This is a genomic window from Gordonia neofelifaecis NRRL B-59395 (assembly GCF_000192435.1).
Taxonomy (GTDB): domain Bacteria; phylum Actinomycetota; class Actinomycetes; order Mycobacteriales; family Mycobacteriaceae; genus Gordonia; species Gordonia neofelifaecis.
This window is the reverse complement of the sequence record NZ_AEUD01000006.1, coordinates 1-112,371: the sequence shown is the minus strand read 5'-3', so window position 1 is coordinate 112,371 and position 112,371 is coordinate 1. Positions and strand designations below refer to the sequence as shown.

The 112,371-nt window shown below is 68.0% G+C and carries 115 protein-coding genes, 4 tRNA genes and 1 pseudogene (1 of these 120 only partly in view); 90 read left to right on the top strand and 30 right to left on the bottom strand.

All coding sequences use genetic code 11. The features are described 5' to 3' along the window. Both SCNU_RS09015 and SCNU_RS09010 read left to right on the top strand, forming a co-directional pair. Positions 1 to 235 carry the 3' end of a carbonic anhydrase gene (locus SCNU_RS09015; protein ID WP_009679054.1) on the top strand. It extends 383 nt beyond the left edge of the window, so the window shows 235 of its 618 coding nt (coding positions 384–618); the start codon falls outside the window, past its left edge; it ends in the stop codon at positions 233 to 235. A 66-nt stretch (positions 236 to 301) separates the two neighbouring features. After that, complete coding sequence (locus tag SCNU_RS09010) at positions 302 to 1,051, top strand: hypothetical protein (protein WP_040518078.1); 750 nt, start codon at positions 302 to 304, stop codon at positions 1,049 to 1,051. A 7-nt stretch (positions 1,052 to 1,058) separates the two neighbouring features. Here SCNU_RS09010 and disA read toward each other — a convergent pair whose 3' ends face one another. Then, positions 1,059 to 2,189, bottom strand: coding sequence for a DNA integrity scanning diadenylate cyclase DisA (gene disA, locus SCNU_RS09005; RefSeq protein WP_083812577.1), 1,131 nt, complete (start codon positions 2,187 to 2,189; stop codon positions 1,059 to 1,061). On the opposite strand from disA, the gene SCNU_RS09000 reads away from it, so the two are divergent. Beyond that, positions 2,177 to 2,713, top strand: a complete 537-nt coding sequence (locus tag SCNU_RS09000) for a PaaI family thioesterase (protein ID WP_139025909.1) — start codon at positions 2,177 to 2,179, stop codon at positions 2,711 to 2,713. The two genes, disA and SCNU_RS09000, sit on opposite strands and share 13 nt — an antisense overlap. On the opposite strand, the gene radA is transcribed toward SCNU_RS09000, so the two are convergent. After that, positions 2,698 to 4,086, bottom strand: a complete 1,389-nt coding sequence (gene radA, locus SCNU_RS08995) for a DNA repair protein RadA (protein ID WP_040518076.1) — start codon at positions 4,084 to 4,086, stop codon at positions 2,698 to 2,700. The genes SCNU_RS09000 and radA overlap by 16 nt on opposite strands. 112 nt (positions 4,087 to 4,198) lie before the next feature. Beyond that, on the bottom strand, positions 4,199 to 4,873 hold the full coding sequence (locus tag SCNU_RS08990; protein ID WP_009679049.1) for a copper chaperone PCu(A)C domain-containing protein: 675 nt from the start codon (positions 4,871 to 4,873) through the stop codon (positions 4,199 to 4,201). Positions 4,874 to 5,153: 280 nt separating this feature from the next. Here SCNU_RS08990 and SCNU_RS08985 point away from each other — a divergent pair, with 280 nt between their 5' ends. The 6 genes from SCNU_RS08985 to SCNU_RS08960 all read left to right on the top strand — a co-directional run bounded on the left by SCNU_RS08985 (position 5,154) and on the right by SCNU_RS08960 (position 10,696). Beyond that, complete coding sequence (locus tag SCNU_RS08985) at positions 5,154 to 5,642, top strand: CarD family transcriptional regulator (RefSeq protein WP_009679048.1); 489 nt, start codon at positions 5,154 to 5,156, stop codon at positions 5,640 to 5,642. Further along, on the top strand, positions 5,639 to 6,307 hold the full coding sequence (gene ispD, locus SCNU_RS08980) for a 2-C-methyl-D-erythritol 4-phosphate cytidylyltransferase (RefSeq protein WP_040518074.1): 669 nt from the start codon (positions 5,639 to 5,641) through the stop codon (positions 6,305 to 6,307). Before SCNU_RS08985 ends, ispD begins: the two co-directional genes overlap by 4 nt. Positions 6,308 to 6,325: 18 nt before the next feature. Next, positions 6,326 to 6,790, top strand: a complete 465-nt coding sequence (gene ispF, locus SCNU_RS08975) for a 2-C-methyl-D-erythritol 2,4-cyclodiphosphate synthase (protein ID WP_040518072.1) — start codon at positions 6,326 to 6,328, stop codon at positions 6,788 to 6,790. Positions 6,791 to 6,801: 11 nt separating this feature from the next. Continuing rightward, positions 6,802 to 8,196, top strand: coding sequence for a cysteine--tRNA ligase (gene cysS / locus SCNU_RS08970; protein ID WP_009679045.1), 1,395 nt, complete (start codon positions 6,802 to 6,804; stop codon positions 8,194 to 8,196). Continuing rightward, positions 8,196 to 9,152, top strand: coding sequence for a 23S rRNA (guanosine(2251)-2'-O)-methyltransferase RlmB (gene rlmB / locus SCNU_RS08965; RefSeq protein ID WP_009679044.1), 957 nt, complete (start codon positions 8,196 to 8,198; stop codon positions 9,150 to 9,152). Before cysS ends, rlmB begins: the two co-directional genes overlap by 1 nt. 104 nt (positions 9,153 to 9,256) lie before the next feature. Next, positions 9,257 to 10,696: a phosphatase PAP2 family protein gene (locus SCNU_RS08960; protein ID WP_238526416.1), complete on the top strand. Its 1,440-nt coding sequence runs from the start codon at positions 9,257 to 9,259 to the stop codon at positions 10,694 to 10,696. Here SCNU_RS08960 and rarD read toward each other — a convergent pair. Both rarD and SCNU_RS08950 read right to left on the bottom strand, forming a co-directional pair. Beyond that, positions 10,656 to 11,555 carry an EamA family transporter RarD gene (gene rarD, locus SCNU_RS08955; protein WP_009679042.1) on the bottom strand — a complete coding sequence of 300 codons (900 nt, stop codon included), beginning with the start codon at positions 11,553 to 11,555 and terminating at the stop codon, positions 10,656 to 10,658. The genes SCNU_RS08960 and rarD overlap by 41 nt on opposite strands. Beyond that, positions 11,552 to 12,292 (bottom strand): LamB/YcsF family protein, encoded by a 741-nt coding sequence (locus SCNU_RS08950; RefSeq protein ID WP_009679041.1) that lies wholly within the window; start codon positions 12,290 to 12,292, stop codon positions 11,552 to 11,554. Before SCNU_RS08950 ends, rarD begins: the two co-directional genes overlap by 4 nt. A 62-nt stretch (positions 12,293 to 12,354) precedes the next feature. On the opposite strand from SCNU_RS08950, the gene SCNU_RS08945 reads away from it, so the two are divergent. Together SCNU_RS08945 and SCNU_RS08940 are read left to right on the top strand one after the other, a co-directional pair. Beyond that, the gene (locus tag SCNU_RS08945; protein ID WP_040518067.1) at positions 12,355 to 13,908 is read left to right on the top strand and encodes a carboxylesterase/lipase family protein; all 1,554 of its coding nucleotides are present in this window, start codon (positions 12,355 to 12,357) and stop codon (positions 13,906 to 13,908) included. Next, positions 13,905 to 14,375, top strand: coding sequence for a DUF2599 domain-containing protein (locus SCNU_RS08940; RefSeq protein WP_009679039.1), 471 nt, complete (start codon positions 13,905 to 13,907; stop codon positions 14,373 to 14,375). The genes SCNU_RS08945 and SCNU_RS08940 overlap by 4 nt, the downstream gene beginning before the upstream one ends. Before the next feature lie 73 nt (positions 14,376 to 14,448). Here SCNU_RS08940 and SCNU_RS08935 read toward each other — a convergent pair whose 3' ends face one another. Genes SCNU_RS08935 through SCNU_RS08925 form a run of 3 tightly spaced genes read right to left on the bottom strand, consistent with a single transcriptional unit; the run spans position 14,449 to position 17,056 of the window. Beyond that, complete coding sequence (locus SCNU_RS08935; protein WP_050792797.1) at positions 14,449 to 15,276, bottom strand: metal ABC transporter permease; 828 nt, start codon at positions 15,274 to 15,276, stop codon at positions 14,449 to 14,451. Positions 15,277 to 15,308: 32 nt separating this feature from the next. Beyond that, positions 15,309 to 16,157, bottom strand: a complete 849-nt coding sequence (locus SCNU_RS08930; protein WP_009679037.1) for a metal ABC transporter ATP-binding protein — start codon at positions 16,155 to 16,157, stop codon at positions 15,309 to 15,311. Next, positions 16,154 to 17,056 (bottom strand): metal ABC transporter solute-binding protein, Zn/Mn family, encoded by a 903-nt coding sequence (locus tag SCNU_RS08925; RefSeq protein ID WP_009679036.1) that lies wholly within the window; start codon positions 17,054 to 17,056, stop codon positions 16,154 to 16,156. Before SCNU_RS08925 ends, SCNU_RS08930 begins: the two co-directional genes overlap by 4 nt. A 162-nt stretch (positions 17,057 to 17,218) precedes the next feature. Here SCNU_RS08925 and mshA point away from each other — a divergent pair, with 162 nt between their 5' ends. The 6 genes from mshA to SCNU_RS08895 all read left to right on the top strand — a co-directional run bounded on the left by mshA (position 17,219) and on the right by SCNU_RS08895 (position 22,932). Continuing rightward, complete coding sequence (gene mshA / locus SCNU_RS08920) at positions 17,219 to 18,538, top strand: D-inositol-3-phosphate glycosyltransferase (protein ID WP_009679035.1); 1,320 nt, start codon at positions 17,219 to 17,221, stop codon at positions 18,536 to 18,538. Further along, complete coding sequence (locus SCNU_RS08915) at positions 18,535 to 19,122, top strand: type III secretion system chaperone family protein (RefSeq protein ID WP_009679034.1); 588 nt, start codon at positions 18,535 to 18,537, stop codon at positions 19,120 to 19,122. Before mshA ends, SCNU_RS08915 begins: the two co-directional genes overlap by 4 nt. 671 nt (positions 19,123 to 19,793) lie before the next feature. Next, positions 19,794 to 20,537 (top strand): phosphoglyceromutase, encoded by a 744-nt coding sequence (locus SCNU_RS08910; RefSeq protein WP_009679033.1) that lies wholly within the window; start codon positions 19,794 to 19,796, stop codon positions 20,535 to 20,537. A gap of 50 nt (positions 20,538 to 20,587) precedes the next feature. Then, positions 20,588 to 20,893, top strand: a complete 306-nt coding sequence (locus tag SCNU_RS08905; protein ID WP_040518065.1) for a GNAT family N-acetyltransferase — start codon at positions 20,588 to 20,590, stop codon at positions 20,891 to 20,893. A 192-nt stretch (positions 20,894 to 21,085) separates the two neighbouring features. Then, positions 21,086 to 22,246 (top strand): sensor histidine kinase, encoded by a 1,161-nt coding sequence (locus tag SCNU_RS08900; protein ID WP_009679031.1) that lies wholly within the window; start codon positions 21,086 to 21,088, stop codon positions 22,244 to 22,246. Continuing rightward, positions 22,243 to 22,932 (top strand): response regulator transcription factor, encoded by a 690-nt coding sequence (locus SCNU_RS08895; protein WP_009679030.1) that lies wholly within the window; start codon positions 22,243 to 22,245, stop codon positions 22,930 to 22,932. Before SCNU_RS08900 ends, SCNU_RS08895 begins: the two co-directional genes overlap by 4 nt. A gap of 177 nt (positions 22,933 to 23,109) precedes the next feature. Here the strand turns inward: SCNU_RS08895 and SCNU_RS08890 are convergent, their stop codons facing one another. Next, positions 23,110 to 23,982: a DUF3109 family protein gene (locus tag SCNU_RS08890; protein WP_009679029.1), complete on the bottom strand. Its 873-nt coding sequence runs from the start codon at positions 23,980 to 23,982 to the stop codon at positions 23,110 to 23,112. Positions 23,983 to 24,062: 80 nt separating this feature from the next. On the opposite strand from SCNU_RS08890, the gene SCNU_RS08885 reads away from it, so the two are divergent. The 9 genes from SCNU_RS08885 to SCNU_RS08850 all read left to right on the top strand — a co-directional run bounded on the left by SCNU_RS08885 (position 24,063) and on the right by SCNU_RS08850 (position 31,595). Further along, entirely contained in the window at positions 24,063 to 25,013 is a 951-nt protein-coding gene (locus tag SCNU_RS08885) for a Ppx/GppA phosphatase family protein (protein ID WP_040518062.1), read from the top strand. Between the two features lie 86 nt (positions 25,014 to 25,099). After that, positions 25,100 to 25,915 carry a hypothetical protein gene (locus SCNU_RS08880; protein WP_009679027.1) on the top strand — a complete coding sequence of 272 codons (816 nt, stop codon included), beginning with the start codon at positions 25,100 to 25,102 and terminating at the stop codon, positions 25,913 to 25,915. An 18-nt stretch (positions 25,916 to 25,933) separates the two neighbouring features. Further along, positions 25,934 to 26,806 (top strand): sugar phosphate isomerase/epimerase family protein, encoded by an 873-nt coding sequence (locus SCNU_RS08875; RefSeq protein WP_009679026.1) that lies wholly within the window; start codon positions 25,934 to 25,936, stop codon positions 26,804 to 26,806. Continuing rightward, the gene (locus SCNU_RS08870; RefSeq protein WP_009679025.1) at positions 26,796 to 27,647 is read left to right on the top strand and encodes a thioesterase family protein; all 852 of its coding nucleotides are present in this window, start codon (positions 26,796 to 26,798) and stop codon (positions 27,645 to 27,647) included. The genes SCNU_RS08875 and SCNU_RS08870 overlap by 11 nt, the downstream gene beginning before the upstream one ends. A gap of 52 nt (positions 27,648 to 27,699) precedes the next feature. Continuing rightward, on the top strand, positions 27,700 to 28,578 hold the full coding sequence (gene proC / locus SCNU_RS08865; RefSeq protein ID WP_009679024.1) for a pyrroline-5-carboxylate reductase: 879 nt from the start codon (positions 27,700 to 27,702) through the stop codon (positions 28,576 to 28,578). A gap of 183 nt (positions 28,579 to 28,761) precedes the next feature. Beyond that, positions 28,762 to 29,004 (top strand): helix-turn-helix domain-containing protein, encoded by a 243-nt coding sequence (locus SCNU_RS08860; RefSeq protein ID WP_009679023.1) that lies wholly within the window; start codon positions 28,762 to 28,764, stop codon positions 29,002 to 29,004. A 235-nt stretch (positions 29,005 to 29,239) separates the two neighbouring features. After that, on the top strand, positions 29,240 to 29,341 hold the full coding sequence (locus SCNU_RS20175; RefSeq protein ID WP_003402602.1) for a 30S ribosomal protein bS22: 102 nt from the start codon (positions 29,240 to 29,242) through the stop codon (positions 29,339 to 29,341). Positions 29,342 to 29,405: 64 nt separating this feature from the next. Next, on the top strand, positions 29,406 to 30,464 hold the full coding sequence (locus tag SCNU_RS08855; RefSeq protein ID WP_009679022.1) for an NAD-dependent epimerase/dehydratase family protein: 1,059 nt from the start codon (positions 29,406 to 29,408) through the stop codon (positions 30,462 to 30,464). Between the two features lie 54 nt (positions 30,465 to 30,518). Then, positions 30,519 to 31,595 (top strand): lysophospholipid acyltransferase family protein, encoded by a 1,077-nt coding sequence (locus SCNU_RS08850; RefSeq protein ID WP_040518113.1) that lies wholly within the window; start codon positions 30,519 to 30,521, stop codon positions 31,593 to 31,595. Between the two features lie 237 nt (positions 31,596 to 31,832). Here SCNU_RS08850 and SCNU_RS20815 read toward each other — a convergent pair whose 3' ends face one another. After that, positions 31,833 to 32,045 carry a hypothetical protein gene (locus SCNU_RS20815; protein WP_238526415.1) on the bottom strand — a complete coding sequence of 71 codons (213 nt, stop codon included), beginning with the start codon at positions 32,043 to 32,045 and terminating at the stop codon, positions 31,833 to 31,835. Between the two features lie 241 nt (positions 32,046 to 32,286). On the opposite strand from SCNU_RS20815, the gene SCNU_RS20810 reads away from it, so the two are divergent. Next, positions 32,287 to 32,676: a hypothetical protein gene (locus tag SCNU_RS20810; RefSeq protein ID WP_009679019.1), complete on the top strand. Its 390-nt coding sequence runs from the start codon at positions 32,287 to 32,289 to the stop codon at positions 32,674 to 32,676. A gap of 99 nt (positions 32,677 to 32,775) precedes the next feature. Here SCNU_RS20810 and SCNU_RS08840 read toward each other — a convergent pair whose 3' ends face one another. Beyond that, positions 32,776 to 33,939, bottom strand: a complete 1,164-nt coding sequence (locus tag SCNU_RS08840) for an HAD family hydrolase (RefSeq protein WP_009679018.1) — start codon at positions 33,937 to 33,939, stop codon at positions 32,776 to 32,778. Positions 33,940 to 34,073: 134 nt separating this feature from the next. Between SCNU_RS08840 and SCNU_RS08835 the strand changes: the two genes are divergently transcribed. The 15 genes from SCNU_RS08835 (at position 34,074) to ccsB (ending at position 48,343) form a co-directional block, all read left to right on the top strand. Further along, on the top strand, positions 34,074 to 34,313 hold the full coding sequence (locus tag SCNU_RS08835; protein ID WP_040518060.1) for a glutaredoxin family protein: 240 nt from the start codon (positions 34,074 to 34,076) through the stop codon (positions 34,311 to 34,313). Positions 34,314 to 34,488: 175 nt separating this feature from the next. Beyond that, positions 34,489 to 35,823 (top strand): glutamyl-tRNA reductase, encoded by a 1,335-nt coding sequence (locus tag SCNU_RS08830; protein ID WP_009679016.1) that lies wholly within the window; start codon positions 34,489 to 34,491, stop codon positions 35,821 to 35,823. Between the two features lie 62 nt (positions 35,824 to 35,885). After that, complete coding sequence (gene hemC / locus SCNU_RS08825; RefSeq protein WP_009679015.1) at positions 35,886 to 36,833, top strand: hydroxymethylbilane synthase; 948 nt, start codon at positions 35,886 to 35,888, stop codon at positions 36,831 to 36,833. 106 nt (positions 36,834 to 36,939) lie between these two features. Beyond that, the gene (locus SCNU_RS08820; protein WP_009679014.1) at positions 36,940 to 38,547 is read left to right on the top strand and encodes a bifunctional uroporphyrinogen-III C-methyltransferase/uroporphyrinogen-III synthase; all 1,608 of its coding nucleotides are present in this window, start codon (positions 36,940 to 36,942) and stop codon (positions 38,545 to 38,547) included. Between the two features lie 16 nt (positions 38,548 to 38,563). Next, complete coding sequence (gene hemB / locus SCNU_RS08815) at positions 38,564 to 39,550, top strand: porphobilinogen synthase (RefSeq protein ID WP_009679013.1); 987 nt, start codon at positions 38,564 to 38,566, stop codon at positions 39,548 to 39,550. A 13-nt stretch (positions 39,551 to 39,563) separates the two neighbouring features. Further along, positions 39,564 to 40,121, top strand: coding sequence for a hypothetical protein (locus tag SCNU_RS08810; RefSeq protein WP_050792795.1), 558 nt, complete (start codon positions 39,564 to 39,566; stop codon positions 40,119 to 40,121). After that, positions 40,118 to 40,612 (top strand): hypothetical protein, encoded by a 495-nt coding sequence (locus SCNU_RS08805; protein WP_050792794.1) that lies wholly within the window; start codon positions 40,118 to 40,120, stop codon positions 40,610 to 40,612. Before SCNU_RS08810 ends, SCNU_RS08805 begins: the two co-directional genes overlap by 4 nt. Then, positions 40,612 to 41,253 carry a hypothetical protein gene (locus SCNU_RS08800; protein ID WP_009679010.1) on the top strand — a complete coding sequence of 214 codons (642 nt, stop codon included), beginning with the start codon at positions 40,612 to 40,614 and terminating at the stop codon, positions 41,251 to 41,253. The genes SCNU_RS08805 and SCNU_RS08800 overlap by 1 nt, the downstream gene beginning before the upstream one ends. Before the next feature lie 39 nt (positions 41,254 to 41,292). After that, positions 41,293 to 42,162, top strand: a complete 870-nt coding sequence (locus SCNU_RS08795) for an SGNH/GDSL hydrolase family protein (protein ID WP_238526414.1) — start codon at positions 41,293 to 41,295, stop codon at positions 42,160 to 42,162. Positions 42,163 to 42,283: 121 nt separating this feature from the next. Next, complete coding sequence (gene hemL / locus SCNU_RS08790) at positions 42,284 to 43,627, top strand: glutamate-1-semialdehyde 2,1-aminomutase (protein ID WP_009679008.1); 1,344 nt, start codon at positions 42,284 to 42,286, stop codon at positions 43,625 to 43,627. Continuing rightward, entirely contained in the window at positions 43,627 to 44,253 is a 627-nt protein-coding gene (locus tag SCNU_RS08785) for a histidine phosphatase family protein (RefSeq protein WP_009679007.1), read from the top strand. The genes hemL and SCNU_RS08785 overlap by 1 nt, the downstream gene beginning before the upstream one ends. Next, a complete protein-coding gene (locus tag SCNU_RS08780; RefSeq protein ID WP_009679006.1) occupies positions 44,250 to 44,861 on the top strand; it encodes a TlpA family protein disulfide reductase in 612 nt (203 codons plus the stop codon). Before SCNU_RS08785 ends, SCNU_RS08780 begins: the two co-directional genes overlap by 4 nt. Further along, a complete protein-coding gene (locus tag SCNU_RS08775) occupies positions 44,858 to 45,667 on the top strand; it encodes a cytochrome c biogenesis CcdA family protein (protein ID WP_009679005.1) in 810 nt (269 codons plus the stop codon). Before SCNU_RS08780 ends, SCNU_RS08775 begins: the two co-directional genes overlap by 4 nt. Next, positions 45,664 to 47,292 carry a cytochrome c biogenesis protein ResB gene (gene resB / locus SCNU_RS08770; RefSeq protein ID WP_009679004.1) on the top strand — a complete coding sequence of 543 codons (1,629 nt, stop codon included), beginning with the start codon at positions 45,664 to 45,666 and terminating at the stop codon, positions 47,290 to 47,292. Before SCNU_RS08775 ends, resB begins: the two co-directional genes overlap by 4 nt. Positions 47,293 to 47,326: 34 nt before the next feature. Then, positions 47,327 to 48,343, top strand: coding sequence for a c-type cytochrome biogenesis protein CcsB (ccsB, locus tag SCNU_RS08765; RefSeq protein ID WP_009679003.1), 1,017 nt, complete (start codon positions 47,327 to 47,329; stop codon positions 48,341 to 48,343). Positions 48,344 to 48,451: 108 nt separating this feature from the next. On the opposite strand, the gene SCNU_RS20600 is transcribed toward ccsB, so the two are convergent. Next, a complete protein-coding gene (locus SCNU_RS20600) occupies positions 48,452 to 48,619 on the bottom strand; it encodes a hypothetical protein (RefSeq protein WP_009679002.1) in 168 nt (55 codons plus the stop codon). Positions 48,620 to 48,820: 201 nt separating this feature from the next. After that, positions 48,821 to 49,045, bottom strand: coding sequence for a BldC family transcriptional regulator (locus SCNU_RS08760; protein WP_009679001.1), 225 nt, complete (start codon positions 49,043 to 49,045; stop codon positions 48,821 to 48,823). Between the two features lie 217 nt (positions 49,046 to 49,262). Between SCNU_RS08760 and SCNU_RS08755 the strand changes: the two genes are divergently transcribed. From SCNU_RS08755 to SCNU_RS08735, 5 genes are all read left to right on the top strand, one after another. Beyond that, complete coding sequence (locus SCNU_RS08755; RefSeq protein WP_009679000.1) at positions 49,263 to 49,592, top strand: DUF4229 domain-containing protein; 330 nt, start codon at positions 49,263 to 49,265, stop codon at positions 49,590 to 49,592. A 100-nt stretch (positions 49,593 to 49,692) separates the two neighbouring features. Then, on the top strand, positions 49,693 to 50,376 hold the full coding sequence (locus tag SCNU_RS08750) for an ABC transporter ATP-binding protein (RefSeq protein ID WP_009678999.1): 684 nt from the start codon (positions 49,693 to 49,695) through the stop codon (positions 50,374 to 50,376). 1 nt (position 50,377) lies between these two features. Further along, the gene (locus SCNU_RS08745) at positions 50,378 to 52,900 is read left to right on the top strand and encodes an FtsX-like permease family protein (RefSeq protein ID WP_009678998.1); all 2,523 of its coding nucleotides are present in this window, start codon (positions 50,378 to 50,380) and stop codon (positions 52,898 to 52,900) included. 60 nt (positions 52,901 to 52,960) lie between these two features. Then, positions 52,961 to 53,227, top strand: a complete 267-nt coding sequence (locus SCNU_RS08740) for a hypothetical protein (RefSeq protein WP_009678997.1) — start codon at positions 52,961 to 52,963, stop codon at positions 53,225 to 53,227. Beyond that, positions 53,220 to 53,948, top strand: coding sequence for a Clp protease N-terminal domain-containing protein (locus SCNU_RS08735; protein WP_040518058.1), 729 nt, complete (start codon positions 53,220 to 53,222; stop codon positions 53,946 to 53,948). Before SCNU_RS08740 ends, SCNU_RS08735 begins: the two co-directional genes overlap by 8 nt. A 31-nt stretch (positions 53,949 to 53,979) precedes the next feature. Here the strand turns inward: SCNU_RS08735 and SCNU_RS08730 are convergent, their stop codons facing one another. Next, the gene (locus tag SCNU_RS08730; protein ID WP_040518057.1) at positions 53,980 to 54,849 is read right to left on the bottom strand and encodes a 1,4-dihydroxy-2-naphthoate polyprenyltransferase; all 870 of its coding nucleotides are present in this window, start codon (positions 54,847 to 54,849) and stop codon (positions 53,980 to 53,982) included. A gap of 158 nt (positions 54,850 to 55,007) precedes the next feature. Between SCNU_RS08730 and SCNU_RS08725 the strand changes: the two genes are divergently transcribed. Both SCNU_RS08725 and SCNU_RS08720 read left to right on the top strand, forming a co-directional pair. Next, positions 55,008 to 56,042 carry a PE-PPE domain-containing protein gene (locus SCNU_RS08725; protein WP_009678994.1) on the top strand — a complete coding sequence of 345 codons (1,035 nt, stop codon included), beginning with the start codon at positions 55,008 to 55,010 and terminating at the stop codon, positions 56,040 to 56,042. Between the two features lie 218 nt (positions 56,043 to 56,260). Further along, complete coding sequence (locus SCNU_RS08720) at positions 56,261 to 57,514, top strand: alpha/beta hydrolase family protein (RefSeq protein ID WP_238526413.1); 1,254 nt, start codon at positions 56,261 to 56,263, stop codon at positions 57,512 to 57,514. A 4-nt stretch (positions 57,515 to 57,518) separates the two neighbouring features. Here SCNU_RS08720 and menE read toward each other — a convergent pair whose 3' ends face one another. From menE to SCNU_RS08695, 5 genes are read right to left on the bottom strand one after another with little or no spacing between them, the layout of a single operon-like run. After that, on the bottom strand, positions 57,519 to 58,679 hold the full coding sequence (gene menE / locus SCNU_RS08715; protein WP_040518109.1) for an o-succinylbenzoate--CoA ligase: 1,161 nt from the start codon (positions 58,677 to 58,679) through the stop codon (positions 57,519 to 57,521). Next, positions 58,676 to 59,023 carry a DUF3349 domain-containing protein gene (locus SCNU_RS08710; protein ID WP_009678991.1) on the bottom strand — a complete coding sequence of 116 codons (348 nt, stop codon included), beginning with the start codon at positions 59,021 to 59,023 and terminating at the stop codon, positions 58,676 to 58,678. Before SCNU_RS08710 ends, menE begins: the two co-directional genes overlap by 4 nt. A 7-nt stretch (positions 59,024 to 59,030) precedes the next feature. Next, on the bottom strand, positions 59,031 to 59,342 hold the full coding sequence (locus SCNU_RS08705) for a DUF3349 domain-containing protein (protein WP_009678990.1): 312 nt from the start codon (positions 59,340 to 59,342) through the stop codon (positions 59,031 to 59,033). Between the two features lie 38 nt (positions 59,343 to 59,380). Next, complete coding sequence (locus SCNU_RS08700) at positions 59,381 to 59,653, bottom strand: hypothetical protein (protein WP_009678989.1); 273 nt, start codon at positions 59,651 to 59,653, stop codon at positions 59,381 to 59,383. Between the two features lie 27 nt (positions 59,654 to 59,680). Continuing rightward, positions 59,681 to 60,916, bottom strand: coding sequence for an inorganic phosphate transporter (locus tag SCNU_RS08695; protein WP_009678988.1), 1,236 nt, complete (start codon positions 60,914 to 60,916; stop codon positions 59,681 to 59,683). Positions 60,917 to 61,175: 259 nt separating this feature from the next. Between SCNU_RS08695 and SCNU_RS08690 the strand changes: the two genes are divergently transcribed. Beyond that, positions 61,176 to 62,237 (top strand): LLM class F420-dependent oxidoreductase, encoded by a 1,062-nt coding sequence (locus SCNU_RS08690; RefSeq protein WP_009678987.1) that lies wholly within the window; start codon positions 61,176 to 61,178, stop codon positions 62,235 to 62,237. Positions 62,238 to 62,640: 403 nt separating this feature from the next. Here SCNU_RS08690 and SCNU_RS08685 read toward each other — a convergent pair whose 3' ends face one another. Then, positions 62,641 to 63,132 carry an SRPBCC family protein gene (locus SCNU_RS08685; RefSeq protein WP_009678985.1) on the bottom strand — a complete coding sequence of 164 codons (492 nt, stop codon included), beginning with the start codon at positions 63,130 to 63,132 and terminating at the stop codon, positions 62,641 to 62,643. 13 nt (positions 63,133 to 63,145) lie between these two features. Next, positions 63,146 to 64,096 carry a 1,4-dihydroxy-2-naphthoyl-CoA synthase gene (locus tag SCNU_RS08680; RefSeq protein WP_009678984.1) on the bottom strand — a complete coding sequence of 317 codons (951 nt, stop codon included), beginning with the start codon at positions 64,094 to 64,096 and terminating at the stop codon, positions 63,146 to 63,148. A 284-nt stretch (positions 64,097 to 64,380) separates the two neighbouring features. Between SCNU_RS08680 and SCNU_RS08675 the strand changes: the two genes are divergently transcribed. From SCNU_RS08675 to SCNU_RS08660, 4 genes are read left to right on the top strand one after another with little or no spacing between them, the layout of a single operon-like run. Next, positions 64,381 to 65,454 (top strand): enoyl-CoA hydratase/isomerase family protein, encoded by a 1,074-nt coding sequence (locus SCNU_RS08675; protein WP_009678982.1) that lies wholly within the window; start codon positions 64,381 to 64,383, stop codon positions 65,452 to 65,454. Between the two features lie 57 nt (positions 65,455 to 65,511). Beyond that, positions 65,512 to 66,288: an enoyl-CoA hydratase gene (locus SCNU_RS08670; protein WP_009678981.1), complete on the top strand. Its 777-nt coding sequence runs from the start codon at positions 65,512 to 65,514 to the stop codon at positions 66,286 to 66,288. A 4-nt stretch (positions 66,289 to 66,292) separates the two neighbouring features. Continuing rightward, positions 66,293 to 66,964 carry a TetR/AcrR family transcriptional regulator gene (locus SCNU_RS08665; RefSeq protein ID WP_009678980.1) on the top strand — a complete coding sequence of 224 codons (672 nt, stop codon included), beginning with the start codon at positions 66,293 to 66,295 and terminating at the stop codon, positions 66,962 to 66,964. A 50-nt stretch (positions 66,965 to 67,014) separates the two neighbouring features. Next, positions 67,015 to 67,671: a PaaI family thioesterase gene (locus SCNU_RS08660; RefSeq protein WP_009678979.1), complete on the top strand. Its 657-nt coding sequence runs from the start codon at positions 67,015 to 67,017 to the stop codon at positions 67,669 to 67,671. A 35-nt stretch (positions 67,672 to 67,706) separates the two neighbouring features. Here the strand turns inward: SCNU_RS08660 and SCNU_RS08655 are convergent, their stop codons facing one another. Both SCNU_RS08655 and SCNU_RS08650 read right to left on the bottom strand, forming a co-directional pair. Further along, positions 67,707 to 68,957, bottom strand: a complete 1,251-nt coding sequence (locus tag SCNU_RS08655; RefSeq protein WP_009678978.1) for a saccharopine dehydrogenase family protein — start codon at positions 68,955 to 68,957, stop codon at positions 67,707 to 67,709. Positions 68,958 to 69,024: 67 nt separating this feature from the next. Continuing rightward, positions 69,025 to 69,639, bottom strand: a complete 615-nt coding sequence (locus SCNU_RS08650) for a class I SAM-dependent methyltransferase (protein ID WP_009678977.1) — start codon at positions 69,637 to 69,639, stop codon at positions 69,025 to 69,027. Between the two features lie 82 nt (positions 69,640 to 69,721). Here SCNU_RS08650 and menD point away from each other — a divergent pair, with 82 nt between their 5' ends. The 3 genes from menD to SCNU_RS08635 are packed head-to-tail and all read left to right on the top strand — an operon-like array spanning position 69,722 to position 72,568. Further along, positions 69,722 to 71,413: a 2-succinyl-5-enolpyruvyl-6-hydroxy-3-cyclohexene-1-carboxylic-acid synthase gene (gene menD, locus SCNU_RS08645; RefSeq protein WP_009678976.1), complete on the top strand. Its 1,692-nt coding sequence runs from the start codon at positions 69,722 to 69,724 to the stop codon at positions 71,411 to 71,413. After that, entirely contained in the window at positions 71,410 to 71,844 is a 435-nt protein-coding gene (locus SCNU_RS08640) for a DUF3592 domain-containing protein (protein ID WP_040518055.1), read from the top strand. Before menD ends, SCNU_RS08640 begins: the two co-directional genes overlap by 4 nt. Positions 71,845 to 71,854: 10 nt before the next feature. Next, the gene (locus SCNU_RS08635; RefSeq protein WP_009678974.1) at positions 71,855 to 72,568 is read left to right on the top strand and encodes a demethylmenaquinone methyltransferase; all 714 of its coding nucleotides are present in this window, start codon (positions 71,855 to 71,857) and stop codon (positions 72,566 to 72,568) included. Between the two features lie 19 nt (positions 72,569 to 72,587). Here the strand turns inward: SCNU_RS08635 and SCNU_RS08630 are convergent, their stop codons facing one another. Then, a complete protein-coding gene (locus SCNU_RS08630; RefSeq protein WP_009678973.1) occupies positions 72,588 to 73,847 on the bottom strand; it encodes a geranylgeranyl reductase family protein in 1,260 nt (419 codons plus the stop codon). Between the two features lie 99 nt (positions 73,848 to 73,946). Here SCNU_RS08630 and SCNU_RS08625 point away from each other — a divergent pair, with 99 nt between their 5' ends. Together SCNU_RS08625 and htpX are read left to right on the top strand one after the other, a co-directional pair. Further along, the gene (locus SCNU_RS08625; protein WP_009678972.1) at positions 73,947 to 74,966 is read left to right on the top strand and encodes a polyprenyl synthetase family protein; all 1,020 of its coding nucleotides are present in this window, start codon (positions 73,947 to 73,949) and stop codon (positions 74,964 to 74,966) included. Positions 74,967 to 75,080: 114 nt separating this feature from the next. Further along, entirely contained in the window at positions 75,081 to 75,950 is an 870-nt protein-coding gene (htpX, locus tag SCNU_RS08620; RefSeq protein WP_009678971.1) for a zinc metalloprotease HtpX, read from the top strand. A gap of 15 nt (positions 75,951 to 75,965) precedes the next feature. Here htpX and SCNU_RS08615 read toward each other — a convergent pair whose 3' ends face one another. The 3 genes from SCNU_RS08615 to SCNU_RS08605 all read right to left on the bottom strand — a co-directional run bounded on the left by SCNU_RS08615 (position 75,966) and on the right by SCNU_RS08605 (position 77,470). Then, entirely contained in the window at positions 75,966 to 76,436 is a 471-nt protein-coding gene (locus SCNU_RS08615) for a hypothetical protein (protein WP_009678970.1), read from the bottom strand. Positions 76,437 to 76,438: 2 nt separating this feature from the next. Then, positions 76,439 to 76,648: a helix-turn-helix transcriptional regulator gene (locus SCNU_RS08610; protein WP_009678969.1), complete on the bottom strand. Its 210-nt coding sequence runs from the start codon at positions 76,646 to 76,648 to the stop codon at positions 76,439 to 76,441. 330 nt (positions 76,649 to 76,978) lie between these two features. Beyond that, positions 76,979 to 77,470, bottom strand: a complete 492-nt coding sequence (locus SCNU_RS08605) for a YajQ family cyclic di-GMP-binding protein (RefSeq protein ID WP_009678968.1) — start codon at positions 77,468 to 77,470, stop codon at positions 76,979 to 76,981. A 125-nt stretch (positions 77,471 to 77,595) separates the two neighbouring features. Here SCNU_RS08605 and SCNU_RS08600 point away from each other — a divergent pair. The 13 genes from SCNU_RS08600 (at position 77,596) to SCNU_RS08540 (ending at position 84,050) form a co-directional block, all read left to right on the top strand. Next, positions 77,596 to 77,676: transfer RNA gene (locus SCNU_RS08600), tRNA-Tyr, on the top strand. Positions 77,677 to 77,799: 123 nt separating this feature from the next. Next, positions 77,800 to 77,872: transfer RNA gene (locus SCNU_RS08595), tRNA-Thr, on the top strand. A 35-nt stretch (positions 77,873 to 77,907) separates the two neighbouring features. After that, a tRNA-Met gene (locus SCNU_RS08590) sits at positions 77,908 to 77,981 on the top strand. An 82-nt stretch (positions 77,982 to 78,063) separates the two neighbouring features. After that, complete coding sequence (rpmG, locus tag SCNU_RS08585) at positions 78,064 to 78,231, top strand: 50S ribosomal protein L33 (RefSeq protein WP_006894375.1); 168 nt, start codon at positions 78,064 to 78,066, stop codon at positions 78,229 to 78,231. 204 nt (positions 78,232 to 78,435) lie between these two features. Then, the gene (locus SCNU_RS08580) at positions 78,436 to 79,521 is read left to right on the top strand and encodes a fused (3R)-hydroxyacyl-ACP dehydratase subunits HadA/HadB (protein WP_009678966.1); all 1,086 of its coding nucleotides are present in this window, start codon (positions 78,436 to 78,438) and stop codon (positions 79,519 to 79,521) included. Between the two features lie 146 nt (positions 79,522 to 79,667). Continuing rightward, positions 79,668 to 79,740 (top strand) — tRNA-Trp (locus SCNU_RS08575). 39 nt (positions 79,741 to 79,779) lie between these two features. Beyond that, positions 79,780 to 80,163: a preprotein translocase subunit SecE gene (secE, locus tag SCNU_RS08570; protein ID WP_009678965.1), complete on the top strand. Its 384-nt coding sequence runs from the start codon at positions 79,780 to 79,782 to the stop codon at positions 80,161 to 80,163. 55 nt (positions 80,164 to 80,218) lie between these two features. Further along, positions 80,219 to 80,968 carry a transcription termination/antitermination protein NusG gene (gene nusG, locus SCNU_RS08565; RefSeq protein ID WP_009678964.1) on the top strand — a complete coding sequence of 250 codons (750 nt, stop codon included), beginning with the start codon at positions 80,219 to 80,221 and terminating at the stop codon, positions 80,966 to 80,968. Positions 80,969 to 81,055: 87 nt separating this feature from the next. Further along, positions 81,056 to 81,490, top strand: coding sequence for a 50S ribosomal protein L11 (gene rplK / locus SCNU_RS08560; protein WP_009678963.1), 435 nt, complete (start codon positions 81,056 to 81,058; stop codon positions 81,488 to 81,490). A gap of 85 nt (positions 81,491 to 81,575) precedes the next feature. Further along, on the top strand, positions 81,576 to 82,286 hold the full coding sequence (rplA, locus tag SCNU_RS08555; RefSeq protein ID WP_009678962.1) for a 50S ribosomal protein L1: 711 nt from the start codon (positions 81,576 to 81,578) through the stop codon (positions 82,284 to 82,286). A gap of 162 nt (positions 82,287 to 82,448) precedes the next feature. Continuing rightward, positions 82,449 to 82,670, top strand: coding sequence for a hypothetical protein (locus tag SCNU_RS08550; protein WP_009678961.1), 222 nt, complete (start codon positions 82,449 to 82,451; stop codon positions 82,668 to 82,670). Positions 82,671 to 82,737: 67 nt separating this feature from the next. Beyond that, a complete protein-coding gene (locus tag SCNU_RS08545; protein ID WP_009678960.1) occupies positions 82,738 to 83,559 on the top strand; it encodes a DUF2786 domain-containing protein in 822 nt (273 codons plus the stop codon). Then, positions 83,556 to 84,050: a TIGR04338 family metallohydrolase gene (locus SCNU_RS08540; RefSeq protein ID WP_009678959.1), complete on the top strand. Its 495-nt coding sequence runs from the start codon at positions 83,556 to 83,558 to the stop codon at positions 84,048 to 84,050. The genes SCNU_RS08545 and SCNU_RS08540 overlap by 4 nt, the downstream gene beginning before the upstream one ends. A gap of 15 nt (positions 84,051 to 84,065) precedes the next feature. Here the strand turns inward: SCNU_RS08540 and SCNU_RS08535 are convergent, their stop codons facing one another. Continuing rightward, entirely contained in the window at positions 84,066 to 86,126 is a 2,061-nt protein-coding gene (locus SCNU_RS08535) for a CocE/NonD family hydrolase (protein WP_009678958.1), read from the bottom strand. Between the two features lie 113 nt (positions 86,127 to 86,239). After that, positions 86,240 to 87,415 carry a glycoside hydrolase family 76 protein gene (locus SCNU_RS08530; RefSeq protein ID WP_009678957.1) on the bottom strand — a complete coding sequence of 392 codons (1,176 nt, stop codon included), beginning with the start codon at positions 87,413 to 87,415 and terminating at the stop codon, positions 86,240 to 86,242. Positions 87,416 to 87,725: 310 nt separating this feature from the next. Between SCNU_RS08530 and rplJ the strand changes: the two genes are divergently transcribed. The 16 genes and pseudogenes from rplJ to SCNU_RS08450 all read left to right on the top strand — a co-directional run bounded on the left by rplJ (position 87,726) and on the right by SCNU_RS08450 (position 109,620). Continuing rightward, complete coding sequence (gene rplJ, locus SCNU_RS08525; protein WP_009678956.1) at positions 87,726 to 88,256, top strand: 50S ribosomal protein L10; 531 nt, start codon at positions 87,726 to 87,728, stop codon at positions 88,254 to 88,256. Positions 88,257 to 88,341: 85 nt separating this feature from the next. Beyond that, on the top strand, positions 88,342 to 88,731 hold the full coding sequence (gene rplL / locus SCNU_RS08520) for a 50S ribosomal protein L7/L12 (RefSeq protein ID WP_009678955.1): 390 nt from the start codon (positions 88,342 to 88,344) through the stop codon (positions 88,729 to 88,731). Positions 88,732 to 89,245: 514 nt separating this feature from the next. Then, complete coding sequence (locus tag SCNU_RS08515; RefSeq protein ID WP_009678954.1) at positions 89,246 to 90,466, top strand: ABC transporter ATP-binding protein; 1,221 nt, start codon at positions 89,246 to 89,248, stop codon at positions 90,464 to 90,466. Further along, positions 90,463 to 91,269, top strand: a complete 807-nt coding sequence (locus SCNU_RS08510) for an MlaE family ABC transporter permease (protein ID WP_009678953.1) — start codon at positions 90,463 to 90,465, stop codon at positions 91,267 to 91,269. The genes SCNU_RS08515 and SCNU_RS08510 overlap by 4 nt, the downstream gene beginning before the upstream one ends. A gap of 2 nt (positions 91,270 to 91,271) precedes the next feature. Further along, positions 91,272 to 92,144 (top strand): MlaE family ABC transporter permease, encoded by an 873-nt coding sequence (locus tag SCNU_RS08505; RefSeq protein WP_040518051.1) that lies wholly within the window; start codon positions 91,272 to 91,274, stop codon positions 92,142 to 92,144. A gap of 5 nt (positions 92,145 to 92,149) precedes the next feature. Then, positions 92,150 to 93,466, top strand: coding sequence for an MCE family protein (locus SCNU_RS08500; RefSeq protein ID WP_009678951.1), 1,317 nt, complete (start codon positions 92,150 to 92,152; stop codon positions 93,464 to 93,466). Continuing rightward, positions 93,463 to 94,570 (top strand): annotated as a pseudogene (locus SCNU_RS08495) (MCE family protein). Before SCNU_RS08500 ends, SCNU_RS08495 begins: the two are co-directional and overlap by 4 nt. Positions 94,571 to 94,572: 2 nt before the next feature. Then, positions 94,573 to 95,652, top strand: coding sequence for an MCE family protein (locus SCNU_RS08490; protein WP_040518108.1), 1,080 nt, complete (start codon positions 94,573 to 94,575; stop codon positions 95,650 to 95,652). Further along, a complete protein-coding gene (locus tag SCNU_RS08485) occupies positions 95,652 to 96,899 on the top strand; it encodes an MCE family protein (RefSeq protein WP_009678949.1) in 1,248 nt (415 codons plus the stop codon). The genes SCNU_RS08490 and SCNU_RS08485 overlap by 1 nt, the downstream gene beginning before the upstream one ends. Next, on the top strand, positions 96,896 to 98,230 hold the full coding sequence (locus tag SCNU_RS08480; protein WP_009678948.1) for an MCE family protein: 1,335 nt from the start codon (positions 96,896 to 96,898) through the stop codon (positions 98,228 to 98,230). Before SCNU_RS08485 ends, SCNU_RS08480 begins: the two co-directional genes overlap by 4 nt. After that, a complete protein-coding gene (locus SCNU_RS08475; protein ID WP_009678947.1) occupies positions 98,227 to 99,468 on the top strand; it encodes an MCE family protein in 1,242 nt (413 codons plus the stop codon). The genes SCNU_RS08480 and SCNU_RS08475 overlap by 4 nt, the downstream gene beginning before the upstream one ends. A gap of 369 nt (positions 99,469 to 99,837) precedes the next feature. Then, positions 99,838 to 100,455: a hypothetical protein gene (locus SCNU_RS08470; protein ID WP_009678946.1), complete on the top strand. Its 618-nt coding sequence runs from the start codon at positions 99,838 to 99,840 to the stop codon at positions 100,453 to 100,455. Further along, on the top strand, positions 100,455 to 101,207 hold the full coding sequence (locus tag SCNU_RS08465; protein ID WP_009678945.1) for a hypothetical protein: 753 nt from the start codon (positions 100,455 to 100,457) through the stop codon (positions 101,205 to 101,207). The genes SCNU_RS08470 and SCNU_RS08465 overlap by 1 nt, the downstream gene beginning before the upstream one ends. Before the next feature lie 316 nt (positions 101,208 to 101,523). Next, positions 101,524 to 105,024 carry a DNA-directed RNA polymerase subunit beta gene (rpoB, locus tag SCNU_RS08460; protein ID WP_040518105.1) on the top strand — a complete coding sequence of 1,167 codons (3,501 nt, stop codon included), beginning with the start codon at positions 101,524 to 101,526 and terminating at the stop codon, positions 105,022 to 105,024. 47 nt (positions 105,025 to 105,071) lie between these two features. Next, positions 105,072 to 109,028, top strand: a complete 3,957-nt coding sequence (locus SCNU_RS08455; protein ID WP_009678943.1) for a DNA-directed RNA polymerase subunit beta' — start codon at positions 105,072 to 105,074, stop codon at positions 109,026 to 109,028. Between the two features lie 145 nt (positions 109,029 to 109,173). Then, entirely contained in the window at positions 109,174 to 109,620 is a 447-nt protein-coding gene (locus tag SCNU_RS08450; RefSeq protein WP_009678942.1) for an SRPBCC domain-containing protein, read from the top strand. 22 nt (positions 109,621 to 109,642) lie between these two features. Here the strand turns inward: SCNU_RS08450 and SCNU_RS08445 are convergent, their stop codons facing one another. Continuing rightward, a complete protein-coding gene (locus SCNU_RS08445; RefSeq protein WP_009678941.1) occupies positions 109,643 to 110,599 on the bottom strand; it encodes an alpha/beta hydrolase in 957 nt (318 codons plus the stop codon). A gap of 174 nt (positions 110,600 to 110,773) precedes the next feature. Here SCNU_RS08445 and SCNU_RS08440 point away from each other — a divergent pair, with 174 nt between their 5' ends. Both SCNU_RS08440 and SCNU_RS08435 read left to right on the top strand, forming a co-directional pair. Further along, entirely contained in the window at positions 110,774 to 111,877 is a 1,104-nt protein-coding gene (locus tag SCNU_RS08440; protein ID WP_009678940.1) for a DNA polymerase IV, read from the top strand. 101 nt (positions 111,878 to 111,978) lie between these two features. Beyond that, positions 111,979 to 112,371 (top strand): DUF222 domain-containing protein (locus SCNU_RS08435; protein WP_139025900.1); only part of this gene is annotated, 393 nt, incomplete at its 3' end.

Sequence of the window (112,371 nt, the reverse complement as noted above, 5' to 3'; positions counted from 1 at the left end):
GACCATCGTCGAGAAGGTGACGCCGAGCATCCTCGCCGGCCGCGCGGAGGGCATCACGGACTACTACCAGTTCGTCGGGCGCCACGTGAAGGAGACGGTCCACCTGCTGATGGATCGCAGCCAGATCATCGCCGACCGCGTGGAGAAGGGCACCCTCGCCGTCGTCGGCCTCAGCTATCGGCTCGAGGACGGCCAGGTGGAGTTCGTGGAGGCCGTCGGCGACATCGGCCAGTAGACGAATCCACGACACGCCGGTGAGCGTCGCACCGCTTGACAGGGGAGCGACGATACCGTTGGGGACGTGATTGAACCGCAAGGACCACTGCCACCCGAGGTGTACTGGCGTCGGCGACTGATCGCCGGCATCGGCGCGGTGGTCGTGATCGTCGTGGTCATCATCCTGATCGTCTGGCTGAGCAGCGGGTCGGGCAGCGCGCCGGACTCGAAGAACGCGGCGGCTAAGTCGTCGGCGAGCACATCGGCTCCGGCGCCGTCGACGCAGAGCGCACCGCCCAGCAGCGAGGCTCCCAGCGGCGGCGGCGACCACGGCGACGGCGGCGATCCCAGTGCGACGCCCGCTCCGCCCGCCCCGGCCCAGCCGTCCGGCAACCCGGCCGCGGATTCCGGTGTGCCCGGCTGCTCCGACCAGAGCCTGTCGGTGGTCCTGTACACCGACAAGCCGACGTACACGGTCGGCGATCAGCCGGTGTTCACCATCGTCACCACGAACGGCGGACTGGCGGCGTGCTCACGTGACGTGGGCAAGGCCGCGCAGAACGTCATCGTCCGGACGCTCGACGGCAGTCGGACCCTCTGGTCGGCACAGGACTGCGCTCCCGACAAGGGCGTGAACATCCAGGTGCTGCAGCCCGGCCAGCAGGTCTCGGACACCGTCACCTGGTCCGGCACCACCAGCAGCCCCGGTTGCACCAAGAAGCGCGTCCAGGTGGCTGCGGGCGGCTACCAGGCCACCGCGAAGATGGGCGAGCGCGAGTCGGCTCCCATCACCTTCAACGTGGTCGCACCCGCGCAGGCTCCCGCTCAGCAGTAGCAGCCGGTCAGTCGAAGCGTTCGAGACTGCTCTCGGCGAGGCGCGAGAGTCCTTCGCGGATGTGCCGGGCCCAGATGCTTCCGATGCCCTCCACCGATTCGAGATCGGCGGCGCTGCTCGCCAGCAGTGACTGCAGTGTTCCGAAGTGCCGGACCAGCCGGTCGATGTGCCCGAACTGCAGGCGTGAGATCCGGGCCAGCAGTCGGTATCCGCGCGGGCTCATCGCCGTGTCCTGTGCCTCGAGCGACGTCGGGTAACCGAACGCCCCCGCGACCATCGTCAGGTCGAGCAGGTCGGCATCGGACAGTGATTCGACGGCTTCGAGGATCTGCCGCACCTGCTCGGTGCCCGCGGGTTCGGGGCTGGCGTGGTAGTCGCGCACCAGGAGTTCGCGCATCGTGTCGTTGTCGTTGATCAGCTCTTCCAACTGCAACGACACCTGCCTGCCGTTGACGCCGAGCTCCAGCACGTACTCGTCGATCTCCACCGACACTCGGCGGACCATCTCCATGCGCTGGGCGGCGCTCATCGCGTCGCGCAGCAGCACGTAGTCCTCGATCTCGGCGCGCGAGAGCTGGCTGCTCACCTCGTCGAGACGCGACTTGTAGCGTTCGAGAGTGGTCAGCGCGACGTTCGCGCGTGAAAGGATCGCGTCGGGGTTCTCCACCACGCGACGCTGACCGCCGACATAGACGCTCACGATCGACATCGAGGAGCTCACCGAGATCACCGGCACGCCGGTCTGAATCGCGGTGCGCTCGGCGGCGCGATGCCGGGTCCCGGACTCCTCGGTCGGGATCGTCGGGTCCGGCATCAACTGGACGTTCGCTCGGACGATGCGCTTGCCGTCACCCGAGAGCACCACCGCGCCGTCCATCTTCGACAGTTCCCGGAGACGGGTGGGTGCGAACTCGATGTCGAGGTGGAAGCCGCCATCGCAGATCCGCTCGGTGTCGTCGTCGTAGCCGAGAACGATCAACGCTCCCGTCCCGCCGCGCAGGATCCGCTCGAGCCCGTCGCGCAGACCGGTGCCCGGCGCCACTCGTCGCAGGGCGGAACGGATCTGCTCACTGCGGCTGGGCTCAGCGATATCGGTGTCGGTCACCTGCACTAGGGTAGCGGTACGTGAAGACCTCATTCGTGCTGCCCGCAGACATCGAACCTGTGATCCGCGACCCCAAGGCGACGCCGCCCGGTCACCGGATCGATCTGCACCACAGCATGTGCTTCGGCTGTGGATCCGAGGCGCCCGTCGGCCTCCGCATCGAAGTGATCGCCGGCGAGGGGCTGACGGTGACTGCCGCGATGAAGGTCGAGGACTGGATGCAGGGCGGTCCCGGAGTGATCCACGGCGGCGTGCTCTCGGCCGCTTTCGACGAGGTGATGGGGACGTCGCCGCTGCTCCTGCGCAAGCCGGTGGTCACCGGGCATCTGGAGATCGACTACGCGAAGCCGATTCCGCTCGGATCGACCGTGCACTTCACCGGTGAGATCCTCGGCGGCGTCCGCCGCAAGGTCTACACCAGGTGCGTCGCGCACCTCGGCGATCCAGCGAATCCTGTGGCGGCCGCCCATGCGCTCTTCATCGCGATCGATCTCGAGAAGCACTTCTCCGGATACCGCGAACGCGCGGTCCACTCTCAGCATCAGAACGGCGCCTGAGCGTAGTCGTGGCGTGAGACCGCCGCGGACTGCGCCTCCAGCAGATTCGCGACGCGACTGATGCGGATTCCGCGCGGCAGTTCCTCGTCCTCCGACCCGGCCGGGATGATCGCGTGACGGAAGCCGAGCCGCTTGGCCTCGGCGACCCGCCGGGCGACCGATGGCACTCGGCGCACCTCGCCCGCCAAGCCGACTTCGCCGATCGCCACGGTCGACGACGGCACCGCCACGTCCTTGTGCGACGAGTAGAGGGCGAGGAAGATCGCCAGGTCGGCGGCGGGTTCGGTCACCTTCATGCCGCCGACCGTGGAGGCGTAGACCTCCTTGCTGCTGGCCTTGATCCCGGCGTGCTTCTCGGCGACGGCGAGCATCATCGCCACGCGCGCGGAGTCGAGTCCGGATACCGCGCGTCGTGGTGACGTCATCTGGGTGTCGTTGAGCAGCGCCTGGATCTGGCCGACCATCGCGCGCCGACCGTCCATCGCCACGAGCGCCGCACTCCCCGGAACGTCCGATTCGTGGTGGTGGACGAAGATCCCGGACGGATCGGTGACCTGATGGATGCCGTCGGCTCGCTGCTCGAAGCAGCCCACCTCGTCTGACGGCCCGAAACGGTTCTTGATGCCGCGAACCATGCGGAGAGACGAGTGCCGATCGCCCTCGAACGCCAGCACCACGTCCACCAGATGCTCCAGTGAACGGGGGCCGGCGACGTTCCCGTCCTTCGTCACGTGGCCCACCAGGATGACCGCGATACCGCTGGTCTTCGCCAGGGAGACCAGTGCCGTGGTGACGGCGCGGATCTGTGTCACGCCGCCGGTGACTCCGTCGGTTCCGGTCGCGACCATGGTCTGCACCGAGTCGACGATCAGCAGCGTCGGTGCCACCGCCTCGACGTGGCCGAGAACCGTCGCGAGGTCGGTCTCGGAGGCGAGGTAGATGTTCTCGTGCACCGCGGCGGTGCGTTCGGCGCGAAGCCGGACCTGACCGGCCGACTCCTCGCCGGTCACATACAGGGCGGTCTTGCCCTGCGCCGCCCAGTGTTTGACGGTCTCGAGCAGCAGCGTCGACTTGCCGACGCCCGGTTCGCCCGCCAGCAGGATCACGGAGCCGGGAACCACCCCGCGCCCGAGGACGCGGTCGAACTCGGCGATGCCGGTCGGGCACGAGCTCGCGGAGTCGGATGCGACCTCGGTGATCCGGACCGCGGGGCTCGACGGTGCGACGGACGTGGTGCCGGTGCGCGCGGCAGCGGCGGCCGGGGCGGATTCGGCGATCGTTCCCCATTCGCCGCACTCCGGACAGCGACCGAACCATTTCGCCACCTGGTGCCCGCACGCGGAGCACCGGAACACTGATTTCGCCTTAGCCATGCCGACTCCTACCCATGCCGTCCCCTGATCACGTCGTCACAGTAGGCCACGGCTACGACAAGAACGGCGCCCCGGTCACAGACCGGGGCGCCGTCGGAAGTGTCCGCGAAGGTCAGTTGCTCGCTTCGCTCTGAGCCTGATCGCCGACGTTGGAGCGCACGTCGAGGTTTCCGGCGTCGACCGGCGTCTCGATGGTGGTGGACACGGTCTCGATCTGCTTGCCGCTCAGGTCGTACACCGAGAAGTTGAAGGTCAGCGGGACGGTCAGGCCCGGTGCGACGGTGTCGCCGGCATTGGTCAGCTCGACCGCGAACCGGTGGCTGGAGTCCTCGCCCTCGACGGTCGGGCCGGCGATCAGACCCTGGGTCGGGCGGATCGTCGCGGGGTCCTGGCCGTCGGTGGCGGTCGGCGGCGTCATCTTGACGTTGCCGGTCTTGGCCGAGACGCTCTCCAGCTTGATGACGCGGGTCGCGCTGTCGTTCGCGACGCTGAAGGCGATGACGAAGGGGCCGCCGTCGCCGAACACCTGGTCGGCCTTGGCGACCGGGTACACCACGCGCGCATTGCGGATCGCGATCGACCCGTTGGACATCTCCTGGCCGTTGTAGTCCGACGGGGTCAGCGTGATGGTGCCGCCCGCGCCGTTGACGGCGGGCTCCTGATTGGCGGTCTGCGAGATCTTGCCCGCACCGCAGGCGGTGGTTCCCAGCGCGATGGCGATGCCGAGTGCGCCGACGGCAGCGGCCGAAGCCAGACGGCGGGTGGACCGATTGAGCACTGACACCATTTCCTCCGGGGTGGTCGTCGCGTTGTCCGCCGGTGATGCGAACTCTCACTACGCAGCGTAGTGGGCGGGGCCCGGAAAAGTTCCGCCGGGTCGCCAGATTGCCCTGATGATCTTAACGCCGCCGGTTTCCGTCGAGGCGGGCAACGGCGCTTCCCGAAGGGCTCCGCCGGGGCGCGAATACCGCCTTTCACCTGCTTTCACCCGGGTTGACCTGCACCGTTGGCGAAGGCTCTCGGGCCCGGCGTGTTAGACTGGTTACATTCGAAAGGGGCAGTGGACATTGAATTTCAAAGTTGGCGACACCGTTGTTTATCCCCATCACGGTGCTGCTCGAGTCGAAGACATCGTCATCCGGACCATCAAGGGTGAAGAGATCGAGTACCTGGTCCTGAAGGTTGCTGACGGTGACATGACGGTTCAGATTCCGTCCAGCAAGCTCGAATACGTGGGTGTGCGTGACGTCGTCGGACAGGAGGGCCTGGATCAGGTCTTCCAGGTCCTGCGGGCGCCGCATACGGAGGAGCCGACGAACTGGGCTCGCCGCTTCAAAGCGAACCAGGAGAAGCTGATCTCGGGCGACATCATCAAGGTCGCCGAGATCGTGCGCGATCTCTGGCGCCGCGAGCAGGATCGCGGGCTCTCGGCCGGTGAGAAGCGGATGCTGACCCGTGCTCGGCGCGTGCTGGTGGACGAGCTCTCGCTCGCTCAACACACCAACGACGAGAAGGCCGACAGCATGCTCGACGAGATCCTGGCCGCAGCGTCCTGACCGCAGAACTCCACGTCGCCGCGCTGATTCCGGCGGCGGGAATGGGAACGCGCCTCGGCGAGGCGGTTCCGAAGGCGTTCGTCGAGATCGACGGCGTCACCCTGCTGGAACTGAGTGCGGACGCTGCTCGTCGGTCGGGGGTGATCGACCGGATCGTGGTCGTCGCTCCGGCTGAATTGAGCGAACGTGCGCAGGCCCTCGTGCCGGACGCGGTGGTCGTCGCAGGTGGTGCGGAGCGCAGTGACTCCGTGCGGGCCGGGCTGGCCGCCGCCGGAGACGCCGAGCTGATCCTCGTCCACGACGCAGCACGCGCGCTCACGCCGCCCGAGCTGTTCGCCACCGTGGTGGCGGCGCTCCGCGACGGGGCGCGCGCGGTCGTTCCCGGGGTGCCGGTGGCCGACACCCTCAAACGCGTCGATCCGGCGGGGATCGTGCTCGACACTCCCGATCGCGCTGAACTCCGCGCCGTCCAGACGCCCCAGGGTTTCCGGGCCGACGTGCTGCGGGAGGCGCACCGCTCGAGCGGCGACGCCACCGATGACGCCGGACTCGTCGAGGCGCTCGGCATCCCGGTCCGGGTGGTGCCCGGTGACGCAATGGCGTTCAAAGTCACCACACCGTTCGACCTGGCGCTCGCCAGAATGATCACCGCACAGGAGCGTTGAAGAGTGACTGCGATGGATATGCGAGTGGGCGTCGGCACCGATGTGCATCCGATCGAGGCGGGGCGGCCGTGCTGGATGCTCGGCCTCTTGTTCGACGACGCCGACGGCTGCTCGGGCCACTCCGACGGCGACGTCGGTGTCCACGCGCTGTGTGACGCACTGCTGTCGGCCGCGGGTCTCGGCGACGTCGGCGCGGTCTTCGGCGTCGGACGCCCGGAGTGGGCCGGGGTCACCGGCGCCGCGATGCTCGCCCACGTGCGCGGACTGCTCGACGCGGAGGGCTTCGTCCCGGTGAACGCCGCCGTGCAGATCGTCGGCAACCGGCCGAAGGTCGGACCGCGTCGCGCCGAAGCGCAGCAGGTGCTCTCAGATCTGCTCGGGGCACCGGTCTCGGTGTCGGGCACCACCAGCGACGGGCTGGGTCTCACCGGCCGCGGCGAGGGGATCGCGGCGGTGGCCACAGCGCTGCTGACGCTCAAGTAGAATCGCAGGCCGTGACTCTACGCCTCTACGACTCGGCCACCCGCGAGGTTCGCGACTTCGTTCCCCTGCGTCCCGGAACGGCTTCGGTGTACCTCTGCGGTGCGACGGTCCAGGGGGTTCCGCACATCGGCCACGTCCGCAGCGGCATCGCTTTCGACGTGCTCCGCCGCTGGCTCGACTACCGCGGGCTCGACGTGCTCTTCGTCCGCAATGTCACCGACATCGACGACAAGATCCTCACCAAGGCGGCCGAGGCGGGCCGACCCTGGTGGGAGTGGGCGGCCACCCACGAGCGCGAGTTCACGCGAGCCTACGACGCACTGGGCGTGCTCCCGCCCTCGGCCGAGCCGCGCGCGACGGGCTTCATCACCCAGATGGTCGAGTACATGCAGCGGCTGATCGAGCGCGGTCACGCGTACTCGTCGGACGGGAACGTCTACTTCGACGTCCGCAGCCTCCCGGAGTACGGCAGCCTGTCCGGGCACCGGCTCGAGGATGTGCATCAGGGTGAGAGCGCCGGAACCGGCAAGCGCGACCCGCGCGACTTCACCCTCTGGAAGGCGGCGAAGCCCGGCGAGCCCGCGTGGCCGACGCCGTGGGGCGACGGTCGTCCGGGCTGGCATCTGGAGTGCTCGGCGATGGCCACCTCGCTGCTCGGCGCGGAGTTCGACATCCATTGCGGCGGAATGGATCTGATCTTCCCGCACCATGAGAACGAGATCGCGCAGAGCCACGGTGCGGGCGACGGGTTCGCGCAGTACTGGCTGCACAACGGCTGGGTCACGATGAGCGGCGAGAAGATGAGTAAGTCGCTCGGCAACGTCGTCGCGATTCCGGCGATGCTCGAGCGCGTGCGTGCCGTCGAACTGCGCTACTACCTGGGCAGCGCCCACTACCGCTCGATGCTGGAGTACTCGGAGGGCGCCCTGGCCGAGGCCGCGGCCGGCTACCGCCGGATCGAATCGTTCGTGCACCGCGTGGCAGACCGGGTCGGCCGTGTCGACGTCGGCGAGGTGAACGACGACTTCGCTGCAGCGCTCGACGACGACCTCGGCGTCCCCGCGGCGCTCGCCGCCGTGCACAACGCGGTTCGCGAGGGGAACACGGCGCTCGAAGCCGGCGACGGCGCTCGGGCGTTGGCGATCGCCGCGCAGGTGCGCGCGATGACCGCGGTCCTCGGAACCGACCCACTGGACCCGCACTGGACCGCGGCCGGCGCCGACGACGAGGCGCATGATGCGCTCGACGTGCTGATCAAGGCAGAATTGGACCGGCGGGCACAGGCCCGCGCCGCGAAGGACTGGGCGACGGCGGACGAGGTCCGCGACCGGCTCGCCGAGGCAGGCGTGGAAGTCACCGACACCCCCGACGGCGCCCAGTGGGCGCTCAAATCGAAGGAACACTGATGGCCGGAAATTCACAGCGGCGCGGCGCGACCCGGAAGACCGGGAGCAAGAAGGGCCAGGTCGTCGGCTCCGGCGGACAGCGCCGTCGCGGGCTGGAAGGCCGCGGGGCCACCCCGAAGGCCGTCGACCGCACGTACCACCCGGCGCACAAGAAGGCCAAGGCCGCCGCGAAGGCGTCGAACACCCGTCGTACGCACCGCAAGTCGGAGGACGGCGGCCCCGAGTACGTCGTCGGACGCAACCCGGTCGTCGAGTGCCTGCGTGCGGAGGTTCCCGCGACCGCGTTGTACGTGATGACCACCATCGACGCGGACGAGCGCGTCAAGGAGGCGGTGCACACCGCAGGCGACCGCGGCATCTCGATCCTCGAGGTCGGCAAGCCCGAGCTCGACCGCATGTCGCCGAACGGGCTCCACCAGGGCCTCGCGCTGCAGGTGCCGGAGTACCAGTACGCGCACCCGGAGGATCTGATGGCCGATGCGCTCGCCGGATCGTCGGCGCCGCTGCTGGTCGCCCTCGACAACATCACCGACCCGCGCAACCTCGGCGCGGTCATCCGCAGCGTCGCCGCGTTCGGCGGACACGGCGTGGTGATCCCACAGCGGCGCAGTGCGGGCATGACGGCCGTGGCCTGGCGCACCAGTGCGGGTGCCGCGGCACGACTGCCCGTCGCGACGACCCCCAATCTCAATCGCACCCTGCTCGACTGGGCGAAGAAGGGTGCGCAGATCGTCGGCCTCGACGCGGGCGGCGACGTCTCCCTCGACGACTACGACGGCACCGGGCCGACCGTGATCGTCGTCGGCTCGGAGGGCAAGGGACTCTCACGGCTGGTTCGCGAGAACTGCGACTCGATCCTGTCGATTCCGATCGCGAGCGACGTCGAGAGCCTGAACGCGTCGGTGGCTGCGGGTGTGGTGCTGTCGGAGTTCGCGAGGCAGCGCCGCATCGGCTGATCGGTCACGATCGCCGCGGTCGGGTCGCGGTCGTAGCCCGGTTGAATGACGATTGCGTCACTCCGGTTCCTACCGTTCAGTATTTGTTTACTAACGTGTAAGGAATGTTTGCTGGGAGTCCTGTGCGGTCGATGTGGGCGCAGTTGCGTTCGGGTCGACGCATCGAGTTCTCGGGCCGGATGTGGGCGCTCATCGTCGGGTTCCTGATCGGCTTCGTGATCCTCATCGAGGTCGTCGCGCGTCTGAATCACCTGCGCGGTCCACTCGACATGCTCATCACCGACCTGGTCGGGCGTCCGCAGATCGGTGAGATCAAGATCGCCGGCATGCTCCTCGCCCTGGTGTGCATGCCGTCAAGACTGCGGCTGCCCGTCGCCGGTGCCGCGGTCGGACTCGAGCTCGTCTGGAACATCCAGCGGCTGATCGTCGGCAACGCGCCGACCGTCGGCAACGGCATCCTCTTCGCGCTGATCGGCACGGCCGCGTTCGCCGGCTGGCGGCTGCGCGGCTCCGAGCAGGCCGGCACCCTCAAAGCCGTCGGCCTCGGGTTGCTGCTGATCGTGATGGGCCGCGTCGGCGACGTGTGGCTGGTGCTGTCGAGCCGGGCCAACCCGAACGTCTTCGACGAGTACGTCGAGCTGGCGGACCGGGCCCTCGGCAGTCCGTCGTGGGCCATCGGCTCGGTGGTCAACGGCACGCCGTGGCTCACCGAGGTCCTCAGCAAGGTCTACGTGTACCTACCGGTCGCGGCCGCGGTGATCGCCTTCTTCCAGCTGCGCAACAGTGCGCGCGACGGCTTCCCACGGCACCACATCGTCCGGACCTTCCTGCTGATCGGTCTGATCGGACCGCTGATCTACTTCCTGTTCCCGGTGGTCGGGCCCACGTATGCGTTCGGGCACGAGCTCGCGGGCGCCGGTTGGCAGGACGTGTGGCCCCTGCAACTGCCGGTCATCGGCGATCCGACCGCGCTGTACTACAACCAGGGCGTCGCCCGTAACTGCATGCCGAGCCTGCACACCGCGTGGGCGATGTGCATCTTCCTGCACGGCTGGCGGGGACCGTTGGTGTCGAAGGCGTTCGGCGCGTTCTGGCTGGTGTGCACCACCGGTGCGACGCTCGGCTTCGGCTTCCACTACGCGATCGACGTGCTCGCGGGAGCGATCTTCACCCTCACTCTCGAGTCCGCGCTGACCCGCCCGGAGCTGGGCTGGTCGAGGCATCGGCTCGCGGTGATCGCGTTCGGTTCCGCGGCCTTCTCGGGACTCCTGCTGTCGACTCGGTACCTGGCGGTCCAGATGTCCGACAGCGGCGTCGTCGGCGGACTCGCGCTGATCGCCACGGTGCTCGCCGTCGCCGCGGCCTTCCTGACCATCGAGATGCATCCCGGCCGCGATCAGACCCCGGCCGACGGACTGCCCGCCGAGCCCGGAGCGATCGGACGCAAAGCGCGTGAGCTGGCCGCAGCGGCGCGGTCGTTGGCCGGTGAGGCGTCGGCGGCCGTCACCCGCGAGGTGAAGAAGGCCGGTTCGTCCAAGCTCTGAGCACGCTGTCGGTGGCGAGCAGGATCAACGCCACCCAGACGATGCCGAAGCCGATCCAGCGTTCGGGCGGCAGTTGCTCTCCGAGCACCAGCACCGCGCACAGCAACTGCATGATCGGTGTGATGAACTGAATCAGCCCGATCGTGACCAGGGGGATCCGTCGTGCCGCGGCGGCGAACAGCAGCAGCGGCACGGCGGTGGCTGCGCCCGAGAAGATCAGCAGCGCGGTGTGTCCGGCGCCGTCGCCGAAGGTGAGGCCCGCCGGGGTGAACGCCACGACCACCAGGATCACGACGGCGGCGGGCGAGAGGATCGCCGTCTCGAGGGAGAGGCTGTGGAGGGCGGGCAGCGTGTCGCCGACCTTCTTCTTCACCAGCCCGTACAGCGCGAACGTTCCGGCGAGGGCCAGAGCGGTCGTGGGAAACGTCCCCGCGGCGAGGGCGAGATAGGCCCCGGCGACGACGCCGACCGCGACCGCCGCCCACTGCAGCGGACGCAGTCGTTCCCGCAGCACCACCACGCCGAGCGCGACGGTGGCCAGCGGATTCAGGAAGTAGCCCAGTGCGGCGTCGCTGGTGTGGCCCGAGGTCACCGCGGCCACGTACACGATCCAGTTGCCTGCGATGAGCAGAGCCGCGGCGGTCACCCCCGCCAGCAGGCGCGATTGTCGGCGCAGCGGCTTGATCCACGACCAGTCGCGCATGAACGCCAGGGCGGCCACACACAGCACCAGCGTCCACAGGATCCGGTTCGCGAGGATCTCCCACGGCCCGGCGGGCAGCATCGCATCGAAGAGGAGGGGGAACAGACCCCAGATCGCGTAGGCGCCGAAGCCTGCGAGGACCCCGCGGGTGTTCACCGGGTGCGCACGCCGATGCCGGCGGCGGCCAGGGCGGTGCGGACACGGCGGGCGTGTTCGACGGCGCCGGGGGTGTCGCCGTGCAGGCAGACCGAGTCGACCGAGACCTCGACCGTGCTGCCGTCGACGGCCAGGATCCGCCCCGTCTGCACCAGGTCGACGACGCGGGCGGCCACCGCGTCCGGGTCGGTGACCAACGCGCCCGGCTCGGAGCGGGGGACCAGGGTGCCCGCAGCGGTGTAGCCGCGGTCGGCGAAGGCCTCCCGGATCACGCCCAGTCCGGCGTCGAGCGCGAGCCGCTCGGCTTCCGATCCGGGCAGGCACATCAGCGGGAGCCCCGCTGATGCGACGGCGTCGACCACCGCGCCCGCCTGGACGGTGTGGTGCACGATCGCGTTGTAGAGCGCGCCGTGCGGCTTCACGTATTCGACTGCACCGCCGACCGATTCGGCGAGCGCCCGCAGTGCGCCGATCTGGTAGGTCAGGTCGGCGAGGAGGTCCGCCGGCGCGACGTCCATGAACCGTCGGCCGAATCCGGCGAGGTCGGGGTAGGAGACCTGGGCGCCGATCCGGACGCCGGCGGCGACCGCCTCACGGCACGTCGACAGCAGCTCGCTCGGCGTTCCGGCGTGGAAGCCGCAGGCGACGTTCGCGCTCGTGACCAGTTCGAGCATGGCCGGGTCGTCGCCGACGCCTTCGCCGAGGTCGGCATTGAGGTCGATGACGCGTGAAGGCATTGGCACGGTTTCGATGGTAGTGATGCGGCTGCGCGTCAGGCACAGACACTAGGGTCGTTGCCATGGCAGTAATGGACACTGTGGTTCAGACCGCCGACGGCGCGGTCGACGGCAAGCGCGGTCGCGGTGGGCGGCGCGGCACCATCTCCTGGCGGGGCATCCCGTTCGCCGAGCCCCCGGTGGGGCAGTACCGGTGGCGCGCACCGCGTCCGGTCGCACCCTGGCCGGGTGTCCGCGAGTGCTACGACTACGGTCCGGCGCCGGTGCAGGAGAAGCTCTTCACCGCCCGCGGTGCCGGACGGTTCCAACCGCGCAGCGAGGACTGCCTGACCCTGAACGTGTTCGCCCCGTCGACCGTGTCGGTGACGCCGCGCCCGGTGATGGTCTTCAACTACGGCGGCGCGTACATTCTGGGCGGCACGTCGACGCCGATATACGACGGGTCGTACCTGGCGCGGGCGCGCGATGTGATCGTGGTGACGGTCAACTACCGGTTCGGTCCGTTCGGCTTCCTGGATTTCAGCGACTACTCGACGGACGACCGCCGGTTCGACACCAACCCCGGACTGCGGGACATGGTCGCCGGACTGGAATGGGTGAAGCGGAACATCGCGTCGTTCGGCGGCGACCCCGACCGGGTCACCGTCTTCGGCGAGAGCGCGGGCGGTTCGGCGGTGCTGACGCTGCTGTCGACACCGGCCGCGGAAGGCCTGTTCGCCGGGGCCATCTCGCAGAGCCCGGCACCCGACCTGGTGGTGAGCAAGGAGAACGCGCGACTGTTCGCCGACGAGTTCGTCCGGCTGCTGATGGATCCGACCCGACGCCGGGGCCCCGAGCGCGATGAGCCGCCGCTCGATCCGGCGGTCGTGGCGCGGGTGCTCGCCGGCGCCTCGGCCAAGGAACTGCTGCGCACCGGCAACAAGCTGATCGGCTTCACCCGCGGTGCCCGGCTGACCGATCCGATTCCGTTCGCCCCGGTGATCGACGGCGAGTACCTGCCGCAGCACCCGCTCGAGGCCGCCCGTGACGGCAACACGATGTCGGTGCCGACGATCATCGGCAACAACAAGGACGAAGGCGAGCTGTTCGCCAGGTTCTGGGACATCCTGCCCGACAGTGAGCAGGCGCTGGTCGGCCTCGGTGACACCGACGACCACGATCTGCTGCAGAGCCTGTATCCGGTGAAGCGGCGCGATGTGCTCATCGCCGCCGACGCGACGTTCTGGACGCCGACCATCCGTTTCGCCGGTCATCACAGCGCGCACGCTCCGACGTACGTCTACCGGTTCGACTACGCACCATTGCTGCTGCGGGCCAGCGGGATCGGCGCCACGCACGCGACCGAACTGCTCGCGGTGTTCGGCACCTACCGGGATCCGATCGGCGTCGGTCTGGCCGCCGCGGGCAGTTGGGGCTCCACCAAGCGGATCACCGCGACGATGCAGTCGAAGTGGAGCTGGTTCGCCCGTACCGGCCGGCCCGCTCCCGACTGGCCGCGTTATTCGCGCGACGACCGTCGAGTGATGGTGCTCGACGACCCGACCCGCATCGAGCTCGATCCGCACGGCGACCGCCGCGCGGCATGGGACCGCGTCCACCTGGGTGAGCCGGGATGAGACGGCTCGCGACGTTCGCCGTCGTCTGCGCGGCCGCCGGTGTGCTGGCCGGCTGCTCCGGCGGCGGCAGCGATTCGGCGGCGGCCTCGTCGTCCGCCCCGATGCCCGTGACGTCCACGACGCTCGGGAGTTCCGACCTCACGCCGACGCCGGTGCTCCCGCCGCCGTACATCGCCTCGGCGACCTGGGCCGAGACGGAGGTCGGGCCGAGTCTCCAGATCGCGCCGACGCCCAACGGCCGAAAGGTCTCGTCGCCGACCGCGGGCGACGAGGCGTGGCGCGAGGTGCTGAGGATCGAGCCGAACGCCGATACCCCGGGGATGAAGGCGCAGTTCGACTGCCACTGGACCTTCGCCCGCATCGTCCAGCCGGACAAGCCGACCTGGAACATCGAACCGAACCGCCCCGTCGTCACCCCGGACGAGATGATCGCGACCCGGTGCAACCCGGGCGCTCCGGAGGAGTAGGCGAGGGCAGTGGTCGCCGTTCCTCTGGTTGAGCGCGCGGAGCGAGTCGAAACCGACAGTCACCCAGGCTGATTCAGTCCCGCGCTCGCATCCCCACGATCCGGCAGATCACGTAGATCACGAACGAGATGGTCGTGACCATCACCGAGATCGGGAGCTCCGGGGCCAGGGAGAGGATCAGGCCGCCGATGGCCGAGATCTCGGCGAAGACGATCGAGAGAACCACCACGACCGTCGGGTTGGCGGAGAGCCGCACGGCCGCGGCGGCGGGAGTGATGAGCAGGCTCATCACCAGCAGGGCGCCGATGATCTGCACGCCCTGCGCGGCGGCGAGGCCGACGAGGATCGCGAAGACCACCGACAGGAGTCGGACCGGAACACCGGAGGCCGCTGCCACGCGTGGGTCCAGGCTCGCGAACAGCAGCGGACGGTAGATGATCGCGTAGACCACGATCACGACCACCGCCGTGATCGACACCGCGATGAGACCGTCCCGGCCGACGCTGACGACCTGCCCGGTCAGCAGCGCGAACCCGGTCCCGACGCGCCCGTACAGGCTCAGGAACAGCACGCCCAGACCCAGACCGAACGCCATCACGGCGCCGATCACCGAGTCCCGCTCGCGTGCTCGGCGTCCGAGCAGGCCGAACACGGCGGCGGCGATCACCGCGCCGATCACGCCGCCGATGTTCACTCCGACGCCGGCCAGCAGGGCGGCCGCGGCACCGGTGAACGACAGCTCCGACGCGCCGTGCACCGCGAAGCTCATCTGCCGGGCGACGATCATCGGTCCGAGGAGGCCGCCGATCAGCCCCAGCAGGGCGATTGCGAGCATCGACTGCTGGACGAATCCGCGGGACAGCAGATCGGCGGTCTGCGAGAAGTCCCAGAAGTTGCCCATGTCGGCGGCGAGCACAGTCGTCGTCGGTGCGGTCACAGATCCTCCCCGGCGACGACGAAGCCGGCATCGGTGCCGAGCGCGTCGCCCGGATACGGGTGTGTGACGCAGTGGTGGTCGTCCTCGCCGCCGATCACGACGAGCCGTCCGCCGATCCGCAGCACCTCCACGGGGCTGCCGTACAGCTCGGTCAGGGTCTGAGTGTTCATCACATCTTCGACGGGGCCGATCCGGAACGAGCCGCCGGCCAGATAGAGGACGCGGTCGACGAAGGGGAGTACCGGATTCAGCTCGTGCGTCACGAATAGGACGGCGGTGCGGTCACGGCGACGACGCGCGTCGAGCAGATCCACGACCACCTGCTGGCTGGCGAGGTCGAGACTGGCCAGCGGCTCGTCGCACAGCAGGACCGCGGGATCGCGGGTGAGGGCCTGGGCGATCCGCAGACGCTGCTGCTCGCCGCCGGAGAGCAGTCCGAGCGGACGGTCGGCGAACCGGGCGGCGCCGACTTGCTCGAGTGCGGCGTCGACCGCGGCGCGGCGGTGCGACATCCCGCGCAGTCCGATGCCCCAGCGTGAGCCGTCGACGCCGAACCCCACGAGGTCGCGGCCGCGCAGCATCATCGTGTCGGAGTCCTCGGCGTGCTGCTGCGGCACGTAGCCGACGGACCCGTCCGCGGTGATCGAACCCGAGGTCAGCGTGGTCTGTCCGAGGATCGCGCGGAGCAGGGAGGTCTTGCCCGAGCCGTTCGGTCCGAGGACGGCGACGAACTCGCCGGGCGCGATGTCGAGATTCAGACCGCTCCACAGCGTGCGGTTCCCGTACGACAGCCCCACGTCGGTGAACCGCAGCACCGGGTCGATGGCGAGGTCGGGGCCGGTCATGCGTCGAGCGCCTTGGCGAGGGCGTCGATCTGGCCGCGCTGCCAGACCACGTAATCGGTGACGCCGGCCGGCAGGGTCTCGGTGAAGTCGACGACCGCGACCTTCGCCTTCCGTGCGGTCTGGAGGATCGCCTCGGTGCTGGGGTCGACGGCCTGGGTGTTGTAGATCAGGGCCTTGGCGCGGTGCTGGTTCAGCAGATCGTCGAACTTGGCGCGGTCGGCGGCCGACGGCGACTGACCCTGCTCGACGGCGTCGACGAAGCCCTCCGGCGCGATGTCGACGAGCCCCGCGTCGGTGAGGATCGCGGCGGCCAGTGGCTCGGTGGAGGCGACCTGCGTGCCGTTGTGCTTCCGCTTGATGTCGGTGAGCGAGGCGCGGAGGCCGTCGATCTGCGTCACGAACGCCGCGGCGCGCCCACGGTAGTAGTCGGCGTTGACCGGGGCGATCGCGGCTAGCTGCTCGGCGATGGCGTTCGCGGTGTCGGAGACGGCGGCGAGGTCGTAGAAGACGTGCTCGTTACCGCGCGTCTTGTCGGCGCGCACGTCGGCGGCCACCACCTTGCGGCCCTGCGCGTCGGCGGCGGCGTCCTCCATGAACTGGTCGTAGTGGTCACCGTTCATCACGATGAGATTCGCGTCCTGGACGCGCGCGGTGTCGGCGCTCGACGGCTCGAACTCGTGCGGGTCGCCGTCGGGCGAGGTGTAGAGCGCGCTCACCTCGGCGTGCTCACCGCCGACGGCGCTCGCCACCGAGGCCCACACGTCGGTCGAGGCGACGACCACCGGTTTGTCGGTGGGCGCCGGGCCGCCATCGCTTCCGCTGCACGCGGTCGCCACGACCGCTACGAGGAGCGCGAGCGGTGCCAGGAATGCGCGTCGCGCCGACCCGGTCTTCATCATGCAGAGCCGCCTTCGAGAGATAATGAAAATCGTTACCGGCAGAGTGTATTACCGGACGGTCGGGATTGTCGAAGCAATGCCTGCCTGCGCATATGTCGACTGGGACCGATCTCGCACAGATCTGCGGCCCCCGCCGGTCCGCGGATTCATTACGCTGGAGGCATGACCGTCGGCCCTGTTCCGAGACGCATCGCCCTGATCTCGGTGCACACCTCCCCGTTGGCGCAGCCGGGCACCGGCGACGCGGGCGGCATGAACGTCTACGTCTGGCAGACGGCGACGCGTCTGGCGCGCCGCGGCGTCGAGGTGGAGATCTTCACGCGCGCCACGTCGTCGGCGGACGAACCGGTGGTCGCGGCGGCGCCCGGCGTCACGGTGCGCAATGTGGTCGCGGGGCCGTTCGACGGCCTCGACAAGCGTGATCTGCCCAGCCAGCTGTGCGCGTTCTCGGCCAACGTCCTGCGCGCCGAAGCGGCGCAGGACCCCGGCTATTACGACCTGATCCATTCGCACTACTGGCTCTCGGGTCAGGTCGGGTGGCTCGCCCGTGACCGCTGGGGTGTGCCGCTGGTGCACACCGCGCACACCCTCGCCGCGGTGAAGAACGCCTCGCTCGCGGTCGGCGACGCCGCCGAGCCGATGCTCCGGGTGGTCGGCGAGCAGCAGGTGGTCGATGAGGCGGATCGCCTCGTCGCGAACACTGCGACCGAGGTGACCGAGCTCGTCGACATGTACGGCGCCGATCCCTCGCGCATCGACGTCGTGGTGCCCGGCGCCGACCTCGATCGCTACTCGCCCGGCGACCGCGCGGCGTCGCGAGCCGAACTCGGACTCGGCGCCGACGACGTGCTCGTCACCTTCGTCGGACGGATCCAGCCGCTCAAGGCGCCCGACGTCCTGGTGTCGGCGATGGCACCGCTGATCGCCGCCGACTCGACCGGCCGGCTGCGCGTGCTGGTGGTCGGCGGACCGTCCGGCAGCGGCCTGGCACAGCCCTCGGCACTCATGGACCTGGCGAAGCGGCTCGGTGTCGCCGACCGCGTCGCCTCCCCCCCGCCGCAGCCGCCGGAGAGGCTGGTGCACGTCTACCGGTCGTCGGACCTGGTCGCGGTGCCGAGCTACTCGGAGAGCTTCGGCCTGGTCGCCATCGAGGCGCAGGCCTGCGGGATCCCGGTGATCGCGGCGCGCGTCGGCGGCCTGGGAGTGGCCGTCGACGACGGTCGTACCGGCGTGCTCGTCGACGGCCACGACACCGAGGTCTGGACCGCCCGGCTCGCCGAACTCGTAGCCGACCCGGCTCGACGGGCGGCGATGGGCCGCGAGGCCGCGCGGCACGCGCAGCAGTTCTCCTGGGAGCACACCACCGACGCGCTGCTCGACAGCTACGGGCGCGCGATCACCGCATTCGGCGGCAATGTGAAGCCGGACTCCGGCCGCTTCGGGCTGCGCCGCTGGAGGAATCGAGCGAGGGTGTTGGCATGAACGCGGATCAGACCGTCGCGGCGTTGGCCGCGGCGCTGGACGAGACCGGGATCGAGTACTCGCGGAAGTCGTCGGGCGGCGCCAAGTCGGAGCACTTCGTCCTCGAGCTGCCCGGCGAGCGGAAGCTCAAGACCACGGTGCTCCTGACCGCGGGGGCGCACGGCGTTCGCGTGGAGGCGTTCGTCTGCCGTCGTGCCGACGAGAACTTCGAGGCTGTCTACAAGTACCTGCTCAAGCGGAACCGCAGGCTGTACGGCGTTGCGTACACCCTCGACAACGTCGGCGACATCTATCTCGTCGGGCGGATCTCGGCGGACGCACTGACCCGCACCGAGGTGGATCGTGTGCTCGGCCAGGTCCTGGAGGCCGCGGACGGCGACTTCAACCAGATCCTGGAGATCGGCTTCCTGACGTCGATCAAACGGGAATGGGCCTGGCGCAAGGCGCGCGGCGAGTCGATGCGCAACCTCGCGGCGTTCGAGCACTTGATCGACGAGGACGACCTCCCGGAGATCGCGCCGCTCGACGACCCCGACGCGCAGCCGGTCTGGAGCGTCGACGAACCCGGCGCGAGTCCGTCGTAGCGCCCGACGCGAGGGTGCGAAGGTCCGCCCGGCCTCGCCAGCCTCGCCAGCCTGATCGACTAGCCCCGGCGCGCAAGCGCCGCGGCGTTATCGAGATCCGCACGCTGACGGACTAAAGCTGTCGTTCGGTGCCACCAGGAGACACCTAACGACAGTCTTGATCTCGTCACTCACTTCGTTCGCAGGTCTCGACACGCTCGCTCACTTCGTTCGCGGGCTACTGAGGCCACCCTGCAGGCGCACGCGCTCCCCAACAGCCGAAGCGGTAATAGGACAAGAATCTCGACGAGACCCACGCCGCCACAGGACAACACCGTCCTCCGCGTCCCCGCCATCACATCTGATGGACACATGGTCCACGAACAGTCCTCACGGGGACGCGCAGGTCACCAGCGCAGGTCGGTCGAGCAGCCCGCGAACGAAGTGAGCGAGCGTGTCGAGACCTGCGTCGTGGCAGCGTGCGGAGCCTCGGTACGCCGTGGCGTTGCGTGCCCGGGCTACTGAGACAAGCCTGGGTGAAGGCCGGGGAAGCCGAAAAGCGTGGAAAGTCGGGTCGGACCCTCGCGCCATCGGGTCGGGCGCCAGGCCCTGCACGCGCGATGCGCCGGCTGTGCTGGTAGACGTCCGACACCTATGTGGTGCCCGGGCGCGGATATGCGAAACTAACCGTCATGAGCAACGGCACCCTGATTCTGATGCGGCACGGCGAGAGCGAATGGAACGCGTCCAACCAGTTCACCGGCTGGGTCGACGTCGCGCTGACCGAGAAGGGTCGCGCCGAGGCGGTGCGCGCGGGTGAGTTGCTCGTGGAACACGATCTGCTCCCCGACGTGCTGTACACCTCGCTGCTGCGTCGCGCGATCATCACCGCGCAGATCGCGCTGGACACCGCGGACCGTCACTGGATTCCGGTGGTCCGCGACTGGCGGCTGAACGAGCGTCACTACGGTGCGCTGCAGGGCCTGAACAAGGCGGAGACCAAGGCCAAGTACGGCGACGAGCAGTTCATGCTCTGGCGCCGCAGCTACGACACCCCGCCGCCGGCGATCGAGGCCGACGGCGAGTACAGCCAGGTGGGCGATCCGCGCTACGCCGGCATCGAGGTGCCGCTCACCGAGTGCCTGCAGGATGTCGTCAAGCGTCTGATCCCGTACTACACCGAGGCGATCGAGGCCGATCTCCGCGCGGGTAAGACCGTGCTGGTGGCGGCGCACGGCAACTCGCTGCGTGCCCTCGTCAAGCACCTCGACGGGATCTCCGACGCGGACATCGCGGAGCTGAACATTCCGACCGGAAACCCCCTCCGCTACGACCTCGACGAGAACCTCCGACCGGTCACCGCGGGCGGCGTGTACCTGGATCCCGAGGCGGCGGCCGCGGGCGCGGCAGCCGTTGCGGCGCAGGGCAATAAGTAGCCGCACCGACACATGGCGGGGCATGTGTGGCCTGCGCTACATTGGTGTGTATGACTGACGGTACTCTTGAGGTGACTCACCTGTCGGTGCAGGAGCGCTACCGCGCGGATCTGACCGACGGTGAGGGGCAACCGGTCGAGGTCGGGTACATCGACTACACGCAGGACGGGGATCGGCTCGCGCTGACGCACACCGTCGTATTCGAGCGTTTCGGCGGTCGTGGATTCGCCGCGCAGCTCGTGAAACACGTCCTCGACGACGTCCGCGCCAACGGACAGCGTGTGGTCCCCGTCTGTTCGTACGTGCAGAAGTACGTGGAGAAGCATCCGGAGTACTCCGACATCGTCGTCTCCTGATTCGAGCGCTCGCGTTCACCTGTCCGCAACCCAGGCGAACCGGGTGTGAACGCACATCGAATACTGCCCGCCCGGGCTGCGAACACCTGTCGATCCGACGTAAGCTTCGGGATGTGTCCGGGTGCCGGACACATTCTGTTGGAATGTCGTTGAGGCGAAGCAGGGAGTCGTGCGGCGGAAGACCAGGTTGCGGTGAACACTCGGACGGACGAATCGGGGTCGGAGGACACGCCCCTCGAAGACCTGGTGATCGTCGACACGAACCGATCGCGGCCGGATCTGCTCGGTCTGATCGTCGCGCACACCACGACCGGCATCGTCGCGGTCGACGAGTTCCACAACGTCGTCCTCTATAACAAGCGGGCCACCGAACTGGGCATGGTTCGCGATGTCCTCGCCGACGGGGTCGCGGAGGCCGTCACCGAGGTGTTCGTGACCGGCATCGACCGGCACTTCGACTTCGTCCCGCCGCATTCCTCACTGGGCTTCCTCTCGACCGGGCGCACCATGCCGCGACAGGTGGAGAACGTCCGGTGCATCGCGCGCCTGGCGTCCCGCGACGGTGTGCGATACGCGCTGATCTTCGGCGACGACGACTCGACGAATCAGCGCGTGGAGGCCACCAGGCGCGACTTCGCCGCCAACGTCTCCCACGAATTGAAGACGCCGCTGGGCGCGATCAGCCTGATGGCCGAGGCGATGCTCGAATCGCGCGACGATCCGGAGGCGGTCGAGCACTTCGGCAGGCGCGTGCTCAAAGAGGCCACGCGGATGGGCTCGCTGGTCAACGAGTTGATCGGGCTGTCGCGGCTGCAGGAGGGCCGGATTCCCGAATTCCAGGCCGTCGACGTCGACTCGCTCGTGGACGACGCCGTCGCAGCCGCGGGGGTGTCCGCAGAAGTCGCGGAGATCGAGTTGGTCGCCGACCAGCCCAGCGGTCTGCAGATCCAGGGCGACCGGACCCTGTTGCTGACCGCGCTGTCGAATCTGCTGGTCAACGCGATCAATCACTCGCCCGCCGGTGAGATCGTCTCGGTGAGCCGGAAGTCGGTGACGATGGAAGACCAGGAGATGGTCGCCATCGCGATCACCGACCGCGGCATCGGCATCGCGCCCGCCGATCAGCAGCGGGTGTTCGAACGATTCTTCCGCGTCGACAAGGCGCGGTCACGAGCGACCGGCGGCACCGGACTCGGGCTGGCGATCGTGAAGCACGTGGCGGCCAGCCATGGCGGCCACATCGGATTGTGGAGTCGGCCGGGAACCGGATCGACCTTCAGCCTGTACATCCCCATCGACCCAGCCGCATCGGACGTCACCGGGTCGACGAACGCAGAGGAACAGACGAGTTGACCCACGTACTGATTGTCGAAGACGAGGAATCGCTGGCCGACCCGTTGGCCTTCCTGCTCCGCAAGGAGGGGTTCGAGGCGAGCATCGTCAACGACGGCTCGGAAGCGGTCTCGACCTTCGAGCGGGTGAACCCCGACATCGTCCTGCTCGATCTGATGCTGCCCGGAGTCTCCGGCACGGAGATCTGCAAGACCATCCGAGCCAAGTCCGCGGTGCCGGTCATCATGGTGACCGCGCGCGACAGTGAGATCGACAAGGTGGTCGGACTCGAACTGGGCGCCGACGACTACGTCACGAAGCCGTACTCCGCCCGTGAGCTCATCGCCCGGATCCGCGCGGTCCTGCGGCGCGGGGGAGTGGTCGCCGACGACGAGGACGCGGCGATCGGCGTCGTCGAGGTCGGGCCGGTCCGGATGGACGTCCAACGGCACACGGTCACCGTCGCGGGCACGGAGGTGACCTTGCCGCTCAAGGAGTTCGATCTCCTCGAGTACCTGCTGCGCAACTCCGGTCGCGTTCTCACCCGCAGCCAGTTGATCGATCGGGTGTGGGGTGCCGACTACGTCGGTGACACGAAGACCCTCGACGTCCACGTCAAGCGACTGCGGTCGAAGGTGGAGCCGGATCCGTCGCAGCCGCGGCACCTGATCACCGTCCGAGGGCTGGGTTACAAGTTCGAGCCGTGACGCGGAGCGTCAGGTCGAGCCGACTTCCGAGGCCGAAGGCCGAGGCGTCGGTCGAGACCGGGCGAGTCGCGCTGGGTCACGAGGGGTTTCGACTCGCTCCGCTCGCTCAACCAGCGGGTGGTCGCGCTGGATCACCAGGGTTTCGGACTCGCTCAACCAGCGAGTCGCCACGCCGGATCACCCGAGTCCACCGCGCTGGTACTTGATGTCCGTCTCGCGGCGGGAGGTCGCGGCGGCGGTCGCCGGATGGACGGCGACTAGGCCGAGCTCGTTGCGTCGACGACAGGCGGCGGCGAGGATCTCGTAGGCCGGCGCGCCGATCAGCGCGATCAGCTCCGGCCGATAGGACTCGAACACCTGCTTGGCGCCGGTGTGCGCCTCCGGCGATCCCGAGCAGTACCAGTCGAGGTCATGTCCGCCCGCGCCCCACCCGCGGCGGTCGAACTCGGTGAGCGTGGTGGTGAGGATCTCGGTGCCGTCGGGCCGAGTGACCCACTCCTGCTCGCGGCGCATCGGCAGTTGCCAGCACACCTCGGGTTTCACGGTCAGCGGTTCGAGGCCGTTGCGCAGCGCCATGGAGTGCAGCGCGCAGCCCGCGCCCCCGGCGAATCCGGGGCGGTTGAGGAAGATGCATGCGCCGTCGTGCAGTCGGGTCTTGAGCGAGGGTTCGTTCTCGAGGTCATCGGCCTCCTCCAGGTAGCCGTCGGGCCCGAGCGGGTCGGGGCCGGACCCCTCGTCGTAGAACTCCCAGTCCGCTCGCGTCAGCTGCGCCATCCCGGCGGCCAGCGTGGCGCGGTCCTCGTCGTCCGTGAGGTAGGCGCCGTGCGTGCAGCAGCCGTCCGACGACCTGCTCGCGATGATTCCGTGACACGCCGGAGTGCCGAAGACGCAGTTCCACCGTGACAGCAGCCACGTCAGGTCGGCGCGGATCAGATGCTCGTCGTCGTCGGGGTCCGCGAACTCGTACCACTCGCGCGCGAAGCCGAGCGGGACCTCGGGAACGGGGGCGTTCCGCTTCTTCTTGCCGGGCTTCTTCTTGGCGCCACTCACGGTTGTTCCTCCATCGATTCAACGCCCCACCGTAGTCCTTCGGGTCGCGCCGAGGCTCACGGCGCAGTAATTTTGATCGGGTGCGACTAGGAGTGCTCGACGTGGGCAGCAATACCGTTCATCTGCTGGTCGTCGACGCGCATCGGGGCGGACATCCGACCCCGATGAGCTCGACGAAGGCGGTCTTGCGGCTGGCGGAGGAGATCGACGCGTCGGGGCGGATGACCAAGAGCGGGGCTGAGGCGCTCACGTCGACCGTCGAGGACTTCACCCGGATCGCCAAGGCGTCCGGCTGCGAGCAGGTGATGGCGTTCGCGACATCGGCGGTTCGGGACGCCACCAACACCGACCAGGTGCTCGACCAGGTCAAGCGGGCCTCCGGCTTGACCGTCGAGGTCCTCGAGGGCGTCGACGAGGCGCGGCTCACTTCGCTCGCGGTGCGTCGCTGGTACGGCTGGAGCGCGGGTCGGATCCTCACCTTCGACATCGGCGGCGGCAGCCTGGAGATGACGAACGGCGTCGACGAGGAGCCGGATGTCGCGCTGTCGCTGCCGCTCGGCGCGGGCCGCCTGACGCGCGACTGGCTGCCCGGCGACCCGCCGAGCAAACGCCACGTCTCCGTGCTCCGGGACTGGCTGGATGCGGAGCTCAAGGTCGCAGCGAAGGAACTCCGGGCGGCGGGCAAGCCTGATCTGGCCGTGGGTTCGTCGAAGACCTTCCGCTCGCTCGCACGGCTCACCGGTGCCGCACCGTCGGGCGCCGGTCCCCGCGTCAGACGAACGCTGACGGTGAGCGGACTGCGCCAGTTGATCGCCTTCATCTCACGGATGACGGCTGCCGATCGCGCCGACCTCGAGGGCGTCAGCGCCGACCGTGCGGCGCAGATCGTCGGCGGCGCTCTGGTGGCGGAGGCGGCGATGCGGGCCACCGGTGTGGATACACTTGAAATCTGTCCGTGGGCTCTGCGTGAGGGCGTCATTCTCCGTCGCCTGGATGCGGAGCCGGCCGGAGCGATGACCAGCACCGGCTAGCCGATCGACGTCGGTGCGGGCCTCCCGGGGGACACTCGGGCACGACAACCAGGCAGATCGACGTTGAGACGAGGGGTGCCCCAGGTATGGCGAAGGAATCCGAACCACGCGCGAAGCCGATCACGGTCTCGGAGCTGATCGCGCGCTCCGAATCGAGCGGATCGGCGTTCCCGAAGTCTGATGAGGACGACCGTCCGACCCGGCGGGTGATCGGTGCGTCGGGCATGCCGTCGCACACGCCATCGGAGCGCGATGCCAATGCGGTCACCGGGATCATCCCGGTCGTCGACGACTCCTCGCTCGAACCGGTGCCCTCGGACGACCTGCTCGGCGTCGACCTGCCGCCGCTCGAGTACCGCACGTCGACCGGGTCGACGCAGCCGGATCCGGACCTGACCAGCACCACCCAGCTCAGTCCGGTGGCGAGCGACGAGACGGGGACCGACGACTACGACGCCTACACCGACTCCTACGCCGAATACGACGACGAGTACGAGGACGACGAGTCCGGACACCGCCGCGTCGCATCTGCTGCGGATCTGGAGGCCGCGGAGGCCGAAGAGGCCGAGGCGGAGGCAGAGGCCAAGGAACGCGCCGACGAACTGGCCGACGCGGAGTCCGAGCGGAAGCGGCAGGCACACAGCCCGTCCGCGCTGATGGGCTGGCTCAGTCTGGCCGGTGAAGTGGTGATCGGTCTGGCCGCCGGCGCGGGTCTGTTCTGGGGCTTCACCGAACTCTGGAAGCGGTACATCTACCTGGCGCTGATCCTCGCGGTCGTCGTGATCTTCGCGATCGTCACGTTCGCGCACGTGCTGCGCAAGCGGGATCTCCCGACCACGCTGCTCGCGCTCGGCGTCGGAATGCTGGTGACGATCGGGCCCCTGGTCCTCCTGGCGGCTTGAGCCGGTACCGTGTCGCAAATGCGTTTCCCGATCCCGATCGGGCTGTCCACGGCGTCGGTCTACCCGCAGAACACGGAAGCGGCGTTCGGTTATGCCGCAGACCTGGGCTACGACGGCGTGGAACTGATGGTGTGGGGCGAGGGCGTGAGCCAGAACATCGCGCACGTCGCGCATCTCTCGCAGCAGTATCAGGTCCCGGTGCTGTCGGTGCATGCGCCCTGCCTGCTGATCTCGCAGCGGGTCTGGGGTCGTGACCCCAAGGTCAAGCTTCGTCGATCGGTGCAGGCGGCCGAAGATCTCGGTGCGTCGACGGTCGTCGTGCACCCGCCGTTCCGGTGGCAGCGCGACTACGTCCGGGCCTTCGACGACCTCGTCGCCGAACTCGAGGCGTCGTCGGACGTGTCCGTGGCCGTGGAGAACATGTTCCCGATGCGCGCCGACCGCTTCTTCGGCGGGGGACCGAAGTCGGCGCGCCGGATGGCCGACCGCGGCGGCTCGCCCGGACCCAGCGCATCGGCGTTCGGCAAGTCGATCGATCCCACGGCCGACGGGTACGAGCACTACACGCTGGACCTGTCGCATGCCGCGACGGCGGGCGTCGACGCGATCGGCCTGCAGACACGGATGGGCGAAGGACTTGAGCATCTGCACCTCACCGACGGCACCGGTGCGGCGCACGACGAGCATCTGATCCCCGGCGACGGCTCGCAGCCGTGCATCGAGGTCTGCCGCAGGCTGGCCGACAGCGACTTCTCGGGCGCAGTGGTGCTCGAGGTCCACACGGGTTCCGCGCGCACGAAGAACGAGCGGGCCGCGATGCTCGCGCGTTCGCTCGACTTCGCGCGCACCCATCTCCATCGCGATCCGAAGGACGCACTGCATGTCGACTGACCTCATCTCGCTCTTCGCGCTCGAACCGATCGGCGATGCGGCCGACGGCGCGGCGTCGTACCGTGCCGCGATCGACCCGACGTTCACCATCGGCCCCAAGGTGCACGGCGGCAGCCTGCAGACGACGGTCGCCGCAGCGGCGGCACGGGCTTACGACGACCTCGGCGGACCGGATCCCGAAGCGGCCGTGCTCGCGGTGTCCAGCGACTTCCTGCTGGCCCCGGACCCCGCCGAGGTCGAACTGCACGTGTCGCTGATCAAGACCGGCCGGACGGTGTCGCTCGCCCGCGTCGACGTGCGGCAGGGTGATCGGACCATGGTGACCTCGACGGTGACGCTCGGTCGGCCGGATCATGGGGACGCGAAGTTCCGCGGTGAGTCGCCGGTGAGCGAGTTGTCGCCGGAACCGTCTCCCGGCGCCGCCGATCTGTACTCGTCGCCGATGGGTGAGGTGGTGCACCTCGGCGCGGCCCTGGAAGTGGTCCTCGACATGGATCACTTCCCGGCGGCCCGGGGCGAGACCGGCGAGCCGCTGGTCCGCGGATGGACGCGCGCGCGAGGCGCCGATCGTCATTCCGACGCGGTGCGCGCCGGCTTCCCGGTGCTGGTCTGCGACCTGTCGCCGCCGGTCGTGATGAACCTCGGGATGTTCGGCTGGGCGCCGACGGTCCAGCTCACGACGTACGTGACCCGTGTCCCGGCACCCGGCTGGCTGCGTTTCGCGGCGTACAGCCAGGAAGTGGGACAGGGCATGTTCGCCGAGGACCACATCGTGGTGGACTCGACCGGGGCCACGGTGGCGCGCTCGCGCCAGCTGGCCCTCATCCCCGCCGGGCGCTAGCGTTCGGCCCCGAAACCCTCCTAGACATTCTCGTGAAAGGTAGTGATCGCATATGACCGAGCGGGTCGCGATTATCGGTGGCGGCAAGATCGGCGAGGCTCTGCTGGCCGGATTGATCAGCGCGGGTAAGCCGGTCAAGGATCTGGTGGTCATCGAACGGTCGCCGGAACGGTCCGCCGAGCTCGTCGACGACTACGGGGTGCGCGTCTCCGACGACATCACCGACGCCGTCGAGGGCGCCCGCGTGGTGTTCATCGCGGTCAAGCCCGACGCCGTCGACACCGTGCTGCAGAAGCTGTCGGTGACCGACGACGACGGAGAGCTCGAGCGAGTCACGGTCAGCCTGGTGGCGGGCATCCCGACGTCCCGATACGAAGCGGCACTGCAGGCCGGCTCCCCGGTGATCCGGGTGATGCCGAATACGCCGATGCTGGTCAACGAGGCCATGTCCGCAGTCAGCCCGGGCCGCTACGCCGAGGACGATCAGGTGGCGCTGACCGTTCGCCTGCTGGAGTCGGTGGGCAAGGTGATGGTCGTGCCGGAGAAGCAGATGGACGCCGTCACGGCGATCTCGGGATCCGGTCCCGCCTATTTCTTCCTGATGGTCGAAGCCATGATCGACGCGGGCGTGGCACTCGGCTTGACGCGGCCGCAGGCGAGTGAACTGGCCGTTCAGACCGTCAAGGGCGCGGGTCTTCTGCTGAGCGAGTCGGGGCTGTCTCCGGTGGAGTTGCGAGCCGCGGTGACCTCGCCTGCGGGGACCACCGCGGCGGCCCTGCGGGAGTTCGAACGTGCGGGGCTGCGTCATGCGGTGAACGAGGCGGCGTTCGCCTGTGCCGAGGTGAGCGCCAAAACTGCACGTCGAGTGGAAGTTGAGGGTTCGGGCCAAGGCGTCCAGCGTGGCGTCGAAACCGCAAGCGAGCAACAGTAGCGCCATACCCTGCGGATATCCGTCATTTACCGCCGGAACGGCGCGTTGCGGGCCCGGAATTCCGCCACTCACGTCGCACTTTTCACATTGGTCACGCTAGGCTGCTAGCAGCACGTACGTGTCTGATGTCCGCCGGAGGGGAAGCCGGTGGCCGCGATGCGTGCACTGAAGGTTGGTATTTTCATGGCTGCTGCAGAAAAGCCTGGTGAACGTAACGATTTCGCTGATCGCGGAGTCGGCAACTCGTCCGCCACGCAGTTCCTCACCGTCGCCGAGGTCGCAACGCTGATGCGAGTCTCGAAGATGACCGTCTACCGACTCGTCCACAACGGCGAACTGCCCGCTGTGCGTGTCGGCCGGTCGTTCCGTGTCCACGCCAAGGCCGTGCACGAGTACCTGGAGACCTCGTACTTCGACGCAGGCTAGTCGCCCGAGATCGTCCGCGATCCCCCTCCGCCCCCGGGCCGAGGGGGTCTCGGCGTCTCTCGGAGTGGTCGCTCGAATGGGCGTCGAAGGGCTGAATTAGCCTCACGTTCATCGGATCGGTAAGATTATCGGTCAGGTCGCTGTCGCCTGGTTGTACCCCTGTCGGCGACGGCCCGGCATGAGTCCTCGGGCCAGGCCACATGAGTTCATCAGTACCGATCGCGAGGGAGACCCCATGGGTTCCGTTATCAAGAAGCGCCGCAAGCGCATGTCGAAGAAGAAGCACCGCAAGCTTCTCCGCCGCACGCGAGTCCAGCGTCGCAAGCTCGGCAAGTGATTGACCAGAACCCGCCCATCGTGGCGGGTTCTGTGTTTTCCGGAGTCCCGATAAACTCAAGGGCATGAGCGACGACAGGAGCGGCGACGAGCCGCCGCGTTCCGTCCTGGTCACCGGTGCGTCGACCTTTCTGGGCGGCTACCTGGTCGCGCGACTGGCGGCCAATCCCGACATCGAGCGCGTCGTCGCCGTCGATTCGCGGGTGCCGACCAAGAATCTGATGCGCCGGATGGGCCGCGCGGACTTCCTGCGGCTCGACATCCGCCGCCCCACCATCGCGAAGGCGATCGCCAACTTCGACGTGGACACGGTGGTGCACGCGGCGCCGTCGATCATGGACAACGTCGAGCACTCGGCCGCGATCAAGGAACTCAACGTGGTCGGCACCATGCAGGTGTGTGCGGCGTGCCAGCGGAGCCCCTCGGTGAAGCGGCTGGTGCTGCGGTCGAGTGCGATGGTCTACGGCGCCGGACCGAGCGATCCGGGTTTCTTCTCCGAGGGCACGCCCGCTCGCAAGGAACCGCGACGCGGCTACGGTCGCGACCTCATCGACATGGAGGGCTACGCACGCGGACTGTCGCGCCGTCGGCAGGACATCGGCGTCTCCATCCTGCGATTCCAGTCGATCCTCGGCCCGCGGATCCGGACCCGGATGAGCTCGTACCTGTCGCTGCCGGTGGTTCCGACGGCGTTCGGCCGGCAGGCGCGGCTGCAGTTCCTGCACGAGGAGGACGCGCTGGCCGCGCTCGAGCACTCGACGCTGCACCCTCGGCCGGGGACCTTCAACGTCGCAGGCGACGGTGTGGTCACCATGTCCCAGTCGGTGTACCGCGCCGGCCACCTGAAACTGCCGGTTCCGGGCAGTCTGATCTCGCCGCTCGTGGGCGTGCTGCAGAACGGACGGCTGCCGGGCATGCGGTCGGAGCACACGCCCTACCTGGCGTACGGCCGAGTGCTCGACACCACGAGGATGCGGACGGACCTGGGGTTCGAGCCGCGGTACTCGTCGCTGGCGACGCTCGACGATTTCATCGCTCGCGGCAAGACCGAACCGGTGATCTCCGCGGACACGTGGCGGGGCCTCGAGCACCAGGCGGTCGCGGCCGCCACTCGCCTGCAGTAGCGGTCTGGAATCGACGTACGATGAGAAGAATTTTCGAGAGCGGGGGTGTTGATGATGGCAGCGGCCGAGCGACCGGGTGATGCGCGCACGGCGAAGGTCATCGCGCTCTACACCGATCCGAACGGGCAGCGTCGTCCGGCAGGTGCGGGACATCCGAACACGGACGGCTTCGGTCGTCGTGCCGCGGAGGTGACGCCGATCCACGAAGGTATCGAGCTTGCCGACGAGCCGACGAGTCCGGTTGAGCCGGTGCGGAATTCGCCTCTCTTCAGCCTCGGAGGCATCCGCGGCGCGATCGCCGATTCGCTCATCGCGACGAGCGGTTTCATCCGTGAGCGGATGACGGGCGAGTACGCCGTCGACGAGTTCGGCTTCGACCCACATTTCACCGAATCGGTGTGGTTCCCGGCGGTCCGCCAGGTGTATGAGAAGTGGTTCCGCGTCGAGGTGACCGGGATCGAGAACCTGCCGTCGACCGGTGCGGGGCTGCTCGTCGCCAATCATGCGGGCTCGGTGCCGATCGACGCAGTGATCACCTCGCTCGCCGTCCGCGACAATCATCCCGACAGTCGATACCTGCGGGTGCTGGCGGCGGACATGGCTTTCGAGACGCCCGTCGTCGGCGACTTGGCTCGCCGGATCGGCGCGACGCTGGCCTGCAACGACGACGCCGACGCGCTGCTGCGCCGCGGTGACCTCACCGCGGTCTGGCCGGAGGGTTACAAGGGGATCGGCAAGCTCTACAAGGACCGCTACAAGCTGCAGCGATTCGGTCGGGGCGGCTTCGTCACGACGGCGCTGCGCAACGGGGCGCCGATCATCCCGGTCTCCATCGTGGGGTCGGAGGAGATCTACCCGATGATCGCGGATCTGAAACCGCTCGCACGGGCTCTCGGACTGCCGTACTTCCCGATCACCCCGCTGTTCCCGTGGCTCGGTCCGCTCGGTGTGATCCCGCTGCCGTCGAAGTGGCACATCCATTTCGGGACCCCGATCCCCACTGACGGCTACGACGAGTCGGCCGCCGACGACCCGATGGTCGTCTTCGACCTCACCGACCACGTGCGCGAGGAGATCCAGCAGACGCTGTTCCGGATGCTGAGCCGTCGGGGCAGCGTCTACTTCGGTTAGTTACTGGGGTCCGTCTCACGCGACCGCTGCTTTCGACGACAGATCCAGCGTCCCGGACGCGGAATCTGTCGCCAGGAGGTGGGGATGTCCGCCTTGTGGACGGTGTCGGAACCGATCTCGGAAGCGGCGCGTCCAAGAGGTATGTGGCCTGTTGATCGACACGGACTGATTTGGCGAACCCGCGCTCTCGAGGTGGGGATCCCGGAGCGGACGATCCGCGAAGCGCTGCGGGCTGGGCTACTGATTCCCGTCGGCCGCGGCGTCTACTTCCTGCCCGGCGAGACCGGCCCGATGCGGTCGGAGGTACTCCGTGAGCAGTACCGTCTGACCTGCGTCGCAGCCGCGGTCGGTTTCGAGAGGTCCGGCGACGAGCGCAATGTGCTCAGCCATGAGTCGGCCGCCGCCGTCCTGCGCATGCCGTTGCTGCAGCCCGATATCCGACGAGTCCACGTCACCAACGGCCGGGATTTCGGCGGCGGCGCCCGGGCGCATCGGGTGATTCACAGTGGCGCATTGCGCGACGACGAGATCGTCGAGGTGGATGGACTACGGGTGACCAGCCCGGCGCGCACGGCGGTCGACGTCGCGCTCGCGCTGCCCGACTTTCCGCGCGCGCTGGCGGCCTTCGACAGCGCACTCGCACTCGGCGTAAGACGATCTGCGGAGCGGACTCGGACGGCCGCGCCGCGGAGTGGCACGTGCACGACACTGCCTGGATCACGCCGACGGCGCGTCGGCCAATCCGGGGGAGTCGTGGGGTCGGGCGCAGATGATCGAGGCCGCTCTACCGATCCCTCGACTGCAGAGTCGATACGACCTGCCCGGAGGGAAGCACGCGATCTGCGACTACGACTGGGACGGACGGGTGGTGGGCGAGTTCGACGGGTTCGGCAAGTATCGCCGCGAACTGCTGGGGCCTGGACAGGATCCCGAGGACGCGGTGATCGCTGAGAAGCTGCGGGAAGACGGGCTCCGCGCGCTCGGCCTCGGCGTCATCCGATGGACATGGTGGCATCTGACGCATGGACACCTGGTCCCGCTGTTGATTCAGCGACTACCGCGTCACGGCATCGCCCTGTGATCTCGCTGTCCGGTGATCTCGAGGCCAGCCGCACCTTCCGACGACAGATCCCGCGGCCCGGACGCGGGATCTGTCGTCGAAGACAGCGGATCCGCGCGGCTACTTGCGGCGCAGGGCCTTCGAGGCCACGGCGGCGGCGCCGCCGGCCGCACCGACCACCATCGCGGTCTGCATGCCGTACTTGGCGGCCTTGCGTGCGGTGCGGAAGTCGTACTGCTCCCAGCCGCGGACGCGAGCGATCTCGCGCAGGTCGGCGTCCGGGTTGATCGCGACGGCGGTGCCGACGAGCGAGAGCATCGGGACGTCGTTGTGCGAGTCGGAGTACGCAGTGCAGCGTTTGAGGTTCAGGCCCTCGCGGACGGCGATGGTCCGGACCGCGTGCGCCTTGCCGGGGCCGTGCAGGATGTCGCCGACCAGTCGTCCGGTGAAGACGCCGTCGACGCTCTCCGCGACAGTGCCGAGCGCGCCGGTGAGACCGAGCCGCTTGGCGATGGTCTGCGCCAGCTCGACGGGCGTCGCGGTGACCAGCCAGACCTGCTGCCCGGCGTCCAGGTGGCGTTGGGCGAGGGCCGCCGTTCCCGGCCAGATCTTCTCGGCGATGTACTCGTCGTAGATCTCCTCGCCGAGGCGGACCAGTTCGGCGGTCTCGCGGCCGGCGATGAACGACAGCGCCTTGTCGCGGCCCTCCGCGACGTCCTCGGCGTTCTCCTTGCCGGTGATCCGAAACTTGGCCTGCTGCCAGGCGAAGTTCATGATGTCGCTGTAGGAGAAGTAGTTCCGTGACGCGAGGCCGCGAGCGAACAGCACGATCGATGCGCCGTGGACCAGGGTGTTGTCGACGTCGAAGAACGCGGCGCCGGTCAGGTCGGTGTTCTGTCCGTCGTCGGAGTCGGGTGTGCGGGCCCGGAGCGACTCGATCGCGGCCTTGGCCGCAGCCTCGCCTGCCAGTACCTGCCGGAGCTCGCCCGCGGTCTGACGGAAGCGGCCCGCCCGCTGGGTGATCCACTCGCCGACGCGTCGGGCGTCCTCGTCCTCGTGATCCTCGGCTGGATGCGCGTCGGTCTCCGGCCCGTCGATCAGTCCGCCGTCACGATCCTCCAGCGGCTCCTCGACGTGATCGACGTCGTACTGCTCGGCTTCGAGCTCGGCGGCCTCGTGGTGATCGGCGTCGAGCTCCGCGGCCTCATCGGGCGTCAGCTCGTCGTGATCGCCGGTGAACAAGGTGTCGTCCGAATCGGGGCGGTCCATCGAATCGCGGCTCACGAGCCACCTCCTTCACGAGCGGAAACGGTTGGCGTCCAGCCTATCGCGGGCACGCCCGCATCGCCGGTGGCCCGCACGGCCGCCGGGGTGGTGATCTTTCGTACACTCGGGGCGTGGAAGCAGTCGTCGAATTGATGTCGCGGGCCGGGTGCTCGGCGTGTGCTCGAGCAGAGAGCCGACTGGCCGAGATCCTGGCCGAGTACGGACTCACGACGCAGGTGGTCGACGTGGATCGACGTGCGGCGGAAGGCGACGCCTTCCCGCGGGCCGAGTTCGGCGACCGGTTGCCGGTGGTGCTCCTGAACGGTGCCGAGCACAGTTACTGGGAGGTCGACGAGCCGCGGCTGCGCGCCGATCTGGACGCACTGCGTTAACCGTCCGAGGCCGAACGAGCCCGTCTCGGGCGTGCATTCGCCTGTCCGATTGATCTAGCCTGGGAAATGTATGTCCACCCGGTCGTCCGGCCGGGGCTGGAAGAGGAGAGAGCGTCGGCAGGCGGTCTGGGCATCGGGTGGTGTCCGGCGAACTGCGGGCGGGAGGCTTGTCACTGTGAGTGTCTTGTTGTTCGGCGTGTCCCATCGGAGTGCTCCCGTATCGGTCCTCGAACGACTGTCCGTCTCCGACTCCGACCGGCCGAAGCTGGTCGACGCGCTGCTGTCGTCGCGTACCGTGTCCGAGGCGATGCTCGTCTCCACGTGCAACCGTGTCGAGATCTACGCCGTCGTCGACGCCTTCCACCCCGCACTGGAAGCGGTCGGTCAGGTGATCGGCGATCACAGCGGTCTGTCGGTCGCCGAACTCACCGATCACGCGTACGTGCGGTACTCGGAGGCGGCGGTCGAGCACCTGTTCACCGTCGCGGCGGGGCTCGATTCGATGGTCGTCGGGGAACAGCAGATCCTCGGCCAGATCCGGACCGCGTACTCCGACGCCGACAGCAACCAGTCCGCGGGGAGCACACTGCACGAGCTCGCGCAGAAGGCGCTCCGCGTCGGTAAACGGGTCCACTCGGAGACCGGCATCGACCGTGCGGGTGCGTCGGTGGTCTCGGTCGCCGTGCATCGCGCCGACACGATCCGGGGCGATCAGCCGCCGATGCGCCGGGCCGTCGTCCTCGGCGCCGGCGCAATGGGATCGCTGGCGACGAGCCAGCTCGCCGGCGACGGCGTCACCGACATCACGGTCGTCAACCGCACGGCGGCGCGCGCCGAGCAGGTCGCGGCGACCGTCGCGGAGAAGTATGGGATCACCGCCCGCGGCGCCACTTTCGACGACATCGCGTCGGTGATGGCGGATGCGGACATCGTCGTCACCTGCACCGGTTCGGTGGCCGCCGTGGTGCAGGTCGGCGATGTGCACTCCGCGCTGACCCGGCGCACCAACCCGGCGCCGCTGATGATCTGCGACCTGGGGCTCCCGCGCGACGTCGACCCGGCGGCGGGCCGACTGCCCGGGGTGCACATCGTCGACATCGAAGGACTGCGCGGCGACGACCAGACGAGAGCCGCCGAAGACGATGCGCTCGCTGCGCGGTCGATCGTGGCGGGTGAGCTCGCCGAATACCTGGCGGTGCAACGACAGGCCGAGGTGACCCCGACGGTCGCCGCGCTTCGGCAGCGCGCGGCCGACGTCGTCGAAGCGGAGATCCTGCGTCTGCAGGGTCGTCTGCCCGATCTGGACGGCGATCAGCGTGACGAGGTGGCGAAGGCCGTGCGCCGCGTCGCCGACAAACTGCTGCACGCCCCGACGGTTCGAGTGAAGCAGCTCGCCTCGTCCGGCCGCGGCGACCACTACGCGGAGGCTCTCCGCGAACTGTTCGAGCTCAAGCCCGGTGCCGCGGAGTCGGTATCGGCCTCCGAGTCGGGCATCGAAGACCTGCGCTGACCGAGTCCGCTCGGGTGGCGCTGGCGAAGTATTCACCTTCACGAGGACAGGACGAGACAACCGTGCATGACACCGCGGGCGGGACCATCCGTATCGGGACCCGCGGGTCGCTGTTGGCGACCACGCAGGCCCAGGACATCGCAGACCGACTGACCGCCGCCGGGCATCCGGCCGAGCTGGTGATCATCAGCACCGCGGGCGATACCTCGTCGGCGCCCGTGGCGCAGATCGGCGTCGGCGTCTTCACGACCGCGATCCGGCTGGCCCTGCGATCGGGCGAATGCGACGTCGCGATCCACTCCTACAAGGACCTGCCGACCGCTCCCGAGGACGACCTCGCGATGGCCGCCGTGCCCACCCGCGTGGACCCGCGAGACGCCCTGGTCAGCAGGGACGGCATGGTGCTCGGCGAGCTCCCGAGCGGCTCGGTCGTCGGCACCTCGTCGCCCCGTCGGGCCGCGCAGCTTAGAGCACTGGGTCTCGGTTTGGAAATTCGCCCCCTACGAGGCAACCTTGATTCTCGGTTGGGCAAAGTCGCGAGCGGTGAGCTGGATGCGATTGTGGTAGCCCGAGCCGGGCTGGTACGGATCGGCAGAGCCGATGTCGTCACCGAGGCACTTGATCCCTTGGTCATGCTGTCTGCGCCGGCACAGGGCGCCCTGGCTGTGGAATGTCGTTCCGACGATGCCGAACTGGTGAGAATTCTCGCCGAGTTGGACGATCCGTCCACCCGCGCAGCGGTCGACGCCGAGCGTGCGGTACTCGCGACCTTGGAGGCCGGGTGCACCGCGCCGGTCGGAGCGCTCGCAGAGGTGGTCGATTCGATCGACGAGGACGGGCGCATCTTCGCCGAACTGTCGCTCCGCGCGGCAGTGGCGGCCGAGGACGGATCCGAGGTGATCCGGGCTTCGGTGGTGGGTCCCGTGGATCGGGCCGCACAACTCGGCAAGGACCTCGCTGCCGAACTGCTCGAGCTCGGTGCCGCCGCTCTGGTCCCCACAGGGGAGTAGCGCGGAGGCGGACGCCGGACTCGCGCGGGAGGAGAACCTTTATTCCGCCACGGCGGGGTAGGAACGAACTGCAGCCCCGGGGGCGGGGCAGGAGAGTGCGAGAAGCATGAGCCGTACGAAGAATGCTAATCCCGGCCGGATCCTGTTCGTGGGGTCGGGTCCCGGTAATCCGGATCTGCTGACCGTGCGAGCGCAAGACGTGCTGGTGAACGCGACTTCCGCGTATGTCGATCCCGACGTGCCCGCGGGCGTCATCGCCGTGATCGGCTCGGCGCACGCGTCGGCCGAGCCCGCGCCGACACGTGCCGGTCGCAAAGCCGCCGCCGAGCAGGCCGTCGACGCGCCCGAGGTCACCAAGCCCGCGCTCGGCGATCCCTCGCAGGTGGCCAAGACGCTGGTCGCCGAGGCCAAGACCGGGACCAACGTCGTCCGCGTCGTCGCAGGCGATCCGATGAGCTCCGACGCGGTGCTGGCCGAGGTCACCGCCGTCGCCCGCACCAGCGTCCCGTTCGAGGTGCTGCCGGGCATCCCGGCCGCCTCCGCGGTACCCAGCTTCGCCGGCATGCCGCTCGGCTCCGGTCACACCGTCGCCGACGTGCGCGGCGACGTCGACTGGGCCGCCCTGGCCGCCGCACCCGGTCCGCTGGTGCTGCACGCGACCTCCGGCCACCTGGCCGAGCTCGCCAGCGAACTGACCGAGCACGGATTGGCGCCGCAGACGCCGGTGGCGATCACCGTCAACGGCACCACCTGCGCGCAGCGCACCATCGAGGCCACGCTGGCCACGGTCAACGAGAACGGCAACGCCCTCACCGGACCGCTGGTGGTGACCGTCGGCAAGATCGTCGGACAGCGCGGCAAGTTCTCCTGGTGGGAGTCACGGGCGCTGTACGGCTGGACCGTGCTGGTCCCGCGCACCAAGGACCAGGCGGTCGACATGAGCGAGCGCCTCGTCTCGCACGGAGCCATCCCCAAGGAGGTGCCGACCATCGCCGTCGAGCCGCCTCGCAGCCCCGCGCAGATGGAGCGCTCGGTGAAGGGCCTCGTCGACGGCCGCTACCAGTGGGTGGTCTTCACCTCCACCAACGCGGTCCGCGCGGTGTGGGAGAAGTTCGCCGAGTTCGGTCTCGACGCGCGCGCCTTCTCCGGCGTCAAGATCGCCTGCGTCGGCGAGGGCACGGCCGCGAAGGTCCGCTCGTTCGGTGTCGAGCCCGAACTGCTCCCGACCGGTGAGCAGAGCTCGCTGGGCCTGCTGGAGGTCTTCCCGCCGTACGACGAGGTCTTCGACCCGGTGGACCGCATCCTGCTGCCGCGCGCCGATATCGCCACCGAGACCCTTTCGGAGGGCCTGCGCGACCGCGGCTGGGAGATCGACGACGTCACCGCCTACCGCACCGTCCGCGCGGCTCCGCCGCCGGCCGAGACTCGCGAGATGATCAAGACCGGCGGTTTCGACGCGGTCTGCTTCACCTCGAGCTCGACGGTCCGCAATCTCGTCGGCATCGCAGGCAAGCCGCATGCGCGCACCATCGTCGCCTGCATCGGGCCGAAGACGGCCGAGACCGCGATCGAGTTCGGTCTGCGCGTCGACGTTCAGCCGGAGAGCGCGTCGATCGTCGATCTGGTCGACGCCCTGGCCGCACATGCGGAACAGCTGCGGGCCGAGGGCGCACTGCCGCCGCCGCGCAAGAAGTCGCGTCGCTCGCGTTCGTGAGGTGAGGTAGGCACACATGACCGGTCCGTTCATCCGACCCCGCAGGCTGCGGCAGAGCCCCGCGATGCGACGGCTGGTCGCCGAGACCCGGCTGCATCCGTCGCAGCTGGTGCTGCCGATGTTCGTCGCAGACGGCATCGACGCGCCGCGTCCGATCTCGTCGATGCCGGGTGTCGTTCAGCACACCGCAGACTCGCTCCGCGTGGCCGCCGAAGAGGCGATCACCGCGGGTATCGGCGGGCTGATGCTCTTCGGCGTCCCGAAGCCCGAGGACAAGGACGCGATCGGCTCGGTCGGCGACCGACCCGACGGTGTCCTGAACCGGGCGCTCGCGGCACTGCGGTCGGACTTCGGCGACGACACCGTGCTGATGGCCGACACCTGCCTGGACGAGTTCACCGACCACGGACACTGCGGCGTCCTCACCGACGCCGGGGCGGTGGACAACGATGCCACCCTGCGCCGCTACGAGTCGATGGCGGTGGCGCAGGCGCGAGCCGGCGCGCACGTCGTCGGCCCGAGCGGAATGATGGACGGTCAGGTGGCCGCGATCCGCGACGCGCTCGACGCCGAGGGCTTCACGGACACCACGATCCTCGCCTACACGGCGAAGTACGCGTCGGCGTTCTACGGGCCGTTCCGCGAGGCGGTCGGGTCGTCGTTGATCGGCGACCGCCGCACCTATCAGCAGGATCCGGCGAATCGCCTGGAATCGGCTCGCGAACTGCTCGCCGACCTCGAAGAGGGCGCCGACATGGTGATGGTGAAGCCCGCCATGAGCTACCTCGACATCGTCCGCGACGTCGCCGACCGCACCGACGCGCCGGTGGCCGCGTATCAGGTGAGCGGTGAGTTCGCGATGATGGCGGCCGCCGCTGAACGCGGCTGGATCGACTTCGACGCCGCGGTGGACGAATCGGTGCTGTCGATCGTCCGGGCGGGTGCGTCGATCGTCCTGACGTATGCGGCGCCCGACGTCGCGCGGCGACTGTCGCTTCGGTGATTAGGCTGGGGTCATGACCGCTCCAGGACTGCCCACCCAGGCACCGCCCGTGCCGCCGAAACGACCGGAGACGATCCGGCTCGCGGTGCAGCTGTGGTTCGCGGTGATCGTCCTCCAGATCGCCGCGACGGCCTCGCGGTTCAACGTGCTCAAAGCGAGCTACGAGAAGCAGGCGCGTGAGCTCAGCGACAAGATGAACGAGCCCTCGCTCACCGAGAACACCGGCGTCACCGTGCTGATCGGACTGATCGTGATCATGGTCGCGTTGACGGCGATCGCCGGTCTGCTGATGTGGTTCACCTACGCGGGCCGCACCTGGGCGCGGCTGATCCTCGGCTGGGTGAGCGCCTTCCTCACCGTGGAGCTGGTCTTCGCGGTGATCGGTCTGTTCGTCGACTCAGACGCGAACTCGGACCTGCCGACCGCGCCCTCATGGGGAATGGTCCCGACCATCCTCGGCGGGGTGTGCGCGGTGGGCGCACTCGCTGCACTGATGCACCGCGACAGCGCGACATTCTGCCGTGAGGTCGCTGCGTACCGATCCCACAACCGGCAGAATGGCATCCGATGATTGAGATTCCTCCTCGGCGGAGCGTCGAGCGCCCCGACCCCAAGGACCGTCCGGTGCTGGTGGTCTGGGCACTGCGACTGTGGATGATCTCCGGCGCGCTGCTCATCGCGCTCGGTGTTCTCGGCGTGATCGCCGATGCGATCAAGCTCGGCTTCGACTTCGGCGTCCTCGCCATCGACGTGCTGGTGATGCTGCTCGGACTCGCCTACCTCCTGCTCGGCGCCAAGACCTACCGGGGTGCGGTGCAGTGGCGGTCGTCGTTGTCCGCACTGACCTGCGTGGTCGTGGCGATGCTGTTGCCGTTGACCATCGGCTTCCAGAGCGGCGGCCTGGCGATCGTGCTCGCTTCGGCGGTCATCGGCCTGTTCGGCTCGGTACTGGCCTACCGCCCGCCCGCCGACCGGTGGTTCAAATGCCAGCTGGGCGACTGCCCGGACGACCCTCCGGTAGCGAACTCCTCGACGCCTGATGCGCCGGGAGATCCGCGGTAGTGAGCGACGAATCGGAGCAGAAGCCGGAGCCCGACGAGACCGACGGCGTCGCAGAGACCGCGGACACGCCCGACGGCGAGGCTGACGAAGGCGCCGATCAGGACGTCTCGACGACGCTGAACCCGCGGAAGAAGAACAAGTCGGAGCCGCCCGTCGATCCGGGTGCCACGCTGCTCTACGAACCCGGCGGCAGCTGGTGGGTGGTCGCGATCGGGCCGGTTCTGATCATCGCCACGCTGATCATGGAGATCCTGGGGAAGGGGCGGATCCACTGGGAGGTGCTCACCATCTTCGGCGTGGTCCTCATCGGGTTCTCGCTCCTGCAGGTGATCGCCGCACGTCAGCACGTCTCGATGCGGCTGACCGAGACCACGCTCCGCGAGGGCACGGAGACGATCGAGATCGCCGACATCGTCAAGATCTTCCCGGAGAACACCGGGCCGGAGACGCAGGACTGGGAGAGCGCTCCCGCGCTCGGGGAGCTGCACGCGGTGCCCCGCAGGCGCAAGGGGATCGGCCTGCGGCTGGCGAACGGCCGACTCGTGCAGGCGTGGGCCCGTGACGTCGGGCGGCTGCGCATCGAACTGACCGAGGCTCACATGGCCGTCAAGATGGGCCTGCCACCGAGGGGGAATCGGTAACTCTTGAAACCGACGCTGAGGGGAGCGCTGGTACCCGCATTGTCAGCCGTAGCGGCACTGGTGGTGATCGTCGCGGGCGCACTGTGGATGATCGACGCGACGCCACGCGAGGGGAGAGGCCCGGCGCCGATCGCGCAGTCGCCGACGAAACCGCTGCTCGTACATCTCGGGGACAGCTATGCCTCGGGCGCGGGCACGTCACCGCTCGTCGACGACTCGCCGCTGCTGTGCCAGCGGTCGCAGGAGAACTTCGGCGAGGTGGTCGGTCGGGCCCGCGGACTCCGGGTCGTCGACGTCTCGTGCGCGGGTGCGACCACGGACGACCTGTACACCTCGCAGTACGACGGCGTCGATCCGCAGCTCTCCGCGCTGCGCCCGGAGACCGCCTACGTGACCCTGATGATCGGCGGTAACGACTCGGCGCTGTTCACCACGCTGGTCGGTGAGTGCACACGGTTGGCGCAGGACGATCCGACCGGCTCGCCGTGTCTGCAGAAGCTGGGGAACGAACCGTTCGCCGAGATCGCCGACCGCACGATGCCTGCGGTCGCGAAGGCGTTGCACGACATCCGCGAGCGGGCCCCGCACGCCAAGGTGTTCGTCGCCGGCTACCCCTGGCTGACGCCGGAGAAGACCACGTGCCGTCCCGCGGTCGGCATCGCCGACGGCGACGCCGAGTACGTGCACCGAGTCCAGGCGCGGCTCAACACCGCGATCGCCGCGGCCGCGCGGCTGGAGGGCGCGACGTACGTCGACACGGCCGCGCGTTCGGTCGGACACGAGGCCTGCTCGCCCCGGGGGATGCGGTGGATCGAGCCGCAGATCGGCGCCGACACCGCGATCGTCATGCATCCGAACGTCGCCGGGCAGCGGGCCATTGCCGAGGCGATAGCGCCGCAGATCGGCTGACCGGCGTCGGAGACGCAGTCATTACCTGATCAACCTGGGAAAACGCTCAGAACCGGCAGGTCGGTGTGACGGAGTAGGCAGCGATTGGGCCGAGGCGCTTCGATTTGGAACACTGGAGATCATGGCTCAACCTCTCGACGATTCCGCGGCGAACACGGCAACCAGCGCAGAGCTGTTCGAGCGGGCGACGCGAGCGGTTCCCGGTGGCGTGAACTCGCCGGTCAGGGCGTTCTCCGCGGTCGGCGGCACCCCTCGGTTCATCTCCGAGGCCAAGGGCTGGCGGCTCACCGACGTCGACGGGAACAGCTACGTCGACCTGGTGTGCTCGTGGGGTCCGATGATTCTCGGACACGCCCATCCGGCCATCGTCGAGGCGGTCCAGCGCGCGGCCACGACCGGCCTCTCGTTCGGTGCGCCGACGGCCGGCGAGATCGAACTGGCCGAAGAGATCATCGACCGCGTCGATCCGGTCTCGCGGGTGCGACTGGTCAACTCGGGCACCGAGGCCACCATGTCGGCGGTCCGGCTGGCCCGCGGATACACCGGCCGCTCGAAGATCGTGAAGTTCGCCGGCTGCTACCACGGCCATGTGGACGCGCTCCTGGCCGACGCGGGCTCCGGCGTCGCGACGCTCGGGCTGCCGACATCGCCCGGCGTCACCGGTGCCGCGGCGCACGACACCCTGGTGGTGCCGTACAACGATCTCGACGCCGTGCGGAAGGTGTTCGCCGAGCACGGCTCCGACATCGCCGCCGTCATCACCGAGGCGGCGGCGGGCAACATGGGCGCGGTGGCACCCGTCGCCGGATTCAACGAGGGCCTGCGCACGATCACCGCGGAGAGCGGCGCCCTGCTGATCATGGACGAGGTGATGACCGGGTTCCGCGTCAGCCCGGCCGGGTACTACGGTCTCGACGGCGTCGCCGGAGACCTCTACACCTTCGGCAAGGTGATGAGCGGCGGTCTGCCCGCCGCGGCATTCGGCGGTCGGACCGACATCATGGAGCATCTCGCCCCGACCGGACCGGTGTACCAGGCGGGGACGCTGTCCGGTAACCCGGTGGCAGTCGCCGCGGGCCTCGCCACGCTGCGGCATGCGACCGCCGACGTCTACGCCACCCTCGACGCCAACGCCGACCGACTCGCGACGATGATCGGCGCCGCGCTCACCGAAGCCGGCGTCGCCCATCGCGTGCAGAAGGCGGGCAGCCTGTTCAGTGTCTTCTTCACCGACTCGACCGAGCCCATCGTCGACTACGCCGGAGTGAAGGCGACGCAGACCTGGCGGTTCGCCCCGTTCTTCCACGCACTGCTGGCACGTGGCGTGTATCCGCCGCCGAGCGCGTTCGAAGCGTGGTTCGTGTCCGCAGCACTCGACGATGAGGCGTTCTCGATCATCGCCGACGCACTTCCCGCGGCTGCGGCAGCCGCGGCCGCCGCAGTAGATCCCGGGGAGGGAGCCTGATGAAGACGATCGTCCACATGATGCGCCACGGCGAGGTGCACAACCCCGAGGGCATCCTGTACGGCCGTCTGCCCGGCTTCCGCCTCTCCGACGCCGGTGCCGCTCAGGCCCGGCAGGTGGCAGACGCCCTCGCGGATCACGACATCACCCATGTCTTCGCGTCCCCGCTGCAGCGTGCGCAGGAGACCGCGACCCCGATCGCGGCCGCCCACGACCTGCAGATCACCACGGTCGACGATCTCATCGAGGCGGACAACCAGTTCGAGGGTCTCAAGGTGGCGGTGGGCGACGGCGCGCTGAGCCGCCCGCGGCACTGGCTCAAACTGCGTGACCCGTTCACGCCGTCGTGGGGCGAGCCGTACATCCAGATCGCGCACCGCATGCTCGCCGCGGCCAGCACCGCACGCGACGCCGCGCGCGGCCACGAGGCGATCTGCGTCAGCCACCAGTTGCCGGTGTACACCCTGCGACGTTTCCTCGAGGGACAGCGCCTGTGGCACGACCCCCGCGTGCGGCAGTGCTCGCTCGCGTCGTTGACCTCCCTGATCTACGACGACGACGCGCTCGTCGACATCGTCTACTCCGAGCCGGCCGGCGCATCCGATCCCCGGGTCACCGGAGCATGACGGGCCTGAAGTCGAGGTCGGGCCGGGTCGCGGCGGCGGCCTGCGCGCTGATCGCCGCGGTCGCAGTCCTGGCCGGGTGCAGCACCGGTGACGATGCGGTCGCGACCGGCAACGGCAACCAGTTCGTCTCGCCCGGCGGCAAGACGGTCATCGAGTACGACCAGGGCTCGCGGCGCACCATCGGTGACGTGACCGGTGAGGACCTCGCCGGCGACGGGGACGTGAAGTTCTCGGATTACGCGGACAAGGTGATGGTCGTGAACGTGTGGGCGTCATGGTGCCCGCCGTGTCGCACCGAGTTCCGCGACCTGGAGGACGTCTTCGCGGAGACCAAGGACAAGGGCGTGCAGTTCGTCGGGATCAACTTCCGCGACTCCCGCTCGAGTGCGAGCGACTTCGTCTCCGACCGCAAGGTGCCCTACCCGTCGATCTACGACTACGGCGGCGCCAGCCTCGCCGCGCTCGGCGTCCCCGTCGGCGTCGTGCCGACGACGATGATCCTGGACCGGCAGCATCGTCCGGCCAAGGTCTTCCTGCGCGCGATCACGGCCGACGAACTGCGCGACGCGGTCCTGAAGGTGGCCGCCGAAGGTCCGGCGACGCAATGACCGAGGTCTACCTGGCCGATCTCGGCGCGACTTTCGCCGGAACGGTCACCAGCGGTCCGCTGCTGCTCGCGCTCGGCGTGTGCATCCTGGTCGGCCTGATCTCGTTCGCCTCGCCGTGCGTGGTCCCGCTCGTTCCCGGCTACCTCTCGTACCTGGCCGGACTGGTCGGCGCGGAGGCTCCCGCGGTCAGTGCCGACGAGGATCGGAAGTCGGGCCGCTGGCGCGTGGTCGGCGCGGCCGGGTTGTTCGTCCTCGGCTTCACCGTCGTCTACGTGCTCGCGACCGCGGCGCTGTTCGGCGTCACGTCGGTGTTCCTCGACGCCGACCGACTGCAGCTCATGCAGCGCATCGGCGGTGTCTTCACCATCGTCATGGGCCTGGTGTTCATCGGGATGATCCCGTTCCTGCAGCGCGACAAGCGGATGGCGCCCCGACGCTACTCGGGCGTGATCGGCGCGCCGATTCTCGGCGCGGTGTTCGCGGTCGGCTGGATTCCGTGCAGCAGCGCGACGCTGGGCGCCGTGATCGGCGTCGCGATGAGCACCGACGGAAGTACCCCGGTCCGCGGAGCGCTCATGGTGGCCGCATACTGCTTCGGCCTGGGGATCCCGTTCATGGTCCTCGCCTTCTCCTCCGCCTGGGCCGTCCGCAGTCTCGGCTTCGTCCGCAGGCACGCCCGCACCATTCAGATCATCGGCGGCGTGCTGCTGATCGTGGTCGGCGTGATGCTGGTGGCCGGCTGGTGGAACGAGTTCGTCGACTGGATTCGGATGTCATTGATCACCGACGTGGAGTTGCCTGTATGACTCAGCCCGTCAAGCCGTCCGCGCTCACGCGGTTCGTCGTCGCTCCGCTGCGCAAGGTATGGCGTGGCCTGACCTCGATGCGCACCGCGCTGGCACTGCTGTTCCTGCTCGCCCTGGCGGCGATCCCCGGAGCACTGCTGCCCCAGCGCGAGCTGAACGAGCAGAAGACGCTCAAATACATCGCCGACCACGGGCAGCTCGGCACGTGGATGGACCGGATGCAGCTGTTCGACGTGTTCTCGTCGGCCTGGTTCACCGCCGTGTACGTGCTGCTCTTCGTCTCACTGGTCGGCTGCCTCACCCCGAGGACCATCGAACACTACAAGGCGCTGCGGACGCGCCCGGTCAAGGCGCCGCGCAATCTCAGCCGGATGCCGAGGCACATCACCGAGACCGTCGACGGCGAGCCCGCCGAGATCGCTGAACGGATCGGCGGGAACCTGCGCGGCTGGCGCACCGAGGTGCGGACGGTCGAGCCGTCGAAGCGGTACCCGGACGGAGCCGTCGAGGTCTCCGCGGAGAAGGGATACCTGCGGGAGTTCGGCAACCTCGTCTTCCACTTCGCGCTGCTGTCGTTGCTGATCACGATCGCGGTCGGCAAGCTCTTCGGATACGAGGGCAGCCGCACGCTGGTCGCCGACGGCGACCAGGTGCTCTGCAACACGTCGACCGCGGTGTACGACTCGTTCCGCTCCGGATCGATGGTCGACGGCACGGGGCTGGCGCCGTTCTGCATCCGGATCGACGATTTCGAGGCGAAGTTCCTGCCCAGCGGTCAGCCCGAGATGTACGACGCGAAGATGGCGTACACGACGGACGTCACGAAGCCGGGCAAGGAGTGGCCGACGACGTCCGTCCAGGTCAACAAGCCGCTGCGTATCGCGGGGGACCGCGTGTACGTGCTCGGCAACGGTTTCGCACCGACCTTCACGGTGACCTTCCCGAACGGGGAGACGCGCACCGAGACGACGCCGTTCATCCCGCAGTCGACCCAGACGATGTTGTCCGAGGGCGCCGTCCGGATCGATACCCCGGCCGGGATGTACCCGAATGAGGACGATCGGCGGAAGCACCAGGTCGCGATCGAGGGGTTGTTCGCTCCGGACGCGGTGTTCCCGCACGCCGAGCTGCTCGACTCGGCGTCGCCCGTTCCGAACAAACCGACCGTCGCGGTCCGCGTCTATCAGGGCGACACCGGACTCGACACCGGCCGGCCACAGAACGTGTACCAGCTCGACCAGACGCTGATCGACCAGGGAAGGCTCACACAGAAGGTCTCCGTGAACCTCGCCGAGGGTGCGGACACGACCCTTCCCGACGGCACCAAGGTCCGCTTCGACGGGTACCGGCGATGGGTGTCGGTGCAGGTCTCGCACGACCCGGCTCAGACCGGCGTGCTGATCTCGGCCATCGTGATGGTCGGTGGTCTGGTGGTCTCGCTGATGATCCGCCGTCGCCGCATCTGGGCACGCCTCGTGCCTGTTGCCGACGCCGGTGAACGACGTACTGTAGTAGAAGTGGCCGGCCTGGCCCGTACCGATCAGGCGGGCTGGGGCGACGGATTCGAGGAGCAGGCGCGAGGCCTGTTCCAGACCGGCGCGGCGAAGACTCGGGCCAAGCTGTGAGTGCTCGGCTGTGCGATGAGATGAGGAAGCGTTCATGAACGACGACGCCGGATACGTCAACGAGACATTGGCTCGCTACTCCGACTGGCTCTTCGCCACCAGCATCACGGTCTACGTGCTCGCGATGCTGATGTTCCTCGGGGCGTTGGCCGCCGCGCGGTACGCGCGACTGGACGAGCGGCAGGCCGAGCTGGTCGGTGCCGGGGTCGGCGGCGGCGGTTCGTCCGACGACCGTGTTCCCGGTCGCGTGGCGGGTCCCGCACCGCGGCGGTCGCTCGGCGAGAAGCTCGCGGCGATGGCTTACCCGGTGGTCTGGGTCGGCTTCCTCGCGCATCTCGGTTCCATCGTGCTGCGCGGCTTCGCGACCGACCGCGCGCCGTGGGGCAACATGTACGAGTTCATCTCACTGACCTGTGTCGCCTGTGTGGGCGCCGGACTGGTGGTGCTCCGCAAGAAGGAGTCGCGTCCGCTCCTGAGTTTCGTGCTGGTGCCGGTGACCCTGCTGATGTTCATCGCGGGTCGCTACCTCTACACGCAGGCCGCACCGGTCGTGCCCGCGCTCAAGTCGTACTGGCTGGCCATCCACGTCTCCGTCATCTCGATCTCGTCGGGCGTGCTGCTGGTCGCCGGTGTCGCGAGCATCCTCTACCTGGTCCGTACCAAGTGGCCGACCGTCGGCGAGGTCGACGAGACCTCCACCGGTGTCGCGGCCTCGATGCGTCGCCTCCTCGGCCACCTGCCGAGCGCCGACGCGCTCGACCGCACCGCCTACAAGTGCACGGTGATCGGCTTCCCCCTGTTCGGTCTCGGCATCATCTTCGGTGCCATCTGGGCCGAGGCGTCGTGGGGCCGGTTCTGGGGATGGGACCCCAAGGAGACCGTGTCGTTCATCGCGTGGGTGATCTACGCGGCCTACCTGCACGCGCGCGCGACCGCCGGCTGGCGCAACGCGGCGGCCTGGGTCAACGTCGCAGGCTTCGTCGCCCTGCTGTTCAACCTCTTCGCCATCAACCTCGTGGTCTCCGGCCTGCACTCGTACGCCGGCCTCTGACGGCGTAGGTCTTCGTCGGCCACTCGCGGGGAACGTCTGTGCCGTTGATCGTGACCACGTGGTGGTCACGATCAACGGCACAAGCACTTGGCGAGCTCGGCAGGAGCCCTATTGCGGGTCGTCGAGCGTGCGCAGGAAGTCGGGGTCGTCGTCGGGGCCGCGCGGGACCGACGAGCGGGCGTCGTGCGTGACGATCTCCTGGCCTCGGGTCTGAACCAGCCGCCACGACAGGTAGGCGGCGAGGATCACGACCGCGACCACGAACAAGTACGCCACGGCACGTCACCTCCAGGAAGACCAGCGCACACACACGCAAGAGTGGACTGTTGAACCAAGCCTACAGAAAACAGCTCGGCCCCAGTCGGGCCGCCCGCTGATCTCCGAGCTCTCCGCAGGCACCGAGCCGCTAGGCGAGGTGCTGAGGACTGCCGAGGAGACAGGGGGCGGCCCGACTGGGGCCGAGCTGTAGACGAGTGCTCAGGAGCGGTTCAACAGCTCCACGACATCCGCTTCACGGAAGCGGCGGTGGCCGCCCGGGGTGCGGATCGACTTCAGGACGCCGGACGAGGCCCAGCGGGCGACGGTCTTCGGGTTCACGTTGAACATGGCGGCGACCTGACCCGGGGTCAGGTTGTGCTGGGTCGCCAGGGCCGGCGTGATGATCCCGGATTCGGCGGCGGAGTTGTCGGCGATAGCGGTCATGAGGGTCTCCTCGTGCTTGCTGGTTTCGGTCAACGGGCGATGTCGCCGCTACACCACACCTACACGCATTTGTGCTGGTTGCTCGAACAGTCAGGCGTTGGTAAAGAGTCCGTAATGTCGGATGGGTCATGATTCTTCGGCTTGCTCCGGGTGTCGGAAGATGTCGTACGAACGGTGTATTCGCAGGTGAAGCGTGGACGCCAGTACCCTGGGACGTATGACGGAAGAACGACCCGACGCGGACGACACCGACCAGAAGCCCTCGGCGACCATGACGACGCTCATCGGCGCGGTGGCTCTTTACACCCTGGCGCGACTCGCACTCGTCGTCGTGATCGCGGGCGTGATCATGCTCGGCGCGAAGGTCGTCGGCGTCGATGTTCCGGTTCTCGTCGCCGCCGTGTTCGGCGTGCTCATCGCACTGCCGCTCGGCATGGTGGTCTTCAAGTCCCTGCGTCTCAAGGTGAACGAACAGATCGTCCAGGTCGACGCGCAACGGTCGGCGCAGCGCTCCGATCTCCAGGCGCGTCTGCGCGGCGAGGACTGAGTCCATCGCGGCGACCCGGGGGTGGTGGACCTTCGAACAGGCTCATCGGGGGCCGCCCCCCGAGGTTCGATTCGGCGGCGAGGCTGAGGAGTGATGACGGTTGGCGGTCGTGGAGGCGTCGAACCTGGTTCGCGAGTACCGCATGGGCACCGAGACGGTGCGCGCACTCGACGGGGCGTCGCTGACGCTCGAGGGTGGACAGTTCGTCGCCGTGGTCGGCCCGTCGGGCGCGGGTAAGTCGACGCTCCTGCACATCGTCGGGGCGCTGGACACGCCGACCTCGGGGAGTATCCGCGTCGACGGCACCGACCTCAGCGGACTCACCGACGACGAGGCGTCGCAGTTCCGCCGCACACGCGTCGGGTTCATCTTCCAGTTCTTCAACCTCGTCCCGACACTGACGGCGTGGGAGAACGTCGCGCTGCCGATGCTGCTCGACTCGAAGTCCTTGCGGAAGGCACGACCGCGCGCCGTCGAACTCCTCGAACGAGTCGGTCTCGGCGACCGCGTGGCGCATCGGCCGGCGGAACTGTCCGGTGGACAGATGCAGCGGGTGGCGATCGCGCGGTCGTTGATGATGGAGCCGAAGATCCTGCTCGCCGACGAACCGACCGGGAATCTCGACTCGAAGACCGGCGCCGATGTGCTGGAACTGCTCGCCGAGGTGGCGCACGACGAACCCGACCGGCTGGTGCTGATGGTGACGCACGACGGCGGCGCAGCGCAGGTGTGCGACCGCGTGGTGACCGTGCGCGACGGCAGGATCGACGGGCGGCACGACTGACGTGGGCGCCGCGTCGGCTGGACTGACCCGCGTCCGGATTCTCAACCTGCGAGAACTCGCGGGTCATCGGCTGCGGGTGGTGACCTCGCTCGCCGTGGTCGTGGTGTCTTCCGCCCTGCTGGTGGCGGTCCTCGGGACCTACGGCTCGATGTCGGAGTCGGTCCGCCAGTTCAGTGCCGCGCTCTCGGGCGATGCGACGGTCGAGGTCGCGGCGATCACCGACGGCGGTGTCGATCAGGATCTGGTGGGCGAACTTCGCCGGGACGTGCCCGGCGCCCGGGCCGTGGTGCCGCTGGTGCGGAGCACGGTCCTGCTCGACGGCACCACGACCGTGCTGCTCGGCTCGGATTACCACGTGACGGCGCTGTCGAGCGAACTGCGTGACGCGATCGGCTCCGGCGGCGGACTCGACACCGACCATCTCGCCGACGGAGTCGTGGCCGGCGCGGGCACGGGTCTGCGCGCGGGGCAACGGCTGACCCTGTCCGGCGTCGAGGTGACCGTCGTCAGGGTGATCGACGACGACGCCGCGCAGGTGCTGAACGGTGGCCGGTTCCTATTCGCGTATCTGGGCCTCGCCGAGCGTCTGACCGGGCTCGACCACGCCGTCGACTCGATCCTCGTCGTTCCCGATCCGGGCGTGCCGCAAGCCGTGCTGAGCCGTCAGGTCGCGTCGGTGGTCGGCGGCCGGGCGAGCGTGGTGGATCCGGCGTTCCGGGTGAAGCAGGTCGAAGTCGCGAACTCGGTCACTCACGATTCCACCCTGTTGGTGTCGCTGGTCTCGCTGATCATCGCCGCGTTTCTCGTCTTCAACATGATGAACATGGCGGTCGCCTCCCGCCGCCGGACACTCGCGATGCTGCGGGCTCTGGGGGCGCGCCGCAGACACCTGGTCGGAGATCTGCTCGTCGAGTCCGCAGTGCTCGGTCTGATCGGCGGTCTGATCGGGGTGCCACTGGGCGTACTGGCCGGACGATGGATCATCGGACGGCTGCCCGACGACGCCGAGTCGGTGGGCGTGGTGGTCGGCTATCACCTACCCGGCTACGCGCCGGTGGTCGCGGTCGGGGCATGCGTCGTCGCCTGTGTGGGCGCGACCGTGCTCGCCGCGCGGTCGGTGTTCGCGGTGGCGCCGGTGGAGGCCATGGTTCCGGGCGAGGCCGCCGACGCCCGGCCGCCGCGGACACGCCTACTGGTCGCGAGTGGAATCGTGGGCGCGGCGCTGATCGGGACGGCGTGGGCGGTCGCCGAGACGGTCGCGGGCCGTGCGGCGATCCTCGCCGGCGCCATCTACTCTGCGGGCGGGCTGCTGCTCTGCTTCGCGTTGATGCCGGTGCTGGTGCGGCTGGTGGTCTCGGCGTCGAACCGATGGCGGGGACCGGGCAGGCTAGCCGCCGTCAACAGTGAGCGGGCCTCGCGGAGGATCTGGGCGACGGTGATGACGGTGGCCGTCGCGATCGCCGTCGGCGTCGGGATCTCCGGATCGCTGAACAATCTGATCGGTTCGATCTCGCACTCGCTCTACGGGCTGTCGGACCCGGACTTCTACGTCTCGTCGCGCGACGCCGAGTCGATGCCGCTCGGTCCCGCCCTGGATCCGGAGATCGAACCGCAGGTGCGAGCGGTGCCCGGCGTCGCCTCCGTGGTGGGCGGTCAGTGGGCGACGGTCAACCTGGGGGCGGCCCGCGTGCTGCTGCAGGGTCTGGAGCCGGGTGCCTCGGCTCCGTTCGTGCGCAAGGCCGCTCCGAGGGCGGTCCGGCAGGTGCTCTCGGGCGACGGGATCCTGCTGTCGAACGTGCTCGCGCGCTCACTCGGGGTCGGCATCGGCGACAGCGTGCGGCTCGCCTCCCCGACCGGCTATCACACGCTGGTCGTGCGCGACACCGTCGACTATGTCGCGATCGACTCGGGTGTCGGCGCGGTGTCGAATCGATTGCTCGCCGAGTGGTTCCGGCTCGGCGGTGATACGTACCTGCAGGTCACCGTCACGCCGAATGCCGACCGGGAGCAGGTTCGCAGCGCGCTGACGTCGATCGCCGAACACCACCCGGGCACCGGTGGCCGACCGGTGTCCGTCTACACGGGTCAGGAGGCGCTGGCGGCGACTGAGGCGAGCGCGGAGCAGGCGGGCGCGTTCACCGTGGCCATCCAGTGGGTGGTCGCGGGTGCGGCGGCGATCGCCCTGCTCAACACGCTTCTGCTGTCGGTGCTCGAACGGCGACGCGAACTCGGCGTGCTGCGCGCAATGGGCGCGTCGCGGCGGTTCGTCTCCCGGATGGTGCTGAGCGAGGCGGCGTCGATCGCGCTCGTCGGAGCGGCGGTGGGGTTGCTGCTCGGCGGCGGGCTGCATGTGCTCGCGGATCGGATTCTGACGCAGACCACGTCCATCGACATCGTCTACGCGCTGCAGCCGAGCGCACTCGGCTACGTCGTCGTACCGGTGCTCCTCTGCCTGGCCGGTGCGGCGATTCCGGCGGCGCGGGCGTCGCGGATGAACATCTCGGCCTCACTCGTCGAGGAATGACTCGAAAATGAACTGTCAATAATTATTGACAGAGGCGAGTCGTCAAGATAAATTGACATCATGCACACGGACGAACAAGCGAACGACGACGATCCCATGGTGCGGGCCGCGGCAAGCGACGACCCGGCCACCGGATTGGGAGTGGTTCGGGCGTTGCGAACTCTCGCCGACCGGCTCGAGGACGTTCAGGTGGCTTCGGCGAGGTCACAGGGATGGAGCTGGCAGGCGATCGCCGATGTTCTGCAGGTCAGTCGTCAAGCGGTGCATCAGAAGCACTCGTATCGAGAAGCCGCGCAAGCGGCGGGAAAGGACGGCGACGATGTTTGACCGTTTCAACTCAGACACACGCACATTGATGATGTTCGCGGCGCAGGAGGCGAAGGACCTCGGGAGCCGCGAGATCGGGACCGAGCACCTGCTCCTCGGCATGCTCGGCAATGCCCGCAGCCCGTTGTTCACGGTGCTGACCGAGCAGGGACTCACGCTGGCCGCGGCCCGTGACGTGGTCCGGCAGGGCGGGGCTGCAGACGCCGAAGATATCCGCGACCGCTACGAAGAGGACCGCGAGGCCCTCCGCAGCATCGGGATCGACCTCGACAAGGTTCGGGCCGCCGTCGGCGACCGGTTCGGCGAGGATCTCTCCGACGGCTGGGGGCAGCGGGCCGACCGCGGCCGGGGACGCGGTCGGGGACGACCGCACGCCCGTCCGCAGTGCGGTCCCGGCGGCTGGGAAGGCCCCGGACTGCAGGCACAGGTGGGTCCGGACGGCATCTGGTTCGGTCCGTGGGAAGGCGGCCGCGGTCGTCGCGGGCCGCGTGGACGCGGCCGCGGATCACGGATGTCCGAAGGGGCCCGCGAGTCGATCCGCGTCGCTGTGACGTCGGCGAGGGACAATCAAGAGCATGACATCAGCGTCGAGCGGGTCCTTCTCGCGATCCTCGACGGCGCGGATCCGGCCGCCGTCGCCGTGGTCGAATCGGCCACGACGGTCGAGGCGCTCCGCACTGCGGTGCTGGCCACCCTGCCGGAGGCCACGGCCACTCGCTGATTCCGAACGGCACCGATCGATCGGGCTCGTCCTATGCCAGGGCGAGCCCGATCGCCGTTGTGAGGGACCACACCAGCATGGCCATCCCGGTCAGGGCGAGGACCGGGATCAGATCGCGGCCGGCGGCGCCGCAGAGTACCAGCCTGACCGGTTTGACGAGCGGAATCACCACCAGCAGTCCGGCGGCCGCGGGCGGTGCGGCGATCGCGATCACGATGCTCACGACCACTGGCACCAGGCACAACCCGAGATAGAACGTGCGCGTGCGGCGGTCGCCGAGGCGGACGGCGAGGGTGATCTTGCCCGATTCGGTGTCGCTGGGGATGTCGCGGAGGTTGTTCGCGACCAGGACGCCGCTCGAGAGGCTGCCGACGGCGACCGCACACCCGCCACCGATCCAGTCGATCGAGCCGACGGCCACGTACTGGGTGCCGAGCACTGCGACCAGGCCGAAGAAGACGAAGACGGCGATCTCGCCGAAGCCCTGGTAGCCGTAGGGCCGCTTACCGCCGGTGTAGAACCAGGCGCCGGCGATGCACACGGCACCGATGAGCACCAGCCACCACGCGGTGACGACGGCGAGGACCAATCCGCAGACCGCGCCGATGCCCAGCGCCGAGAACGCCGCGAACTTCACCGATCGCGGGCTCGCCACTCCCGAGCCGACCAGGCGCAGCGGCCCGACGCGGTCGTCGTCGGTGCCGCGGATTCCGTCCGAGTAGTCGTTGGCGAAGTTGACGCCGATGATCAGCGCGAGGGCGACGACGAGTGCCAGTGCGACCCGCCACCAGACGACGTCGCCGAGATGCAGTGCCGCGCCGGTTCCGGCGATCACCGGGGCGATCGCATTCGGGAGGGTGCGCGGACGTGCGCCTTCGATCCATTCGGTCACGGTAGCCACGCCGTCATCATCTCATCTCGGGGTCCACGGACCCGGCGTCGGGCGTTCGGCTGTCACCGGTGCGCGGACTGTCCCGGCCGTCGTACCGGTGGTGCGATGGGAACTGATGAGGACGGTGTGCGGGGACGCCGGTCGAATCGCGTAGAAGGGGGACTGTTGTGAACAGAGTCGTCTCGTCGTCGGTCGTGGCATGCGGGATCTGGGCGGTGATCGCGACCGCGGCACCGGCCGCGGCGGCGACACCGCAGCTGAGCCGGACCGTGGCCACTCGCGGTGCCCCGGTCACGGACTATCACGACGTCCTCGGCGGCTGGGCGGACGAGCCGCTCGACGATGCGCTGGTCGTCGTCGTGCCCGGCACGGATGACACCGTGTACCCGCGCGTCGACGGGATCGTCGGTCCGCGGGAGTCGTTGCTGGTGACGCATCCGGAGTCGTTCGGACCGATCATCTCCGGCCGGTCGGGTGCTCCGCTGCCCATCTTGGCACCCAGCTACGACAGTTCGCGCGCCGTGGCCACCGCGAACACCCTCGCGGTGATGAAGGCGTTCCGCGGCACCGATCGTGTCGTCGTGTACACCGGTTACTCACAGGGCTCGGACGCCCTGGGCGACGCCGCCGAACGCGCCGCCCGGCGGGGCTGGTTGAACGGGCACGACGAGGTGCTCCTGGTCTCCGATCCGCGTGGACCGTGGGGCGTGAAGTCGTTGCTCAGCCGGACGCCGTTCGCCGGTCAGGCGATGGCGGCCTTCGGCGTGGACGACGACGGTGCGCGAGACCCTGCGGCGACCGGGGACGTGAAGGTGGTCCAGGTGATCGTCCGCGGTGATCCGATCGCCGACCCGCAATGGGACCCGAACCGGCCGGTCGAGTCGGCAGTCGTGAACGCGGCCGGATTCGTGACGATCCACGCGGGCCACGACGAGCACGGTTACGCCCACGTCGAGAACCTCGACCACGTCAGCACGATGAAGAGCACGGACGGCGACACCACGTACGAGGTGTACGACACCGACCACCCGCTGGCGTTGGCCGGCGCGAAGATCGCGGATGCGGTGGGCGTGCACGTCGGCGAGCGGGAACTGAAGGCGTGGGATCGCGCGGCCGAGGCGTTCTACCCGATGCAGGACCCGACCGCCGCCACGGCGGACCCCAAGGCGAAGGTGGTCGACGCGCCGCGCAGGCGGCCGTAGCGACAGCTCCGATCGGCACGAATGTGTCGTTCTCGGGCGGCCGTGGTCGTCGCCGTGCCCCCGTTCCGGTGTCACCAGATGTGGCGTCAGGCATTCGGGTGTCACCCGCCCGTGGACTGTTTCCGCAGCTCGGGGTCTGTTTGCATGTGGTAGCCGGATCAACCGGCTGCCGGGGTCCTGGGAAACTCCGGCATCACGTGCTGCATGGGGGAGAAGTCTTGAAGCGCACTTTTGTGTCTGTCGCGGTCTGTGCACTCTGCATCGGCGTCGCGGCCCCGGCCACCGTCGCCGCCACCACTCCGGTCTTCGAATCGACCGTCGCCACAGCGGGGCCCGCGGTCGACGACTACACGGACGTCCTGCCCCGCTGGGTGGACGGTCAGCTCGACGACGCGCTCGTCGTCGTCGTTCCGGGCACCGACGACGACCGGTATCCGCGGGTCAACGGAATCGTCGGCGGTCGCGATTCGGCCATCGTGACGTATCCGGAGTCGTTCTGGCCCGTCATCTCGGGGAGGTCGGGCCGGCTCCCGTTCCTCGCGCCGACCTACGATCGATCGCGCGACGTCGCGGTCGCCAACACGCTCACCGTGATGGAGGCCCTGCAGGACGCCGATCGGGTGGTCGTGTACACGGGCTATTCGCAGGGCTCCGATGCCCTCGGCAACGCCGCGGAGCTCGCCGCCGCCCGCGGACTGCTCGGCCCCGACAGCACGATCCTCCTGGTCTCCGACCCGCGCGGGCCGTGGGGCGTCAAATCGAAGCTGAGCGACGCGACGCTCGCGTCCGGACTGCTGCGGGTCATCGGCATCGTGAACGACGGCGCGCGGGATCCCGCCGCGACAGGCGACGCCGAGGTGGTTCATGTGATCATCCAGGGCGATCCGGTGGTTCACGCACAGTGGGACTGGACTCGTCCGGTGTCGTCGTTCGTCGTCGACGTCGCAGGCTTCCTGGCGATCCATTCCGATCAGGGGCGATACACCTATGCGCACGTGGAGAATCTGGAGCACGTTCGGACGCTGACGAGCGAGGACGGCAACAGTACCTACGAGATCTACGACACCTACCACCCGCTGGTGCTCCTCAACGCGATGATCCTGGGCGCCGTCGGCGTCCGGGTGTCGGAGGCGCAGTTGGCGACATGGGATCGCGTTGCCGAGGCGTTCTATCCGACGCAGGAGATCACCGCGGCCAACGCCGATCCGAAGGCGCGCGTGGTCGAGGCTCCCCTGTCTGCACCGGCCGTCGTTCCCGAGTCGGCGCGAGGGTCTGCACCGGATCCGGTGGTCGTCGCCGACGAGCCCGTGGCGGCCCAGACGTCCGAGACGGACCCTTCGCCGGCAGACACGGTCCCGGACGAGACGGTCCCGGAGGCGACCGAACTCGCAGCGGAGCAGGCGGATCCGGTGAGCGTCGATGAGCCGGTGGTCGAACCGGAGACCGTTCCGGTCGACGAAGCGGCCGCCTGAGGTATCAGGAGAGTCGATCGCGCAAGGCGCGCCGATCGACCTTCCCGGGTCCGCGCAGCGGAAGTGAGTCGGCGACGAACACCTGACGCGGTGCCGCATAGCGATCCAGCCGCGCGCTGACGAACTCGCGAACCTCAACAGCGGTCGGCGGCTGGATTCCGGCATCGACCACGATCACCGCGACCACCTGCTCGCCGAGTCGCTCGTCGGGCAGACCGAGCACCGCGCACTCCGCGACCCCCGCCATCTCGCCGATCACTGCCTCGACCACCTGCGGCACGATCGTCAGCCCCCCGGTGGTGACGGCCTCATCGGCGCGACCGACGATCCGAAGCACATCGGCCTCCACCGCACCGAGGTCGTCGGTGCGGAACCATCCGGGTTCGGCGAAGGCGGGATGGTCGGGCAGATTGCGGTATCCGCGGGCGACGGTGGCACCGCCGAGTACCACTCGGCCGACGCCGTTCTCGCCCTGGTCGGTGATCCGGACCCGTACGCCGGGCAGCGGGACGCCGTCGTAGACGCATCCGCCCGCGGTCTCGCTCATCCCGTAGGTTCGGACGATCGGCAGGCCGGCGTCGATCGAGCGTTCGAGGAGCGCGGCGGGCGTCGCCGCGCCGCCGACGAGGATCGCGTCCAGCTCGCGGAGCGCGGCGACGGCGCGCGGATCGTCGAGGGCCTTGCGCAGCTGAGTGGGGACCAGAGAGGTGTACCGGCGGTCGCCGGGCATGGCGCCGATGCATGCAGGGAGCGCGGCGGGGTCGAAGCCCGCCGCGAGGTCGAGGACGACGGGGTCGTACCCGGCCGCCAACGATCGGAGCAGGACTTGCAGGCCACCGATGTGGTGCGGGGGGATCGCCAGGAGCCAGCTTCCCGGTCCGCCCAGAACCTCGGCGGTCGCCTCGGCGGAGGCGCGCAGCGATGCGGCGGTGTGCACGGCGCCCTTCGGGGTGCCGGTGGTGCCCGAGGTCGAGACGACGAGAGCGGCGTCGTCGTCGATCGGTTCGCCGAGAGCCAACGCCTCAGTCAATCGCCGCGCGTGCTCGGCATCGCCCGTGGGGAGCGGCAGATAGGCGGCGTCGCCGTTCAGCAGCGCCAGCAGCTGCCGACGGGCGTCGAGCACGGCGGGACCGGCCGGGAGTTCGAGTGGTTGCAGGACTCTCAGGACGGTTCCTCCGGGTTCTCGGCGTCGCTGTCGTCGGACGGCGTGAGCGGCGCGTCGTCGAACGGCCACTCCGCTGCCTCCAGAGTCTGCCGCACGCGTTCGATGTCCTGTTCTCGGGGCAGCTCCTGCGTCACCTTGGAGATCTCGACGCCGACGTCGATGCGGCTGATCGGCTCCGTCGGCGGCGTGTCGACCAGTTCCAGCGCTACCTGCCGGATCTCCTCCTCGGTGAGCTGGCGGCGCAGCAGGGCGAACAGCGGCAGATAGTCGCTGTTCGGGACGCCTTCCGGATAGCCGGCGCGCAGCCAGCGGACCACACCGCTCAGGAATGAGGGGCGATCCATCGGCGAGTCAGTCCGCGATCGTGACGTGATCGGTGAGCGGCCAGCCGGCCGCGGCCAGGCGCGCGGCGACCTGCCGGGTCTCCTCCTCGGACGGGGCCTGCTCGGTGACGGCCTGGATCGCCTCGCGGATCCGCTCGGGAGTCGCGGGCGTCTCGGCACCGTGCTCCAGCGCCAGGCTCAGGATCACATCGGTGACCTCGGCCTCGGACAGCACCGGCGTGAGGAGCGCCAGCAGCGGCGGGAACTCGGTGGCGGGGACGCCTTCGGGATACCCGGCGCGAACCCATTTGATGACGTTCTCGAACAGCGAAGGTGCCATGGTGTTGCTCTGAGCCTTTCAGACCGGTCGCGCGGAGGTCACTTCTTGTAGGCGAAGTCGGGGAAGATCTTGAGGTCGAAGTAGTAGTTCAGCGTCTGACGGCAGATCCACAGGATGCCGACGACGATGACGACCAGCACCAGCGCGAACACCACGTAGCCGAGGATCCGCAGCGCCGGGTTGGCGGGCTTGCCGAGGTCACCGTGTCCGGTGGCTTCGAGGCGCATCCCGATGGCGAACAGGGCGGGCAGGCCGGCTCCGAACAGCAGTCCGACGGCGAGAACCTTGGTGATGGCGGAGACGATGTCCATGAGGGTTGCCTTTCGCGGAAGCTGGGATCAGGCCTGGGCGGCGGGGTCGCCGGTCGAGGGGTCGGTGGCTGCGGGCACCGGTGAATTGGTGCTCTCGTCCCAGTCGGCGTTGACGTTGTCCGAGTCGACCTTGTCCTGCTGAGCGCGGTAGTACATGTAGCCCGACAGTGCGACGAGGACCAGGAAGATGACGATCGCGCCGGCGGCGCCGCCGATCAGGCTGGCGATCCAGTAGCACAGTGCGCCGACGAGGGCGGCCGCCGGAAGCGTGGTGATCCAGGCGACGGCCATGCGCCCGGCGACGCCCCAGCGCACTTCGGCGCCCTTCCGGCCGAGGCCGCTGCCGAGGATCGAGCCGGTGGCGACCTGGGTCGTCGAGAGTGCCATGCCTGCGGCCGAGGAGGTCAGGATGATCGCCGCGGACGAGGCCTCGGCGGCCATGCCCTGCGGTGCCTTGATCTCGACCAGGCCCTTGCCCAGCGTGCGGATGATGCGCCAGCCACCGATGTAGGTGCCGAGGGCGATCGCCGAGGCGCAGCTGAGGACGATCCAGAACGGCAGCCCGTGCGCCACGCTGCCCGAGTCGAGATGGCCGGTCGCGATGAGCGCGAGGGCGATCACGCCCATCGTCTTCTGTGCGTCGCCGGTGCCGTGTGCCAGGGAGACCAGCGAGGCCGAGGCGACCTGACCGTTACGGAAGCCCTTCTCCTTGTTGCGCTCCGAGATGCCGTTGGTGATCGCGTAGATGAGCAGCGTGCCGACCGAAGCGACGATGCAGGCGATGACCGGAGCGAAGAGCGCGGGGACGATGACCTTGGCGAGGATGCCGTGCCAGTTGATGCCCGACGTGCCGATCGCTGCCATACCCGAGCCGATCAGGCCACCGAACAGGGCGTGCGACGAACTCGACGGCAGGCCGAACAGCCAGGTGAAGAGGTTCCACAGGATGGCGCCGATGAGACCGGCGAAGATGATGATCAGCGCCTTGTTCGCGTCGAGGCCGGTGACCAGCTCACCCTTGTTGTCACCGGACGTCTGCTGAATGTTCAGCACGTCCTTGGTGATGGTGGCGGCGACCTCCACGGAGAGGAAGGCGCCGACCAGGTTCAGGATCGCGGAGAGGCCGACGGCGACCTTGGGCTTCAGAGCGCCGGTGGCGATGGACGTCGCCATGGCGTTGCCGGTGTCGTGGAACCCGTTGGTGAAGTCAAAGCCGAGGGCTGTGACGATCAACAGCACGAGGATGAGCGTCTCTGCGGTCATGGGAACAACTATGACCGGCTCACGGTGGGCGGAGTCAACTCGTTGTGATGTCCTCTTTTACGCTTTGACCTGGACTTTTTCGGGCCCCCGGGGTGCGTTAACGGAAAATTCATCTGTCGGTGGGATTCGCGCCACCGAGCGTTGTCGGATGTTTCCCACGGACAGGTGGAGGAAAGGTGACGAGCAGGTGAACTCGGTGTCCCGGCGACCTCGGCCGTCTGCGCGGGCCCACGTGGATCAGGTGTGCCAGAATCAGCCCATGACGCCGATGACGCTGGGCATGCCGATCAATTACGCGGGCGACTTCCGCGAGACCATCGATAACCTCCGCGACTTCGAAGGGGTGGGCGTCGGGCGCGTGACGGTCCCGGAGGCGTACAGCTTCGACGCCGTCAGTCAGCTCGGGTACATCGCCGCCCGCACCGAGACGATGGAACTCCAGACCGGCATCCTCCCGATGTACTCCCGGACGCCGACAAATCTCGCGATGACCGCTGCGGGTCTCGACTACATCAGCGGCGGCCGCGCAGTGCTGGGCATCGGTGCGTCCGGACCGCAGGTGATCGAGGGCTTCCACGGCGTCAAGTACGACTACCCGCTCGGTCGCGCCCGCGAGAACGCCGAGATCTGTCGCAAGGTGTGGCGACGCGAGCGCGTCGAGTACCGCGGGAAGCATTACCAGCTGCCGTTGACCCAGGAGGACGGCGGCAGCGGACTGGGCAAGGCGCTGAAGATCATCAACCACCCGGTCCGGGACCGGATCCCGTTGCTTCTCGCGGCGATCGGGCCGAAGAACGTCGAACTCGCGGCGGAGCTGTTCGAGGAGTTGCAGCCGTTCCTGTACCACCCCGACTACGTCGAGGCGGCGTTCGGCGAATCGCTCGCCGCAGGCCGGGCCAAGCGCGACCCCGACATGCCCGATCTCCGCATCGTGATTCAGGCCAGCGCGCTCATCACGGAGGACGTCGATCAGATCGCGGCCGCCGAGCACGCCGTCCGTCACCATTCGGCGCTGTACATCGGCGGCATGGGCGCCCGTGGCAAGAACTTCTACAACTCGCTCGTGCAGCGGTACGGGTACGTCGACGAGGCGAAGCTGATCCAGGATCTCTATCTCGACGGTAGGAAGGACGAGGCCGCGGCTGCGGTACCGCAGGATCTGATCGACGCGATCAGCCTCATCGGCCCCCGCTCCGCGGTCGCGGAGCGCGTCGAGCGATTCCGCGACAGCGGCGTCGGCGTCCTGCTCGCGTCGCCCGCCGCGGCCACGCATGTCCAGCGAGTCGAGGACATGCGCGTGCTGAAGGAACTCATCGGCTAGTCGCCGCTGCGCGCTATGCCGGCGCCGGTACCGCCTCCGCGGCGATCGTCGCCGACCCCGCCCAGTACCCGCACTGGGCGACGCTCGTCGACGGAAAGTTGTCCGTCACGGTGACGAACAATGCGTTCGCTCAGGCGAACTGCACCATGCGTGTGTTCGACGTGAAGCATCTGCCGGTCATGGTCGATTGGACGGATGCGGCGAATGCGTGGGTCAACGGCACGGGACCGCCTACAAGGTCTCCGGCACCGGTGCCGGCGGTGGTGGCGGGAACGGAAGTCTCGACGGCCTCGGGTTCGGCAGCCTGGGCTGACCTGCTCGCCCTTCTGAGACAAGCGACATCACCGCCTCGTTGCAGGGTTACACCCTGAGCTGAGGTGGTGATGTCGTATTGGGGGTGTGATCAGCTGAGCGCGGCCTCGAGTACAGCGAGGTTCGCCTCCATGGCGCGCTGCCAGACGCCGAGGCGGAACGCGATGATCTCGCCCTCGCGGTCGGGGTGTGCGTCGATGAAGGTCTTGAAGGGTGACTCGGCGTCACCGATTCGCGCCCACTGCCTGACGATGGTGCCGTCCCGCATCGGATCGACCTCGAAGCCCCAGGACGCGAACGGGGCTTTGCTGTCGGGTCCCACCGTCCACACCCACCGGCGTCCCGGTTCGACCTCAGTGATCACTGAGATCGTCTGCCAGTCGCCCATCTGCTCGTTGCGGTTGTGCCCGCTGAACCGGGCGCCGACCGTCACGGCGTCGGCTCCGTCAAGCCATTCGACGCGCTGGAGTTCACCGGGGGCGCGGGTCGGCAGACTGATATCGGTGACCATCTGCCAGGCGTGTTCCGGCGCGCATCGCAGTTCCCGGCTCACCTCCACGGTCGGACTGTCGCGCAGTCGCACGCGTACTCCTCCTCTAGTAGTAGTACGGGAACGAGTCCCAGTTCGGATCGCGCTTCTCGAGGAAGGCGTCGCGGCCCTCGACGGCCTCGTCGGTCATGTACGCCAGTCGGGTCGCCTCACCGGCGAACACCTGCTGGCCCATGAGTCCGTCGTCGGTGAGGTTGAAGGCGAACTTCAACATCCGCTGGGCGGTCGGCGACTTCGAGTTGATCGCACGAGCCCACTCGATCGCGGTGTTCTCCAGTTCGGCGTGATCGACGACGCGATTGACCGCGCCCATCTTGTGCATCGTCTCGGCGTCGTACGCCTCACCGAGGAAGAAGATCTCGCGAGCGAACTTCTGACCGACCTGCTTGGCCAGGTACGCGCTGCCGTAGCCGGCGTCGAAGCTGCCGACGTCGGCGTCGGTCTGCTTGAACCGGGCGTGCTCGCGCGAGGCCAGGGTCAGGTCGGCGACCACGTGCAGCGAGTGACCGCCCCCGGCCGCCCACCCGTTGACGACCGCGATGACGACCTTCGGCATGGTGCGGATCAGACGCTGCACCTCGAGGATGTGCAGGCGGCCGCCCTCGGCCTTGACCCGGGCCTCGTCGACGCCGTCGACCGTCGCCGACTGGACGTCCGAGTCATGACTCGTCGCGTACTGATACCCGCTGCGCCCGCGGATGCGCTGGTCTCCGCCGCTGCAGAACGCCCAGCCGCCGTCCTTGGGCGACGGGCCGTTGCCGGTCAGCAGCACCGTGCCGACATCGGGGGAGCGGCGCGCGTGGTCGAAGGCGCGGAACAACTCGTCGACGGTGTGCGGCCGAAACGCGTTGCGGACCTCCGGACGGTCGAAGGCGATGCGGACGATGCCGTTCTCGCGGCCTTCGCCGACGTGCCGGTGATAGGTGATGTCGGTCAGGTCTTCGAAGCCGGGGATCGTGCGCCACTGGGCTGCGTCGAAAGGTGATTCGGTGGTCATTGTTCTGAGGGTAGTGCGGGTTCGTGCCGGGGTCTGCGGGGATGTGTCTGCTCGGCAGTCCTCGGCGCCTCGCCTAGCGGCTCGGGGCCTGCGGAGAGCTCGCAGACACATCCCCGCAGACCCCGGCACTACCTGGCAGATCTACACCCAGCCAATGAAGTCACGCTCATTGTGGATGGTTTGACCGTTGCTCTCTACCTGATATCGGTGGGTTTCAAGTGCTACGTTCTAAAACTGAGTGATACTCAATTTCTGGAAACGGCGAGCGAGCTTTGGGAGATGTAGTGACGGAACTGCCGGTCTTGGTGTCGGAGTCGAGTGGCGTCGGGCGGCTGGTGCTCAATCGGCCGAAGGCGATCAACGCGCTCAACGACGAGATGGTCGACCTGATGGCCGCGGCGCTGCGGCGATGGCGCGACGACGACTCGGTGCGCGCCGTCGTGCTGTCGGGTGCAGGTGAGCGCGGCCTGTGTGCGGGCGGAGACATCGTGTCGATCCACCGCGACGCCAAAGCTCTCGTCGAGTCGGGCGCGGGCGACGAGGAGGCTGCCGCCTGCCCGTCGGCGGTGTTCTGGCGCGAGGAGTATCAGCTCAACTCGGAGATCGCGAAGTTCCCGAAGCCGTACGTCGCGCTGATGGACGGCATCGTGATGGGCGGCGGCGTCGGGGTGTCCGCGCATGCCAACACCCGGGTCGTCACCGACCGGACGCGGCTGGCGATGCCGGAGACCGGCATCGGCTTCGTCCCCGACGTCGGCGGCACCCACCTGCTGTCGCAGATCACCGACAACATCGGCGTCTACCTCGGGCTCACTGCGGGATCGATCAACGGCGCCGACGCCGTCGCACTGGGGATCGCCGACCACTACATTCCGGCCGCGGATCTCGACGCGTTCGTGACGGCGATCGAGGCGACGTCGGTCGACGAGGCGCTGGCCCGCTTCACGCAGACTCCGCCGCCGTCGGAGCTGGACGCGCAGCGGGGATGGATCCGCGAGGCATTCGCCGCCGACACCGTCGCGGGCATCATCGACCGCTGTGCGGCGGTCGGGACCGAAGCCGCGGACAAGGCCGCGGCGACGCTGCGCGCCAAGAGCCCGACCACGCTCGCGGTGACCCTGCGGGCACTTCGGAATCCGCTGCCGACCCTCGACGACTCGCTGCACCGCGAATACCGGGTGTCGCTCCGCTGCGTGCGCAGCCACGACATGGCAGAAGGTATCCGCGCCCAGGTCATCGACAAGGACCGCAATCCGGGGTGGGATCCGGCCGAGATCGACGCGGTCACCGCGGCCGACGTCGACGCCTTCTTCGCGCCGCTGCCCGACGACCTCGAGCTGACCATCGTCGGCGACTGACCGCATCCGACTCGACCACCCCGCACTGAGACGACCCACACCACCGAAAGGCCACAGATGACCGAGTACCAGACCATCCTCACCGAGACCGACGGCCGCGTCGCCGTGATCACCCTCAACCGCCCGAAGGCGCTCAACGCACTGAACACCGAACTCATGGGCCAGGTCGTCGCCGCCGTCCGGGGCTTCGACGTCGATCCGGGCGTCGGCGCGATCGTCATCACCGGCTCCGAGAAGGCCTTCGCGGCCGGCGCCGACATCAAGGAGATGCAGTCCAAGTCGTTCAGCGACGTGGCGGGGGAGCAGTTCTTCGCGGCGTGGGACGAGCTGTCGCGCGCCCGCACCCCGATCATCGCGGCCGTCTCCGGCTACGCGCTCGGCGGCGGCTGCGAGCTCGCGATGCTCTGCGACATCATCATCGCCGGCGAGAACGCCCGCTTCGGGCAGCCGGAGATCAACCTCGGTGTCATCCCGGGCATCGGCGGATCCCAGCGGCTCACGCGCGCGGTCGGCAAGGCCAAGGCGATGGACCTGGTCCTGACTGGCAGGCAGATGAAGGTGGACGAGGCGGAGAAGCTCGGGCTCGTGTCGCGCGTGGTGCCGACCGAGGACGTCGTCACCGTCGCCCGCGAGGTGGCCGCGACCATCGCCGGCAAGTCCTTCGTCGCGTCGTCGTACGCGAAGGAAGCCGTCAACCGGGCGTTCGAGTCGAGCCTCACCGAAGGCGTCCGCGCCGAGCGCAGCCTCTTCTACTCGCTGTTCGCGACCGCCGACCAGAAGGAGGGCATGGCCGCCTTCGTCGAGAAGCGCGAACCGAACTTCGAACACCGCTGATCCGGTGCAGGGGTCGAAGGCCGACCGGACCCGGGCCAATGTCCGAGCCGCCGCGGCGGCGAGCTTCGCCGAGTCCGGGTTTCAGGCGGCGACCACCGCGGAGATCGCCCGACGCGCAGGCGTCTCGGAGGGGACCGTGTTCCAGCATTACGCGAGCAAGCTGGGACTGCTGACCGCCGTCACCCGCGAGTTCTACGGGCTGCTGCAAGCCGAAGCCGAGGCCGTCATCGGTGACGACGGCCTCGGCCCGTCGGCCAAGCTTCGCAGGCTGGTCCACGACTGGTGCGACGTCATGGCCACGCGGTGGGACCTCGTCCAGGTGTACATCCACACCGCGCAGGCTTTCCCGGGGACCGAGCTCGCCGAGGTCGTCATCGACTCGAATCGGCGCTACACGCGGATCTACACCCGGATCATCGACGAGATGAAACTGTCCGGTGAGTTGGACGCCGCCCTCCCGACGTCGCTCGCACGGGACATGATCTTCGGGACCCTCGAGCACAGTGCGCGGGGCCAGCGGTACGCGGGCCGTCCGGTCCACACATCGGACGTCGGGCGGCAGGTGGTTGACCTGTTGCTCGGCGCGGGCCGCCCGCGATCCTGTGCTCCATCAGACGACGAGCAGCTGGCGCGCATCGAGGCGAAGATCGACCGACTCCTGGAACACCAGGACTGAACTGATGAGCCGACGGCGGAGACCGTCGGCCCGAAGGATACGGTGAGACGATGAAGGGCGCACCCGAGCAGGAGTGGAACGTGGCGGCTGATGAGACGCCGCAGCACCAAGGCGGATTTCGCGCCGACTTCGAGGTCACGACCGAACGTGGCGGACCGTCGTACGGCGAGATGATCGAGCAGGTCCGCACTTTCATGGACAAGGTCCGCTATGCCTCACCGTCGCCGGAACTGGCCGACGAGGTGATCGACGACCTGCGGAAGCTGAACGCGAAGCTCGACTCCACGTTGGTCGACGAGTGGACGTCCCCGTCCGGAACGCGGATCGACCTCCCGTCGCGCGGCAACATCACCCTCCCGCCGTACGAGGTGCTCGACGGCGGCCCGGACGGCGTCGACGCAGTCGTGACCTTCCGCCCCTTCCACCTGGGCGGCAACGGGGTCGCGCACGGCGGCCACGTCGCCATCGCCTTCGACGACCTCGGCGGCATGGCCGCAGCACTCCGCGTCGGCAGGCCCGCGCGGACCGCGTACCTGACGGTGAACTACCGGTCGCTGACACCGCTCGACACGCCCCTGACCCTGCGCACCTGGGTGGAGCGGCATGACGGCCGCAAGAACTTCGTCCGAGGCACCTTGCACGACGGCGACCGACTCTGCGCCGAACTCGACTCGCTGTTCATCGAACTGAAGCCGGGCCAGGCGTAGGGCGGACTCCGTCGCGATCGCTTGCAGGCCCGACGCTACTGCTTGAGCTCGTGGGCCTCGACGACGAAGCCCGCGGTCTGCAAACGGTCGACGAGGACGTCGCCCATCGCGACCGCCGGGGTCAGCACGCCGGTGCGGTCGGGCAGGCGGTCCCGGTCGAGCGCCAGCGCCAGTGCGCTCTCGCCGAGCATGACGGCCGTCGCCTTGTAGCCGGGATCGCCGTGGGCTCGCATCTGGGAGCGGTAGCGGCGGCCGGACGTCGTCGTGGTGAAGGTCTGCGTCACGAAGTTGCCGGTCTCGCGGGTCTTCTCCGCGGGGCCGCTGCCCGGCTTGGGCAGCACGAAGTCGAGGACGCGACGGGTCGGTCCGAAACTCATCGCGCCGAGGAACGCGCCGGTGCCCACCGTCACCACGCCCGCCAGTGCGGCCGACAGACCGGGGACGCCGCCGACCGACATCGTCTCCTGGTAGCGGAAACCGTCGCCGTAGGCGCCGTCGAGCAGGTAGTTCGACCGCCGTACCACCCGGGTGTTGTACGAGGACATGAAGAACGGCGCGAGGGTGCCGCGCAGGCTCGGATCGACCTTCTTGGCGTCGACCGGGGTGATATCGCTCGGCTCGGAGTTCAGGCCCGCGCGTGGGGTGTCGCCGGAACCGCCGGACAGGGCCTGGGGATTCATCATCAAGCGCCGGGTCTCGGCGTCCTTGGCCAGTTCGGCGATCACGCGGATCGAGTCGACGGTGCCGCCGGACACCCCGCCGCGGAGCGAGGTGACGACCATGGTCGTGTCGGTCATCTCGCCCGCGCCGTCCTCGGCGATCGCCCGATGCAGCAGGTAGGCGCCGAGATCCGACGGAACCGAGTCGAATCCGCACGAGTGGACGATCCGGGCACCGGATGCGGCCGCCAGCTCGTCGGCCTTGTCGATGGAGTACCGGACGAAGGGCACTTCGCCGGTGAGGTCGACGTAGTCGGTGCCTGCGGTCGCCGCCGCGATGACCAGATTCTCGCCGTACCGCAGGTAGGGCCCCACGGTGGTGCAGACCACCTGGGTGCGCGCGCACATCGCGTCGAGCGACGCTGGCGACTCCGAATCGGCGACGATGAGCGGCCAGTCGCGGGCCTTGGGGCCGAGCCGTCGACGGACGGCGGCGAGCTTGGTCTCCGAGCGTCCGGCGAGAGCGATCCTGGTGTTCGCCGGCGCATGATCGGCCAGGTACTGGGCGGTGAGCTCACCGACGAAACCGGTGGCACCAAATACGACGACGTCGAATTCGCGACTCATGGGTTCGACCCTACTGGGATCGGCGCGGACGGGCTCCGACGGCACTGCGTGTCGTCGACGTCACGGGTCAGTCCCGCCGCGCCCACCCGAGCGAGAACGCGGCGAACGCTTTCGGCCCGGCGCCGTAGAACGAGTCCAACTCGGCGATCTCCCACCCGGCCTCGGCCAGCAGCGCCGGGATGTCGCGGGTCAGGTGACAGCCGCCGCCGAGTCGCTTCTGCATCGGCTCCAGGCGTCGCTGCCAGCGTCGCACGCCCGGCTCCGGCGCGCGCCCGTGCTCGAGGAAGGCGAGAGTCCCGCCGGGCCGGACGACGCGGCGGAGCTCGGCGAGCGCGAGCGGGAGGTCGGGGATGGTGCACATGGTGAACGTCGACAGCGCGGAGTCGAACGAATCGTCGTCGAAGGGCAGATGCTGACCGTCGAGCCCGGACCGATCGATCGGGATGTCGGCGCCGGCGATCCGCTCGCCCCCCCCCCCCCAGCCGCTGTCACTGGGCTCCACGGCGGCGATGCGGGTGACCGCTTCCGGGTACTGCCCGACGTTGAAGCCGGAACCGAAGCCGATCTCCACCACCTCGCCCGCCAGCGGTTCGCAGGTGCGACGGCGGAGCTTGTTCATCGCGGGCATTCCGCACGTCTTGGTGATGATCCGCGGCAGCACCTGATCCGAATAGAAGCCCATGCGCCGACGATAGGCGATTTCCGCGGGGCGCGGCATAGACCTTCGGACCGGCCGCCGGGCCGCGGCACATAGGGTCTATCCCATGAATCCGTCCACCCTGCAGGCGCGTGTGATCGTCGACGAACTGATCCGCGGCGGCGTCACCGAGGCCGTCCTCTGTCCGGGCTCCCGGAATGCGCCGCTGGCGTTCGCGCTGCACGCCGCCGACGCCCAGGGGCGCCTGCGACTGCACGTCCGCATCGACGAGCGCTCCGCGGGCTACCTGGCGCTCGGGCTCGCGGTGGCGTCGGGCAGGCCGGTGCCGATCGTGATGACGTCGGGGACCGCGGTGGCGAATATGGGCCCGGCCGTCTTCGAAGCGAACTACGCGCGCGTTCCGCTGGTCGTGATCAGCGCGAACCGGCCTTATGAGCTGCTCGGCTCGGGCGCCAACCAGACCATCGAGCAGTTCGGCATGTTCGGGACGCAGGTTCGCGCGGCGATCAGTCTCGGGCTCGCCGAAGAGGAGCTCGACACCAACTCTCAGTGGCGGTCGGCGGTCGGCCGCGTGCTCGCGGCCGCACGCGGAGCCCGGACCGGCAATGCGGGGCCGGTGCAGTTCGACATCCCGCTACGCGAGCCGCTCGTGCCCGACGCCGCCGACCTGCCGGACGCCGATCTGGCGGTCGCCGCCGGCGGTCGTTTCGTGGGCAGGCACGGCGACGCGCCCTGGACGCAGGCGCCCGTCGGCCGGCTCGACATCCCGCTGGAGATCGATCTCTCGCGCGACACCGTGGTCGTGTCCGGTCACGGCGCGGGCATCCATCCCGAGCTCGCCGCGCTGCCGACCGTCGCCGAGCCGACCGCACCGCACGTCGCCAACCCGCTGCATCCGTTGGCGCTGGGCAGGCTCAAACCCACGCAGGCGATCATCTGCGGTCGGCCGACGCTGCACCGGTCGGTGTCCCGACTTCTCGCCGATCCGTCGGTCGAGGTATTCGCTCTCACCACCGGTCCGCGATGGCCCGACGTCTCGGGAAACGTGTTCGCGACCGGCACGCGGGCCGTCGCCACCGGTGATCCGCAACAGCGCTGGCTCGACGAGGCCGCGCGGATGCACGCGTCGGTAGAGACGGCGGTGGCGGCGGAGCTGAGCGACTCGCACGAGACCACCGGCCTCCATGTGGCCCGGACCGTCGCCGCCGCGATGGCCCCCGGGGACACGCTGGTGGTGGGGGCGTCGAACCCGATCCGCGACATCGCGCTCGCGGGCACCGTCGCCGACGGCGTCAAGGTGATGTCGAACCGCGGCGTCGCGGGGATCGACGGAACCAACGCGACGGCGATCGGTGCCGCGCTCGCGCGGGGCGACGGTCGTACAGTGGCGCTGATGGGCGACCTCACGTTCATCCACGATGCGACCGGACTGATCATCGGTCCCGACGAACCGCGTCCGACCGACCTGCGGATCGTGGTCGCCAACGACGACGGCGGCGGCATCTTCGGTCTGCTGGAGCAGGGCGACCCGAGATTCGCGCGCGATGCGTACCTCGGCGTCTACGACCGCATCTTCGGCACGCCGCACCGCACCGATCTCGCCGCGATGTGCGCGGGCTTCAACATCGGCCATCGTCGCGTCGACCTCGCCGGTCTCCCTGCGGCACTCGCCGGTCCCGCCCCGGCGGGCGGTGTCGAAGTGGTCGAGGTCCGCACGAATCGGGACGGTCTGCGCGAGCTCCACCGCCGGATCGGCGCGAGGCTCGACGCCGCGTCCGGCTACCCTGAACAACCATGACTCGAACAGTGCAGCGGCGCATTCAGATCGCGCTGGTGGCTCTCGGCGTCATCGTGACCCTCATCGGCGCGGTGATCATCGCCGGCGCCTATCGCAATGATTCGAAGATCAACGCGAACAAGGCGACCGCCGTAGCCGACGTGATCTCGGCCGACCGGCTGCACGCCGCCGTCAACTTCGTCACCCCGGACGGAGTGCTGCGCAACCCCAAGCTCGGGCTGCTGTATCCGACGAACCTCTCGACCGGGCAGCGGATCCTGGTGGACTACGACGCGTCCGACCCCGACAACCTGGCACGTCCCGTGGGACGCAACGCCCGCCTGTCGATCGTGCCCGCGCTCTCGGTGATCGCGGCGGGCTGGGCGGCGGTGATCCTCGTTCTCGTCGTGGTCGCCGAGTCCGGCCGCCGCTCGCGTCGCAGCGCGGCCTAGGCTTGATCCCATGACAGACAGCACCGACCACGGCGCCGGAACCCGTGCGAGCCTTGAGAAGGATCCGTCCGAGGTCGCCGAGATGTTCGACGGCGTCGCCCGTCGCTACGACCTGACCAACACGGTGCTCTCGTTCGGTCAGGACCGGCGCTGGCGGCGCAACACCCGTCGTGCGCTCGACCTCAAACCGCGGGACATCGTGCTCGACCTCGCCGCGGGCACCGCCGTCTCGACGGTCGAACTGTCGGCGTCCGGGGCCACCTGCATCGCCGCCGACTTCTCCCTCGGCATGCTGCGCGCGGGTGTCGGCCGCAACGTGCCGAAGGTGGCCGCCGACGCACTCCATCTGCCGTTCGCCGATGCCTCGTTCGACGCCGCGACCATCTCGTTCGGACTGCGCAACGTCAACGACGTCCCGCTCGCCCTGAGCGAGCTGAACCGCGTCCTCAAGCCGGCCGGTCGCCTGGTGATCTGCGAGTTCTCCACGCCGACCGCGAAGCCTTTCCGAACGGTCTACATGGAGTACCTGATGAAGGCACTGCCCGCCGTCGCGACGAAGGTGTCGAGCAACCCGGCGGCCTACGTCTATCTCGCGGAGTCGATCCGCGCCTGGCCGGACCAGGCGGGGCTCGGCGCGCTCATCGGCGCCGCCGGTTTCGCCGACGTGACCTGGCAGAACCAGACCGGCGGAATCGTCGCGATCCACCGCGGCGTGAAGAAGTAGCGGTGCGGCCCGGTACCCCTCAGCTGAACGGTGGCCGCTCCTCAAGTGCGGACGTGACGCGCCCGGCGCTGCGCCACGCTCGTGCGATCAGGTCGGCGTCGTCTGCGGTGAGCAGGTTCCCCATCACTCGGACGACCGTCGACATCAGTTTCGCCGAGCGGATGCCGGGTCGGCCGAGCACTGGCACCGTCTGCGGGACCGTCAGCAGACCGGCGGCGCGGCGGGCGGCGGCGAACGCAGTGCCGTACTCGGCGCGCAGCAGCGCCGGCCAGGCCGTGGCGTAATCGGTCTCGGACGCCAGCATCTCGACCGCCATCGCGGCGGTCTCGATCGCGTAGTCGATGCCCTCGCCGTTGAGCGGATTGACGCAGGCGGCCGCATCACCGATGAGCATCCAGTTCGCTCCGGCCACACCGCTGACGGCCCCGCCCATCGGCAGCAGCGCCGACGCGACCCGCTGCGGCGGCGAGGTGAGCCGCCAGTCGTCGGAGACCATCCGGGCGTAGTGCTCGACGATCGGCCGCAACGCCATCGACGCCGGGCGCTTGGCCGTCGCGAGGGCGCCGACGCCGACGTTCACCGTGCCGTCGCCGAGAGGGAAGACCCAGCCGTAACCGGGGAGGAGTCCGCCCTCCGGATCGCGGAGCTCGAGATGCGAGCCCATCCACTCGTGATCGGACTTCGCGGAGGCGGCATACGACCGGGCGGCGACGCCGTAGGCGGTGTTCCGATGCCACTGCCTGCCGAGCGACTTGCCGAGCGCTGACCGCACCCCGTCCGCGACGATCACGTCGCGCGCCCGGATCTGGTGGCGCTCGCCGTCGCGGGTGACGGTCACCGACTCGATCCGACCGCCGATCAGCTGTGCGCCGACCGCCTTGGTCCCGGAGACCATGCGGGCCCCGCGGCCGACCGCGAAGCGGCGGATCGCGTCGTCGAGTTCGGTGCGGGCGATCGCGCTGCCGTACCCCCCGAATCGATGGGCGCCGGGCCAGGCGACGCGCTGGCTGGCACCCCAGCCGTGCAGTTCGAGGCCGCGTATCCGGGGCCTGCCGTCGAGCAGGTCGGCCATGCCGAGGCGGTGCAGTCCGGCCACGGCCCGGGGTGTGAGACCGTCGCCGCAGGTCTTGTCGCGGGGGAACACCGCGGCGTCGAGCAGGACCACGTCCGATCCGCGAGCCGCGGCCTGGGCGGCGGCCGCTGCGCCCGCCGGTCCGGCACCCACCACCAGAAGGTCGGTGGAATCGGGAATGGCCTCGCCGGGCGTCGCGCTGGTCACCCGATCAGTATGTCTGTCGCCCCCAGCGGTTACGCTTCTGGTGTCGCCGAACGACGAATCCGCGGGCGTTCGGATCACCGATGGGATTGGGCCAAACACGTGAAGTCCACTTTTGCCGGACTGGACCTCGGAACCGGCGAGTTCGCCGGGCAGGTGCAGGAGTCGCTGCAGCGCGTCGAGGATCTGTTGATCAGCGAGCTGTCGTCGGGCGACGACATCCTGGTCGAGGCCGCCACCCATCTGGCCAAGGCCGGGGGCAAGCGATTCCGTCCGATGTTCGCCATCCTCTCCTCGCATTTCGGTGCGAAGCCGGGCGCCGACGAGGTCATCACCTCGGCCACCGTGATCGAGATGACGCATCTGGCGACGCTGTACCACGACGACGTGATGGACGAGGCCGCGTTGCGGCGCGGTGCACCGAGTGCCAATGCGCGCTGGTCGAACTCGATCGCGATCCTGGCCGGCGATTTCCTGTTCGCGCGCGCCTCACATCTGGTGTCGACGCTGGGACCGGAGGCGGTCCGGATCATCGCGGACACCTTCGCCGAACTGGTCACCGGGCAGATGCGCGAGACGGTGGGCGTCAGTGCGGGCGATGATCCCATCGAGCACTACCTCAAGGTGGTCTGGGAGAAGACGGGTTCATTGATCGCCACGGCGGGCCGTTTCGGTGCGTACACCGCGGGTGCCGACGAGACGACTGTCGACACCCTCGCCCGCCTCGGCGACGTGGTCGGCACCGCGTTTCAGGTGTCCGATGACATCATCGACATCGCCTCGGTCACCGGCGACTCCGGCAAGACGCCGGGGACCGACCTCCGCGAAGGAGTACATACCCTGCCGGTGCTGCTCGCGTTGCGCGGCGACGGCCCCGACGCCGCCCGGCTCACGGAACTGCTCGTCGACCCGGCCACCGGTGCACCCCGAGCGCTCACCGTCGACGCCGAAGTCGACGAGGCCCTGCACCTGCTCGTCGACTCGAACGGGATGAAAGAAGCACGCGCCCGTCTCGAGGCGATGGCGGACGAGGCGAATGGACTCCTGGCGGGTCTGCCCGACGGTCCGGCCAACGCCGCATTCTCCTCGCTGGTCCGCTACACGGTCGACCGCGTCGGCTGAACCTTCCGCGCGGCGTAGGGTTCGCGCATAGTGATGTCGGCGACGAGCTGGAACTTTTGGGGTGGTTCGGTGCGTTTGCCACTGTGAGTGAAGTTCTTCTGACAGTGAGGTGCCATGCATTTCAACGGCCTCAAGACGGCTGCGTTGATGGGTTTGATGTCGGCGATCATCGTCGGCATCGGCGCGTTGTTCAACAACCCGAACATCCTGGTGTTCTCGGTGCTCCTCGCCGTCGGCACCAACGCGTACGCGTACTTCAACAGCGCGAAGCTGTCGCTGCGCGCGATGCATGCGCAGCCGGTGACCGAGGTAGAGGCGCCGGAGCTGTACCGGATCGTCCGGGACCTCGCGACGCAGGCGCACCAGCCGATGCCGGCGCTGTACATCAGCCCGACGGAGTCGCCGAACGCGTTCGCGACCGGGCGCAATCCGAAGAACGCCGCGGTGTGCTGCACGTCCGGGATCATGCAACTCCTCGACGAGCGCGAACTGCGGGCCGTGCTCGGCCACGAGCTGTCCCACGTCTACAACCGTGACATCCTGATCAGCTCGGTCGCGGGCGCGATGGCCGCGGTCATCAGCGGTCTGGCCAACATGGCGATGTGGATGGGAGCGTTCGGCGGCAACCGCGACAACGGCCCCAATCCGCTCGCGATGATCCTCATCGCGATCCTCGGCCCGGTGGCCGCGATGGTGATCCAGATGTCGGTGTCGCGGTCGCGTGAGTACCAGGCCGACGAGTCCGGCGCCGAGCTCACCGGCGATCCCCTGGCGCTCGCGTCGGCGTTGTCGAAGATCTCGGGCGGGATCGCGGCGGCGCCCCTGCCGCCGACCCCGGATCTCGCGAACCAGTCACACCTGATGATCGAGAGCCCGTTCCGTCCGGGCGAGAAGCTCTCGCGCATGTTCTCCACCCACCCGCCGACCGCGGATCGGATCGCGCGTCTGCAGGAGATGGCGCGCAACGGCGGGCAGCGGTTCTGAGGCCGCGGACCGCTGTCAGTCGGCCCGCTTGAGCTTTCGCTTCGCGGCCCAGCGGCCGACGAACACTGCGGCGATCGCTCCGGCGATTCCGCCGACGACGCCACCGGCCACGCTGTCGTCGGATCCCAGGCCGGCGATGACCGCGGTCGCCATCGAGATCGCGCACGCGCCGAAGTAACAACCGATGAGGGCGGTACGCCACCACGCGGCGCTGCCGTAGGCGAGGACATTGGCGTCGACGCCGCGCGCTTTGCAGTAGCGCTGCCATTCCATGGACGGAACCAACAGGGCGACGAACAGAGCCACGGTCACCCAGGCGGGGACGAACCATGCGGCGACGGCGGCGAGCGTCCACAGGAGGATGGTCGCCAGGATGAACACGTAGGCGTAGGCCTCGAGCATCACGCTCCGCTCGCGCTCATCACCCCAGGACTCATCCGCGTCTCTCAGGAGGATTGCGGGAATGGTCTTCGCCTGCCGTGCCATAGTCAGTGCTCCTCGGGTAGTGGAAAGAGTTCCTCGACCGAACTGCTCAATGCCCGCGCGATCCGAATCGCCAGGTAGACCGACGGCGCGTAGTCGCCACGTTCCAACGACACGACGGTCTGCCGGCTGACCCCCACCGCCGCCGCGAGGTCTGCCTGCCGCAGACCCGCTCGGCTCCGCGCCGCTTTCACCGGTGATGGGTTCTCGGGCATGAAAAAAGTCAAGCCCACTTGTCACGGTATGTCAAGTGGACTTGTCACGTGGTGGGGCTTCCAGCGGTCGTCACGGGGTTTCGACTGCGGTGCTCGCTGCGCTGCGCTCCTCGCTCAACCAGCGGGGGTCGAACGTGTCGAGGTTTTCGCTCAACCGGCGGGGGCGTCTTCGCTGGTTGAGCCGTCCGGAGCGAAGCGGAGGAGGTGTCGAAACCGCGTGCGCCGGGCTGGGTCGCCGATGAGAAGCGGTGATGGTTCGGGAGCGGGGCGACCGCGTGCCCGAACCATCACTCGCGGATCTCGGCCTGCCGAGGCGGCCGAGCAGAAGGACTACCGATAGTTCACGAACTGCAGGGCAATCCCGAAATCCTCACCCTTGAGCAATGCGATGACCGCCTGCAGGTCGTCGCGCTTCTTGGACGAGACCCGGAGCTCGTCGCCCTGGATCTGTGCCTTGACCCCCTTCGGGCCCTCGTCGCGGATCTTCTTGGAGATCTTCTTGGCGTGGTCGGAGTCGATGCCCTGGACCAGGTCGCCGGAGATCTTGAAGGTCTTGCCGGAGCCGACGGGTTCGCCGGCGTCGAAGGCCTTGAGGGAGATGTCGCGTCGGATCAGCTTCTCCTTGAACACCTCGAGGCCGGCGAGCGCCCGCTCCTCGGCGTCGGAGGTGATCACGATCTTCTCCTCGCCGGACCACTCGATGGTGGTGTTGGTGCCGCGGAAGTCGTACCGCTGCGAGAGTTCCTTGCCCGCCTGGTTGAGGGCGTTGTCGACCTCCTGGCGGTCGACCTTGCTCACGACGTCAAACGAAGAATCAGCCATGCACCCACACTATCAGTGGCCTGAGCAGCGAATTTGCGCGTACCGGGGGAGGTCGTTGTATTCTGATTCCCGTTGCTTTCGAGGCCTCCCCGTGCAAGCGGGGACGGTTGCGATGAGTGATGCAAGGCAGATTGCCCGAGCGGCCAAAGGGAGCGGATTGTAAATCCGTCGCGCAAGCTACATAGGTTCGAATCCTATATCTGCCACGCAGGGGACATACCACGTATATCGGTTCTGACCAGCGGTTTTGGTTAAACGGAGCGCGTGTGTGTAACCTCGTTGAGGCTCTTCGGTTACGGACTGTTCGCAGGTCGGACCCGGAAGGCAACGCCCCCTTAGCTCAGTCGGCAGAGCGTTTCCATGGTAAGGAAAAGGTCGACGGTTCGATTCCGTCAGGGGGCTCGCTTGGCTTTGGCTACCCGGTCAAGGCTGAACAGGGCGGTGTAGCTCAGCTGGTTAGAGCGCACGACTCATAATCGTGAGGTCGGGGGATCGAGTCCCCCCACCGCTACACATACCGCCTACGCCGGTGGGACTTCGACCCGCAAGCGTGGGACACGAAGAACTGCAAGACGCGAAAGTAGGCAATCGAAGTGGCTTCCTCAACCGATGTGCGGCCGAAGATCACCTTGGCATGCGAGGTGTGCAAGCACCGCAACTACATCACCAAGAAGAATCGTCGCAACGACCCCGATCGTCTCGAGCTGAAGAAGTTCTGCCCGAACTGCGGCAAGCACGAGACCCACAAGGAGTCGCGCTAAAGCGCAGTCGCGTCACGCGACCTCCCCAATACCTCTGAGCGGACCACCTCACACTGTGAGGTGGTCCGCTTGATTTTGTGTCGAAGCCTCTCCAAGAGGACAATCTTCGTAACAGATCAGATACGAACTATCCCGACGGCCAGTCTTGCGTGCAGGTCGCCGGGTCGCACGGCCGGGCACGAGCCGAGTCAGGAGAACACGGCGGTGACCGACCAGCTGGACGACATTCGAGTCGACGATCGACTGGAGGCGGCGTTCATGGGTGACATGACGGCGGAGCAGGTGGCCGACCACACGCGGTCGATGGTCGGTTACACGTACACGGTCGACGACTACTACGAGGTCGGACGCCAGGACATCCGCAGGCATGCGCGTGCGGTCCAGGACTCGCATCCGGCGTTCTGGGACGAGCAGGAGGCCGCCGTCCTCGGCCACGACACCCTCTTCGCGCACCCGACGTTCGTCTCGGTCCTCGGTCTGATCGCGCAGCGCAGGCTGTTCGAGGACGTGATCACCGGTTACGACATGTGGCAGATCATGCAGACCGACCAGCGGCTCATCATGCATCAGCCGATGCGGCTGGGCGACCGCCTCGTGTGCGATGTGTCGCTGGAGTCGTTCCGGCAGTCCATGGGCGCCGACCTGCTCGTCAGCAAGAACATCATCTGGAATCAGCACGACGAGCCGGTGATGACGACGCTGACCTCGATCGTCGCGCGTCCGTCGGTCGATGTGGACCCGGCGCTGATCTCGAAGCTGAACGAGGTGATGATGCAGGTCGACGCCGACCCCGTCATCGGCAAGACGATCAACGGTCCGTTCGACCGCTATTCCGACCCCGACCCGGTCACCGAGCCCAAGGCCTACGGTGCGATCGACTTCGACACGCTGGAGGTCGGTCAGGAACTGCCCGTCGTCACCAAGACGCTGACGCTCGGCAACCTCGTGAACTACGCCGGCGTCTCCGGCGACCCGAATCCGATCCACTTCTCGCCCGAGGTGGCCGAGGCGATCGGTCTCGACAGCGTCGTGGCGCACGGCATGCAGACCATGGGGCTCGGGGCGAGCGTCATCGGCTCGTTCGTCGGGGACCCGGCGGCGATCTACGAGTACAACGTGCGGTTCACGAGTCCGGTGTACGTGCCGGCTGTCGGCGCGGCGCGGGTGGACTTCGGCGGCAAGATCAAGTCCCTCGATCCGGTCACCCGGCGCGGCGTGATCGCGCTGGTCGCAAAGCAGGGCGAACGCAAGATCTTCGGTCGGGCGCAGGCGATGGTTCAGTTCAACTGACGGCGCTGACCGGGGCGAGTTGGGGCGAGCGGCAGCTTTGCTCTACACTCATCTGAGTCTGATGCTTCAGAATTGCGCGCTGCCTGAGGGTGGCGCGTTGGTTTTGTTAGCCTTGGATCAAAGCGCGGGTCGACGGGCCCACGCAAAGGGGCGTAGCTCAATTGGCAGAGCAGCGGTCTCCAAAACCGCAGGTTGCAGGTTCAAGTCCTGTCGCCCCTGCCCATCGGGGCACTAGCAGACGAAGGGATCGGTGAGAAGGTGGCCAAGCGAGATCGCAAGGCTTCCGGAGACGTCAACGACGATCTGGTGGTCGACGACGTCGACCAGTCCGACACCGCCGAACTGCGTCCCAGCGGCAAGCGCTCCGCGCGCGGCCGCCGGGGTGCCGGCTCCGCGACTGCGGTCGCCGAGCGCACATCCGAGTCCACCGCGACCGACACCCGGGCAAGCCGGAATCCGTTCGTCCGGATCTGGATCTTCCTCAAGCAGGTCGTCTCGGAGATGCGCAAGGTGGTGTGGCCGACTCGCAACGAGATGGTCAACTACGTCATCGCGGTCTTCGCGTTCGTCGTGGTGGTCACGGCGTTCATCGCAGGCCTGGACATCGGCTTCGCCAAGCTGACCCTGCTGGTGTTCGGCTGACAGGCAACTACCACAGGGCGGCCAGCCCGAGTGACCAACGAAGGAGCGTGGGGCAGTGAGCACCCCGGAGAATGAGATCGAATCGCCGGAGATCGGTGACGAGACCACCGAGGCCACGCAGGCGGAGACGGCAGTCGAAGAGGCGGCCCCCGAAGCCGAGGTCGCTGAAGCGGTCGATCCCGTCGCCGAGCTGAAGGCACAGCTGCGCAGGCTTCCCGGCGAGTGGTACGTCATCCACTCGTACGCGGGATACGAGAACAAGGTGAAGACCAACCTCGAGACCCGTGTCCAGAACCTCGACGTCGGCGACTACATCTTCCAGGTCGAGGTGCCGACCGAAGAGGTCACCGAGATCAAGAACGGCCAGCCGAAGAAGGTCAACCGCAAGGTCCTCCCCGGTTACATCCTGGTCCGCATGGAACTCAACGACGAGTCGTGGAGCGCGGTTCGCAACACCCCGGGCGTCACCGGATTCGTCGGCATGACGTCGCGTCCGTCGCCGTTGTCGATCAAGGAAGTGCTGCAGTTCCTGATGCCGCGCGCCGAGGTCCGCAAGGCGGAGGCCGCCAAGGCCGCCGCAGCTGCGGGCGAGAGCGTCGAGGCCGCAGCCGCCGCCGCGTCGAACCTCGTCGAGGTCGACTTCGAGGTCGGCGAGTCGGTCACCGTCATGGACGGCCCGTTCGCGACCCTCCCGGCCTCCATCAGCGAGGTCAACACCGAACAGCGCAAGGTCAAGGTGCTCGTCTCGATCTTCGGTCGCGAGACCCCGGTCGAACTCGGCTTCAACCAGGTCGAGAAGCTCTGACATCGCGCCGCGGCCGTCACGGCCGCGTGTAGAGAGACTTCCGCGTATCCAGCGTGCGCGGATCTGTAGGAAAAAGGACAAGAGGATATGCCTCCCAAGAAGAAGAAGATCGCCGGCATCATCAAGCTCCAGATCCAGGCCGGCCAGGCCAACCCTGCGCCGCCCGTGGGTCCGGCGCTCGGTCAGCACGGCGTCAACATCATGGAGTTCTGCAAGGCGTACAACGCCGCGACCGAGTCGCAGCGTGGAAACGTCGTGCCGGTCGAGATCTTCGTTTACGAAGACCGCTCGTTCGACTTCAAGCTCAAGACCCCGCCGGCAGCCAAGCTGCTGCTGAAGGCCGCAGGCCTGCAGAAGGGCTCGGGCGAGCCGCACGTCAACAAGGTCGGCAAGGTCACCATGGATCAGGTCCGCGAGATCGCGAAGACCAAGACCGAGGACCTCAACGCCAACGACATCGACGCCGCCGCGAAGATCATCGCCGGTACCGCGCGTTCGATGGGCATCACGGTCGAAGACTGACCGACAAAACACTCCGTGGGAGGGCCGCGCTCGGCCCACTAACCACTAACTCCCGCTCTCGCAGCGGGGAGAAGGAACAGAGCACATGAGCAAGAAGAGCAAGGCCTACCAGGCCGCCGCTGAGAAGATCGACCGCGACAAGTTGTACAGCCCGCTGGAGGCTGTGACGCTTGCGAAGGAGACCTCTTCGAAGAACACCGACGCCACCGTCGAGGTCGCAGTGCGACTCGGCGTCGATCCCCGCAAGGCTGACCAGATGGTCCGCGGCACCGTCAACCTGCCGAACGGCACCGGTAAGACCGCCCGCGTCATCGTCTTCGCTGCGGGCGACAAGGCGACCGAGGCCGCTGCAGCCGGTGCCGACGAGGTCGGCGCCGAGGACCTGATCGAGAAGATCCAGGGCGGCTGGCTGGACTTCGACGCCGCGATCGCCACCCCGGACCAGATGGCCAAGGTCGGCCGCATCGCGCGTGTCCTGGGCCCGCGCGGCCTGATGCCGAACCCGAAGACCGGTACGGTCACCACCGACGTGACCAAGGCGATCAACGACATCAAGGGCGGCAAGATCAGCTTCCGTGTCGATAAGGCCGCCAACCTGCACTTCGTGATCGGCAAGGCGTCGTTCGACGCCGCCAAGCTGGCCGAGAACTACGGCGCCGCGTACGACGAGATCATGCGCGCGAAGCCGTCGGCAGCCAAGGGCCGCTACCTGAAGAAGGTCACCGTCTCGACCAACACCGGTCCGGGCATCCAGGTGGACCCCGCCGTGACGCGGAACTTCACCGAAGAGGCCTGATCGCCGCAGCGAGAAGATTCTCATAGAGCGCCTCCCGTCGACTTCGACGGGAGGCGCTCTTTTTCTGGACTCGGTCGAATCCGGGCCTTAGGATCGATCTACCCATTAAGACACCTGCCCTCCCCGGTGGACCACGGAATCGAAAGGCGCTGAGCCGTGCCCATGATCATCCCCACAATCGAGCCCGACCGCTTCGACAGCGCGCAAGGTCACGCGTACTTCGGCCAATACGTCGAGGTCGACACCAGTTCCTGGCAGATCCTGACCACGCACCGGACGTCGATGTCGCTGGGTAGCGCCGAGGACGTGTCGCAGGACCTGCAGCGGGCGATCGGATTCGTCCGCCGCGAAGCCGCCGGTTCGACGGCGGTGGTCGACGGCTGACGCCCGGGTGCCGGAGCCTGTGGATGAGGGATTCGGCGGTGTCCGAGGCCGTCGTTAGTCTGGGTCCATGCGCGATGACAAGCTGCTGACCCGCATCGGCGGTCTGCTCCGGCAGGCCGAGGGGACTGACAACGAGCACGAGGCCGAGGCGTTCATGGCTGCGGCCCAGCGGTTGGCGACGGCGGCGTCGATCGACCTGGCGCTGGCGCGGGCGCACGATCCGGCGGCGCGTCGTGCGGCGTCGCCCATCACGCGCAAGATCGAGATCGGGCAGGCGGGCCGGCGCGGGCTGCGGACTTATGTGCAGCTGTTCGTTCAGATCGCGCACGCCAACGATCTCACGTGCGACGTGGCTTCGAATTCGACGTTCGTGATCGCGTACGGATTCGAGACCGACATCGATGCGTGCGAGGCGCTCTACACCTCGCTGGTGGTGCAGATGGTCGCGGCGAGCGACGCGTACTTGAAGTCGCGTGCCTACCAGGGCGAGACGGCGCGCCAGGTGGTCACCAAGACTGCGGGCAGGCGTCGCTATCGAGTGGTGGAGGAGAAGGCCCTGTCGCCGATCACTGCTCGGCTCAACTTCCAGTCGGCGTTCGCGAGCCGGATCGGAGCCAGGCTTTCCGACGCGCGTGACGCCGAGCGTGCCGAGGCGGTCGGCGCCGAGGTCAGGCGTTCGGAGTCCACCGCGCTCGCGCTGCGCGATAAGGAACTCGAGATCCGGGACTTCTACAAGGCGGAGTCGAAGGCGCGCGGTACGTGGCGATCGAGCAGTGCGACCGCGGGCTACTCGTCGGCCGCACGACAGGCGGGCGACCGCGCCGGACGGCGCGCCCGGATCGGTGCCGATCGGGAGTTCGGAGCCGCGCGGGGCGCGCTGGAGTCGTGAGTCGAGACAGCGACCGGAGCCGCGTCTACGAGGCCGAACGGCTGGTGCACCGACTACTCGACAGGGCGGGTGGCGCGCACACCGTGCAGATCGCGGGCACCCAGCTGACGGTTCCCGCCGAGGCGCGCTTCACCGGCGTGACTGACGTCGAGAACTACCTGAACCGGGTGATGTCCCTGCGGCCGGTCATCGGCCGATTCGATCGTGCGACGACGCCGGTGGCGGTCCGACCGCGGCGCGGTCAGCGTGCGGCGCACTACGAGCGGGCGACCGCGACGATCGCGGTGCCGGAACGGACCGAAGGTCGCTGGGCGCTGCGGGAACTCGTCGTTCTCCACGAACTGGCGCACCACCTGGACGACGCGGCCGACCCGGCGCACGGGCCGGTGTTCGTGGGGACCCTCATCGATCTCGTCGACCTGGTTCTGGGACCGGAGGTCGCGCTGGTCTACCGGGTGATCTTCGCCGACAGCGGGCTCTCCGAGGGCTAGACCAGGCGTGGCGGGCTAGCCCTGCTGCGCGGTCGCGGTGACGATCGGAACCGGGGCCGCACCGAGTTCGCCGTCCGTCTGGAACGTCAGGTAGCTCGGCTTCGCGGGATCGAGGACGAGCTGCTGGCGACGGCCGCGCGCCTTGATCAGATCGGGGACGATCGTCAGGTAGCGGGGGAGGCTGGCGGCGTAGACGTCGACGCGCAGCCGGTGACCGGGAGCCAGGACGGCGTCGGTCGGGACCATGTCGACGTCGATGCGGACGGGCTCGTCGGCGGGCACCGGAAGTCTGCGGTCCCGAGTGAGGTAGTGATACGCGTCGAGCAGCACGCCGTCGTCGGTGTATGTGGAACGCGACGGATCGAGAGCACGGTTCGACGCCGTGAGGGCGCCGTTCGTGAGGGTCGTCGAGGTGCCGTCCGGTGCGACGTCGTTGACGGTCACCGCCCAGATGCCCTCGTGAGCGGTGGTCGAGACGTTGAGCCGCAGATTCATCTCACCGGAGATCTGCGTCGGGCGCGCCACCGGCTCGCTGGTGAACGACAGCCCGGCCTCCTCCTGGAAACGGGAGTCGGTGGAGAACTTGTCGCCGAGGACGATCGTCGCACCGGCGGTGACCTGCGAGACGTCGCGGGAGGCGAAGCCGCGCAGGCTGGGGCGGATCCGGAGCGATCGCCTCCGGGAGGCGGGCGACGAGCGCAGGCTTCCGTCGTGCTGTGCGTGCATCGCGGTGCCGGTGGGCTCCTCGGTCAGGAACAGGCGGCGCGGCGCCACCTCCTGCCGGGGGAACGACGGGCCGCACGACCATCCGCCGCCCTGCTGTTCCAGGGTGACCGGCCCGTACGCGTCGACGCCGTTCTCGACACCCTTGAGCCAGCGGTCGAACCAGGCGCGCTGGAGCACGTCCAGGCGCGGCGGCGCGTAGGGGCGCTCGTGTCCGAATCCGGGATCGATGTGGTAGCCGTCGGCGATCAGCGCCTGCTTGCGGCCCGGGGCCATCTGCAGCTTCGAGTACACGCGGGTGGCGCTGCGGCCGAAGAGATCGTGCCACCCGCCGACGGTGAACGTCGGACAGCTGATGTTCTCGATCTGCGGATCGCGCTCGGCGAAGTAGGGGTCGTCGAAGATGCGGTCGTCGCGCGCGGTGAGGAATCCCCACATCAGCGACGGCATCTCGGTGGCGGGCGACTTCACCCGTGACGACAGCCAGCGGTAGGCGTCGCCGCGCAGTACATCGGCGACGGCGGTCGCCGGATTGGGCAGCCACTTGAGCCCGTTCACCAGTGCCAGCCAGAGCGGGATGAACGCAGAGGGCATACCGCCGGTGATGTAGATGTCGCGGACCACGTCCTCGCTGCCTTCGACGGCGAAGACGGCCTTGAGCGCATCCGGGCGATGTCCGGCGGCCTGCAGCGAATTGATCGCGGAGTACGACCATCCGGTCATCCCCACGCCGTCGGCGTACCAGTCCTGTTCGGTGATCCAGTCGATGACCTCGAGGCTGTCCTGCTGCTCACGGGAGCCGAGGATCTCCCACTTGCCGTGCGACGTGCCGGTGCCGCGGACGTCGACGAGCACCTGGACGTAACCCGCGCGGACCAGATTGCGGTTGATTCCGAAGACGTCCCACAGCCCCTTGGCGAAGGTGCGGGTGATGCGCGTGGCGCCGGCCAGCGGTCCCTCGTCGGCGATCATCGTGCCGCTGGCGGTCTGCACCGTTTTGCCGATCACCGGGGCGTGCAGCGCGTGATCGAGGCCGTCGAGCACCGCGCGGTTGTACGGATTCATATTGAGGATCGCGGGCAGCGGGGTCCGGACAGGCTGCCCGAAGCGGTTGGCCGGGCGGACGACGGTGGCCCGCAGGCGTACGCCGTCGCTCATCGTGATGCGGATGCTGCGATCGATGTGCACACGCGGATAGGGCTTCGGGCCGTCGACGGCCTGTCGCCATTCGAGACCGGCGACGCCGCCGGCCGCGTCGCGGTAATCGGGTGCCGGAGCCAGGGCCGGGCGTTCCTGCGGGACTGCGAATCCGCCCTGTGCGTCGTAACGGTTCACGTCGTACTGCAGCGTCATTCCGGGTCCCCCCTTTGCAGTCGCAGTGCGGACAGGTGTCGGCCCGGATCATCGAGTTGTGGCGTGAGTCACGCGGGCGTCTCCCTAATCTAAAACGATGCGGAGCCAGATCGTTAATCCGGGGTTGCCGAACCGGTGTGCTCGCTTGACCCGATCGTGACCGAAACTGCTGATTCGAGCAGGATCCCCGCCGAGATCTGGACCGACAGGTCGCGTTCGGGAACGCTCGACGCCGCGACCGCACCGCCGATCTTGCGGGCCGCCGACCCCGAGCCGTCCGGCAGTGCGGCAGGCCTGTGCCAGTCGGGGCCGAACACCGGCCGGCCGTCGGCGTCGAGGGCCCGGTTGGCCCAGGCGGCGTCGGCGCTGTCGAGGACGAGTCGACCCGCGCGGGCGCGCAGGTCGTCGGCGCGCGGGGGCAGATCAGTCGCCGTGAACGCCAGGTATCGCGCGAGAATGCCCGCGAAGAGCCCGCCGTCGCCGCCGCCCGCGCCGCGAATGACGCCGTCGACCGTCATCCGTGCGGCGACGGCGCGCAGCAGGGCGTCGATCCGGTCCAGGTGGACGTCCGCGCCGGTGAGACGGTAGGCCTCCACCTCAGCACCGAGCGCGACGCCCTGGCAGTAGGTGAAGGTCGCCGAGTCGAGCTCCAGGTCACCGTTGGGCCGGTGCCACACCCCGTCGGCGATCAGTCCCGAGGGGAGTCGCAGCGAGGCGTCCATCCAGTCGGCCATCGCGACGCTGCGGTCGTGGCGGCCGGTTCGGGCGAGGAGGATCGCGGCGGGGCCGTTGGCCGGGGCGTTGAAGAAGGTGTCGGTGGTCCGCCACGGGATCCCACCGCCGAGCCGCGGCCGCCACGCGTCGACCATGACGCTCGACAGTCGGGCCGCCGTCCCGGAGAAGTCCGCGGTGTTCTCCCGCGGAACGTGGCGCGACACCCGTTCTGCGGCCAGCCCGAGCCAGGCCATGTCGTCGTAGTACTGATTCGTCCAGCGGAAGCCGTTGCGGATCCAGATGCCGCGCATCAGTCGGCCGGCGGCGATGCCGCAGTGGTCGTCGAACCGGTGGATGTAGCCGTCCACCAGCAGGTCGACGAGGTGCGCCTGCCACCAGAGGTTCCAGGACGAGGTGATCGCGGCCCTCGACAGGGGCCGCCCCACCGGCGGCCACGCGACGCCACCGAGCAGTGTGCCCGGAACCCAGCCGAAGAGAGGGCGCAGATGTCGCGCCGCGATGGCGTCCTGAGCCGCCCGAGCGCGATCCTGTGCGGATTTGGTTTCGGCCGTCATGGCCGCTAGCCTATTAGCCGGTGCAGTGAGCGCGGCTCGCTGCGTCAGTTCAACCAGAGACCGTTGGTTGTCGGACGTGTTCCGATCGAAGGCCCGATGCGAGTCGGCGGCCCACGCAGGATGAACGTGGTGAGACTGTATCGCGTGATGTTCGCGTCACGTGCTGTGCGCCCCGTGCTTCCTGCCCGGGGCGTTTTTCGTTTCTCGCGGACCGGCATCGTCGAGCGCCCCGCCTCCCATCACACACCTCTGGAAAGAGGTGCCCCGGCTGTCCGGGGCACGACGAATGTGACACGAGAGGAGGCGAAGTATGGCTAAGGCTGACAAGGTTTCTGCAGTCGCAGAGATCGCTGAGCAGTTCAACGGTTCGACCGCTGCCGTGATCACGGAGTACCGCGGACTCACCGTGCCGCAGCTCCAGCAGCTGCGTCGCTCGCTCGGCGAAGGCGCTACCTACTCCGTCGCCAAGAACACCCTCGTCAAGCGCGCCGCTGCTGAGGCGGGCCTTGAGGGTCTCGATGACCTGTTCACCGGTCCGACCGCGATCGCTTTCATCGAAGGCGAGCCGGTTGTGGCTGCCAAGGCGATCAAGACGTTCGCCAAGGACAACAAGAACCTGGTCATCAAGGGCGGATTCATGGACGGCCGTGCGCTGTCCGTGGCTGAGATCGAGCAGATCGCCGACCTGGAGACCCGCGAGGTCCTGCTGGCAAAGCTGGCGGGCGCCATGAAGGGCAACTTGGCAAAGGCCGCAGGGCTGTTCACCCAGCCCGCATCGCAGGTCGCGCGTCTCGCCGCGGCTCTGCAGGAGAAGCAGGAAGCTGCCGGCGACGCCGCGTAGCACCCCGTTGCTCCACCACCCCCATGAACCAGCCTGCGATGCAGGCGCCCCCGCACGTGCGGGGATCTAACGGAAGGACGCCATCATGGCGAAGCTCACCGCTGACGAGCTCATCGAGCAGTTCAAGGAACTGACCCTGCTGGAGCTCAGCGATTTCGTGAAGAAGTTCGAAGAGGTCTTCGAGGTCACCGCTGCCGCTCCGGTCGCCGTCGCCGCTGCCGGTGCTCCGGCTGCCGGTGGTGCCGAGGCCGCTGCCGAGCAGGACGAGTTCGACGTCGTCCTGGAGTCGGCCGGCGACAAGAAGATCCAGGTCATCAAGGTCGTCCGCGAGGTCGTCTCGGGTCTGGGCCTGAAGGAGGCCAAGGATCTCGTCGAGGGTGCTCCGAAGGCTCTCCTGGAGAAGGTCAGCAAGGACGACGCCGAGGCTGCCAAGGCCAAGCTCGAAGAGGCCGGCGCCAAGATCTCGCTCAAGTGATCTGACGCTTGACGTCTTCGCTCGCCGCATAGGCGAAGCCGTGACGGGGCTCGCAGGGAAACCTGCGGGCCCCGTTTCGTCGTAACGGGACCCCGACGGGTTCCGTTCGGAGATGGCGGCTCGATCAGAAGACGGGCGTGCATGGCCCTGGAACGGCACAAAAGCGACCAGGACTAGATCTTGGTGGGGCGGGGGCGAGGACACATCTGCGTCGTCCCAGTGGTCGATGAGACCCCGTTTTCGCTGGTGTGATGCGTATCTCGCGGTAGATCGCCGTTCGCTTTGGAGCACGCCCATTCTTTGGGTATTCTCAGGCCACCAAGATGTTACTAGCGGGTACAAGTACCGCGAGGCTGGCTTCACCGCCGTCTCCGAAGTGTGACTTGAGCCTCTGGTGCGTTAGAGTGACCGCAGCCACAGCCGTCCCAGGTCAGTGGCGGCGGAAACTCTGTAGGGGGAGCGGGGCGCCTCGCGGCCTCCTACGCGGTACTTAGGAAAGGTCTGGAGGGACACTGTGGGTGTTGAGGTCAAGGTCGAGGGGCTTACGAAGTCGTTCGGCTCACAGAACATCTGGCGAGACGTATCACTGACGCTGCCCGCCGGAGAGGTCAACGCTCTGCTGGGTCCGTCCGGTACCGGTAAGTCGGTCTTCCTGAAGACCCTCATCGGCTTGCTGCATCCCGAGCAGGGCTCGGTCGTCATCGACGGCACGGACATCACCGAGTGCTCGGCGAAGGAACTCTACGAGATCCGCAAGCTGTTCGGCGTCCTGTTCCAGGACGGCGCGCTGTTCGGCTCGATGACCCTCTACGACAACATCGCCTTCCCGCTTCGTGAGCATACGAAGAAGAAGGAAGACGAGATCCGTCGCATCGTGATGGAGAAGGTCGAACTCGTCGGTCTGGCGGGTGCCGAGGGCAAGCTGCCCGGCGAGATCTCCGGCGGTATGCGCAAGCGCGCCGGCCTGGCCCGCGCCCTGGTGCTGGACCCCGAGATCATCCTCTGCGACGAGCCGGACTCGGGCCTCGACCCCGTTCGCACCGCGTACATCTCGCAGCTGCTGATCGACATCAACGCCGAGATCGACGCCACGATCCTCATCGTGACGCACAACATCAACATCGCCCGGACCATTCCCGACAACATCGGCATGCTGTTCCGCAAGGAACTCGTCATGTTCGGTCCCCGTGAGCAGCTGCTCACCTCCGAGCAGCCGGTCGTCAAGCAGTTCCTCTCCGGTGACCGTTTCGGTCCCATCGGCATGTCCGAGGAGAAGGACGAGGCGATCGCCGCAGCGGAGGCCGCGATGCAGGCCGCAGGCATCTCCGGCGGCGGTACCAAGGACGACTTCTCCGAGATCATCGCGCAGGTGCAGCCCAATCCGGGCATGCCGGTCCGCAAGGCCGCGCTCCGTCACCGCGCGAACGTGCTCGAGATGCTGCCGACCCTCCCGGCGAACGCGCAGGCCGCCATCCGCGCCTCGATCGCCGAAGAGGACGCCCGCGCCGCCGAGGCGCCGGAGTCCGTCGCCACCCTGGTGGCGCTGGCCAACACCGATTTCGGTCGGCCCGGTGCTGTGGACGACGCACTGGCAAAGGCCGACACCCAGGTGATCGAACGTCCGACCGACGTTCTCGCCACCGCGGCTGACGATGCTCAGACGCAGCCGATCGACACCGCAGCGATCGAGACCGCCGTGAACCAGTCTGATGGACAGGGGAGTACCCAGGCATGACGAGTGCCACCTCGCGTGGCGTCGACAAACTGGCGAAGGCCGGTGAGGGTGCTCTCGCCCAAACCGGCAATATCGTCCAGTTGTTCGTCGACGTCGCCCGCCAGCTTTTCGTGCGACCGTTTCAGTGGCGCGAATTCATTCAGCAGGCCTGGTTCATCGCCAGCGTCACGATTCTGCCGACCGCGCTCATCGCGATCCCGTTCGGCGCCATCGTCTCGCTGCAGACCGGCTCGCTGATCAAGCAGCTCGGCGCCGAGTCGTACACGGGTGCGGCTTCGGTGCTGGTCGTCGTGCAGCAGGGATCGCCGCTGGTGACCTCGCTGCTCGTCGCCGGTGCTGCGGGCTCGGCGGTCGCCGCGGATCTCGGATCACGGACCATCCGTGAGGAGATCGACGCCATGGAGGTGCTGGGCATCAACCCGGTGCAGCGGCTCGTGGTGCCGCGCGTGCTGGCGATGGTGCTCGTCGCAGTCCTGCTCAACGGACTGGTCGCAGTCGTCGGCATCGGCGGCGGCTACTTCTTCAACGTGGTCGTCCAGGGCGGTACCCCGGGCGCCTACCTCGCATCGTTCGGTGCACTCGCGCAGCTTCCCGACCTCTACATCTCGACACTGAAAGCAGTGATCTTCGGTGTCATCGCCGGCGTGGTCGCGGCGTACAAGGGTCTCAATCCGAAGGGCGGCCCGAAGGGCGTCGGTGACGCGGTCAACCAGTCCGTCGTCGTGACGTTCCTGCTGCTGTTCTTCGCCAACCTGATCATTACTGCGGTGTTCCTGCAGATCGTCCCGCCGAAGGTAGGTTAGCGATGACTCGTGGTGTGACGATCTCGAAGAGCAGGCCCGAGTACCTGCTGTACGAGACCCGCAAGCAGCTCGGCCGTCCGCTCAAGCTGCTCGACGGCGCGGGCGAGCAGATGTCGTTCTATGCCCGCACGCTCGCGTGGATCCCGAAGACGCTGGTGCACTACACCCGCGAGGTGATGCGCCTGCTCGCCGAGGTGGCGTTCGGTTCCGGCGGACTCGCCGTCATCGGCGGCACCGTCGGCGTGATGGTCCTGATGTCGGGCTTCACCGGCGTCGTGGTCGGCATGCAGGGCTACGCGGCCCTCGACCAGATCGGTTCGCAGGCCCTCACCGGCTTCCTGTCCGCTTACGTCAACACGCGTGAGGTCGCGCCGCTCGTGGCCGGTCTGGCGCTCTCGGCGACGGTGGGCTGCGGTTTCACCGCGCAGCTCGGCGCGATGCGGATCTCCGAGGAGATCGACGCACTCGAGGTGATGGCGGTTCCGTCGATCCCGTTCCTGGTGTCGTCACGCGTCATCGCCGGCTTCATCGCCGTCATCCCGCTGTACGTGCTGGGCCTGATGGCCGCCTATCTCGCGTCGAGAGTGGTGAACACCGTCTTCAACGGTCAGTCCACCGGCTCGTACGACCACTACTTCAACTTGTTCCTGCCCCCTGTCGACGTGCTGTGGTCGTTCGGCAAGGTGCTGATATTCGCGTTCGTCATCATCCTGATCCACTGCTACTACGGCTACTTCGCCAGTGGCGGCCCGGCGGGTGTGGGCGTGGCCGTCGGTCACGCCGTGCGAACAGCCCTGGTGCTGATCGCCGTGATGGACTTCTTCCTGGGCCTGGCGATCTGGGGTACGACGACGTCGATCCGAGTGGGAGGTTAGGCAACGTGGGGACGGTTAAACGCAGGCTGCTCGGCCTGTTGTTCTTCGTCGTCGTCATCGGTCTGTTGGCGGTCTCGGTGCTCAAGTTCCGCGGTACCTTCGACGACTACTCGATGGTGACGCTTCGCACCGACAGTGCGGGCAACGCACTGGTGAAGAATGCGGACGTCAAGGCCAACGGGGTCGTCGTCGGATCGGTGCGCAGCGTGGACGTGGCGCCCGGCGGCAAGGTCACGGTGGACCTGGGCATCAATCCCGACCAGATGCAGAATCTTCCGGTCGGAACCACGGCCCGCGTGCTGCCCAAGACGCTGTTCGGTGAGCGCTACATCGCACTGCAGATCCCGGAGAACTCGAACGGCGGCACCCTGCACGACGGCGCCGTCATCGTCACCGATCCCAAGGGCAACTCGGCCGAGGTCGAGGACCTGTTCGACGCGCTGCTCCCGGTCATCAAGGCGATCCCGCCGGAGGACCTGAACGTGACGCTGAGCGCGATCTCGCAGGCGATCGGCGGCAAGGGCCACGAGATCGGACAGATCGTCGATCGACTGGACCTGATCTTCCGCCGTGTGAACGCCAACATGAGCGACCTGCAGGGCACCATCCGCGGTCTCGCCACCTTCTCGCAGACGTACGCCGAAGCCGTCCCGGACATCATCGACTCGCTCGACAACCTCCGGATCACCGGCAACACGCTGGTGGAGCGACAGGACGACCTGCGTTCGACCATCCAGACGCTGGGTGTCGCCGCCGTGGACACCACCAAGTTCCTCAAGGTGAACAAGAAGGACATGCTGAATCTGTTCATCGACTCCGAACCGTTCCTGAAGGCCGCGGCGCGACAGTCGCCGACCTTCGGGTGCATGTTCCACAACTTTGCGACCCTGGTGCCGAAGGTCGGACCGATCGTCGGCAAGGGCACCGCGAATCCCGGTGTGCACGTGAACCTGCAGTTCGTGAACCCGCGGGGCCGCTACCTGCCGAACCAGGACGAGCCTCGCATGATGTGGGTCGACCCGCCCGCCCGCTGCTACGAGCCGGCCACCAACGGCCGCCCGTTCCCGCAGTACCCGGGCGGCGGTGTTCCGGACGGCTCCTACCAGCCGCCGTCGCGTAACGCAGGCCCGTCGACCTGGCCCGATCTGCCCCAGCCGCAGTTCAGCGCCACGCCGAGCGGAACCATCTCCGAGTCCGACTACCAGAAGCAGATGCAGGTGCTGTACGGCGCGTCGTCGGGTGTGAGCCCGGAGGACGTTCCGGTCTGGATCACCTCCATCGGCGCCGGATCGCTGCAGGGAGCGCAGGTGACCGTCAAATGAGAGGCGTCATCGCACCCCTGGTGAAGCTGATCATCTTCGCCGTCATCACCATCTTGGCGACCGCGATGCTCGGTCTGACCATCGCCAACGCCGGATCCGGCGGCAAGGCCAGCTTCAAGGCGGTCTTCACCGACGCGGCCATGCTCAATCCCGGCGACGACGTCCGCATCGCGGGCGTCCGCGTCGGACAGGTCGAGAGCGTCGAGATCACCGATCGCAACAAGGCGCTCGTCGGATTCAGCGCCGACCGCACCAAGTTGCCGAAGAGCACCCAGCTCTTCATCCGTTACCGCAACCTGACCGGTCTGCGATACATGGCACTGGAGAAGGGCGCGGGTCCCGCGGGCGAGACCGTCGGCGAGGGCTACACGTTCACGAACACGCCGACGCACAAGAGCACGCACGACGCGGTGAACCTGACCGAGCTGTTCAACGGCTTCAAGCCGCTGTTCAAGCAGATCACGCCGGAGGACATCAACAAGCTCGCGGAGACGATGATCAAGGTCTTCCAGGGCGACATGGACACCACCATCGGCGACCTGATCAACGACACCGCGGGACTGACCAACGCGCTCGCCGACAAGGACAAGGTGATCGGCGAGATGATCACCAACCTGACCAAGGTGCTCGACACGGTGAACCGCAACGACGATCAGTTCACCAGCCTGCTGGTGAACACCGAGAAGTTGATCACCGGCCTGGCCGCGCAGCGTGACTCGGTCGGCTCCGCGATCACCTCGGTGGCGAACCTGACCACGGTCACCGGATCGATCCTCAGCAAGACCCGGCCGGCGATCCAGGGCGTCGGCTGCAGCAGCCCCACGGCACCGTAGCTCCACGGCCAGCCGGGCGCCGATCTTGAACTCCAGGTCCGACGACATCGAGAAGGCGCTGACCAACCTGCCGGTCAAGCTCCAGAAGATCGGCCGCGCCGCGACCTTCGGTTCGTGGTTCCAGTTCTACCTGTGCGGCATCGACGTCGTCGCAGGCAACGGCAAGTCCACGCTGCTCACGCAGCCGGTGGTTCCGCTGCCGAACATCAACCACGTCCTCTACACCAGCGCCGCGACGCGTTGCTGGCGTGACATGAAGCCCGGGGGGTGACCATGACCGACGAACAGAACACTCCCGACGGGCAGCCCGCGGCCCCGGCTCCGAAGAAGAGCCGGCGGTTCGCAGGCCGACGGAGCGCGACGAGTATCGGCGCGCTCGGTCTGCTGATCCTGATCATGACCGCGGTCTCGTCCTTCTACCTGAAGGATCTGCCGCTGGTCGGCGCCGGAGCGCGCTACACCGCTCAGTTCTCCGAGGCCGCCGGCCTCAAGACGGGCAACGAGGTGCGCGTGGCGGGCGTCAAGGTCGGCCAGGTCACCGCGGTGAAGCTCGCGGGCGACAAGGTCGACGTTGAGTTCAGCGCGAACAACACGTGGATCGGCAACCAGACCCAGGCCTCGATCCAGATCAAGACGGTCCTGGGCCAGAAGTACCTGGCGCTGAACCCGCGCGGCAGCGAACTCGCCGACCCGCGAGTGACCCTGACCGACACCGTGGCGCCGTACGACGTCATCGAGGCCTTCGGCGACGCGTCGAACCAGATCGAGAACATCGACACCGACGAGGTCGCGAAGTCGCTGCGCACGCTGTCGGCCGCGTTCTCCGGAACCAACGCCGACGACATCAACGCATCGCTCACCGGGATCTCCCGGCTGTCGAACACGATCGCCAGCCGCGACCAGGAAGTACAGCGGTTGCTGAAGGCGACCAAGGACTCGTCGAAGATCCTGGCCGACCGCAACGAGGAGTTCACCCGCCTGATCGCGGGCGCCGGTGTGCTGCTCAAGGAGCTCAACAGCAGGCAGCAGAGCATCTCCGCGCTGCTGGCCAGCACCACCACGCTGAGCAAGGCACTGAGTGGGATCGTGAAGGACAACGAGGCTCAGATCGGCCCGGCGCTCGACTCGCTCAAGGGCGTGACGGACATGCTGACGCGGCAGAACAAGAATCTGCGCGACACCATCACGTACATGGCGCCGTTCTACCGCATCTACGCGAACGTGCTCGGCAACGGTCGCTGGTTCGAGGCGACCGTGACCAACCTGCTGCCGCCGGCGCTGCCGCAGCAGAACACCACGCGCCCGCCGAACATGACCAAGAATCTCAATAACGGCGGAACGGAGGCCGGCTGATGACCGCGTCGGATCAGGCTTCCGGGCTCTTCTCCAAGCGCAACATCGTCTACGGCGCGCTCGGCCTCGTGCTGCTCCTCATCATCGGGGCCGGCGGCTGGTGGGCGTCGACGCTGATCGGCACCACCAAGGTCAATGCGACGTTCACCAGCGCGGTGGGCATCTACGAGGGCAGCAACGTCCGCATCCTCGGCGTCGACGTCGGCAAGGTGACCAAGGTGACTCCGCGCGGCGACGTGGTCGACGTCGACATGCGAGTCGACCGCGGCGTGAAGCTACCCGCGGACGTCAAGGCGGTGCAGATCATCCCGTCGATCGTGGCCGACCGCTACATCCAGCTGACCCCCGCGTACTCGGGCGGGCCGCAGGCGGGCAGCGACGTCTCGCTCACCACCGAGCAGACCAAGGTGCCGGTGGAGATCGACGCGATCTACGCGAACCTGCAGAAGCTGTCGAAGTCGCTGGGCCCGGAGGGGGCGAATCAGAACGGCGCCGTCACGGACTTCGTCGACGTCTTCGCCAAGAACCTCGACGGCAACGGCGCCAAGCTCGGCGAGGCGATCACCAACCTGTCGAAGGCGGCGGGCACGCTGTCGGACGCGAGTCCCGACCTGATGAGCACCATCCGCAACCTGAACGTCTTCGTCGGTGCGCTCAAGGAGAACGACGCGCAGGTCCGGCAGTTCAACAGTCAGATGGCCTCGTTCAACACCTTCCTGGCCGGCGAGCGCGACCAGCTCGGTCAGGCCTTGGACAGCCTGTCGTACGCGTTGGGCGACGTCGCGACGTTCGTCTCCGACAACAACGACAAGATCGGTGAGGCCATCCGCGGTCTCGAGCCGACCGGTCAGGCGCTCCTGGACAACAAGGACCACCTGCTGGAGATCTTGACGGTGCTGCCGGTCACCATCAGCAACCTGATCAACGCCTACGATGCCGAGTCCGGCACCGTCGCGATGCGCGTCAACCTGCCGGAGCTGCAGGATCCGCTGGCCGCGGGTTGCCGCATGCTCGACCTCGGCAAGCTGCTGCCCGGCAATCCGATGGCCGTGGACTTCAGCAAGAAGCTCGCTCCGCTGGTCGACAACTGCAAGTCCGTCGCGACGCAGATCACCAAGGGTGTGCTGGAGCCGATGCTTCCGGTGCTGCCGTTCGGCATCATGAGCGGCGACAAGCTGCAGAAGAATCCCGCGCCGGGCACCGTTCCGGGCAACCCCGATCCGGCTCTCCCTGGAGGACAGCGATGAAGCTGAAACTGTCGGCGCGAGCACGCGTCGCCGGTCTGTGCGCCGGACTCGTGACCGTTCTCGCGGTGACGACCGGTTGCGCGGGCATCCAGTCGGTGCCGCTTCCCGGCGGTGTCGACGTGGGGGACAACCCGCGTACGTACAAGATCGTCTTCAACAACATCCTCGACCTGGTTCCGCAGTCGATGGTGAAGATGGACGGCATCCCCGTCGGCCAGGTGACCAAGGTCGAGGTGCCGACCGGTGCCTGGGACGCGCAGGTGACGATCAAGGTCAAGAACAGTGTCGACCTCTCCGACGAGGCGTCGGCGGCGGTGCAGCAGACCAACCTACTGGGTGAGAAGTTCGTCGCGCTCTCCGAACCGGCGAATGTCACGGCGGCGACGCCGAGGCAGCCGGAGTCGGAACCGATCCAGGCCGATCGGACTCGCACGGTCACCGACATCGAGCAGCTGCTCGGTGCGCTGTCCATGCTCCTGAACGGCGGCGGCATCAACCAGCTCGAGCCGATCATCACGTCGCTGAACGAAGCGTTGGGCGATCGACCGAACACGGTGCGGTCGTTGCTGAAGCAGTCGGAGAAGCTCATCGGCAGCCTCAACCGCCAGCGGGACGAGATCATCAGCGCCATCGACGGCGTCAGCAAGCTGTCGGCGCGTGCGAATCAGCAGACCGTGCAGATCGAGCGGATCCTGAAGGAGCTGCCCGCGGGCGTCAAGGTCCTCGAGGAGCAGCGTCCGCAGTTCGTGGACCTGCTGACCAAGCTCGACGAGCTCGGCCAGGTGGGCACCGACATCCTGGGCAAGGCGCACGATCAGATCATCACCGATCTCAAGGCGCTGCGTCCGATCCTGTCGGAGCTGGCGAAGTCCGCGCAGGACGCGGTGACCGCGCTGCCGCTGATGCTGACGCATCCGTTCCCGGACGATCTGCTCCCGGGCGTCCACGGCGACTCGACCAACCTGTTCGCCACCCTCGACCTGCGACTGCTCAATCAGTTGGAGGCCCTGGGCGTCGGGCAGGGGACGCCGAAGTACCAGGCGCCCAAGGTGCGGCCGCCGAACATCGACCAGAAGAACCCATACATCAATGGCAACGGCCCGCGATGGGGTTGGCCGACGATCTCGCTGCTGCCGCCGGGACCGAACTCTCAGAAGGGTCCAAACACCCCGCCGTCGGGTGGCACGTACCCGATGAACCCGTCGTCGGCGACCACGACGACCAAGAAGAAGACGTCGACGAACAAGAAGAACCAGTACGCGCCGATGCCGTCTGGTGACGAGAGCTTCTTGGACGGCCCGTTGCGGATGCTCGGAGGTGGTGACCAGTGACCTCACGTCTCGTCAAGATCCAGCTGATCGTCTTCGCGGTGATCGGTGTGCTGGCCATCGTGTACGTCGGCGCCAAGTACGCACGGCTCGACAAGCTCGTCGGAGTGTCGACGTACAAGGTCACCCTCCACATGCCCGACGCCAGCGGTGTGTTCAGCAATGCCGAGGTGACCTACCGCGGGGTGCCCGTGGGGCTCGTCGGCGACATGACGATGGTGCCGAACGGCGTCGACGTCACGTTGAACATGAACTCCGGGGCGCCGAAGGTGCCGGCTTCGGCCAAGGCGGTCGTCGCGAACCGGTCGGCGATCGGTGAGCAGTTCATCGACCTCCAGCCGACGAGCAGCGCTGGTCCCTACCTGGTGAACGGCTCTCAGATCGAAGGCGCGCAGATGCCGCCGAAGCTGCAGGACGTCATCGCCGACACGATCACGCTGACCAAGACGATCCCGGTGGATCAGCTGAGCAGCGTCATCCACGAGCTCGGCACCGCGTTCAACGGCAAGGGCGACGACCTCACTCACCTGATCTCATCGTTGGACACCCTCTCGAAGTCCGGCGTCCGGAACATCGAGCCGATCACCCAGCTGATCCAGAACTCGAACGTCGTCCTGTCGACGCAGGCCGAGCAGTCGGACGACATCCTGGCGTGGTCGAAGAACCTGGACAAGGTCTCGGCACAGTTGGTCAGCTCGGATCCGGCGATCCGCCGGATCCTGACCGACGCACCGCGCGCGGCCACGGCCCTCTCGACATTCCTGCAGGACAACGGTGCGGATGCGACGAAGCTGATCCACCAGCTGGGGGAGACCGTGCACACGGCGGCGCCCGCGTCGTTCGCGACGGGTGCGACGTTCGCCATGCTGTCGGCGCTCTCCGCGGGTAGCCACAGCGCGGCACCCGGTGACGGACAGATCCACTTCGGCATCGTGCTCGAGACCAACAACCCGCCGAGCTGCACCACCGGTTACCAGAGCACCTACGCGATGATCGCCGAGATGAAGAAGAAGGATCCTGGCTTCGACATCAACTACGACGACTTCCCGTTCAACACGAAGGCGAACTGCAACGTGCCGGTCGGCAATCCGACATCGGTTCGCGGTGCGAATCGTGCTGCGCTGGCCAACCCGTACATCTCGCAGCCGTGGGACAACACGCCGAAGAAGGATCCGGACAAGTTGAACCTCAACCCGCTCGCCACCCAGCTCGCCGCCCTGATGGGTGTGCATCGGAAGTGACGCGCAGCCGATCTGCCGTCGGATTCACACCGGCGGCAGATTGGCATGGCGTGCCACGCGATGACTACAGTTGCGCTCGATGACACACGAAGACACCAGCAACCGCAACGGCGAGCCCGCCGACGAATCGCAGGCGGACGACGCCGCGATCACGCCGGAGACGGCCGCCGAGGACGACCGGACGGCGGAGACGGCTGACGACGCCGGCGCGGCCGAGGACGCCGGGAACGCTGACGATGCCGAACTCGCGGACGACAGTGAGCCCGTGGACGAGGACGAGCGGGGGGGGGGGGGGAGCCGGCGGCCTCGAATCCGTGGTGGCGGTTCTGGTCGACGGACGGCGACGAGCCGGACGACGACGAGGCCTCGGTGCGGTCGCCGCTCGCGTCGCTCGCCCTCGCCGTGGCGGTCGCCGCACTGGTCGCGGCGGTCGTGTGCGCCGGCTACTTCGGGTACACCGGCATCCGGGCGTACACCGTCGACTCCACTGCGACGCAGTTGCGCGACGAGTCGGTCGATGCCGCCGAGCAGGCCGTCCTGAACATCACCATCGTCGACCCGAAGGACACCGAGGGCTGGCGCAAGCGACTGGAGTCGTCGTTGACCGGCGACGCGCTGAAGCAGGTGAACACGGGCGATTTCGCCAAGCTCGCCCAGCAGGTCAACGATTCCGGCGGGCAGATCGGCAAGCTCGACTCGCGGATCAGTCGCAGTGCGGTCACCGAGCTCAGCACCGACGACGACACCGCGACGGTCCTGGTGTTCGCGAATGTGACGGCCACCCAGAACGGTCAGCCGACGCAGCAGAACCAGATGGGCTTCCTGCTGACGATGGTCGACGTCGACGGCACGCGGAAGGCGACCAAGATCGTTCCGCTGAGCCCGATCACCTACACCGACACCGGCTCGGACGTGTCGACCACCCCGGACACGGGCCAGACCGGTACCGCTCCGCAGGAGACGCAGCAGCAGGAGGGAGGAAACTGATGGCCTCGGGACGTACCAACAAATCGGGTTCCGGTTCCTCCAAGCGCACGCCGAAGGTCGCGGGCCGCGGTGCGCCGCGAGTCTCGGTCTCGAAGCCGGCCGATGCCGACACCGCGGTTCCGGTCGAGGACACCGTCGAAGCCGCTGCGACCCCGGTCTCCGGTGTCGAGCGCAAGCGCCGGGTGGCGGCTCAGAAGGCCGCCGAGAGCGAGGCCGCCGCAGCCGAGCAGGCCACCGGTCCCGGTCCCCGTGACACCGGCTCGACCTTCCGGCTGGCCGCGATCCTCGGAGCCGTGGCGGTGGTGGTCGGCGTGATCGCCACTGTGCTGGCCTTCCATCCGGGTGCGGACGTGAACGACAACCGCGCGTTCGTCGACCAGGCCGAGACCGATCAGGTACTCGCCCAGGCACGCGCCGGCGCCTGCGCCCCGTTCCAGTTCGACTACCAGAAGCTCGACAAGTGGGCCGACAGCACGCGTGAGACGTTCACCGGCGGCGCCCTCGATCAGTTCGAGACCTTCCTCAAGACGAACCGCAACGTCATCGAGCAGACCAAGACCGCGTCGGAGTGCCAGATCGAGGCGATGGGCGTCTCCGACCTCGAAGACGATCATGCGACCGTCGTCGGAACGCTCGTCGTGAGCACGTCTCGCGACGGTGTGATCGCGGCCTCAGACACGCCCCACGTCCAGTACACGATGGCGAAGACCGAGGACGGCGATTGGAAGATCAGCGAGGTCGGCCAGTTCTGACCGGGGCTCTGATCAGCTCTTTCTGAGCGTGTCGGCGCGTTTCGCTTGACGTGACGGCGTCGGCACGTCACGCTGTGACAAGCCGATTGTCTCCAGGTAGGCAGCCTTCGACAATCGTTCTTCATCTGGGGTATAGGCATCTCCAGAATTATCTGATACAGTTGGACGTTGCGCTGGCTGCCTCCTGTCCGCTGATCGTTCATCCTTCCAGCCGTCCCTTCGGGGAGGGTTCTCGGGTGATGGTTGTGCAGGTCGCACGACCACCGCAGGCCACCATGGCCACGCACCGAGAAACTTCGTGTTGGAAGGACGCATCTTGGCACTCGACCGCCAGTCCACCTCAACCACAGCGGGAATCATCCCGGGCGCACCGCACCGCGCCTCCTTCGCCAAGATCGACGAGCCGCTCGAGGTTCCGGGTCTGCTCGACCTGCAGCTCGATTCGTTCGAATGGCTCGTGGGTACGCCCGAGTGGCGCGCTAAGGCGATCACGCGGGGTGAGGAGAACCCGGTCGGCGGACTCGAGGAAGTCCTCCGCGAACTGTCGCCGATCGAGGACTTCTCGTCTTCGATGTCCCTGTCGTTCTCTGATCCGCACTTCGACGAGGTCAAGGCCTCGATCGACGAGTGCAAGGACAAGGACATGACCTACGCGGCGCCGTTGTTCGTCACCGCGGAGTTCATCAACAACAACACCGGCGAGATCAAGTCGCAGACCGTCTTCATGGGCGACTTCCCGATCATGACCGACAAGGGCAGCTTCATCATCAACGGCACCGAGCGTGTCGTGGTGAGTCAGCTGGTCCGCAGCCCCGGCGTCTACTTCGACTCCACCATCGACAAGACCACGGAGAAGACCCTTCACTCGGTCAAGGTCATCCCGGGCCGCGGCGCCTGGTTGGAGTTCGACGTCGACAAGCGCGACACCGTCGGCGTCCGCATCGACCGCAAGCGTCGTCAGCCGGTCACCATCCTGCTCAAGGCCCTCGGCATGACGAACGAGGCGATCACCGAGCGCTTCGGCTTCTCCGAGATCATGATGTCGACCCTGGAGAAGGACTCGACCAGCAATCAGGACGAGGCCCTGCTCGAGGTCTACCGCAAGCTGCGTCCGGGCGAGCCGCCGACCAAGGAGTCCGCGGAGAGCCTGCTGGAGAACCTGTTCTTCAAGGAGAAGCGCTACGACCTCGCTCGCGTCGGTCGCTACAAGATCAACAAGAAGCTCGGCCTGACCGCGAACCCGATGGTCGGCGAGTCGACGCTGACCACCGAGGACATCATCGCGACGGTCGAGTACCTGGTGCGTCTGCACGAGTCCGACCCGAACATCACCTCCATGATGACCGTTCCGGGCGGCGTCGAGGTGCCGGTCGAGGTCGACGACATCGACCACTTCGGCAACCGTCGCCTGCGTACCGTCGGCGAGCTAATCCAGAACCAGATCCGTGTGGGCCTGTCGCGTATGGAGCGCGTCGTGCGTGAGCGCATGACCACCCAGGACGCCGAGGCGATCACCCCGCAGACGCTGATCAACATCCGTCCGGTCGTCGCGGCGATCAAGGAGTTCTTCGGAACCTCGCAGCTGTCGCAGTTCATGGACCAGAACAACCCGCTGTCGGGTCTGACGCACAAGCGTCGCCTGTCGGCGCTGGGCCCCGGCGGTCTGTCGCGTGAGCGCGCAGGCCTCGAGGTCCGCGACGTCCACCCGTCGCACTACGGCCGCATGTGCCCGATCGAGACCCCTGAGGGTCCGAACATCGGTCTGATCGGTTCGCTGTCGGTGTACGCCCGGGTCAACCCGTTCGGCTTCATCGAGACGCCGTACCGCAAGGTCGTCGACGGTGTCGTCACCGACGAGATCGCCTACATGACCGCCGACGAGGAGGATCGCTACCTCATCGGCCAGGCGAACACGAACTACGACGCCGACGGCACGATCACCGACGAGCGCGTCCTCGTCCGCATCAAGGGCGCCGAGGTCGAGTTCGTCCCGGCCAAGTCGGTCGAGCTGCTCGACGTCTCGCCGCGCCAGATGGTGTCGGTCGCGACCGCGATGATTCCGTTCCTGGAGCACGACGACGCCAACCGTGCCCTGATGGGCGCGAACATGCAGCGTCAGGCGGTGCCGCTGGTCCGCAGCGAGTCGCCGCTGGTCGGTACCGGCATGGAGCTGCGTGCCGCCGTCGACGCCGGCGACGTCATCGTCACCGGCAAGACCGGCGTGGTGGAGGAGGTCTCTGCCGACTTCATCACCGTGATGGCCGACGACGGCACCCGCGACAGCTACCGTCTGCGCAAGTTCGAGCGCAGCAACCACGGCACCTGCGCCAACCAGGTGCCGATCGTCGACGAGGGTCAGCGGGTCGAGTCCGGCCAGGTGCTGGCCGACGGTCCGTGCACCGATCAGGGCGAGATGGCGCTGGGCAAGAACCTGCTCGTCGCGATCATGCCGTGGGAGGGTCACAACTACGAGGACGCGATCATCCTGTCGCAGCGCCTCGTGGAGGAGGACGTCCTCACCTCGATCCACATCGAGGAGCACGAGATCGACGCCCGCGACACCAAGCTCGGTGCCGAGGAGATCACCCGGGACATCCCGAACGTCTCCGACGAGGTCCTGGCCGATCTCGACGAGCGCGGCATCGTCCGCATCGGTGCGGAGGTCCGCGACGGCGACATCCTGGTCGGCAAGGTCACCCCGAAGGGCGAGACCGAGCTGACCCCGGAGGAGCGACTGCTCCGCGCGATCTTCGGTGAGAAGGCGCGCGAGGTGCGCGACACCTCGCTGAAGGTGCCCCACGGTGAGACCGGCAAGGTCATCGGCGTGCGCACGTTCAGCCGCGACGAGGACGACGACCTGGCGCCCGGCGTCAACGAGCTGGTCCGCGTCTACGTCGCGCAGAAGCGCAAGATCCAGGACGGCGACAAGCTCGCCGGCCGCCACGGCAACAAGGGCGTCATCGGCAAGATCCTGCCCGCCGAGGACATGCCCTTCCTGCCCGACGGCACCCCGGTCGACATCATCCTGAACACGCACGGCGTCCCGCGTCGTATGAACATCGGCCAGATCCTCGAGACCCACCTCGGTTGGGTGTCGAAGGCCGGTTGGAACATCGACACCGAGAAGCTCGAGGAGGAGTGGGCCAAGCGCCTGCCCGAGGCGATGCACTCGGCTCCGCCGAACACGAACACCGCCACCCCGGTGTTCGACGGTGCGAAGGACGACGAGCTGGCCGGTCTGCTCGGCTCCACCCTCCCGAACCGCGACGGTGAGGTCATGGTGGGTCCGGACGGTAAGGCGACGCTGTTCGACGGCCGCTCGGGCGAGCCGTTCCCGTACCCGGTGTCGGTCGGCTACATGTACATCATCAAGCTGCACCACCTGGTGGACGACAAGATCCACGCGCGTTCCACCGGTCCGTACTCGATGATCACCCAGCAGCCGCTCGGCGGTAAGGCCCAGTTCGGTGGCCAGCGCTTCGGTGAGATGGAGTGCTGGGCGATGCAGGCGTACGGCGCCGCTTACACCCTGCAGGAGCTGCTCACCATCAAGTCGGACGACGTGGTCGGCCGCGTGAAGGTGTACGAGGCCATCGTCAAGGGCGAGAACATCCCCGAGCCGGGTATCCCGGAGTCGTTCAAGGTGCTCCTCAAGGAGCTCCAGTCGCTCTGCCTGAACGTGGAGGTCCTCTCCAGCGAGGGCACCGCGATCGAGATGAGCGACACCGACGACGAGGATCTCGAGCGCGCTGCTGCCAACCTCGGCATCAACCTCTCGCGCAACGAGTCCGCGACCGTCGACGACCTCGCGAACTGACCCGCCCGACCATTTAGTTGGACAACTGAGCTACTGAAAGGCAACTAGTGCTCGACGTCAACTTTTTCGACGAACTCAAGATCGGTCTTGCGACGGCCGACGATATTCACAACTGGTCGTTCGGTGAGGTCAAGAAGCCGGAGACCATCAACTACCGCACGCTGAAGCCGGAGAAGGACGGCCTGTTCTGCGAGAAGATCTTCGGACCGACTCGCGACTGGGAGTGCTACTGCGGCAAGTACAAGCGCGTGCGCTTCAAGGGCATCATCTGTGAGCGCTGCGGCGTCGAGGTGACCAAGGCCAAGGTGCGTCGTGAGCGCATGGGCCACATCGAGCTGGCCGCTCCGGTCACGCACATCTGGTACTTCAAGGGTGTGCCGAGCCGCCTGGGCTACCTGCTCGACCTGGCGCCGAAGGATCTTGAGAAGATCATCTACTTCGCCGCCTACGTGATCACCGCCGTCGACGACGAGCTGCGGCACGCCGAACTGTCGACCCGCGAGGCCGAGATCGGTGTGGAGCGCAAGGCGATCCTCGACGACCTCGAGGCCGCGCTCGCCGAGCGTCAGCAGAAGCTCGAGGCCGACCTGGCCGAGCTGGAGGCCGAAGGCGCCAAGGCCGACGCCAAGCGCAAGGTCCGTGACGGCGCCGAGCGTGAGCTCAAGCGCATGCGCGACCACGCCAATCGCGAGGTCGAGGCACTCGACGAGATCTGGGACAAGTTCACCAAGCTGACCACCGGTGACCTGATCGTCGACGAGCGTCTGTATCGCGAGCTCGAGGACCGCTTCGGCGAGTACTTCACCGGCTCGATGGGTGCCGAGGCCATCAAGAAGCTGCTGGAGACCTTCGACATCGAGGCCGAGGCCGAGTCGCTGCGCGAGACCATCCGCAGCGGCAAGGGCCAGAAGAAGCTGCGTGCGCTCAAGCGACTCAAGGTCGTCGCCGCGTTCCAGCAGTCCGGCAACTCGCCGCAGGCGATGGTGCTCGACGCCGTCCCGGTGATCCCGCCGGAGCTGCGTCCGATGGTTCAGCTCGACGGCGGCCGTTTCGCGACGTCCGACCTGAACGATCTGTACCGCCGTGTCATCAACCGCAACAACCGCCTCAAGCGACTGATCGACCTCGGTGCCCCCGAGATCATCGTCAACAACGAGAAGCGGATGCTGCAGGAGTCGGTCGACGCCCTGTTCGACAACGGTCGTCGTGGCCGCCCGGTCACCGGACCGGGCAACCGCCCGCTGAAGTCGCTGAGCGATCTGCTCAAGGGCAAGCAGGGTCGTTTCCGTCAGAACCTGCTCGGCAAGCGCGTCGACTACTCGGGCCGTTCGGTCATCGTCGTCGGCCCACAGCTCAAGCTGCACCAGTGCGGTCTGCCGAAGCTGATGGCCCTGGAGCTGTTCAAGCCGTTCGTGATGAAGCGTCTGGTCGACCTGAACCAGGCACAGAACATCAAGTCGGCCAAGCGCATGGTGGAGCGTCAGCGCCCCGCCGTGTGGGACGTCCTCGAAGAGGTCATCGCCGAGCACCCGGTGCTGCTGAACCGTGCGCCGACGCTGCACCGTCTGGGCATCCAGGCCTTCGAGCCGCAGCTGGTGGAGGGCAAGGCCATCCAGCTGCACCCGCTGGTGTGTGAGGCCTTCAACGCCGACTTCGACGGTGACCAGATGGCCGTGCACCTGCCGCTGTCGGCAGAGGCGCAGGCCGAGGCTCGCATCCTGATGCTGTCGAGCAACAACATCCTGTCGCCGGCGTCGGGCCGCCCGCTCGCCATGCCCCGTCTGGACATGGTGACCGGTCTGTACTACCTGACCACGCAGAAGGACGGTCTGACCGGCGAGTACACCGGTGCCACCGGCGACGACGTCGAGCGCGGCGTCTACTCGAGCCCGGCCGAGGCCATCATGGCCGTCGACCGCGGTGCGCTGACCATCCAGTCGAAGATCAAGGTGCGGCTGACGGACCAGCGTCCGCCGGCCGACGTCGAGGCCGAGCAGTTCCCCGAGGGCTGGACCCGCGGTCAGCCGTGGGAGATCGTCACCACGCTGGGCCGGGTGCTCTTCAACGAGCTGCTGCCGCGCGACTACGCGTTCATCGACGAGCAGATGCCGAAGAAGCGTCAGGCCGTGATCATCAACGATCTCGCCGAGCGCTACCCGATGATCGTCGTCGCACAGACCGTCGACAAGCTGAAGGACGTCGGCTTCTACTGGGCCACGCGTTCGGGCGTCACCGTCTCGATGTCGGACGTGCTGGTCCCGCCGGCCAAGGCGGAGATCCTGGAGCGCTACGAGGAGCGGGCCGACGGCCTGGAGCGCAAGTTCCAGCGCGGTGGTCTGACCCCCGACGAGCGTCGCGACGCCCTGGTCGAGATCTGGAAGCAGGCCACCGAAGAGGTCGGTAAGGCGCTCGAGGATTACTACCCGGACGACAACCCGATCACGATGATCCCGAAGTCGGGTGCGACGGGCAATATGACCCAGGTCCGCAACCTGTCGGGCATGAAGGGTCTGGTGACGAACCCGAAGGGTGAGTTCATCCCGCGTCCGATCAAGTCCTCGTTCCGTGAGGGCCTGACCGTCGCCGAGTACTTCATCAACACGCACGGCGCCCGCAAGGGTCTGGCGGATACGGCCCTCCGTACCGCCGACTCGGGCTACCTGACTCGTCGTCTGGTCGACGTGTCGCAGGACGTCATCGTCCGCGAGACCGACTGTGGCACCGAGCGCGGCATCCTGGTGCCGCTCGGCGAGAAGCAGGCGGACGGCAGCATCATCCGCGACGCGCACGTCGAGACCTCGGCGTACGCCCGCACGCTGGCCACCGATGCGCTGGACGCCGACGGCAACGTCGTCGTCGAGCGCGGTCACGACCTGGGCGACCCGGCCATCGAGGCTCTCCTCGCGGCCGGCGTCACCGAGGTCAAGGTCCGCTCGGTCCTCACCTGTGCCACCGGCACCGGCGTCTGTGCGCACTGCTACGGCCGCTCGATGGCCACCGGCAAGCTGGTCGACATCGGCGAGGCCGTCGGCATCATCGCCGCCCAGTCGATCGGTGAGCCCGGAACCCAGCTGACGATGCGTACGTTCCACCAGGGTGGCGTCGGTGACGACATCACCGGTGGTCTGCCGCGAGTCACCGAGCTGTTCGAAGCCCGTGTGCCCAAGGGCAAGGCGCCGATCGCCGAGGTCTCCGGCCGGGTCCGCATGGAAGACGACGATCGTTTCTACAAGATCACGATCATCCCGGACGACGGCAGCGAAGAGGTCGTGTACGACAAGCTGTCCAAGCGTCAGCGTCTGCGCGTCTTCAAGCACGAGGACGGCACCGAGCGTCTGCTCGCCGACGGCGACCACGTCGAGGTCGGACAGCAGCTCCTCGAGGGCGCTGCCGATCCGCACGAGGTGCTCCGCGTGATGGGCCCGCGCCAGGTGCAGATCCACCTGGTCAACGAGGTCCAGGAGGTGTACCGGAGCCAGGGTGTGTCGATCCACGACAAGCACGTGGAGACCATCGTCCGCCAGATGCTGCGTCGCGTGACCATCATCGACTCCGGTGCCACCGAGTTCCTGCCCGGTTCGCTCACCGAGCGTGCCGAGTTCGAGGCGGCCAACCGTTCCGTCGTCGCCGAGGGCGGGGAGCCGGCTGCCGGCCGTCCGGTCCTCATGGGCATCACGAAGGCCTCGCTGGCCACCGATTCGTGGCTGTCTGCGGCGTCGTTCCAGGAGACCACTCGCGTGCTCACCGATGCGGCCATCAACAGCCGCAGCGACAAGCTGGTGGGCCTCAAGGAGAACGTGATCATCGGTAAGCTGATCCCGGCCGGTACCGGTATCAACCGCTACCGCAACATCGAGGTCCAGCCGACCGAAGAGGCCCGTGCAGCGGCGTACGCCCTGCCGACCTACGACGACACCTACTACAGCCCGGACGGCACCTTCGGTGCCCCGAGCGGTGCCGCCGTTCCGCTGGACGACTACGGCTTCGGCAGCGATTTCCGCTGACCCGACTGTCGTAAGGCCCCGCCTCCTCAGGGAGGCGGGGCCTTCGTCGTTCGACCCTCCCGTCGGTCTGACCGAGCTGCAACACCGACTCACGGACCCGGTTGCCGCGCGCCGGGCCTTTTAGAACGTGTTCTACCATGGCCTCATGGCACTGATCACCGACAGTTCGATCGACATCGACGCCCCCGCGGCAGTGGTGTGGCAAGTCCTGACCGACTTCGACGCGTACGGCGAGTGGAATCCGTTCCAGCGCGAGTGCAGTTCGACGCTGAAGCCCGGTGATCCGATCGACATGCGATTCCACCTCGGTCCGGGCGGACTCAAATCCAAGCGCGAGTACATCTACGAGGTCGACGAGGGTCGCTCGTTCTCCTACCGGATGAAGCCCGCTCCGTTCGGCGCCGTGCGCAGTCTGCGCAAGCACACCGTCGTCGACCTGGGAGAGGGCCGATCGCGCTACGAGTCGCATTTCGAGATCACGGGGCCGGCCTCGGCGATCGTCAAGCTGATGTTCGGTAAGGAACTCGTCGGCAGTTTCGCCGCGGTCACCGAGGCCATCGGGCCGCGTGCCGAGGAAATCGCCCGGGCCTGAGCCTCAACGCGACTGCCGCGGGTCACGCCCCGATCGCGCGGGCGATCATCGGCCACGAGTTGCGCAGGTCGGCGTAGAACAGGCCCCAGGTGTGGACGCCGTCCGGTCGCCGGACGAAGCGGTGGCCGATTCCGAGAGCGCCCAGCCGGTTGGACATGTTGGTGGTGCAGCCGAGCGCCACCGCCTCCATGATGTTGCCGCCGACCAACCCTCCGCCGGTGTGAAGCGGATTGCCGTCGATGGGCCCGGGGACGCCGGAGCCGGCCGAGAGGTAGATCGCGGTGCCGCGCAGTCGGGCAGCGTTGACAACCGGGTCGTGTCTGAACCACTCCGGGCTGCCCGGTGGTCCCCACATGTTGATGATGTTGCCGCCGCCGCGACTGACGATGGCGGTGGTGGCCAGGGCGCCCAGCGGGTCGGTGGTACCGGGGCAGCCGCTGTAGGCCGCGACGGCACGGTATCGGCCGGGGACCTGCGTGGCGATGTCGAGAGCGGGTCCGGCGGACATGGAGACGCCGGTGAGCGCACTGGCCGCGCTCACCCGAAACTCCCGGTGGACGGCGGCCGGGAGGTCACGAGTCACGAACGTCTGCCAGCGGTTGCGGCCCAGTACCGGATCGGGCGCATTCCAGTCGGTCATCATCGAGAACGCGCCGCCGATCGGCAGCACCACGTTGACCCGCTTGCCCGCGAAGAACTCACGGATCGGGGTGTTGTTCAGCCAGGAGATGCCGTCCTCCGCGCCACCCGCGCCGGGCAGCATGTAGACCGTCGGCAGTCCGGCGGGACGACCGGGCGGATGTAGAACATGGACTGTGACGGTCCGGTTCATCGACGGCGAGTAGACGGAGATGAGGCTGACCGCGGCGGCGGGACGCGCGGTGGCCGTCGCGCCCACGACCGCCGCTGCGACGGTCAGGGCCGCAAGCGCGACGACGATCGCCCGTCGTCGCAGCCTGGGTCGGAATGGTGCTCCCATGCCGTAACCGTACGAACGTGTGAACGCCGCTCACATGGGTGTGTGACGGTCGTGTCCGAAACGATAGCCCGCGGTGACTGATCATCGAACCATCGGTCGCCGGATCAAGACGGTTGTCGGCCGACGGAGAGCCGGCCGCGGAGGCCCCCGGCGTCTGTCGCCTACAGTTAGGGCATGGGTGAAGCGCCCCGCTACCGATGGCTGCTGCACATCGACCTCGACCAGTTCCAGGTCTCAGTGGAACGACTTCGACGCCCGGAACTGATCGGCAGGCAGGTGATCGTCGGCGGCGACGGAGATCCCGCGCGGGCCCGTCAGGTCGTCACGTGTGCGTCGTATGAAGCGCGGTCGCTCGGGGTGCGAGCCGGTATGCCGATGCGGGCGGCGGGGAAGAAAGCGCCCGACGCGGTGTTCCTGCCCTTGGACATGCCGGAGTACGAGGCGTCGTCGGAGCGGGTGATGGGGGTCCTGCGCGGATTCGGCGACGCACTCGAGGTCTGGGGCTGGGACGAGGCATACCTCGGTATCGAGGAGCGTTCGCTTCCGCCTCGACGTCGGATCGACGACGTCGTCGCCACCGCGCACGACATCAGGAACGCGGTAGCCGACGCCACCGGGCTCGACTGCTGCGTCGGCGTCTCCGACAACAAGCAGCGGGCGAAGGCCGCGACCGGCTTCGCCAAGCAGGCCATCCGAGACCCGGAGGCGTCCGAGCAGGCCCGCGTCTTCGTTCTCGACGACGACAACTGGTCGGTCCTGATGGACGACCGTCCGTGCCGGGACCTGTGGAGCGTCGGCTCACGCACCGCGGCCAAGCTGTCCGACGCCGGAATCGACACCGTCGCACAGCTCGTCGCGACCGATCGGGACCAGCTTGTCGCGACGTTCGGTCCGCACCAGGGCAACTGGCTGTACGTGCTGTGCCGCGGCGGCGGGGACGATGCGATCTCCGCCGAGCCGTGGGTCGCGAAATCGCATTCCAAAGCCCGCACCTACGACGCGGACATCACCGACCCGGGCGAGATGCACGCTGCGGTGCGCACGTTGACGAAAGACGTGCTGGAACAGGTCGTCGCCGAGGGGCGCATGCCGTTCCGCGTCGGTCTCACCGTGCGCACCGCGGGCTTCTACACACGCACCAAGATGAGGAAACTGCCGGAGCCGACGACACAGCTGGAACCGATAGCCGCGGTCGCGGCGGCCCTGCTCGATGCGTTCGAGATCGACCGTCCGGTCCGGCTGCTCGCAGTGCGGCTCGAGTTGCTCGATCCCGACTGACCCGGCTGTTTTGCCGGGGCCCGGAATTGTCAGAGGGGCGCGCTAGTGTTCAGGCAGATAGACGAAGAACCCTGGTTTCGGTGGCTGTGGAGGTGATTCGGATGGGCGCGTCGACCGCGTTGGCACTGCCTGATGATCCTGCTGAGTTGGCCGATCTCCTGGATGCGGCGGCGTCGAAGCTTCTCGATGCTCGGTTCTCGGTGGAGACCGAGGATGGCCTGCTGGTGTTGGAGGAGTCGCTCGAGCGGGTGCATCGCCGGCTTGACGGCGTCGACGCGGCGCTGCTGGTCGAGGTCTCCGACCGCGGCGCCTACCGCAAGGCCGGTTACCTGTCGGTGCACTCCTACCTGGCGCAGGGACTGCGGCTGGGTGACGGTGCGGCATCGCGTCGCCGCACCAGCGCCGCCGCGATCGGCCGCTTCACCGCGATGACCGGTGAGACGTTGGCACCGGTACTCCCCGACACCGCTGCCGCGGTCGCCGAGGGGGCGATC

Bases quoted from the DNA above. Each gene is read 5' to 3' on its own strand.
- disA (WP_083812577.1), bottom strand. From the start codon at position 2,189: ATGAGGTCTTCACGTACCGCTACCCTAGTGCAGGTGACCGACACCGAT.
- radA (WP_040518076.1), bottom strand. From the start codon at position 4,086: ATGGCTAAGGCGAAATCAGTGTTCCGGTGCTCCGCGTGCGGGCACCAG.
- SCNU_RS08990 (WP_009679049.1), bottom strand. From the start codon at position 4,873: ATGGTGTCAGTGCTCAATCGGTCCACCCGCCGTCTGGCTTCGGCCGCT.
- ispF (WP_040518072.1), top strand. From the start codon at position 6,326: ATGCGAGTGGGCGTCGGCACCGATGTGCATCCGATCGAGGCGGGGCGG.
- rlmB (WP_009679044.1), top strand. From the start codon at position 8,196: ATGGCCGGAAATTCACAGCGGCGCGGCGCGACCCGGAAGACCGGGAGC.
- SCNU_RS08960 (WP_238526416.1), top strand. From the start codon at position 9,257: ATGTTTGCTGGGAGTCCTGTGCGGTCGATGTGGGCGCAGTTGCGTTCG.
- SCNU_RS08950 (WP_009679041.1), bottom strand. From the start codon at position 12,292: ATGCCTTCACGCGTCATCGACCTCAATGCCGACCTCGGCGAAGGCGTC.
- SCNU_RS08945 (WP_040518067.1), top strand. From the start codon at position 12,355: ATGGCAGTAATGGACACTGTGGTTCAGACCGCCGACGGCGCGGTCGAC.
- SCNU_RS08940 (WP_009679039.1), top strand. From the start codon at position 13,905: ATGAGACGGCTCGCGACGTTCGCCGTCGTCTGCGCGGCCGCCGGTGTG.
- SCNU_RS08935 (WP_050792797.1), bottom strand. From the start codon at position 15,276: ATGGGCAACTTCTGGGACTTCTCGCAGACCGCCGATCTGCTGTCCCGC.
- SCNU_RS08930 (WP_009679037.1), bottom strand. From the start codon at position 16,157: ATGACCGGCCCCGACCTCGCCATCGACCCGGTGCTGCGGTTCACCGAC.
- SCNU_RS08925 (WP_009679036.1), bottom strand. From the start codon at position 17,056: ATGATGAAGACCGGGTCGGCGCGACGCGCATTCCTGGCACCGCTCGCG.
- mshA (WP_009679035.1), top strand. From the start codon at position 17,219: ATGACCGTCGGCCCTGTTCCGAGACGCATCGCCCTGATCTCGGTGCAC.
- SCNU_RS08915 (WP_009679034.1), top strand. From the start codon at position 18,535: ATGAACGCGGATCAGACCGTCGCGGCGTTGGCCGCGGCGCTGGACGAG.
- SCNU_RS08910 (WP_009679033.1), top strand. From the start codon at position 19,794: ATGAGCAACGGCACCCTGATTCTGATGCGGCACGGCGAGAGCGAATGG.
- SCNU_RS08905 (WP_040518065.1), top strand. From the start codon at position 20,588: ATGACTGACGGTACTCTTGAGGTGACTCACCTGTCGGTGCAGGAGCGC.
- SCNU_RS08880 (WP_009679027.1), top strand. From the start codon at position 25,100: ATGGCGAAGGAATCCGAACCACGCGCGAAGCCGATCACGGTCTCGGAG.
- SCNU_RS08875 (WP_009679026.1), top strand. From the start codon at position 25,934: ATGCGTTTCCCGATCCCGATCGGGCTGTCCACGGCGTCGGTCTACCCG.
- SCNU_RS08870 (WP_009679025.1), top strand. From the start codon at position 26,796: ATGTCGACTGACCTCATCTCGCTCTTCGCGCTCGAACCGATCGGCGAT.
- proC (WP_009679024.1), top strand. From the start codon at position 27,700: ATGACCGAGCGGGTCGCGATTATCGGTGGCGGCAAGATCGGCGAGGCT.
- SCNU_RS08860 (WP_009679023.1), top strand. From the start codon at position 28,762: ATGGCTGCTGCAGAAAAGCCTGGTGAACGTAACGATTTCGCTGATCGC.
- SCNU_RS20175 (WP_003402602.1), top strand. From the start codon at position 29,240: ATGGGTTCCGTTATCAAGAAGCGCCGCAAGCGCATGTCGAAGAAGAAG.
- SCNU_RS08855 (WP_009679022.1), top strand. From the start codon at position 29,406: ATGAGCGACGACAGGAGCGGCGACGAGCCGCCGCGTTCCGTCCTGGTC.
- SCNU_RS08850 (WP_040518113.1), top strand. From the start codon at position 30,519: ATGGCAGCGGCCGAGCGACCGGGTGATGCGCGCACGGCGAAGGTCATC.
- SCNU_RS08835 (WP_040518060.1), top strand. From the start codon at position 34,074: ATGTCGCGGGCCGGGTGCTCGGCGTGTGCTCGAGCAGAGAGCCGACTG.
- SCNU_RS08820 (WP_009679014.1), top strand. From the start codon at position 36,940: ATGAGCCGTACGAAGAATGCTAATCCCGGCCGGATCCTGTTCGTGGGG.
- hemB (WP_009679013.1), top strand. From the start codon at position 38,564: ATGACCGGTCCGTTCATCCGACCCCGCAGGCTGCGGCAGAGCCCCGCG.
- SCNU_RS08810 (WP_050792795.1), top strand. From the start codon at position 39,564: ATGACCGCTCCAGGACTGCCCACCCAGGCACCGCCCGTGCCGCCGAAA.
- SCNU_RS08805 (WP_050792794.1), top strand. From the start codon at position 40,118: ATGATTGAGATTCCTCCTCGGCGGAGCGTCGAGCGCCCCGACCCCAAG.
- hemL (WP_009679008.1), top strand. From the start codon at position 42,284: ATGGCTCAACCTCTCGACGATTCCGCGGCGAACACGGCAACCAGCGCA.
- SCNU_RS08785 (WP_009679007.1), top strand. From the start codon at position 43,627: ATGAAGACGATCGTCCACATGATGCGCCACGGCGAGGTGCACAACCCC.
- SCNU_RS08780 (WP_009679006.1), top strand. From the start codon at position 44,250: ATGACGGGCCTGAAGTCGAGGTCGGGCCGGGTCGCGGCGGCGGCCTGC.
- SCNU_RS08775 (WP_009679005.1), top strand. From the start codon at position 44,858: ATGACCGAGGTCTACCTGGCCGATCTCGGCGCGACTTTCGCCGGAACG.
- resB (WP_009679004.1), top strand. From the start codon at position 45,664: ATGACTCAGCCCGTCAAGCCGTCCGCGCTCACGCGGTTCGTCGTCGCT.
- ccsB (WP_009679003.1), top strand. From the start codon at position 47,327: ATGAACGACGACGCCGGATACGTCAACGAGACATTGGCTCGCTACTCC.
- SCNU_RS08760 (WP_009679001.1), bottom strand. From the start codon at position 49,045: ATGACCGCTATCGCCGACAACTCCGCCGCCGAATCCGGGATCATCACG.
- SCNU_RS08755 (WP_009679000.1), top strand. From the start codon at position 49,263: ATGACGGAAGAACGACCCGACGCGGACGACACCGACCAGAAGCCCTCG.
- SCNU_RS08740 (WP_009678997.1), top strand. From the start codon at position 52,961: ATGCACACGGACGAACAAGCGAACGACGACGATCCCATGGTGCGGGCC.
- SCNU_RS08735 (WP_040518058.1), top strand. From the start codon at position 53,220: ATGTTTGACCGTTTCAACTCAGACACACGCACATTGATGATGTTCGCG.
- SCNU_RS08710 (WP_009678991.1), bottom strand. From the start codon at position 59,023: ATGGATCGCCCCTCATTCCTGAGCGGTGTGGTCCGCTGGCTGCGCGCC.
- SCNU_RS08705 (WP_009678990.1), bottom strand. From the start codon at position 59,342: ATGGCACCTTCGCTGTTCGAGAACGTCATCAAATGGGTTCGCGCCGGG.
- SCNU_RS08700 (WP_009678989.1), bottom strand. From the start codon at position 59,653: ATGGACATCGTCTCCGCCATCACCAAGGTTCTCGCCGTCGGACTGCTG.
- SCNU_RS08695 (WP_009678988.1), bottom strand. From the start codon at position 60,916: ATGACCGCAGAGACGCTCATCCTCGTGCTGTTGATCGTCACAGCCCTC.
- SCNU_RS08690 (WP_009678987.1), top strand. From the start codon at position 61,176: ATGACGCCGATGACGCTGGGCATGCCGATCAATTACGCGGGCGACTTC.
- SCNU_RS08680 (WP_009678984.1), bottom strand. From the start codon at position 64,096: ATGACCACCGAATCACCTTTCGACGCAGCCCAGTGGCGCACGATCCCC.
- SCNU_RS08670 (WP_009678981.1), top strand. From the start codon at position 65,512: ATGACCGAGTACCAGACCATCCTCACCGAGACCGACGGCCGCGTCGCC.
- SCNU_RS08660 (WP_009678979.1), top strand. From the start codon at position 67,015: ATGAAGGGCGCACCCGAGCAGGAGTGGAACGTGGCGGCTGATGAGACG.
- SCNU_RS08655 (WP_009678978.1), bottom strand. From the start codon at position 68,957: ATGAGTCGCGAATTCGACGTCGTCGTATTTGGTGCCACCGGTTTCGTC.
- SCNU_RS08650 (WP_009678977.1), bottom strand. From the start codon at position 69,639: ATGGGCTTCTATTCGGATCAGGTGCTGCCGCGGATCATCACCAAGACG.
- menD (WP_009678976.1), top strand. From the start codon at position 69,722: ATGAATCCGTCCACCCTGCAGGCGCGTGTGATCGTCGACGAACTGATC.
- SCNU_RS08640 (WP_040518055.1), top strand. From the start codon at position 71,410: ATGACTCGAACAGTGCAGCGGCGCATTCAGATCGCGCTGGTGGCTCTC.
- SCNU_RS08635 (WP_009678974.1), top strand. From the start codon at position 71,855: ATGACAGACAGCACCGACCACGGCGCCGGAACCCGTGCGAGCCTTGAG.
- htpX (WP_009678971.1), top strand. From the start codon at position 75,081: ATGCATTTCAACGGCCTCAAGACGGCTGCGTTGATGGGTTTGATGTCG.
- SCNU_RS08615 (WP_009678970.1), bottom strand. From the start codon at position 76,436: ATGGCACGGCAGGCGAAGACCATTCCCGCAATCCTCCTGAGAGACGCG.
- SCNU_RS08610 (WP_009678969.1), bottom strand. From the start codon at position 76,648: ATGCCCGAGAACCCATCACCGGTGAAAGCGGCGCGGAGCCGAGCGGGT.
- SCNU_RS08605 (WP_009678968.1), bottom strand. From the start codon at position 77,470: ATGGCTGATTCTTCGTTTGACGTCGTGAGCAAGGTCGACCGCCAGGAG.
- rplK (WP_009678963.1), top strand. From the start codon at position 81,056: ATGCCTCCCAAGAAGAAGAAGATCGCCGGCATCATCAAGCTCCAGATC.
- rplA (WP_009678962.1), top strand. From the start codon at position 81,576: ATGAGCAAGAAGAGCAAGGCCTACCAGGCCGCCGCTGAGAAGATCGAC.
- SCNU_RS08550 (WP_009678961.1), top strand. From the start codon at position 82,449: ATGATCATCCCCACAATCGAGCCCGACCGCTTCGACAGCGCGCAAGGT.
- SCNU_RS08545 (WP_009678960.1), top strand. From the start codon at position 82,738: ATGCGCGATGACAAGCTGCTGACCCGCATCGGCGGTCTGCTCCGGCAG.
- SCNU_RS08535 (WP_009678958.1), bottom strand. From the start codon at position 86,126: ATGACGCTGCAGTACGACGTGAACCGTTACGACGCACAGGGCGGATTC.
- SCNU_RS08530 (WP_009678957.1), bottom strand. From the start codon at position 87,415: ATGACGGCCGAAACCAAATCCGCACAGGATCGCGCTCGGGCGGCTCAG.
- rplJ (WP_009678956.1), top strand. From the start codon at position 87,726: ATGGCTAAGGCTGACAAGGTTTCTGCAGTCGCAGAGATCGCTGAGCAG.
- rplL (WP_009678955.1), top strand. From the start codon at position 88,342: ATGGCGAAGCTCACCGCTGACGAGCTCATCGAGCAGTTCAAGGAACTG.
- SCNU_RS08510 (WP_009678953.1), top strand. From the start codon at position 90,463: ATGACGAGTGCCACCTCGCGTGGCGTCGACAAACTGGCGAAGGCCGGT.
- SCNU_RS08505 (WP_040518051.1), top strand. From the start codon at position 91,272: ATGACTCGTGGTGTGACGATCTCGAAGAGCAGGCCCGAGTACCTGCTG.
- SCNU_RS08490 (WP_040518108.1), top strand. From the start codon at position 94,573: ATGACCGACGAACAGAACACTCCCGACGGGCAGCCCGCGGCCCCGGCT.
- SCNU_RS08485 (WP_009678949.1), top strand. From the start codon at position 95,652: ATGACCGCGTCGGATCAGGCTTCCGGGCTCTTCTCCAAGCGCAACATC.
- SCNU_RS08480 (WP_009678948.1), top strand. From the start codon at position 96,896: ATGAAGCTGAAACTGTCGGCGCGAGCACGCGTCGCCGGTCTGTGCGCC.
- SCNU_RS08465 (WP_009678945.1), top strand. From the start codon at position 100,455: ATGGCCTCGGGACGTACCAACAAATCGGGTTCCGGTTCCTCCAAGCGC.
- SCNU_RS08450 (WP_009678942.1), top strand. From the start codon at position 109,174: ATGGCACTGATCACCGACAGTTCGATCGACATCGACGCCCCCGCGGCA.
- SCNU_RS08445 (WP_009678941.1), bottom strand. From the start codon at position 110,599: ATGGGAGCACCATTCCGACCCAGGCTGCGACGACGGGCGATCGTCGTC.
- SCNU_RS08440 (WP_009678940.1), top strand. From the start codon at position 110,774: ATGGGTGAAGCGCCCCGCTACCGATGGCTGCTGCACATCGACCTCGAC.